The 115343-nt window shown below is 63.9% G+C and carries 97 protein-coding genes, 1 tRNA gene and 2 pseudogenes (1 of these 100 running past the window's edge); 32 read left to right on the top strand and 68 right to left on the bottom strand.

The genetic code is table 11. The features are described from left to right. The 8 genes and pseudogenes from WCY17_RS01960 to WCY17_RS01995 all read right to left on the bottom strand — a co-directional run. Window positions 1-1332 (bottom strand): annotated as a pseudogene (locus WCY17_RS01960) (hypothetical protein); the annotation flags it as partial. Window positions 1333-1349: 17 nt separating this feature from the next. Next, entirely contained in the window at window positions 1350-2645 is a 1296-nt protein-coding gene (gltA, locus tag WCY17_RS01965) for a citrate synthase (RefSeq protein ID WP_372700490.1), read from the bottom strand. Window positions 2646-2662: 17 nt separating this feature from the next. Then, a complete protein-coding gene (locus tag WCY17_RS01970) occupies window positions 2663-2926 on the bottom strand; it encodes a succinate dehydrogenase assembly factor 2 (protein ID WP_372700491.1) in 264 nt (87 codons plus the stop codon). A 9-nt stretch (window positions 2927-2935) separates the two neighbouring features. Beyond that, a complete protein-coding gene (locus tag WCY17_RS01975) occupies window positions 2936-3652 on the bottom strand; it encodes a succinate dehydrogenase iron-sulfur subunit (RefSeq protein WP_372700492.1) in 717 nt (238 codons plus the stop codon). 12 nt (window positions 3653-3664) lie between these two features. Beyond that, window positions 3665-5440 (bottom strand): succinate dehydrogenase flavoprotein subunit, encoded by a 1776-nt coding sequence (gene sdhA / locus WCY17_RS01980; RefSeq protein ID WP_372700493.1) that lies wholly within the window; start codon window positions 5438-5440, stop codon window positions 3665-3667. 1 nt (window position 5441) lies between these two features. Further along, window positions 5442-5822, bottom strand: coding sequence for a succinate dehydrogenase, hydrophobic membrane anchor protein (gene sdhD, locus WCY17_RS01985; RefSeq protein WP_372700494.1), 381 nt, complete (start codon window positions 5820-5822; stop codon window positions 5442-5444). Beyond that, window positions 5822-6238, bottom strand: a complete 417-nt coding sequence (gene sdhC / locus WCY17_RS01990) for a succinate dehydrogenase, cytochrome b556 subunit (RefSeq protein WP_372700495.1) — start codon at window positions 6236-6238, stop codon at window positions 5822-5824. The genes sdhD and sdhC overlap by 1 nt, the downstream gene beginning before the upstream one ends. A 66-nt stretch (window positions 6239-6304) precedes the next feature. Next, a complete protein-coding gene (locus tag WCY17_RS01995) occupies window positions 6305-7075 on the bottom strand; it encodes a GntR family transcriptional regulator (RefSeq protein ID WP_372700496.1) in 771 nt (256 codons plus the stop codon). Between the two features lie 186 nt (window positions 7076-7261). On the opposite strand from WCY17_RS01995, the gene WCY17_RS02000 reads away from it, so the two are divergent. The 9 genes from WCY17_RS02000 (at window position 7262) to efp (ending at window position 17973) form a co-directional block, all read left to right on the top strand. Continuing rightward, a complete protein-coding gene (locus WCY17_RS02000; RefSeq protein WP_372700497.1) occupies window positions 7262-8251 on the top strand; it encodes a malate dehydrogenase in 990 nt (329 codons plus the stop codon). 15 nt (window positions 8252-8266) lie between these two features. Beyond that, the gene (prpB, locus tag WCY17_RS02005; protein ID WP_372700498.1) at window positions 8267-9160 is read left to right on the top strand and encodes a methylisocitrate lyase; all 894 of its coding nucleotides are present in this window, start codon (window positions 8267-8269) and stop codon (window positions 9158-9160) included. Between the two features lie 27 nt (window positions 9161-9187). Next, window positions 9188-10405: a 2-methylcitrate synthase gene (gene prpC, locus WCY17_RS02010; protein WP_372700499.1), complete on the top strand. Its 1218-nt coding sequence runs from the start codon at window positions 9188-9190 to the stop codon at window positions 10403-10405. Window positions 10406-10430: 25 nt separating this feature from the next. Next, the gene (locus tag WCY17_RS02015) at window positions 10431-11882 is read left to right on the top strand and encodes a bifunctional 2-methylcitrate dehydratase/aconitate hydratase (RefSeq protein WP_372700500.1); all 1452 of its coding nucleotides are present in this window, start codon (window positions 10431-10433) and stop codon (window positions 11880-11882) included. Further along, a complete protein-coding gene (locus tag WCY17_RS02020; protein ID WP_372700501.1) occupies window positions 11872-12174 on the top strand; it encodes a GNAT family N-acetyltransferase in 303 nt (100 codons plus the stop codon). The genes WCY17_RS02015 and WCY17_RS02020 overlap by 11 nt, the downstream gene beginning before the upstream one ends. A gap of 196 nt (window positions 12175-12370) precedes the next feature. Further along, a complete protein-coding gene (gene acnB, locus WCY17_RS02025) occupies window positions 12371-14956 on the top strand; it encodes a bifunctional aconitate hydratase 2/2-methylisocitrate dehydratase (protein ID WP_372700502.1) in 2586 nt (861 codons plus the stop codon). 78 nt (window positions 14957-15034) lie between these two features. Continuing rightward, window positions 15035-16228: a DUF2863 family protein gene (locus WCY17_RS02030; RefSeq protein WP_372700503.1), complete on the top strand. Its 1194-nt coding sequence runs from the start codon at window positions 15035-15037 to the stop codon at window positions 16226-16228. Beyond that, on the top strand, window positions 16228-17340 hold the full coding sequence (gene earP, locus WCY17_RS02035; RefSeq protein ID WP_372700504.1) for an elongation factor P maturation arginine rhamnosyltransferase EarP: 1113 nt from the start codon (window positions 16228-16230) through the stop codon (window positions 17338-17340). Before WCY17_RS02030 ends, earP begins: the two co-directional genes overlap by 1 nt. 75 nt (window positions 17341-17415) lie before the next feature. Next, window positions 17416-17973 carry an elongation factor P gene (gene efp, locus WCY17_RS02040; RefSeq protein ID WP_372700505.1) on the top strand — a complete coding sequence of 186 codons (558 nt, stop codon included), beginning with the start codon at window positions 17416-17418 and terminating at the stop codon, window positions 17971-17973. A gap of 72 nt (window positions 17974-18045) precedes the next feature. Here efp and WCY17_RS02045 read toward each other — a convergent pair whose 3' ends face one another. The 3 genes from WCY17_RS02045 to WCY17_RS02055 form a co-directional block, all read right to left on the bottom strand. Beyond that, window positions 18046-18528 carry a DUF1178 family protein gene (locus WCY17_RS02045; RefSeq protein WP_372700506.1) on the bottom strand — a complete coding sequence of 161 codons (483 nt, stop codon included), beginning with the start codon at window positions 18526-18528 and terminating at the stop codon, window positions 18046-18048. A 2-nt stretch (window positions 18529-18530) separates the two neighbouring features. Then, on the bottom strand, window positions 18531-19073 hold the full coding sequence (locus WCY17_RS02050; protein ID WP_372700507.1) for a thermonuclease family protein: 543 nt from the start codon (window positions 19071-19073) through the stop codon (window positions 18531-18533). 121 nt (window positions 19074-19194) lie between these two features. After that, on the bottom strand, window positions 19195-20832 hold the full coding sequence (locus WCY17_RS02055) for an acyl-CoA dehydrogenase family protein (RefSeq protein WP_372700508.1): 1638 nt from the start codon (window positions 20830-20832) through the stop codon (window positions 19195-19197). A gap of 102 nt (window positions 20833-20934) precedes the next feature. Between WCY17_RS02055 and WCY17_RS02060 the strand changes: the two genes are divergently transcribed. From WCY17_RS02060 to WCY17_RS02135, 16 genes are all read left to right on the top strand, one after another. Continuing rightward, window positions 20935-21978 carry an adenosine deaminase gene (locus WCY17_RS02060; protein ID WP_372700509.1) on the top strand — a complete coding sequence of 348 codons (1044 nt, stop codon included), beginning with the start codon at window positions 20935-20937 and terminating at the stop codon, window positions 21976-21978. Between the two features lie 2 nt (window positions 21979-21980). Beyond that, complete coding sequence (locus WCY17_RS02065) at window positions 21981-22607, top strand: DNA-3-methyladenine glycosylase (protein ID WP_372700510.1); 627 nt, start codon at window positions 21981-21983, stop codon at window positions 22605-22607. Between the two features lie 84 nt (window positions 22608-22691). Beyond that, window positions 22692-25085, top strand: coding sequence for a 4Fe-4S binding protein (locus WCY17_RS02070; RefSeq protein ID WP_372700511.1), 2394 nt, complete (start codon window positions 22692-22694; stop codon window positions 25083-25085). Window positions 25086-25130: 45 nt separating this feature from the next. Next, the gene (gene nosZ / locus WCY17_RS02075) at window positions 25131-27032 is read left to right on the top strand and encodes a TAT-dependent nitrous-oxide reductase (RefSeq protein ID WP_372700512.1); all 1902 of its coding nucleotides are present in this window, start codon (window positions 25131-25133) and stop codon (window positions 27030-27032) included. Window positions 27033-27037: 5 nt separating this feature from the next. Beyond that, window positions 27038-28324, top strand: coding sequence for a nitrous oxide reductase family maturation protein NosD (locus WCY17_RS02080; RefSeq protein ID WP_372700513.1), 1287 nt, complete (start codon window positions 27038-27040; stop codon window positions 28322-28324). Further along, on the top strand, window positions 28321-29223 hold the full coding sequence (locus tag WCY17_RS02085) for an ABC transporter ATP-binding protein (protein ID WP_372700514.1): 903 nt from the start codon (window positions 28321-28323) through the stop codon (window positions 29221-29223). Before WCY17_RS02080 ends, WCY17_RS02085 begins: the two co-directional genes overlap by 4 nt. Further along, complete coding sequence (locus WCY17_RS02090) at window positions 29220-30050, top strand: ABC transporter permease (protein ID WP_372700515.1); 831 nt, start codon at window positions 29220-29222, stop codon at window positions 30048-30050. Before WCY17_RS02085 ends, WCY17_RS02090 begins: the two co-directional genes overlap by 4 nt. Further along, window positions 30047-30628, top strand: a complete 582-nt coding sequence (locus WCY17_RS02095) for a nitrous oxide reductase accessory protein NosL (RefSeq protein ID WP_372700516.1) — start codon at window positions 30047-30049, stop codon at window positions 30626-30628. The genes WCY17_RS02090 and WCY17_RS02095 overlap by 4 nt, the downstream gene beginning before the upstream one ends. Then, complete coding sequence (locus WCY17_RS02100; protein ID WP_372700517.1) at window positions 30625-31623, top strand: FAD:protein FMN transferase; 999 nt, start codon at window positions 30625-30627, stop codon at window positions 31621-31623. The genes WCY17_RS02095 and WCY17_RS02100 overlap by 4 nt, the downstream gene beginning before the upstream one ends. A 51-nt stretch (window positions 31624-31674) precedes the next feature. After that, window positions 31675-31751, top strand: a tRNA-Arg gene (locus tag WCY17_RS02105). A gap of 235 nt (window positions 31752-31986) precedes the next feature. Next, a complete protein-coding gene (locus WCY17_RS02110) occupies window positions 31987-32472 on the top strand; it encodes a DoxX family membrane protein (protein ID WP_372700614.1) in 486 nt (161 codons plus the stop codon). 199 nt (window positions 32473-32671) lie between these two features. Continuing rightward, on the top strand, window positions 32672-33661 hold the full coding sequence (locus tag WCY17_RS02115) for an ABC transporter permease (RefSeq protein ID WP_372700518.1): 990 nt from the start codon (window positions 32672-32674) through the stop codon (window positions 33659-33661). A gap of 100 nt (window positions 33662-33761) precedes the next feature. Next, window positions 33762-34742, top strand: coding sequence for a sugar ABC transporter substrate-binding protein (locus WCY17_RS02120; protein ID WP_372700519.1), 981 nt, complete (start codon window positions 33762-33764; stop codon window positions 34740-34742). A gap of 132 nt (window positions 34743-34874) precedes the next feature. Continuing rightward, complete coding sequence (locus tag WCY17_RS02125) at window positions 34875-37028, top strand: ABC transporter permease (RefSeq protein ID WP_372700520.1); 2154 nt, start codon at window positions 34875-34877, stop codon at window positions 37026-37028. Between the two features lie 48 nt (window positions 37029-37076). Further along, entirely contained in the window at window positions 37077-38210 is a 1134-nt protein-coding gene (locus WCY17_RS02130; RefSeq protein ID WP_372700521.1) for an SMP-30/gluconolactonase/LRE family protein, read from the top strand. A gap of 3 nt (window positions 38211-38213) precedes the next feature. Further along, a complete protein-coding gene (locus WCY17_RS02135; RefSeq protein WP_372700522.1) occupies window positions 38214-39734 on the top strand; it encodes a sugar ABC transporter ATP-binding protein in 1521 nt (506 codons plus the stop codon). A gap of 56 nt (window positions 39735-39790) precedes the next feature. Here WCY17_RS02135 and WCY17_RS02140 read toward each other — a convergent pair whose 3' ends face one another. The 10 genes from WCY17_RS02140 to recC form a co-directional block, all read right to left on the bottom strand. Further along, on the bottom strand, window positions 39791-40675 hold the full coding sequence (locus tag WCY17_RS02140; protein ID WP_372700523.1) for a MurR/RpiR family transcriptional regulator: 885 nt from the start codon (window positions 40673-40675) through the stop codon (window positions 39791-39793). Window positions 40676-40697: 22 nt separating this feature from the next. Next, window positions 40698-41690 carry a D-2-hydroxyacid dehydrogenase gene (locus WCY17_RS02145; RefSeq protein WP_372700524.1) on the bottom strand — a complete coding sequence of 331 codons (993 nt, stop codon included), beginning with the start codon at window positions 41688-41690 and terminating at the stop codon, window positions 40698-40700. After that, entirely contained in the window at window positions 41683-42561 is an 879-nt protein-coding gene (locus tag WCY17_RS02150; RefSeq protein WP_372700525.1) for a polysaccharide deacetylase, read from the bottom strand. Before WCY17_RS02150 ends, WCY17_RS02145 begins: the two co-directional genes overlap by 8 nt. Before the next feature lie 14 nt (window positions 42562-42575). Then, complete coding sequence (locus WCY17_RS02155) at window positions 42576-43796, bottom strand: M20/M25/M40 family metallo-hydrolase (protein ID WP_372700526.1); 1221 nt, start codon at window positions 43794-43796, stop codon at window positions 42576-42578. A 30-nt stretch (window positions 43797-43826) separates the two neighbouring features. Then, window positions 43827-44912: an FAD-dependent oxidoreductase gene (locus WCY17_RS02160; RefSeq protein ID WP_372700527.1), complete on the bottom strand. Its 1086-nt coding sequence runs from the start codon at window positions 44910-44912 to the stop codon at window positions 43827-43829. 39 nt (window positions 44913-44951) lie between these two features. Next, the gene (locus WCY17_RS02165) at window positions 44952-46478 is read right to left on the bottom strand and encodes an amino acid ABC transporter permease/ATP-binding protein (protein ID WP_372700528.1); all 1527 of its coding nucleotides are present in this window, start codon (window positions 46476-46478) and stop codon (window positions 44952-44954) included. A gap of 148 nt (window positions 46479-46626) precedes the next feature. After that, window positions 46627-47457 carry a transporter substrate-binding domain-containing protein gene (locus WCY17_RS02170; protein ID WP_372700529.1) on the bottom strand — a complete coding sequence of 277 codons (831 nt, stop codon included), beginning with the start codon at window positions 47455-47457 and terminating at the stop codon, window positions 46627-46629. 457 nt (window positions 47458-47914) lie between these two features. Further along, window positions 47915-49984 carry an exodeoxyribonuclease V subunit alpha gene (gene recD, locus WCY17_RS02175; protein ID WP_372700530.1) on the bottom strand — a complete coding sequence of 690 codons (2070 nt, stop codon included), beginning with the start codon at window positions 49982-49984 and terminating at the stop codon, window positions 47915-47917. Beyond that, window positions 49981-53754, bottom strand: a complete 3774-nt coding sequence (gene recB, locus WCY17_RS02180) for an exodeoxyribonuclease V subunit beta (RefSeq protein WP_372700531.1) — start codon at window positions 53752-53754, stop codon at window positions 49981-49983. The genes recD and recB overlap by 4 nt, the downstream gene beginning before the upstream one ends. Beyond that, window positions 53751-57359: an exodeoxyribonuclease V subunit gamma gene (gene recC / locus WCY17_RS02185; RefSeq protein WP_372700532.1), complete on the bottom strand. Its 3609-nt coding sequence runs from the start codon at window positions 57357-57359 to the stop codon at window positions 53751-53753. Before recC ends, recB begins: the two co-directional genes overlap by 4 nt. Window positions 57360-57531: 172 nt before the next feature. On the opposite strand from recC, the gene WCY17_RS02190 reads away from it, so the two are divergent. Beyond that, window positions 57532-58320 (top strand): YggS family pyridoxal phosphate-dependent enzyme, encoded by a 789-nt coding sequence (locus WCY17_RS02190; RefSeq protein WP_372700533.1) that lies wholly within the window; start codon window positions 57532-57534, stop codon window positions 58318-58320. 76 nt (window positions 58321-58396) lie between these two features. Here the strand turns inward: WCY17_RS02190 and WCY17_RS02195 are convergent, their stop codons facing one another. The 4 genes from WCY17_RS02195 to WCY17_RS02210 all read right to left on the bottom strand — a co-directional run bounded on the left by WCY17_RS02195 (window position 58397) and on the right by WCY17_RS02210 (window position 62365). After that, complete coding sequence (locus tag WCY17_RS02195) at window positions 58397-58945, bottom strand: Spy/CpxP family protein refolding chaperone (RefSeq protein WP_372700534.1); 549 nt, start codon at window positions 58943-58945, stop codon at window positions 58397-58399. 112 nt (window positions 58946-59057) lie between these two features. Next, window positions 59058-59864 carry a response regulator gene (locus WCY17_RS02200; RefSeq protein ID WP_372700535.1) on the bottom strand — a complete coding sequence of 269 codons (807 nt, stop codon included), beginning with the start codon at window positions 59862-59864 and terminating at the stop codon, window positions 59058-59060. Next, complete coding sequence (locus tag WCY17_RS02205) at window positions 59861-61216, bottom strand: ATP-binding protein (RefSeq protein ID WP_372700536.1); 1356 nt, start codon at window positions 61214-61216, stop codon at window positions 59861-59863. Before WCY17_RS02205 ends, WCY17_RS02200 begins: the two co-directional genes overlap by 4 nt. 21 nt (window positions 61217-61237) lie before the next feature. Beyond that, entirely contained in the window at window positions 61238-62365 is a 1128-nt protein-coding gene (locus tag WCY17_RS02210) for an aminotransferase class V-fold PLP-dependent enzyme (protein ID WP_372700537.1), read from the bottom strand. Between the two features lie 100 nt (window positions 62366-62465). On the opposite strand from WCY17_RS02210, the gene WCY17_RS02215 reads away from it, so the two are divergent. Further along, on the top strand, window positions 62466-63656 hold the full coding sequence (locus WCY17_RS02215; RefSeq protein WP_372700538.1) for a benzoate/H(+) symporter BenE family transporter: 1191 nt from the start codon (window positions 62466-62468) through the stop codon (window positions 63654-63656). On the opposite strand, the gene WCY17_RS02220 is transcribed toward WCY17_RS02215, so the two are convergent. Genes WCY17_RS02220 through rpoD form a run of 5 tightly spaced genes read right to left on the bottom strand, consistent with a single transcriptional unit; the run spans window position 63651 to window position 70773 of the window. Continuing rightward, entirely contained in the window at window positions 63651-65531 is a 1881-nt protein-coding gene (locus WCY17_RS02220; protein ID WP_372700539.1) for an ATP-binding cassette domain-containing protein, read from the bottom strand. The genes WCY17_RS02215 and WCY17_RS02220 overlap by 6 nt on opposite strands. Further along, window positions 65528-66394 carry a branched-chain amino acid ABC transporter permease gene (locus WCY17_RS02225; protein WP_372700540.1) on the bottom strand — a complete coding sequence of 289 codons (867 nt, stop codon included), beginning with the start codon at window positions 66392-66394 and terminating at the stop codon, window positions 65528-65530. Before WCY17_RS02225 ends, WCY17_RS02220 begins: the two co-directional genes overlap by 4 nt. Window positions 66395-66407: 13 nt before the next feature. Continuing rightward, window positions 66408-67589 (bottom strand): ABC transporter substrate-binding protein, encoded by a 1182-nt coding sequence (locus WCY17_RS02230; protein ID WP_372700541.1) that lies wholly within the window; start codon window positions 67587-67589, stop codon window positions 66408-66410. Between the two features lie 11 nt (window positions 67590-67600). Continuing rightward, window positions 67601-68584 carry a 2Fe-2S iron-sulfur cluster-binding protein gene (locus tag WCY17_RS02235; RefSeq protein ID WP_372700542.1) on the bottom strand — a complete coding sequence of 328 codons (984 nt, stop codon included), beginning with the start codon at window positions 68582-68584 and terminating at the stop codon, window positions 67601-67603. Window positions 68585-68637: 53 nt separating this feature from the next. Continuing rightward, entirely contained in the window at window positions 68638-70773 is a 2136-nt protein-coding gene (gene rpoD / locus WCY17_RS02240; RefSeq protein ID WP_372700615.1) for an RNA polymerase sigma factor RpoD, read from the bottom strand. Here rpoD and WCY17_RS02245 point away from each other — a divergent pair. Next, a complete protein-coding gene (locus WCY17_RS02245; RefSeq protein ID WP_372700621.1) occupies window positions 70673-71071 on the top strand; it encodes a hypothetical protein in 399 nt (132 codons plus the stop codon). The two genes, rpoD and WCY17_RS02245, sit on opposite strands and share 101 nt — an antisense overlap. Before the next feature lie 53 nt (window positions 71072-71124). Here WCY17_RS02245 and dnaG read toward each other — a convergent pair whose 3' ends face one another. The 18 genes from dnaG to ndk form a co-directional block, all read right to left on the bottom strand. After that, on the bottom strand, window positions 71125-73077 hold the full coding sequence (dnaG, locus tag WCY17_RS02250; protein WP_372700543.1) for a DNA primase: 1953 nt from the start codon (window positions 73075-73077) through the stop codon (window positions 71125-71127). After that, the gene (gene rpsU / locus WCY17_RS02255) at window positions 73078-73290 is read right to left on the bottom strand and encodes a 30S ribosomal protein S21 (RefSeq protein ID WP_372686128.1); all 213 of its coding nucleotides are present in this window, start codon (window positions 73288-73290) and stop codon (window positions 73078-73080) included. Between the two features lie 211 nt (window positions 73291-73501). Then, the gene (locus tag WCY17_RS02260) at window positions 73502-74062 is read right to left on the bottom strand and encodes a phosphoribosyltransferase (protein ID WP_372700544.1); all 561 of its coding nucleotides are present in this window, start codon (window positions 74060-74062) and stop codon (window positions 73502-73504) included. 8 nt (window positions 74063-74070) lie between these two features. Further along, on the bottom strand, window positions 74071-75366 hold the full coding sequence (locus tag WCY17_RS02265) for an adenylosuccinate synthase (RefSeq protein ID WP_372700545.1): 1296 nt from the start codon (window positions 75364-75366) through the stop codon (window positions 74071-74073). A 50-nt stretch (window positions 75367-75416) separates the two neighbouring features. Beyond that, window positions 75417-76580: an ATP phosphoribosyltransferase regulatory subunit gene (locus tag WCY17_RS02270; protein ID WP_372700616.1), complete on the bottom strand. Its 1164-nt coding sequence runs from the start codon at window positions 76578-76580 to the stop codon at window positions 75417-75419. 19 nt (window positions 76581-76599) lie between these two features. Continuing rightward, on the bottom strand, window positions 76600-77490 hold the full coding sequence (gene hflC, locus WCY17_RS02275) for a protease modulator HflC (protein ID WP_372700546.1): 891 nt from the start codon (window positions 77488-77490) through the stop codon (window positions 76600-76602). 10 nt (window positions 77491-77500) lie between these two features. Then, window positions 77501-78793 (bottom strand): FtsH protease activity modulator HflK, encoded by a 1293-nt coding sequence (gene hflK, locus WCY17_RS02280; protein ID WP_372700547.1) that lies wholly within the window; start codon window positions 78791-78793, stop codon window positions 77501-77503. Then, entirely contained in the window at window positions 78771-79865 is a 1095-nt protein-coding gene (gene hflX, locus WCY17_RS02285) for a GTPase HflX (RefSeq protein WP_372700548.1), read from the bottom strand. Before hflX ends, hflK begins: the two co-directional genes overlap by 23 nt. A gap of 69 nt (window positions 79866-79934) precedes the next feature. After that, window positions 79935-80171, bottom strand: a complete 237-nt coding sequence (hfq, locus tag WCY17_RS02290) for an RNA chaperone Hfq (protein WP_372686134.1) — start codon at window positions 80169-80171, stop codon at window positions 79935-79937. Between the two features lie 83 nt (window positions 80172-80254). Continuing rightward, window positions 80255-81331: a histidinol-phosphate transaminase gene (locus tag WCY17_RS02295; protein WP_372700549.1), complete on the bottom strand. Its 1077-nt coding sequence runs from the start codon at window positions 81329-81331 to the stop codon at window positions 80255-80257. After that, the gene (der, locus tag WCY17_RS02300; RefSeq protein ID WP_372700550.1) at window positions 81328-82701 is read right to left on the bottom strand and encodes a ribosome biogenesis GTPase Der; all 1374 of its coding nucleotides are present in this window, start codon (window positions 82699-82701) and stop codon (window positions 81328-81330) included. Before der ends, WCY17_RS02295 begins: the two co-directional genes overlap by 4 nt. Continuing rightward, window positions 82694-83845, bottom strand: a complete 1152-nt coding sequence (bamB, locus tag WCY17_RS02305; RefSeq protein ID WP_372700551.1) for an outer membrane protein assembly factor BamB — start codon at window positions 83843-83845, stop codon at window positions 82694-82696. Before bamB ends, der begins: the two co-directional genes overlap by 8 nt. A gap of 3 nt (window positions 83846-83848) precedes the next feature. Then, the gene (locus tag WCY17_RS02310) at window positions 83849-84487 is read right to left on the bottom strand and encodes a YfgM family protein (protein ID WP_372700552.1); all 639 of its coding nucleotides are present in this window, start codon (window positions 84485-84487) and stop codon (window positions 83849-83851) included. Between the two features lie 8 nt (window positions 84488-84495). Further along, window positions 84496-85773 (bottom strand): histidine--tRNA ligase, encoded by a 1278-nt coding sequence (gene hisS / locus WCY17_RS02315; RefSeq protein ID WP_372700553.1) that lies wholly within the window; start codon window positions 85771-85773, stop codon window positions 84496-84498. Window positions 85774-85778: 5 nt separating this feature from the next. Further along, window positions 85779-87080, bottom strand: coding sequence for a flavodoxin-dependent (E)-4-hydroxy-3-methylbut-2-enyl-diphosphate synthase (gene ispG / locus WCY17_RS02320; protein ID WP_372700554.1), 1302 nt, complete (start codon window positions 87078-87080; stop codon window positions 85779-85781). Then, on the bottom strand, window positions 87077-87580 hold the full coding sequence (locus WCY17_RS02325) for a helix-turn-helix domain-containing protein (RefSeq protein ID WP_372700555.1): 504 nt from the start codon (window positions 87578-87580) through the stop codon (window positions 87077-87079). Before WCY17_RS02325 ends, ispG begins: the two co-directional genes overlap by 4 nt. After that, window positions 87577-88725: a 23S rRNA (adenine(2503)-C(2))-methyltransferase RlmN gene (gene rlmN, locus WCY17_RS02330; RefSeq protein ID WP_372700556.1), complete on the bottom strand. Its 1149-nt coding sequence runs from the start codon at window positions 88723-88725 to the stop codon at window positions 87577-87579. The genes WCY17_RS02325 and rlmN overlap by 4 nt, the downstream gene beginning before the upstream one ends. Before the next feature lie 36 nt (window positions 88726-88761). Next, entirely contained in the window at window positions 88762-89187 is a 426-nt protein-coding gene (gene ndk / locus WCY17_RS02335) for a nucleoside-diphosphate kinase (protein ID WP_372700557.1), read from the bottom strand. Window positions 89188-89316: 129 nt separating this feature from the next. On the opposite strand from ndk, the gene WCY17_RS02340 reads away from it, so the two are divergent. Beyond that, complete coding sequence (locus WCY17_RS02340; protein ID WP_372700558.1) at window positions 89317-92166, top strand: valine--tRNA ligase; 2850 nt, start codon at window positions 89317-89319, stop codon at window positions 92164-92166. 148 nt (window positions 92167-92314) lie between these two features. On the opposite strand, the gene WCY17_RS02345 is transcribed toward WCY17_RS02340, so the two are convergent. Beyond that, complete coding sequence (locus tag WCY17_RS02345) at window positions 92315-92512, bottom strand: DUF2892 domain-containing protein (RefSeq protein WP_372700559.1); 198 nt, start codon at window positions 92510-92512, stop codon at window positions 92315-92317. Between the two features lie 55 nt (window positions 92513-92567). Beyond that, the gene (locus tag WCY17_RS02350) at window positions 92568-92849 is read right to left on the bottom strand and encodes an ArsR/SmtB family transcription factor (RefSeq protein ID WP_372700617.1); all 282 of its coding nucleotides are present in this window, start codon (window positions 92847-92849) and stop codon (window positions 92568-92570) included. A 152-nt stretch (window positions 92850-93001) separates the two neighbouring features. On the opposite strand from WCY17_RS02350, the gene WCY17_RS02355 reads away from it, so the two are divergent. After that, window positions 93002-93361 carry a carboxymuconolactone decarboxylase family protein gene (locus tag WCY17_RS02355; protein WP_372700560.1) on the top strand — a complete coding sequence of 120 codons (360 nt, stop codon included), beginning with the start codon at window positions 93002-93004 and terminating at the stop codon, window positions 93359-93361. An 80-nt stretch (window positions 93362-93441) separates the two neighbouring features. On the opposite strand, the gene WCY17_RS02360 is transcribed toward WCY17_RS02355, so the two are convergent. The 6 genes and pseudogenes from WCY17_RS02360 to WCY17_RS02385 all read right to left on the bottom strand — a co-directional run bounded on the left by WCY17_RS02360 (window position 93442) and on the right by WCY17_RS02385 (window position 98334). Beyond that, window positions 93442-94374 (bottom strand): carbohydrate kinase family protein, encoded by a 933-nt coding sequence (locus WCY17_RS02360; RefSeq protein WP_372700561.1) that lies wholly within the window; start codon window positions 94372-94374, stop codon window positions 93442-93444. A gap of 18 nt (window positions 94375-94392) precedes the next feature. Continuing rightward, window positions 94393-95256: a glutathione-dependent disulfide-bond oxidoreductase gene (gene yghU / locus WCY17_RS02365; protein WP_372700562.1), complete on the bottom strand. Its 864-nt coding sequence runs from the start codon at window positions 95254-95256 to the stop codon at window positions 94393-94395. Window positions 95257-95317: 61 nt separating this feature from the next. Beyond that, window positions 95318-95497 (bottom strand): annotated as a pseudogene (locus tag WCY17_RS02370) (peptidase M20); the annotation flags it as partial. Window positions 95498-95514: 17 nt separating this feature from the next. Then, window positions 95515-96522 (bottom strand): allantoicase, encoded by a 1008-nt coding sequence (gene alc, locus WCY17_RS02375; protein WP_372700618.1) that lies wholly within the window; start codon window positions 96520-96522, stop codon window positions 95515-95517. A gap of 70 nt (window positions 96523-96592) precedes the next feature. Next, window positions 96593-97543 carry an allantoinase PuuE gene (puuE, locus tag WCY17_RS02380; protein WP_372700563.1) on the bottom strand — a complete coding sequence of 317 codons (951 nt, stop codon included), beginning with the start codon at window positions 97541-97543 and terminating at the stop codon, window positions 96593-96595. A gap of 32 nt (window positions 97544-97575) precedes the next feature. After that, a complete protein-coding gene (locus WCY17_RS02385) occupies window positions 97576-98334 on the bottom strand; it encodes a GntR family transcriptional regulator (RefSeq protein ID WP_372700564.1) in 759 nt (252 codons plus the stop codon). Between the two features lie 117 nt (window positions 98335-98451). Between WCY17_RS02385 and uraH the strand changes: the two genes are divergently transcribed. Continuing rightward, window positions 98452-98805, top strand: coding sequence for a hydroxyisourate hydrolase (gene uraH / locus WCY17_RS02390; protein ID WP_372700565.1), 354 nt, complete (start codon window positions 98452-98454; stop codon window positions 98803-98805). 39 nt (window positions 98806-98844) lie between these two features. Then, window positions 98845-100065, top strand: a complete 1221-nt coding sequence (locus WCY17_RS02395) for a urate hydroxylase PuuD (protein WP_372700566.1) — start codon at window positions 98845-98847, stop codon at window positions 100063-100065. A gap of 82 nt (window positions 100066-100147) precedes the next feature. Here WCY17_RS02395 and WCY17_RS02400 read toward each other — a convergent pair whose 3' ends face one another. The 12 genes from WCY17_RS02400 to parC form a co-directional block, all read right to left on the bottom strand. After that, window positions 100148-101263 (bottom strand): hypothetical protein, encoded by a 1116-nt coding sequence (locus tag WCY17_RS02400; RefSeq protein WP_372700567.1) that lies wholly within the window; start codon window positions 101261-101263, stop codon window positions 100148-100150. After that, window positions 101253-101867 (bottom strand): type 4 pilus major pilin, encoded by a 615-nt coding sequence (locus WCY17_RS02405; protein WP_372700568.1) that lies wholly within the window; start codon window positions 101865-101867, stop codon window positions 101253-101255. The genes WCY17_RS02400 and WCY17_RS02405 overlap by 11 nt, the downstream gene beginning before the upstream one ends. 56 nt (window positions 101868-101923) lie before the next feature. After that, window positions 101924-103072 (bottom strand): hypothetical protein, encoded by a 1149-nt coding sequence (locus WCY17_RS02410; RefSeq protein ID WP_372700569.1) that lies wholly within the window; start codon window positions 103070-103072, stop codon window positions 101924-101926. Beyond that, entirely contained in the window at window positions 103069-104754 is a 1686-nt protein-coding gene (locus WCY17_RS02415) for an ATPase, T2SS/T4P/T4SS family (RefSeq protein WP_372700570.1), read from the bottom strand. Before WCY17_RS02415 ends, WCY17_RS02410 begins: the two co-directional genes overlap by 4 nt. Continuing rightward, entirely contained in the window at window positions 104751-105308 is a 558-nt protein-coding gene (locus WCY17_RS02420; protein ID WP_372700571.1) for a hypothetical protein, read from the bottom strand. Before WCY17_RS02420 ends, WCY17_RS02415 begins: the two co-directional genes overlap by 4 nt. Next, window positions 105292-106560 (bottom strand): hypothetical protein, encoded by a 1269-nt coding sequence (locus tag WCY17_RS02425; RefSeq protein WP_372700572.1) that lies wholly within the window; start codon window positions 106558-106560, stop codon window positions 105292-105294. Before WCY17_RS02425 ends, WCY17_RS02420 begins: the two co-directional genes overlap by 17 nt. A 3-nt stretch (window positions 106561-106563) precedes the next feature. Further along, window positions 106564-108156: a hypothetical protein gene (locus tag WCY17_RS02430; protein WP_372700573.1), complete on the bottom strand. Its 1593-nt coding sequence runs from the start codon at window positions 108154-108156 to the stop codon at window positions 106564-106566. Between the two features lie 89 nt (window positions 108157-108245). Further along, the gene (locus WCY17_RS02435; RefSeq protein WP_372700574.1) at window positions 108246-109334 is read right to left on the bottom strand and encodes a TcpQ domain-containing protein; all 1089 of its coding nucleotides are present in this window, start codon (window positions 109332-109334) and stop codon (window positions 108246-108248) included. Between the two features lie 167 nt (window positions 109335-109501). Then, a complete protein-coding gene (locus WCY17_RS02440) occupies window positions 109502-110818 on the bottom strand; it encodes an extracellular solute-binding protein (RefSeq protein ID WP_372700575.1) in 1317 nt (438 codons plus the stop codon). Between the two features lie 5 nt (window positions 110819-110823). Beyond that, window positions 110824-112077 carry a D-amino acid dehydrogenase gene (locus tag WCY17_RS02445; RefSeq protein WP_372700576.1) on the bottom strand — a complete coding sequence of 418 codons (1254 nt, stop codon included), beginning with the start codon at window positions 112075-112077 and terminating at the stop codon, window positions 110824-110826. Then, window positions 112074-113120: a CDP-6-deoxy-delta-3,4-glucoseen reductase gene (locus WCY17_RS02450; protein WP_372700577.1), complete on the bottom strand. Its 1047-nt coding sequence runs from the start codon at window positions 113118-113120 to the stop codon at window positions 112074-112076. The genes WCY17_RS02445 and WCY17_RS02450 overlap by 4 nt, the downstream gene beginning before the upstream one ends. Before the next feature lie 33 nt (window positions 113121-113153). After that, on the bottom strand, window positions 113154-115343 hold the 3' portion of the coding sequence (gene parC, locus WCY17_RS02455; RefSeq protein WP_372700578.1) for a DNA topoisomerase IV subunit A. 120 nt of this gene lie beyond the right edge of the window; only the last 2190 of its 2310 coding nucleotides appear in the window; its start codon lies off the right edge, out of view; its stop codon occupies window positions 113154-113156.

Consider the following 115343-nt stretch of genomic DNA (forward strand, 5'->3'; position numbering starts at 1 on the left):
TGCGCCGCTGCTTGTCTGTTCTCTGTCTGTCCATCGCCCGGACCTCCCGCCCTGTTGATCATGACGAGTAGTCTCGCTCGTGAAACAAGGCCAGGGAATGACGCCTCTGGCTGACCGGTTACACCACAACAGGGCGCATACCAACAAAGCCAGGCTCAGCGACCATTCGGCGGCCCATTGCATCTGGTACAGGAACAACAGGTCGAGCGCGACCAGAACCAGTGCACCCACGATCCAGCCGAGCACCCGGAACCACCACAAGCCGAGGTCGAACAGACGGAAACGCAGAATACCCAGCGCCACTCCGCCATAGATCACCAGAAACAGCAGAAAGCTGTACCCTTGAAGCGAGCCGGTGTCGACCTCGATCAGCTGAGGCACCATGATGAGCAGGACGAACAGGCCGATGCCGACCAGCCAGGAAAGCAGAAACCAGCGCAGCGCGGCCCGTGCCACCGGGTCGCGGTCAGAGCGCACCCACTGGACGGCAGCCAGCGCCGTCACCGCCAGCAAGGCCAGGAACACGGGTACCCGGCGCGCCAGCATCATCGACTCGAACACCCCCTGCGCCTGCAACAGAAACCAGGCCGCATAGGCGCCGATGATCAGGGGCCCCAGCCCCCGCCTGCCGATACGCCGCGGATACACCAGCAAGAGCGCCACCATACTGCCGCAGAACAACAAGCCGCCGCCAAAGTTCATGGTCTTCAGAAGCAGCAGCTCGGAGAGCGGGATGGCCAGCTCGCGCGTGGTGTAGACGGCGGCCCCCGGTGCAAACATGAGCACAGTGGCCCCGTTGAGCAGCAGATAGCGTGCGGCCACATTGTGCGGCCGAAACGCCCAGACGCCGGCGGCGATCATCCAGGCAGAAAGCCCGACCGCCCATTGCACCCAGAAATCAGCGGGAAGATCCCATACCGGCCGGTATGCCCCCTGCACAAGCGGTATGTGCTGCCCTTGCACCGTGAGCAGCCTGAATCGGGAATCCGCCTGAATCAGCGCCAACAGCCCCTGGTTCTGCAAAAATCGGCGGTATTCCGTGTAATTGGCCAGATTGCCATCAGGCTCGATGATCAGATCGAGCGCCTCGAAGTGGTGCCTGTGCGCACCGCCCTCGGCTGCAGTGAGCAGCGTGCCCACAGGGACGCCAGCAGCTGGCCCGCGACTGGCGGTTACCCGCACGGCGCCGGCAGCCTGATCCCAGGACAGGCCCAGACCCAGCCAGGGCTGCCACAGCGCGAGCCACAGTGTGGTACCCAGGACCAGCAGCCCCAGCATCAGGGCACCGGCAAAGCGGGTTGCCGGTACGAGACCGGACCGTCTGTTGATCAAGGATACCGCGTGAAAGGCTATTTCACGTCGCGCTCGACAGAACCCGAGTACAGCTGGCGCGGCCGGCCGATCTTGTAGTCGGGGTCGGAGAGCATCTCGTTCCATTGCGCAATCCAGCCCACGGTACGCGCCAGGGCGAAGATTGCGGTGAACAGCGACGTTGGAATGCCGATGGCGCGTTGCACGATCCCCGAATAGAAATCCACGTTCGGGTACAGCTTGCGCTCGACGAAATAGGGGTCTTCGAGGGCGATGCGCTCGAGCTCCATCGCCAGTTTGAAGAGCGGATCGTCCTGCAGGCCCAGGGCGTCGAGCACTTCGCGGCAGGTTTCCTGCATGAGCTTGGCGCGCGGGTCGTAGTTCTTGTAGACCCGATGGCCAAAGCCCATCAAGCGGACCCCCGAGGTTTTGTCCTTGACCTGCTCCATGAACTGCCCGACCTTCTCGACCCCACCGTTGGCCAGCAGGTGTTCGAGCATGTTCAGGCAGGCCTCATTGGCCCCGCCATGCGCCGGCCCCCACAGGCACGCGACCCCGGCAGCAATCGCCGCAAACGGATTGGTGCCCGATGAGCCGCACAGGCGTACCGTGGACGTCGAGGCGTTCTGTTCATGGTCTGCATGCAGGATGAAGATGCGATCCAGCGCACGCTCGACCACGTCGTTGACGACGTACTCATCGCAGGGTGTGGCAAACATCATGCGCAGGAAATTACCCGTATAGGACAGGTCGTTCTGCGGATAGATGAAGGGCTGCCCGACCGAATGCTTGTAAGCCATGGCGATCAGCGTGGGCATCTTGGCAATCAGGCGAATTGCCGAGACCTCGCGGTGCCGCGGATTGGTGATGTCGGTGGAATCATGGTAGAAAGCCGACAGCGCGCCCACCAGCCCCGTCAGGACAGCCATCGGATGGGCATCGCGGCGGAACCCCTGCAGAAAGGTGTGCATCTGTTCGTGCACCAGCGTGTGATGCGTGACCAGATGATCGAACTCGCCTTTCTGCTGTGCAGTGGGCAGTTCACCATTCATGATCAAGTAGGCGACCGAAAGAAAATCGCAATGATGCGCAAGCTGGTCGATTGGATAGCCGCGATAGAGCAACTTGCCTTTTTCACCATCGATGAACGTAATGGCCGACTCGCATGACGCCGTTGCCATGAACCCCGGATCATAGGTGAACATGCCGGTCTGGCCGTACAGCTTGCGGATGTCGATCACTTCGGGGCCTATCGTCCCCTGATAGATGGGAAACTCAACAGAGGGTCGGCCATCGGTAAACGCCAGGGTGGCTTTGCTATCGGATAACTGCATGGGGGTTTCCTTTGTAATTACAGCGACTTCATCTGCCCGACAAGACGCCGGATATCCGGCTGGTCCCAGACGCCCGAAAGATCCGCGCGCCCCAGGAGCACATCGAGCAAGGCATTGTCGTCCATTTCGAACAACTGTGTCAGGGCCTGCACGTCGGCTTCGGTCAGGCGGGCCTCGAAGGCATCGAGAAAACGCGTGAGAATGAGATCGTTTTCCAGCAGGCCGCGGCGCGCGCGCCAGCGCAGGCGCGCGCGCGCGAGTTCAGACAACGAATCGGACATGCCGGCCCCTCAGACCGTACGGCGCACGAGCATTTCCTTGATCTTGCTGATGGCCAGCGATGGGTTCAGGCCCTTCGGACAGACATCGGTGCAATTCATGATGGTGTGGCAGCGGAACAGGCGATAGGGATCCTCGAGGTCGTCGAGGCGTTCGGCCGTCGCGTCATCGCGGGAATCGGCAATGAAGCGATAGGCCTGCAGCAGGCCGGCTGGCCCCACGAATTTGTCGGGGTTCCACCAGAACGACGGGCAGGCCGTGGAACAGCAGCCACACAGGATGCATTCATACAGGCCGTTGAGTTCCTCGCGCTCTTCGGGCGACTGCAGACGCTCTTTCTCGGGCGGCGGGGTATCGTTGATGAGAAATGGCTTGATCGAGTGGTATTGATCGAAGAAGAACGTCATGTCGACGATCAGGTCGCGCACCACGGGCAGCCCCGGCAGGGGCTTGAGCACGATGGGCTCTTTGAGGGTGCGCAGATTGGTGGTGCAGGCCAGACCATTCTTGCCATTGATGTTGATGGCATCCGAGCCACAGACCCCTTCGCGGCAGGAACGCCGCAAGGCGAGGCTGTCATCGACCTCGTTCTTGATGCGCAGGATGGCATCGAGCAGCATCTTGTCGGTAGGCTGCAGCTCGACCTCGATCTTCTGCATGTAGGGCCGCTCGTCCTTGTCGGGGTCGTAACGGTAGATCTCGAATTTCATGGTACGTTTTTCACTCATGGCAATATCCAGTCAGAAGGTGCGCGGCTTGGGTGCGATGGTGTCCACCGTGAGCGGCTTCATGCGTACCGGCGCGTAGTCGAGCCGGTCGTCGGGCGAGAACCACAACGTATGCCTGAGCCAGTTCTCGTCATCACGCTCGGGGTAATCGTCCAGGGCATGCGCCCCGCGCGACTCGAGGCGATTGGCCGCCGACCGGGTGGTTGCCCGCGCGACTTCGATCATGTTGGTGAGCTCGAGTGCCTCGATGCGCGCCGTGTTGAAGACCTTGGACTTGTCGGCGTAATACACCGAATCCACCTCGGACACCATGTCGGCGATCACCTTCTCGCCCTCTTTGAGCACATCCAGTGTGCGGAAGACACCGCAATGCCCTTGCATGGCCACCTGCATCTTGTGGATCACATCCTGGGTCCGTTCACCCGATGTACGCGCCTCGAGGCGGTTGACCCGATCGAGCGAGGCTTCGATGTCGGTATCGGGCAAGGGTTCATGTTCGTGCTGGCGCTCGGGATGCTGATTGACGATGAAGTTGCCCGCCGAGCGGCCGAACACCACGATGTCCAGCAAGGAGTTGGTACCCAGGCGATTGGCCCCGTGCACCGATGTGGCCGCGCATTCGCCGATGGCATACAGGCCCTTGACGATCTGCTCTTCGCCGTTGACGCGCGTAAGGACCTGACCATGGTAATTGGCCGGTATGCCGCCCATCTGGTAGTGAATGGTCGGTACCACCGGGATCGGATCCTTGATGGGGTCTACGTTGGCAAATTTGATGGCCAATTCGCGGATGGCTGGCAGCCGCTTCATGATGGTCTCGGCGCCCAGGTGATCGAGCTTGAGCAGCACGTAGCTGCCATCGCCGCAGCCACGGCCTTCCTTGATTTCCTGATCCATCGAGCGCGAGACGAAGTCGCGTGGCGCCAGATCCTTGAGGTGCGGCGCATAGCGCTCCATGAAGCGCTCGCCGTCCTTGTTGAGCAGGAAACCGCCCTCACCGCGCACGCCTTCGGTGATCAACACCCCCGCACCCGCGACCCCGGTCGGATGAAACTGCCAGAATTCCAGATCCTGCAGCGGGATGCCGGCACGCGCGGCCATGCCCAGACCATCGCCCGTATTGATGAAGGCGTTCGTGGTGGATGCCCAGATGCGCCCCGAGCCGCCGGTGGCCAGCACTGTATGCTTGGCTTCAAGCACATAGATCTCGCCGGTTTCCATTTCGAGCGCCGTGACGCCCAGGATATCGCCCGCATTGTTGCGCAGCAGATCGAGCGCCATCCATTCGACGAAGAATTGCGTGTGGGCGGCCACATTGCGCTGATAGAGTGTATGCAGCATGGCATGGCCGGTGCGGTCGGCCGCCGCACAGGCCCGCTGCACAGGGGTTTCGCCGAAGTGCGAGGTATGGCCGCCGAAAGGGCGCTGGTAAATCGTGCCGTCGGGATTGCGATCGAAGGGCATGCCGAAGTGCTCGAGTTCGTAGACCACGCTGGGTGCCTCGCGCACCATGAACTCGATGGCGTCCTGGTCGCCCAGCCAGTCGGACCCCTTGATCGTGTCGTACATGTGCCATTGCCAATGGTCTTCGCTCATGTTGCCGATCGAGGCGCTGATGCCACCCTGGGCTGCCACGGTATGCGAGCGGGTCGGAAAGACCTTGGAGAGCACGGCCACCGACAGGCCGGCCTGGGATAACTGCAGCGCGCAGCGCAGACCGGCCCCGCCGGCGCCCACCACCACGACATCGTACTGGCGGCGAGGGAGTGATTTCTTGACAGCTGTCACGTTAGAGACTCCAGAGAACTTGACCAAAGAAGACCACGGCGGCCACCAGCCACAACGCCGTCAGGACTTGCAGGAACAGGCGCAGACCATCGGAATGGGCATAGTCCATCCAGATGTCGCGGACCCCGATCCAGGCGTGCCAGGCCAGGGAAAGAAAAGCCAATGTGGCCAGCAGCTGACCCAGCGGCAGGGTACCCACCGTGAATGTGAAGAAGGCACGCCAGGATTCGAAATCCAGTTGCGGGACGAACACCGCATACAGGACCAATATGAGGGTATAGACCGCCATGATGACGGCAGTGGCCCGCTGGACGATGAAATCCCGCGTGCCATAGTGTGCGCCCACCACCAGGCGCCGGCGACCAATGCGTTCGTGACCCATTACCAGGCTCCAAAAAGTTTCAGTCCGAAGATGACCGTGAGCACCAGCGCCACACCGATGACCACGGCCCCCGAGCGTTGTGAGGCTTCACGATCGACCCCCATGTGCAGATCGAGCGTGAGATAGCGGATGCCGGCACAGAAATGATGGAAATATCCCCACATGAGCACCAGCAGCACCAGCTTGCACAGCGGGTTGGCGACCCAGGCCTGCATGCTGGCGAAGGTGTCGGGCGATTGCACGCTTTGTGCGAACAAAGGCACCAGAACGACGGGCAGGGCCAGGAACAGCAGGGCGCCGCTGATGCGGTGCAGGATGGACGCCTGCGCAGCGGGTGGCTGCTTGATGCCGAACAGCAGATCCTTCAACCCCAGGTTGCGGAACTGCGGGCGCGGCTTGGTGACTGAGTCAGACATGATGGCCTCGTAGGTAATGGAAAAGACAAAGCGGTTCGGCATCCGGTATTTTGACGCATCCGGCGCTCAATTCAAACTGTTGCGGTAATGGTGATGCTCAGTGACATAGTGGCCTCTGCGCAATTCCATGGGGCGATCGCCATAGGTATAGGCGACCCGCTCGACCTGCAACAGGGGGCTGCCAGGCGGGACCCGAAGGTAGTCGGACAAGGCCGGGTCGGCTGCGACCGCACGCAATTTTTCTTCGGCGCGCACCATGCTGACGCCAAATTCGGTTTCAAAGAAAGCATACACCGGACCCTGGAAGCGCAACAGGGATTCGAGGGCAAGACCCTTGAAAATGCTGCCGGGCAGCCAGATATCGTCGAAAATCGTGGGGATGTCATTGAAGGACAGCACCCGGCGCAGGTTGACCACGGCATCGCCCGGGCGCAGTTCGAGCGCCATGGCCACGTCGGCACTGGCGCGCAGGCGGCGACAATCGAGCAGCCGGTTGCTCGCTACCGGCTGATGGCCGTCATCGGGTGCCAGGCGCAGGAAACGGTAGCGCACCCTGGGCTCGCTGTGCGTGGCGACGAAGGTGCCCTTGCCCTGGCGCCGGATCAGGAGATTATCGGCCGCCAGATCGTCGATGGCCTTGCGCACGGTACCCTGGCTGACCTGGAATCGTGCCGCCAGATCGAGTTCACTGGGGATGGCCTCGCCGGGCTTCCATTCGCCGCGATCGAGGCCCTGCAGAATGAGCCCCTTGATCTGCTGATACAGTGGACTGAAGGCAGCGCCATGGGCAGGGCGGCCAGGTGGTTGTGAACGGTCGATCAATGCGGTTTCGGACATGGAGTGAGCAGTGCGGCAGCGCAACCCTCTGGCAGGCTGAAGACACGGCATTTTCGCACTTTGGACCCCTACTGTCCAACACTCTTCTGTCTTATATAAGATATAAGACCCTTGACGAACAATAGTGGAATACACTATCCTTTTTCGCGCCTTCCGGCCAACCCCCTCATTCAATCGGAGAAAACCATGACCAAACCCGCCATGCGTGTTGCTGTCACCGGAGCCGCTGGCCAGATCGGCTATGCATTGCTTTTTCGCATCGCTTCGGGTGCCATGCTTGGCCCGGACCAGCCCGTGATCCTGCAATTGCTCGAGATTCCCGATGAACGCGCCCAGCAGGCACTCAAGGGGGTGATGATGGAGCTCGAGGACTGCGCCTTTCCACTCCTGGCCGGCATGAGCGCGCACAGCGATCCACGCACGGCCTTTGCGGACGCCGACATCGCCCTGCTGGTGGGCGCCCGGCCCCGCAGCAAGGGGATGGAACGCAAGGATCTGCTGCAGGTCAACGCGCAGATCTTCACGGCCCAGGGCAAAGCCCTGAACGAAGTGGCCAGCCGCAATGTCAAGGTGCTGGTCGTGGGCAATCCGGCAAATACCAATGCCTACATTGCGATGAAATCCGCGCCCGACCTGCCGGCCAGGAACTTCACGGCCATGCTGCGCCTGGACCACAACCGCGCCCTGTCGCAGATCGCTGCAAAGACCGGCAAGGCCGTGGCCGACATCCGCCAGCTGGTCGTCTGGGGCAACCACTCGCCCACCATGTATCCCGACACCCGCTTTGCGACCATCGACGGCCAGCCCGTGCAGGCCTTGATCAACGACGAGGCCTGGATCCGCGATACCTTCATCCCCACAGTCGGCAAGCGCGGCGCGGCCATCATCGAAGCCCGCGGCCTGTCCTCGGCCGCATCGGCCGCCAACGCCGCCATCTGCCATGTGCGCGACTGGATGCTGGGCAGCCAGGGCCAGTGGGTTACGATGGGCGTACCCTCCGACGGCTCGTATGGCATTCCCGAAGGCATCATCTATGGCGTGCCCGTGATCACCGAAGGCGGCGAATACACCCGCGTCGCAGGGCTGGATATCGACGCCTTCTCGCGCGAGCGCATGGATCACACGCTGAACGAACTGCTCGAAGAGCGCGACGGCGTGGCCGACCTGCTCAAATAACCCGGAGACCCCGTCATGACCCGACCGACCTCACCTGGCGCCCTGCTGCGCCAGGCGCTCAAAGACGAATCGCCCCTGCAAGTCATCGGCACCATCAATGCCCACCATGCCCTGCTGGCGAAACGCGCCGGCTACCGTGCCATCTATCTTTCCGGCGGGGGTGTCGCAGCCGGCTCGCTGGGCATGCCGGATCTGGGCATCAACACGCTCGACGACGTGCTCACCGACATCCGCCGCATCACCGATGTCTGCGACGTGCCGCTGCTCGTGGATATCGACACGGGCTTCGGACCCTCGGCCTTCAACATCGCGCGTACCGTCAAGTCGCTGATCAAGTTTGGCGCAGCCGGCTGCCATATCGAGGACCAGGTCGGCGCCAAGCGCTGCGGCCATCGCCCCGGCAAGGAAATCGTCACCACCGAAGAAATGGCCGATCGTGTCAGGGCGGCCGCCGATGCGCGCACCGATACGGATTTCTACCTCATCGCACGCACCGACGCCATCGCCGTCGATGGCGTGGACGCCGCGCTCGAGCGGGCCCACGCCTGCGTGGAGGCAGGCGCCGATGCCATCTTTGCCGAAGCCTCGTACGATCTCGATACCTATCGCCGATTTTCTCAGGCACTGCCGGTCCCGGTACTGGCCAACATCACCGAATTCGGCCAGACCCCGCTGTTCTCGGTCGATGAACTGGCCAGCGCCGGCGTCGACATCGTGCTCTACCCGCTGTCGGCGTTCCGCGCCATGAACAAGGCGGCCGAGACGGTGTACGAAGCCATCCGCCGCGACGGCCACCAGAAGAACGTGATCGATCTCATGCAGACGCGCGAAGAACTCTACGACCGGATCGGTTACCACCGCTACGAGCAGCAGCTCGATGCCCTGTTTCAGCAAGGCAAGGGCAAGTGACATTCATCTGGGCGTCACACACTGCCCATGCCTACCAGGAGACCCTACACCATGGCAAGCAAGAAATCTCCCGCCAATACCCCGACGTCGAACGAAGCTGCGCCCGCGGCGGGCTTCAAACCCAAGAAGTCCGTTGCCCTCTCGGGTGTCGCGGCCGGCAACACGGCCCTGTGCACGGTGGGCCGCAGCGGCAATGACCTGCATTACCGGGGTTATGACATTCTCGATATCGCCGAAGCCTGCGAATTCGAAGAAGTCGCGCATCTGCTCATTCATGGCAAACTGCCCAACAAGGTCGAACTGGCAGCCTACAAAGAAAAGCTGCGCCGTCTGCGTGGCCTGCCCCTGCAGGTGCAGACCGTGCTCGAGTCCCTGCCGGCGGCCAGCCATCCCATGGACGTCATGCGCACGGCCGCATCGGCGCTGGGTTGCGTGCTGCCCGAAAAAGACGACCACAACGCGCCCGATGCACGCGACATTGCCGACCGGCTGATGGCCAGCCTGGGTTCCGCCCTGCTGTACTGGTATCACTACAGCCACAACGGCCGCGTGATCCAGGTCGAAACCGATGATGACAGCATTGGCGGGCATTTCCTGCATCTGCTGCATGGCGAGACACCCGGCGACGACTGGGTACGGGCCATGCACACCTCGCTGATCCTGTACGCCGAGCATGAATTCAATGCCTCCACCTTCGCCGGGCGGGTCATTGCCGGCACGGGCTCGGACATGTACTCGGCCATCTGCGGGGCGATCGGCGCCCTGCGCGGCCCCAAGCACGGCGGTGCCAACGAGGTCGCCTTCGAGATCCAGAAACGCTACGACAGCGCAGACGAGGCCGAGGCCGACATCCGCAGGCGGGTCGAGGCCAAAGAGGTCATCATAGGCTTCGGGCACCCGGTCTATACCGTCTCCGATCCACGCAACCAGGTGATCAAGGCCGTTGCAAAGCGCCTGTCCAAGCAGGCGGGTTCGACCCGGATGTTCGACATCGCCGAGCGTCTCGAGACCGTGATGTGGGACAGCAAGAAAATGTTCCCCAATCTCGACTGGTTCTCCGCCGTGTCCTATCACATGATGGGCGTGCCCACGGCCATGTTCACACCACTGTTCGTGATTGCCCGCACCGCCGGCTGGTCGGCGCACATCCTCGAACAGCGGGTCGACAACAAGATCATTCGCCCCACGGCCAACTACACAGGGCCTGAAGATCTCAAGTTCGTTCCGCTGGCGAAACGCAAATAAGCCGCAACTCTTCAAAGGAAACCTTATGTCTGCGACTATTTCCAACGTCCGCCCCCAGCCCGATCAGGTTCTGGTGGATATCGTCGACTACGTGCTCGACTACCGGATCGACAGTGCCCTGGCCCTGGAAACCGCGCGCAACTGCCTGATCGACACCCTGGGCTGCGGGCTCGAGGCGCTCGAATACCCGGCCTGCCGCAAACTGCTGGGGCCGGTCGTGCCCGGTACCCAGGTGCCCAATGGCGCCAAGGTGCCCGGCACCCAGTTCCAGCTCGACCCGGTGCAGGCCGCCTTCAACATCGGCGCGATGATCCGCTGGCTCGACTTCAACGACACTTGGCTGGCCGCCGAATGGGGCCACCCGTCCGACAACCTCGGCAGCATCCTCGCGGTGGCCGACTGGCTTTCACGTACGGCCGTGGCAGCGGGCAAGGCGCCCCTGACCATGCGCGACGTGCTCGAGGCGATGATCAAGGCCCACGAAATCCAGGGTTGCATTGCCCTGGAAAACTCGTTCAACAAGGTCGGGCTCGATCACGTGGTGCTGGTCAAAGTCGCTTCCACGGCGGTCGTGGCGCAGATGCTGGGCCTGTCACGCGAGGAAATCATCAATGCGGTCTCGCTCGCCTGGGTCGATGGCCAAAGCCTGCGTACGTATCGTCATGCCCCCAACACGGGCAGCCGCAAGTCCTGGGCGGCGGGCGATGCCACCAGCCGCGCCGTGCGCCTGGCCCTGATCGCACGCACGGGCGAAATGGGCTACCCGTCGGTACTGACTGCACCGACCTGGGGTTTCTACGATGTGCTCTTCAAGGGCCAGCCGTTCAAGTTCCAGCGGCCCTACGGCACGTACGTGATGGAAAACGTGCTGTTCAAGATTTCGTTCCCGGCCGAATTCCACTCGCAAACGGCTGTCGAGTGTGCGATGCAGATCCACGAGCGGCTCAAGGAAACCGGCAAGAGCGCCGAAGACATCCGCAAGATCACCATTCGCACCCATGAGGCCTGCATCCGCATCATCGACAAGAAGGGCCCGCTGCACAACCCGGCCGATCGCGACCACTGCATCCAGTACATGGTCGCCGTACCGATTCTGTTCGGGCGTCTCACGGCCGCCGACTACGAAGACAGCGTGGCGGCAGACCCGCGCATCGACACCCTGCGCGACAAAATGGTCTGCGTCGAAGACCCCGCCTTCACGCGCGACTACCACGATCCCGAAAAGCGCTCGATCGCCAACGCCCTGACAGTCGAATTCAACGACGGCACGACGCTCGACGAGATCGTGTGCGAGTACCCCATCGGCCACAAGCGGCGCCGAGCCGAGGGCATCCCGCTGCTCGAAGACAAGTTCCGCATCAATCTGGCGCGCCAGTTTCCCGAGCGTCAGCAGCAGCGCATCCTGGATGTGTCCCTCGACCAGGCCAGGCTCGAGGCCATGCCGGTGCAAGAATACGTCGACCTGTATGTCATCTGATCCAGCACACGCCGGCGCCCGGGCAGTCACCCACGAGCCTGCGGCACGACGCTTCGTGCACGTCGAGGCCGGCCACGTCTGCGTGCTCGAGTACGCGCTGCGCGATGGCGTCGCGACGTTCCATCACACTGAAGTCCCGCCCGCGGTGGGCGGGCGCGGTGTGGCGGCGGACCTGGTGCGCACGGGGCTCGAAACCGCGCGTGCCCAGGGCTGGTCGGTACGCCCCACCTGCTCTTACGTGGCGGCGTACATGCGCCGCCACCCCGAGTATCAGGATCTGCTCGCCCGCTGAGCCCGCCTGCAGCCATCACGGCCCTTCCGACAGCGCGGCGCCTCTGCCCGGATGCGGGTAGCAGTCCGCACGACTGGCCCGTCGCCAGGTTCGTCATGAACACGGCAACAGTCTTATATCTTATATAAGACTGTTGCCGACATGACCGGCTTGCCCTACAATGGCGCCGATTCCACAACCTGCCCCGGGGCTTTCCATGCTTGACTCCTACCGCCGCGAAGCGGCCGCCCGTGCCGCGATCGGCATTCCTCCCCTTCCCCTGACAGCCCGACAGACCGCCGACCTCATCGATCTGCTCAAGAACCCGCCCGTTGGCGAAGAAGCCTTCCTGCTGGACCTCTTCACCCATCGGGTACCTGCCGGGGTGGATGACGCAGCGCAGGTCAAGGCCTCTTATCTGGCGGCGCTGGCGCACGGCCACGAAACCTGCCCACTCATCGACGCCCGGCAGGCCACGGAACTGCTGGGCACCATGCTGGGCGGCTTCAATATCGGCGCCCTGATCGAATTGCTCGATCACCCCGGGGTCGGCGCTACCGCCGCCGAGGGGTTGAAGAAAACCCTGCTGGTCTTCGACGCCTTTCATGACGTCGAAGAGAAGGCCCAGGCCGGCAATGCCCTGGCACGCGAAGTGCTGCAAAGCTGGGCGGATGCCGAGTGGTTCACCAGCCGGCCCGATGTCCCCGAAAGCCTGACCCTCACGGTGTTCAAGGTCACCGGCGAGACCAACACCGACGACCTGTCGCCCGCACCCGATGCCTGGAGCCGCCCCGACATCCCCTTGCACGCCCTGGCCATGTTGAAGAACCCGCGCGAGGGCATCCAGCCCGACGCGCCGGGCCAGGTCGGCCCCATCCAACTGATCGATGAGCTCAAGGCGCGCGGCCATCTGGTCGCCTATGTGGGCGACGTGGTCGGCACGGGTTCATCGCGCAAGTCGGCAACGAACTCGGTGATCTGGCACACCGGCGAGGACATCCCTTTCGTGCCCAACAAGCGCTATGGTGGCGTATGCCTGGGCGGCAAGATCGCACCCATCTTCTACAACACCATGGAAGACTCGGGCGCCTTGCCCATCGAACTGGACGTCTCGAACATGCACATGGGCGACACGATCGAACTGCGTCCATTTGAAGGCACTGTCCTCAAGGACGGCCAGGTCATCGCCCGATTTTCACTCAAGTCCGAGGTTTTGCTCGATGAAGTCCGCGCAGGCGGGCGGATCCCGCTCATCATCGGACGCGGCCTCACGGCGCGTGCGCGCACTGCGCTGGGCCTGCCGCCCACCACGCTGTTCCGGCTTCCCGAAGCACCCGATGATACCGGCAAGGGTTACACCGTGGCACAGAAAATGGTGGGGCGTGCATGTGGCCTGCCCGAAGGCCAGGGCGTGCGCCCAGGTACCTACTGCGAACCGCGCATGACATCGGTGGGCAGCCAGGACACCACCGGCCCCATGACGCGTGATGAACTCAAGGACCTGGCCTGCGTCGGTTTTTCGGCCGACCTGGTGATGCAGTCCTTCTGTCACACGGCCGCCTACCCCAAGCCCGTAGACGTCAGGACCCACCACGAACTGCCGGCCTTCATCAGCACCCGCGGCGGCGTGTCACTGCGCCCCGGCGATGGCATCATCCACTCGTGGCTGAACCGCATGCTGCTGCCCGATACGGTGGGTACGGGCGGCGATTCGCACACCCGCTTCCCGATCGGCATCAGCTTTCCAGCCGGCTCCGGGCTGGTTGCGTTTGCGGCAGCCACCGGCGTCATGCCGCTGGACATGCCGGAATCGGTGCTTGTGCGCTTCAAGGGCGACATGCAGCCCGGGGTCACCCTGCGGGACCTGGTCAATGCCATCCCCTTGTACGCCATCCGTGCGGGTTTGCTCACGGTCGAGAAAAAAGGCAAGAAAAATGTCTTTTCGGGGCGTATCCTCGAAATCGAAGGGCTGCCCGATCTCAAGATCGAGCAGGCTTTCGAACTCTCCGACGCGTCGGCCGAGCGCTCGGCGGCCGCGTGCACGGTGCGCCTGAACAAAGAGCCCATCATCGAGTACCTGAACAGCAATATCACGCTGCTCAAGTGGATGATCGCCAATGGCTATGAAGATGCCCATACCCTGTCGCGCCGCATCCAGAACATGCAGGCCTGGCTGGATGACCCGCAACTGCTGGCACCCGATGCGGATGCCGAATACGCGGCCGTCATCGAGATCGACCTGGCCGACATCACCGAACCGATCGTGGCCTGCCCGAACGACCCGGATGATGTGAAGACGCTTTCGGATGTTGCCGGCACACCCATCGACGAGGTCTTCATCGGCAGCTGCATGACCAATATCGGCCACTTCCGCGCAGCCGCCAGGCTGCTGCAGGGGCAGCGCGACCTGCCATCGAGGCTGTGGGTGGCGCCACCCACCAGGATGGATGCCGGCGAACTGACCAAAGAAGGCCACTACGGCACGTTTGGTACCGCCGGCGCGCGCATGGAAATGCCGGGCTGCTCATTGTGCATGGGCAATCAGGCCCAGGTGCGCGAAGGCGCCACCGTGTTTTCCACGAGCACCCGCAATTTCCCCAACCGGCTGGGCAAGAATGCCAATGTCTTTCTGGGCTCGGCCGAACTGGCGGCCATCTGCTCGCGGCTGGGGCGTATTCCGACACGGGCCGAGTACCTCGAGCACACGGGCCTGCTCGCTGCCGAGGGCGAGGCGATCTATCGCTACATGAACTTCGATCGCCTCGAAGACTACACCGCCGTCGCCGACACGGTGAGTGCCTGAAGCGGGCTGCGCGGCCACGGGGTCCACGACATCGTGGCCGCGGTACACTAGCGGCAACGTACAACCTGCTGCGGTGCCATGCCTGACCGATCTGCTTCCCTGACACGACGCGCCCAAGCACTGGTCGCGCTCGCCCATGCCCATGCCCGATCCCGTTCACGCCTCGAAGAGGCCTGGTGGGAGGGCCATCTCGCCGACACCCTGGTCAAGACCCTGTCGGCACGCCACAATCACCATACCGAGAAAGCGCTCGAGTACATGATGGAGCAACAGGCACCGGGGTACGAGTCCCTGGTCGACCTGGCCGAGTCCTGCTCCGAATCCCTGCAGTTCGACGCCGGCGGCCAGGCATGGCAGGGCTTGCTGTTTTCGGCGCCCATGCTGGCCTGGACACGGTACCAGTTGCCGGCAGGCACGTTCGGCAAGGACATCCACCAGGCCCTGTCCGATCTGTTGGCCAAGACAGTCTTCCAGGACAACGCCCGCTTCTGCTTTTTCCCGCGTTTCCTGCGCTTCGAACACCTGCCGCGCACCTTTCACGGCACCCGCAACTGGGCCCAGAGCCTTGCCCGGTGTGCACTGGACACGCAGCGTGACTGGCCTGCATTGAAGCTCGACCAGGAAGTCGGCGAGCTTCTGGCCGATGCCTTTTTTCTGATCGGCTGTGTGGTGGTGCCAGAAGGCGAAGCCATTTTCAGGTGGCAGACCGAGCCACTGCGTGCCGCAGACCTGCTGGAATCCACCCGGCAACAGTGGGCCACGGGCTGTACGCAGATTCTCGAGCCCGTATTCACCGGCTGCCAGGTCGAGTACCCGGCACCAGATGCCTACTACAGCAGCACACGCCAGGCAGACCAGAACATTCGGCCCATCACCCTGAAAGCGGCGGCGACCTGGCTGCAGACAGCCGCCAACCTGCCCGCCACCGCCCTGCGGGCAGCTCTGGTGGCCTGCGGCGACAACAGCATCGAAGAGTACCGTATCGGCTTCAGCATGCAGGATCACGATGACGTGATCTACGGCTGCGTGTGGCCCACGCTCAGCCGCGAAGAGGCTCACCCTGACGACGCTCCGGACGCGGTCGATACCAGCGCAGCCATCATGGCCCTGCTGCATGAATGCGGCATACAGACGGTGCGCCGCGTGCCCGGCCTCGAACACTGCGAAGTCTGTGAAGACTGCGGCACACCGTTCTTTCCGAACATGGCCGGTGAAATGCAGCACCCCGAACTGCCCGAAAGCATCGATCCGGATCCCGTACAACTGCACTGATGACGGCACCTGGGGCCACGGCCCGACTTGCGTTCGATGTTTTCTGCCAGGTTATCGACAACTACGGCGACGCCGGTGTCTGCTGGCGGCTGGCCCGGCAACTGGCCAGCCGAGGGTATGCGGTGCGCCTCTGGATCGATCGCCTGAGCACGCTGGCGCAACTCGTGCCGGCGCTGGACGTGCGGTTGTCCGGGCAGCGCGTGGACAGCGTGCATGTGGGCTCGTGGGCCGAGGCGTGCCAGGCCATGCCGCCCCGCCACGGGGTCGTGCTCGAGGCCTTCGGCTGCACCCTGCCCGTACCCTACCAGGCACGCATCGTCACCCAGGACAGCCTGTGGGTCAATCTCGAATATCTGAGCGCCGAAACCTGGACAGCACGCTGCCATGGCCTGCCATCCCCTCAAGCCAGCGGTGCCATCAAATATTTCTACTTTCCAGGGTTCACGCCGGCCAGCGGCGGGTTGTTGCGTGAATCCGGGCTGCTCGCACGCCGAGACCGGGCCCACCGGCAGGACAGACGCCAGCGGCTCCATGCCCTGACGGGGCTGGACACCAGCGAATTGACGCCGCAGACCCGCTGCGTTCTGCTCTTCGCGTATCCACAGGCACCCATGGCCAGCCTGCAGGCGGCCCTGTCGCAACAGGCCGAACCCGTCTGGCTGCTGGTGCCCGGCGGCACGCCCCAAGGCCTGCACGATGAGGGTTCGCTACGGGTACACGCCATCCCTTTCGTGCCCCAGGCCCGCTTCGACGAGGTTCTCTGGTGCTGCGACCTGAATTTCGTGCGCGGCGAAGACTCGCTGGTGCGCGCCATCTGGGCAGCGCGGCCGCTGGTCTGGCAACTGTATCCGCAGACCGATCAGGCGCATCTGGCCAAGCTGCGCGCCTGGCTGGACATATTGCCACTGACTCCAGAGGCCACGCAACTGCAGAACGCCTGGAACGGTCGGCACCCGGGCGAGCTTGTCGAGGCGGTACGGCAGGCGCTGCGTCCCGCGGCCTGGCAGGCCTGGCAGTTGCAGGCCCAACGGCATTGCAAGGCACTGGCTGCACAGGACGATCTGGTCACACGCCTGCTGGCGTTTTGCGTGCAGCATCGGGAAACGCGCTAGAATAGTTGGTTGTTCTTAGCCCTGCCTCGACACATGGATCTGCATTCGGGGCACTCATCCCCGGAGCCCCACCTTATGAAAACCGCACAGGAACTGCGCGTTGGCAATGTCATCATGGTCGGCAACGACCCCCTGGTCGTGCAGAAATCCGAATACAACAAATCGGGTCGCAATGCGGCTGTCGTCAGGCTGAAACTCAAGAACCTGCTCACCGGTACAGCCAGCGAACTGGTCTACAAGGCCGACGAGAAATTCGAACTGGTCGTACTCGAAAACAGAGAGTGCACCTATTCGTACTATGCCGAGCCCATGTACGTCTTCATGGACGAAGAATACAACCAGCACGAGGTCGAGGCCGACAGCATGGGCGATGCGCTGAACTACCTCGAAGAAGGCATGACGGTACAGGTCGTGTTCTACGAGGGGCGCGCCATCTCGATCGAACTGCCGACCATCATCGTGCGCGAGATCACCTACACCGAGCCGGCCGTCAAGGGCGACACGTCGGGCAAGGTACTCAAGCCCGCCAGAATCTCCACGGATTTTGAAATTGCCGTCCCCCTGTTCTGCAACATTGGCGACCGGATCGAAATCGACACGCGTACGCACGAGTACCGCAGCCGCGTCAACTAGACACGCCAGCCCGCTTGCAGGCCCATCGCCTGCTGGCGGGCTCGGATCTGCTGATGAAATCAGGCCAGATGGCTACTGCAGGCGGTCGTCGTCGAGAAATTCGGGGATGGGCATGATGGATATGCCCTCTTCGACCAGTTCCTTGCATTCTTCTGCGGTGGCCGTGCCCCGAATCGGCCGTTCGGCGATCTCGCCTTCGTGCATGCGCCGGGCCTCGTCGGCAAACCCGCGGCCCACGTCGTCGCTCTGCTGCAGAATGCGACGCATCTGACGCAGGACTTCGGCCTGCATCTGGCTGAGCTGGCTGACCGAAGGGGCGGCCACCGCGGCACGGCCCTGGGGTTGCGCATGCTGGCCCTTGGCCGGCACCTGCTCGCGCAGGTGGCTGACGTTCAGGTGTGGCGCCGAGACCCTGCGCGTGATCTGCATGCTCTGGCACACCGGGCAACGCACCAGGCCACGGGCCTGCTGGTCTTCGAAGGCCTGTGCCGAAGCGAACCAGCCCTCGAAGAGATGGTCGTGTTCGCAGGAAAGGTCAAATACTTTGATGGTCATGTTCAGCAGATCGGGGCAAAAGCCCCGGTTTCAAGAGCGTTCCAGCATTTCCAGCGCCACTCCCAGGGCGGCACGGCATGCGCTTGCTGCCACAGGCCCAGACGCTGCTCGCGCGCCCGGGCCTCGAGCACCGGCATCTGCACATCACGCAGATATTTTCCGCCCCCCTGTCGATTTGCCCAGGCCAGCCCCTGGGCGACCAGTTGCCGATTCGCAGTCGACCCACCGGACAGCGGCACATCGCAGATCTCGCGCCCATAGTGATCCTGCTCGTAGCAGGCCAATGTCAAGGTCTGGCCGGCCACCAGGGCGGCCAACGCGCGTCGTGCGGCCTGCCCGAAAGGCTGGCCCGGACGCGTGCGGCCATGGCCTGTTTCGGGTGCATCGATGCTGGCAAGACGTACACGCTGCCGTTGCCCATCGGCCAGCAGTGTGAGCGTGTCACCGTCCGAGACGCTCACGACCCGCCCCGACAAGGGGTACGACCCGGCGGCCCAGACACCGTTTGCCAGGCACAGAACCACAGAAAGGAGCAACAGGCGCATGGGCACGTGCGGCCACAGCCGGTGAAGCCAAAGCGCCCTATTGTATACGGATCCGGCGTGTGGGGATCCAGCCCGCGCAGCGCGCCGCAGCTCAGGCCGGCCGACGCTTCGGAACATGATTTCAGTCTGGCCAGGCACGTGCCAGAAGGCGCCCGGCCGGCAGTTCGACCGCGCCTGCGCCATACAGCACACTGCCGCCTGCCGCCAGGCGGCTGTCGGTAAAGGCCCGCGCAAGCCATTCTGGTGCATGACGCCACATCAGGTCTGCCTGAACCAGCAGGATCAGGCCATCGGCCACCCGTCGGGCATGGCGCTCGAGTGTTTCGGGTGGCAAGGCGAGCAATGCGCGCAGCTGGGCCACCCCATCCCGGAGCGCAGGTTCGTCATGGGCACGGGCAAGCCCCGTGAGAAATGCCTCCATGGCCTGGGGGTGACGCTGCGCAGCCCGCAGCACGTCCAGACCCATGACGTTGCCCGAACCTTCCCAGATGGAATTGACGGGTGCCTCGCGATAAAGACGCGCCATGGGGCCATCTTCAATATAGCCATTGCCCCCCCAGACCTCCATGCATTCGGCCGTGGCCTCGATCACCCGCTTGCAGATCCGGAACTTGGCGGCTGGTGTGAGCAGTCGACGCAGGAACTGGCTGGCCTCGTCCGGTGCATCGAAGGCCTGCGCAAGATGGATGCACAGCAGGATCGCAGCCTCGCACTCGAGCGCGACATCGGCCAGCAATTGCTGCATCAGCGGCTGCCGGATCAGCACCTGGCCGAAGACCTGACGCTGCCGGGCATGGTGGATGGCCTGCACCAGCGCCTGGCGCAACAGCGCGGTACTGCCGAGCACACAGTCCATGCGCGTATAGGAAGCCATTTCGATCAGCGTGGCGATACCCCGGCCCGGTTCGCCCACCCGCCGCCCCCAGGCCTGCTCGAACACCACTTCGGCGCTGGCATTGGAGCGGTTGCCCAACTTGTCTTTCAGGCGCAGCACACGTATGGCGTTGCGCTGCGCGTCCGGCCCCCAGCGTGGCACATAGAAGCAGGAATGCCGTTCGCCGTCGAGGGCGAGCACGAGATGCGCATCCGACGTGGGCGATGACATGAACCATTTCTCGCCCGTGAGCTGGAACCAGCCTGCTTCGGCGGCCCTCGCGCGGGTACGGTTGCGGCGCAGATCCGTACCGCCCTGTTTTTCGGTCAGACCCATGCCGACCATCATCCCCTGTTTGTGCGACAGGGGCTGATCGGTGGCGTCATACGCCCGGCTGGCCAATAGCGGCTGGATGTCTGCAAACCAGTCTTCGCGGGCCAGCAAGGGGATGGCTGCACTGGTCATGGTGATGGGACACAGCGAGCCGGCCTCGACCTGCCCATGCAAGAGGTAATGCGCTGCACGAAGGGCATGCGCCCCAGGGCCAGGTTCGGTCCAGGCGCTGCCATGCATGCCCTGGGCAAAGGCCAGCGACAGGAACTCATGCCAGCCGGGCGGAAATTCAATCTCATCGACACGCCGCCCCAGCCGATCGTACGCATGCAGGACCGGGCCGCTGCGATTGACCTGCGCCGCCAGCCGGAAGAGCTCGGGCTTGCCGAGGCGCCGGCCCCAGGCCTGCAGATCGGGCAACGCCTGCTCGCCCACGGTGCGCCGCACCGCCTCGACCAGCGCCGGACAGGCTTCGAACAGGTTGTGCGCCGGCAGGTCGGGCACCAGATTGTCAGTTGCCGCTGGCCCCGACGCCATCGCTGCATGTGCCATGACTCACCCCTCTGCCAAACCACCTTGTGAGACAGTCTACTCGGGATACCCGGCCTTGCACAGCCGCTATAATGCCAGCACGCAAGCCCGCCCGAATCCGCCATGACCCTGCCAGCCCACGATACCGACCTGCGCCACTGGCTGCGCAAGCTGCCCAAGGCCGAACTGCACGTACACATCGAAGGCACACTCGAACCCGAACTGATGTTCGACCTGGCCCGGCGCAACGGCCTGTCCCTGCCCTGGCCCGATGTTCAGGCCGTACGCAACGCCTATCGATTCACCGATCTGCAATCCTTTCTGGACCTGTACTATGCGGGCGCAGGCGTTCTGTGCACGGAACAGGATTTTCATGACCTGGCCATGGCCTGGTTGCAGCGGGCGCGCGCCGACGGGGTGGTGCATGCCGAAATCATGTTCGATCCGCAGACACATACGTCACGCGGCATTCCCATCAAAGTGGTGTTTGCCGGCCTGGCTTCGGCGCTGCGCCAGGCGCGGCAGGACTGGGGCCTGAGCAGCGGCCTGCTGCTCAGTTTCCTGCGCCATCTCAGTGAGCGCGAGGCCATGGACACCCTCGAAGCTGCCCTGCCGCTGCGCGAGGCCTATCAGGATCTATGGATTGGCGTGGGGCTCGATTCGGCCGAGCGCGACAACCCGCCCGAGAAATTCGCGCGCGTCTTCACCCGCTGCGGCGAACTGGGTTTTCATCGGGTCGCCCACGCCGGTGAAGAAGGCCCGGCCGGCTATGTGCGCCAGGCCCTCGAGATACTGAACGTCGAGCGTATCGATCACGGTGTGCGCAGCAGCGAAGACCCGGAACTGCTTCAGGAACTGATCCACAGGCAGATCCCGCTCACGGTCTGCCCGCTGTCCAACCTGAAACTGGGGGTCGTCGAACGGCTCGAAGATCACAATCTGGCGCGCATGCTGCGCGCAGGCGCCTGCATCACGCTCAACTCCGATGATCCTGCCTATTTTGGCGGCTATCTGCTCGACAACTACGTGGCTGCAGCACGCGCACTCGAGCTTTCACACGACGAACTGGTCACGCTGATGGCCAACAGCCTGCGTGCATCGTTTCTGCCCGCAGCCGACAAATCACGCCTGCTGGATCAACTGGCGGCCCGGGTGGGCCAGGCCTGAGCATGCCGGGCCGCGATCCGCTCGACAAATTGCGCACCGCCGGCGATGCCCTGCAGGGCCGCCGGCAACGCCTGACGCACCATTTCTATGATCGCCCGGCCGTACAGGTGGCCCGGGATCTGCTGGGCTGCCTGCTGGTACACCAAATCGACGGGCACGAACGCATGGGCCGGATCGTCGAGGTCGAGGCCTATCTGGGCCCGGGCGATCTGGCCGCCCACACCGCCCGTGGACGCACACCGCGAACCCGCGCGATGTTCGGTCCGCCCGGGCACCTGTACGTCTATCTGATCTACGGTATGCACCATTGCATGAACATCGTCACCGGGCCCGAAGGCAGCGGCACCGCTGTGCTGTTGCGCGCACTGGCGCCGGTACAGGGGCTGGACACCGCCACCAACGGGCCGGGACGCCTGTGTCGGGCAATGGGCATCAGCATGGAACACTACGGCCTGGACATCTGCGGCGACACGCTGTGGCTGGCGCGCGACCAGGCGCCAGCGCCGGCGCATATCGTCAGCAGCCCGCGCATCGGCGTGGACTACGCCGGCCCCGAATGGGCCAACCGCCCGTTGCGGTTTCACATCGCCAATCACCCCGCAGTCAGCCGTCGCCCGCGCAGCAAATAAGCTCTGGTCTTGATCTGGCGCAAGACTGAGCATGCGACAGAACGCTACTATACCCGCATGCTTTTGCCGACTGGCGGATTTCTCATGCTCAAAGTATTATTTCAGGGTCGACTCGGATTTCTGTCTGCGGCGCTCTTGTGCCTTGCGTCGATCATTTCGTCCGCCAGCCTGGCGCAGACCCAGGCGCCCAGCGAATCACCCAAACAGCAAGCCTTCAGGTTCGGCATCTCCGGCACAGCCCAGGTCAAGGGGCCGCGCCTGGGCAACTTTCTCACCAAGGTCAGTCCCGCCGAGATATTTCCTGGCGCAGACCGGCTGGGGCCAGCCGAGGGCGACCCCCCGATCGCACGCGCATACGCGGGCGACAGGCTTCTGGGCTATGTTTACCTGACATCGGATATCGTCAACACCCGCGGCTATTCCAGCAAGCCGATCGACGTCCTCATCGGCTTGTCGCTCGAGGGCGAAATTGTCGCTGCCAAACTGGTCGAGCACCATGAGCCCATCGTGCTCATCGGCATTCCAGAATCCAAGGTCCAGCACTTCATCGACGGCTACATCGGCAAGAACTACATCAAGAACCCGCCCCGCCCCGGCGATCCGCCACCGGTCGACATCGTCAGCGGCGCCACGGTGACCCTGATGGTGGTGGGCGACAGCATCACGCGCTCGGTGAGGGTGCTGGCGCGGCGCTACCACATCGGCCAGGAAAGCCCCCTGGACAGCGCCCCGGTGGTGCACAAAGTCATCGACATGAGCAAGACCGGCACCGAGTCCTGGGATGCCCTGCTGGCCGACGGCGCCGTCGGCCACCTGTTCGTCTCCGTGGCCGATGTGAATGAGGCCTTTGTGAAAAGCGGCCGCCAGGGCGCCATCGATCATCCCGAAGAAGGTGACCCGGACGACACGTTCATCGACCTGTACGTCGCACCGGTCAGCGTGCCGACCATCGGCCGCAGCCTGCTGGGCGACAGCGAATACAACTATCTGCGCGATCGCCTCAAGCCGGATCAGCAGGCCATTCTGGTGGCCGGCAATGGGCCGTACTCGTTCAAGGGCTCGGGCTACGTACGTGGCGGCGTGTTCGATCGTATCGAAATCATCCAGAACGAGAACGGCTTTCGCTTCACCGATCTCGACCATCAGCGGCTCGCCGATCTGATGGCCGCCGGCGCGCCGGGCTTCAAGGAAATCGCCCTGTTCACCGTACCTGAAGATGCCGATTTCGACCCCACCGAACCCTGGCGCCTGCAACTGACCGTGCAACGCGTGATCAGCGTGAAGGAAAAGGCCTTCACGACCTTCGTGCTCGATTATCAACTGCCTGATGCCTTCATGGCGGTGGACCACAGCCAGCCGGTCACACAACAGGCCGTTACCGCAGCGCCAGCCGGCACGGGCCCGGCTGCCGTGGCACCGGGTCTGGCCACGGCAGCCGATCAGGGTGCGGCAACCGATGATTTCTACGACGATGAGGGCCCGGCACTCTGGGAACAGATCTGGCTGGCCAAGACGGTGCAGATCGTGATCATCTCGATCGCGCTCATCACGCTGATCATGGTGTTCTTCTTCCAGAACCAGCTGGTACGCCACGAACGGTTCTACAAGGTCTTCCGCACCGTATTCCTGCTCTTCACGCTGTTCTGGATCGGCTGGTATGCCCAAGCGCAGCTGTCAGTGGTCAATGTACTGACCTTCACCACCTCGCTGCGCACCGATTTCAGCTGGGAATATTTCCTCATGGATCCGATCGTCTTCATCCTCTGGGTGGCGACGGCGATGTCCCTGATTTTCTGGAATCGGGGTGCGTTCTGCGGCTGGCTGTGCCCTTTCGGGGCCCTGCAGGAACTCACCAACCAGCTGGCAAAGAAGCTGCGCGTGCCACAGATCAAGGTGCCGCATGGCCTGAATACCCGTCTGGCCGGCCTGAAGTACATCATCTTCCTGTTGCTGTTCGGCGTCTCGCTGTATCAGCTGGGCCTGGCCGAAAAATTCGCCGAGGTCGAGCCCTTCAAGACCGCGATCATCCTGAAGTTCCTGCGCGAATGGCCGTTCGTGGTATTTGCCCTGGTATTGCTGCTCGCCGGGCTGTTCATCGAACGTTTCTATTGCCGCTACCTGTGCCCGCTGGGGGCCGCCCTGGCCATCCCGGCCCGCCTGCGCATCTTCGACTGGCTGCGCCGCTACAAGACCTGCGGCAACCCCTGCCAACTGTGCGCCATCGAGTGTCCGGTGCAAGCCATCAACCCCGAAGGGGACATCAATCCCAATGAGTGCATCCAGTGCCTGAATTGCCAGCAGCTGTACCACAATGAAAAGCGCTGCCCGCATCTGATCCAGAAAAATGCCCGGCTCAAGCGGGACAAGCCGGCGCCCAGGATCGACACGGCCATTCCGGGAGAAGTCGTCGCCCGGCGCAAACCCACCGTACGTCCACGCGTGGCCGATGATCACCCCGCAGTATCCACTTCTTCATAGCCGCGGCCCATCCAGGCCATGTCATCCAACCCCAGGGAGACCTCCATGTCAGACTCCACCAATGAGAAACCCATCCTGAGCCGGCGCGGCTTCCTCGGCGCCGCCGCCGTCACCGGCGCTGCTGCAGTCGGCGCCACGCACCTGACGACCGCCAGCGCCAAAGACAGCAAGGGCCAGCAAAGCGTCGAAGTCGCACCGGGCGAACTCGACGACTATTACGCCTTCAATTCGGGCGGGCAGTCCGGCGAGGTCCGCATTCTGGGCCTGCCGTCCATGCGTGAACTGATGCGCATCCCCGTCTTCAACATGTGCAGCGCCACGGGCTGGGGCCGCACCAACGAGAGCCTGAAGATCCTGAATGGCAATCTCACGCCCGCCACCCGCGAGTTCGTGAAAACCATTGGCGGCGTGCTGCCCAACGGTGACCTGCACCACCCCCACATGTCCTTTACCGACGGTACCTACGACGGGCGCTACATCTTCGTCAACGACAAGGCCAACACCCGGGTCGCACGCATTCGGTGCGACGTGATGAAGACCGACAAGGTCGTTGAAATCCCCAACGCCGACGGCATCCACGGGCTACGCCCACAACGCTATCCGCGCACGGGTTATGTGTTCTGCAATGGCGAACACATCGTGCCGCTGCCCAATGACGGCACGGTCATGGACAACCCGAAGGACAACTACTGGGCCATCTATACCGCCATCGACGGCGACACGATGGAGATCGCGTGGCAGGTGCTGGTCGACGGCAACCTTGACAATACGGATGCCGATTATCAGGGCAAATACTCGTTCTCCACGTGCTACAACTCCGAAAAAGGGCTGAATGTCACCGAGATGTCGGCCAACGAGCAAGACTGGGCCGTGGTCTTCAATATCAAGCGCATCGAGGAAGCCGTCAAGAATGGCGACTACACCGAGATGAACGGCGTGCCCGTGGTCGACGGACGCAAGGGGTCCAGATACACCCGCTACATCCCGGTGCCGAACTCGCCACACGGCTGCAATGCAGCACCCGATGGCATCCACGTGGTGTTCAATGGCAAGCTCTCGCCCACCGTTACGGTGATCGACGTGCGCCTGCTCGACGATCTGTTCGACGACAAGATCAGCGAGCGCGATGTGGTCGTGGCCGAACCCGAACTCGGCCTGGGGCCCCTGCACACAGCCTTCGACGGGCGCGGCAATGCCTACACCACGCTGTTCATCGACAGCCAGATGTGCAAGTGGAACATCGACAAGGCCAAACGCGCCTACAAGGGCGAACAGGTCGATCCCATCATCCAGAAGATCGATGTGCAGTATCAACCGGGACACAACCATACCACCATGGGCGAAACCAAGGAAGCCGATGGCAAGTGGCTGATGTCCCTGAACAAGTTCTCCAAGGACCGGTTCCTCAATGTCGGCCCGCTCAAGCCCGAAAACGACCAGTTGATCGATATCTCGGGCGACGAAATGAAGCTGGTGCACGATGGCCCGAGCTTTGCCGAACCGCACGACGTCCTGCTGGTCAAGCGCTCCATCGTTCGGCCCAAGCATATCTGGGACCGCGACGATCCGATGTGGGAAGACGCGCGCGAATGGGCCAAAAAAGACGGGGTCACCCTCGAAGGGGCTGCCAATGTGATCCGCGATGGCAACAAGGTGCGGGTCTACATGGTCGCCATTGCCCCGGTGTTCAGCCTGTCGAACTTTGAAGTCAACGAGGGCGATGAGGTCACCGTATTCGTCACCAACATGGAACGCATCGAAGACCTGACTCACGGCTTCACGCTCAGCGGCTATGGCATCGCCATGGAAGTCGGCCCCCAGGCCACTTCTTCGGTCACTTTCATCGCATCGCGCCCCGGCGTGCACTGGTATTACTGCCAATGGTTCTGCCACGCGCTGCACATGGAGATGTCCGGCCAGATGAACGTCAAGCCGAAGAACACCTGAGCACCATGGCCAGTGTCCCATTCCTGAAAGCGGCGGCCGTCCTGGCTGCCGGGGCGGCCCTCTCGGGCCCCCCTGGAATGGCCCTGGCAGCCGACATCGACGTGTCTGCAGGCAGCAGCCTGCAGGCGGCCATCGCAGCGGCCGAACCAGGCGACACCCTGCGGCTGGCTGCGGGCGAATATGCCGGCAACCTGGTGATCGACAAGGCGCTGACCCTGCAGGGCCCCGCCGACCGCAGCGCCCACATCCTGGGTGAACGCAAGGGCCGCAGCGTCTGGATACAGGCCCCCGACGTGACCCTGAGGCACCTGACCATACGACATTCCGGCCTGAGCCTGCCGGACATGGACGCTGGCGTGTTTCTCGACAAGCTCGCCACCCGCGCCCGCATCGTGGAAAACGACATTCTGGACAATTCCGTTGGCGTCTATCTGTGGGGCGCCCAGGATGCCGTGGTGGAACACAATCGCATCGTGGGCAACACAGGCCTGCGCGTGAACGAACGCGGCAACGGCATCACCGTGTGGAATGCGCCGGGCTCGAAGGTGCTGGACAACGACATCAGCGAAGGTCGCGATGGCATTTTCTCGAACAACAGCCGCGAAAACCTGTTCGCCGGCAACACATTCCGGCACCTGCGCTATGCCGTGCACTATATGTATACCAACGATAGCCAGGTGAGCGGCAACGTGTCACTGGGCAATGAGATCGGCTATGCGATCATGTTTTCGCGCCGCCTCGTGGTCACCGACAACATCGCGGTGGACAGCGCAGCCCAGGGTCTGCTGCTGAATGCCACGGATGACTCGACCATCACCGGCAATGTGATCGTGCAGGGCGACCGATGTGTCTTCGTATACAACTCGAACTTCAATCTTCTGGCAGACAACATCTTCCAGGACTGTGCCACCGGGGTCCATTACACCGGCTCCGAAGGCAATGAAATCCATGGCAATGCCTTCATGCAGAATCAGAATCAAGTCAAGTACGTAGGCACCCGTGTGCTCGAGTGGTCACATGAAGGGCGTGGCAATTATTGGTCGGACCTGTCCGCCTTCGACCTGGATGGCGACGGCATTGGCGATACGGCCTACCGGCCCAACGGCATCATCGACCAGGTCATCTGGCGCGCCCCCAGCGCCCGTCTGCTCCTGAACAGCCCGGCGGTCACCATCGTGCGCTGGGCGCAGTCCCAATTTCCGGCATTGCTGCCCGGTGGTGTGGTCGACAGCGCACCACTGATGACGGCCCCGGAATCCCGCACCTGGCACAAATACGAGACCCTGCCATGACGGTCACTGGTTCTCCAATCGAGTTGCGCGCCGTCACGAAACGGTACGGGGCGCTGAACGCGGTCGATCAGGTCAGCCTGCATCTGGATCCGGGTGAATGCGTCATCCTGGCTGGCCACAACGGGGCCGGCAAGAGCACCCTGATCAAACTCATCCTGGGGCTAATCCGGCCTGAATCGGGTACGGTACGCGTACTGGGCGAAACCCCGGGCACCCCTGCAGCCGCCCGGAGCCGACGGCACATCGGTTACCTGCCTGAAACCGTGGCCCTGTACCCATCCCAGACCGGGGTCGAGACGCTGGCGTTCTATGCGCGGCTGAAAGGGCTCAGCCCGGCCGGCAATCCGGCCCTGCTGTCACGCGTGGGCATCGCCGATGCCGCCCGCCGCCGCGTGGGCGGCTATTCCAAGGGCATGCGCCAGCGGCTGGCGCTGGCCCAGGCCCTGTTGGGCCAGCCGCGCATCCTGTTGCTGGACGAACCCACCTCCGGGCTCGACCCGGCCTCACGCCTGCTGTTTTACGAAATCGTGCGCGAACTGCGTGATCAGGGGGTCGCCATCCTGCTGTCCACCCATGCGCTGGCCGAACTCGAGGGCCTGGCCGATCGGGCCATCATCCTGCGCAAAGGCCAGAAGATCGCCGATGGCAACCTCAGCCAGTTGCGCCATCAGGCCGACCTGCCCGTACGCATCCGGATCACGCTCGAGGCGCCGCCCGCACAGCCCCTGCCCGAATGGCGCCAGATCGCCGCACAGCGGTTCGAGCGCCACTGTTCCGAACGCGACAAACTCGCAAGCCTGCGGGCCGCGCATGACATACCGGGGATTTGCGACCTGGAACTCGACCATCCAGGCCTGGACGAAATGTATGCCCAGTTTCTGCACCGGGAGGATGCATGAGCCCGACCCTGATCCTGATTCGCAAAGAGATCCGCGACAGCCTGCGCAATCGCTGGGTGCTTGCCGTGACCCTGCTGCTTGCGATGCTGGCTCTGTCACTGGGTTTCCTGGGCAGTGCACCCACGGGTTCAGTGAAGGTCGACCCCCTGACCGTCACCGTGGTCAGTCTCTCGAGCCTGTCGATCTTTCTGGTGCCGCTGATTGCCATGCTGCTTTCGTATGATGCGATCGTCGGCGAAATCGACCGCGGCACCATGGCCTTGCTGCTCAGCTACCCCGTATCGCGCCATCAGGTGATGGCCGGCAAGTTCCTTGGCCATCTGGCGACCCTGTCGCTGGCCACTTTCCTGGGTTATGGGGTGGCGGGGGTGGCACTGCAGGCCGCGCACGGTGAATTCGATCCTGCCGCCTGGGGCCCGTTTGGCCTGCTGATTGCAGCCAGCATCCTGCTGGGTGCCAGTTTTCTGGCACTGGGCTACCTGATCAGCGCCCTGGTACAAGAGCGTGCAACGGCCGCGGGCCTGGCCATCGGTGTATGGCTGTTTCTGGTGGTGATCCAGGACATGGTGCTGCTGGGCATTCTGGTGGCCGATCAGGGGCGGCTGATCACGGATGCGGCCCTCAATGTGATCCTGCTCTTCAACCCGGCCGATGTCTATCGCCTGCTCAACCTGACCGGTCATGAGAATATTGCCATGTACGCAGGCATGGCCGGCCTGAGCGGCCAGGTGACGCTGTCGGCCATGACCCTGCTGCTGGTTCAGCTATTGTGGATCGCCCTGCCTCTGGCGCTGGCCTCCTGGGTGTTCAACCGGAGGGCGCTATGAGGCACAGACTGGTCACCCGCAGGCTGCTGGCGGCCGGCGCCACGGGCCTTGTTGCCCTGTTGCTCGCAAGCTGCAGCGATCAGGGCACGGGCTCGCCCCCACCGGCGCCCAGCGCAATGACCGACGACGCCATCGGCCATTATTGCGGCATGTTTCTTGTCGAGCACATCGGGCCCAAGGGCCAGATTCTGCTGCGGGATCAAAAACAGCCCGTGTGGTTTTCAACCATACGCGAGGTGTTCGCCTACACTCTGCTGCCCGAAGAGCCCAAGACCATCGTCGCCATCTATGTCCAGGACATGGGTCGTGCCGGCGTCGATGGCAACCCGCCCGATGAGGCCTGGATCGATGCCCGCAGCGCCCACTATGTGATCGAAAGCGATACCGTGGGTGCCATGGGCGCGCCCGATGCCCTGCCCTTCGAGCACCTGGAGCAGGCCCAGGCCTTTGTACGGGATCATGGCGGACGCGTCCTGGGTTTCGAAGACATGCCCGAAGACTATGTGCTGCGCTATGTCGAGCCCGTAGCGGCCGACCGCCCAGCGGCACCCCAACCAGCCGGAGTCCCCCCATCATGACACCCGCCACCCCGTCCCGCCGCCGATTTCTCGGTATCCTGGCAGCCAGCAGCGCCCTGCTGGGCACTGCGCCACTGCATGCGGCCTTGCGCATACCCGAACCCGTCATCTGGCGCGGGGTTGCGCTGGGTGCCGACGCCCAGTTGCAGATCCTGCACCCCGATCGCAGCCACGCCGAAGCGCTGGTGCGCATGGCGGTCGCCGAAGTACACCGGCTCGAACGCATATTCAGCCTGTACCGTGAAGACAGCGCCCTGGTGCGCCTGAATCGCGACGGCCACCTGGCCCTGCCACCCGCCGAACTGGCCGAACTGCTGACCCGCGCGCTGGCCTTCGCCGAACAGACCGCGGGCCACTTCGATCCCAGCGTCCAGCCACTCTGGGCACTCTATGCAACCCATGCGCGCACTGGCCAGGCCCTGCCCCCGGACCCTGGTGCCCTGCAGGCTGCTCTGGCACAAGTGGACTATCGCGCCATCCGGCTGGATGACGATGGCATCGCGCTGGAGCGCCCCGGCATGGCCCTGACCTTGAACGGCATTGCCCAGGGCTATATCACCGACCGCGTCACTGAACTGCTGCAGGCCCACGGGCTGGACCGCGCACTGGTCGACATGGGTGAAACCCGCGCCCTGGGCGCCCCCGGTGCGGACCGTCCATGGCGCGCCGGCATCGCGGACCCCGACCAGCCTGGCCACCTGCTGCAGATCCTGCCCCTGGATGGCCCAACGCAAGCGCTGGCCACATCCGGGGGCTACGGCACCCCGCTGGATCCCAGCGGGCGCTTCACGCACCTGTTCAACCCCCGGTCGGGCAGCGCGGTGCCGCTGTGGCGCAGCGTAACCGTACGCGCGGCCGATGCCACCACGGCCGACGCCCTGTCCACCGCCTTCTCGCACATGCCGGAAGCAAAAATCCGTGGTATAGTCGAACGCTTGCCAATCCAGGCTTGGCTACTGCCCGAACAGGGCCACAGTCTGCAGTATCTGGCTTAGGCAAAAGCGCAACATGCCCTGCAAAGATCATGGTATGATGTCGCCTCTTAAGCGGCTGTAGCTCAGTTGGATAGAGTACTTGGCTACGAACCAAGGGGTCGTGGGTTCGAATCCTGCCAGCCGCGCCAGAATTTACTAGTGTTATCAGCTAGTTAGAACCGCCTAGGGCTCCAATCCCTAGGCGGTTTTTCTTTGCCTGCGTGACTTTTGCGTGACTTCGCCGGCGATGGCATGGAGCCGGGCGTGGCGCATGATGGCCATCAGATCGATGAGCGGCGCCACGCGCATGGGCTCGCATTTGGCGGTAAGATTTCAATGACCATGAATTTTTTGTGGTTATTGAAACCACTGGAGACAACAATGATGCAGGATGCAGATTTGGGGCGAGGACTCGTCCTGTTCTTCCGTTTGGCCATGGGTTGGACATTTCTATACGCGGCCAGCCACCAGATATTCGATCCAGGCTGGAGCGTCGCGGGCTTTCTGTCCCATACCAGAACGTTCAACGGCATTTATGCCGTCTTCGCGGCGCCGCCCCTGGCGGCTGTGGTCAGTTTTCTGGTGGGATACGGCCATTTGCTGATTGGCCTGTCGCTCATCCTGGGGCTGCTCACACGGGTCAGTGCCGCATTTGGCGTGTTGCTGATGATCCTGTACTGGACTGCGCATATGGACTGGCCGTACATCGGCGACACGAACAATTTCATCCTGGACTATCACATCGTGTACGCGGGCGTGTTGCTGCTGCTGATCCAGACCAGGGCCGGCCAGACATTTGGTCTGGATCGCTGGCTGGCAAAGCAGCCACTGGCCCAGTCATGCCCACAGATCAGGGCACTGATCGGCTGAACCGGACCCGCTGGGCAGGCCACGCAATCAGCGCGGCCATCGCCCCCGATGCCTGTGGCGCAAGCCTGCACACGATCGAAGACAGGGGCCTCCATGTTGATTCCTGGCCAGAGAGCAGTACAATCAAGCCAAATTCAACAAAAAGCTCAAGCATAAAATTTCACGAGACAAGAGGCCTCAGGCAGCCCCGCCCCATCCCATGCAGATATCGACACGCCTTTCCCAGCTATCCCAGGAACAGATCGTATTTGGGGCGGCCGTCCTGCTGTCGGTGATCTTCCTGTTCACCGTACCCGGCTTCGATACCATCGGCAATTTCTCGCAGATCCTCGAGCGGGTCACCGTGGTCGGCATCCTGGCGCTGGGGGCGTCCATCGTGGTGATCGGCGGGGGGCTCGATCTGTCCCAGGTGGCTTCGGCGATGGCCGGCAGCGGTCTGGCCGTGCTGCTGATGAACACCGGCTGGCCCATCTCGACCTCACTGCTGGTGGGTCTGCTGGTCTGCGTGGCCATCGGCGTCATCAACGGCTACATCATCGCCTACATCGAAATACCGGCGTTCTTCGCGACCCTGGCCACCAACCTGGTGATCTTCGGGGTCGCACGGGTCCTGCTGTTCAAATCCACCTTCCGTCTCTACCTGGATGACGCCGTGGCGGACTCCCCGTTTTTTGTATTCCTGAGCGCGCGCGTATTTGCCATCCCGGTGTCCACCCTGCTGTTCATTGCACTGGTGCTCATTCTGTATCTGCTGCTGCGCCACACCACGGTAGGTCGCACGCTGTATGCCATTGGCGACAACAGCCGCACGGCGCGCGAAAATGGCGTACCGGTGCGCCTGTACACCATATTCAAATATACGTTCTGCGCCATCTTTGGCTATATCGCCGGAATCGTCTTTCTATCCACCATTCACAACATCGATGCGGGCGTCATGATAGGCACCATGATCTTCGATGTGATCCTGATCGTCGTGCTGGGCGGGGTCAGCCTGGTGGGTGGACGCGGCACGCCCTTTTCGGTGCTGCTGGGCGCGATCCTGATCGGCCTGCTGCTCAACGGCATGACGCTGCTCGATCTCAACAACGACCTGCAGGATGTGGCCAGGGGGCTGGTGCTTCTTGCGGCCATCGTGATCGACAACCGGCTTCATCCACGCAATGAAGAAACCGCCAGAAAAGGAGAATGAACCATCGCCCCCCTGACGTACATGCCATCGGCATGGCAAGCAGAAGCCCCGGCAACACAGGGCCAGCAGGATTTCAACTGAAACAAGAGAGGACACAACAATGCGGTACATACTAGCCAGTCTGATTGCCATTCTGGGATGCTCGGCATCCATCCCGGCCAGCGCCCAGCTCAAGGATGCCCCTCATGAGCAATGGGCCAAGGATGTCGAGGGCAAATCCGTCGTATACATACCGGTGAGCCTGTCACTGCCGCTCATGAACATCTGGAAGGATGAGCTGGAAATCCGGGCCAAAGAAGCCAACATCGAGTTCACCACGCTGGACCCGAATCTGGATGTACAGAAACAGAACCAGATGATCGCCTCGCTCATCCCCAAGAAACCCGATGTCATCATCGTGCACAATCCGGACCGGCAGGCCCTGGCCCGGATCCTGAAGCAGGCCAACAAGGCCGGCATCTACGTGATCCAGATCAACATGGGCTCGACGTATGCCAGCGATGCCTTCATCGGGGTGGATGCCTACAACCTGGGGTCCAAGATGGGCAAGGCGGCCGCAGAAGTGTGTCTCGCACCCGATGCGCCATCGAAGAATCTCGCCATCGTCACCGGTTCACTGGTTTCGCAGTTCAGCATCGACCAGATGAACGGCATGCTGTCCGAAATCGAGAAGCACCCGGAACTGAACGTGGTCACCAAGCAGGTGGTCAACTGGGATCCGAAAACGGACTTCGACAAAGTATCCACCATCGTCGATGCCCACAAGGATCTGTGCGCCATTCTCGATGAGTACGACGGCGAGGCCATTGGCGCAGCCCGTGCACTCGAGCGGGCCGGGCTGACGGGCAAGACAAAATTGATCTCTGCCGGTGCCGGGGGCGAATTTGCCTGCAAGTATGCAGAAAACGGGCAAATCTACAAGAATTTCAGCTACCAGGCAAAAGAGCAGGCGATCCAGTTCATGACCATCGCCCAGTACCTGATGCAAAGCGGCCTGAAGCCCGGTTCGGTCACTACCACCATCTACACGCCCAGTATCGAGATCTCCAAAGACACGCTGAAGGACGCCGGCTGTCAGTAGCCAAGAGGGGGCACCAGCCCACCAGGCACCCACTCCCGGAAGGCCAGTGAACCTGGCCATTTTCCTGAATCAGCGCCCAGGTGAACATCGCAGCCACTGACACCCGGGCGTTGCACGACTTGCCGGCTTTCAATGTCCAATACGAACACAAGCACCCGATCCTTGCCGCACGCCCTGCTCCGGCTCCGCTACCGCTGGTCGGCCCGCCAGATCTTCGCCGACCTGTTCAAGAAATCATGGCTGGGCCCGGCCATCCCGTTTCTGACGCTGGTCGTGATCTTCTGGCTGGCTGTGACGCTGATCCCGACCTATCTGTCAGCCTTCAACCTGGACTACATCTCGCGTCTGGCGGTCAGTTTTCTGTTCGTGGTCATGGCCATCAGCCTGAGCCTGAGTTCGGGTGGCATCGACCTGAGCGTGGGCTCGATTTTCGCGCTCTGCAATTTCACCGCCTTGCTGTGTGCCAACGTCCTGCAAATGGACGTCTTCACGATTTTCCCCATCACCCTGCTGGTCGGCCTGCTGCTGGGCGCGATCAACGGGTTTTTCGTCGGCATTCTGCGCACCCGGGCCCTGTTGACCACCATCGTCACGCTGATCATCTACCGGGGGGTCTACAACCTGCTGACTTCGGCCTACGCGACCGATATTGCCTCGTCCCAGCCCGATGATGACAGCGTCTGGGAGTGGCTGGGCAACGGCACGGTCGGCTTCATCCCGCCCAGCGTGATCGTGTTGATCGTCTTTGCCATCATCGCGCACATCCTGCTGAGCCGCTCGCCGGTCGGTACCCATCTGTTCGCCGTAGGGGCGAGCAGGCGTTCGGCACGCAATGCCGGCATCAACGTAGAGCGGGTACTTTTTCTCACCTACTGCGTATCCGGCATGCTGTGCGCCATTGCCGGCACGCTCAACGCGGCCCTGCTGAATGATGCCGGCTCTTCGGTGGGCATGGGTCTCGAACTGCAGACCTTCGCCGCCGCCATGATCGGCGGGATCAGTTTCAGCGGCGGCGGGGGTTCCGTGGGCCGGGCCCTGATCGGTGGCGGCATCATTTTCCTCATCACCAACACGCTGGCGCAGCTGGGCCTCTCGAGCGGGGTGGCGGCGACCATCAACGGGCTGATCCTGCTCGTGGCGGTGGGCATCGACACGAAGTGGTCCAAGCACACGCAAAATGCCGTACAGAAAAGCTACATCAACCCCACTTTCCTCGATTATGGCCCCTTGCCGGACACCCGTCCGGGGGCTGGCAATCCCTTTGCGATGAACGATCGCCTCAGTGGCGCACAGGCGATTGGCCGCGGGCAGATCGAAGGGCCCGAAGACATCATCCTCGATCGCCAGGGCCGGCTGTATGCGGTCGATCGGCGTGGTCTGGTGTTCCGCTTCAGCGGCCCCGATTTCGAGCACCAGGAGATCTTCGCAAAAACGGGCGGCAGGCCCCTGGGCATGGCCTTCGACCGCCACGACAATCTGGTGGTGTGCGTCTCGGGCATGGGGCTGTACAGCATTTCGCCCGACCGGCAGGTAAGCAAGCTGACCAACAAGACCAACCGGGGCCCCACCATCATCGACGACACGATGCTCAGGCTGACCGATGACGTCGATATCGGGCCGGATGGCAAGATCTATTTCAGCGAAGGCTCGACGCGCTTCGAGTTGCAGCAGTGGGCGGTGGACGGGCTCGAGGGCCGCGGCACCGGGCGTCTGATCTGCTACGACCCGGCCACACAGAAAACGAAGACGCTGCTGCGCGACCTGGTGTTCTGCAACGGCATCTGCGTCACGCATGACAACACGGCTGTGATCTTCGCCGAGACATTCGCCATGCGCATCTCCAGGTACTGGCTCAGCGGCCCCAGAAAAGGCACCCGGGAGGTTCTGCTGGCCAATCTGCCGGGTGGCGTGGACAACATCAACCGCGCATCCGACGGCGGCTATTGGATTGCACTGGTGGCCATGCGCACGACGGCCTATGACATCGCCATGCAGGAGCCCGGTTTCAGGATCCGGATGATCAAACGCCTGCCACAGGACGAATGGCTGATCCCCTGCATGAACAACGGCTGCGTCGTGAAGCTCGATGCCGAATTCAGGCCCCGGGAATCCTACTGGGATCCCAGCGGGCTGGCCCATCCCACGGTCACCTCGATGCGCGAAGACCGTGGCTACCTGTATCTGGGGGGCCTGGACAACGACCGTATCGGCCGCATCCGGCTCGAGGGCGCCGACCCCGCCTGGATCTCGAGCGAGTCCTATTGGGGCAAGACCCATGCATCCTGATCCCAGGCCCATGAATCACGAACCCATTTTCCGAGACGGAGCCACGGCATGTCCCGCGTAATGGACTACATTCATTCCCTGTTCGACGGCGACAGCTCCAGGGCAATTCCACCGCTCGATGGCGTATTGGCCCCCAACAACCGGCTCGACGACTGGGTGCCGCTGGTCGAAGGCCTCGCGCAGCCCACGGATCTGGCCGTACTGCACGGCCAGAACCAATTCGTGTACAACGATGGCGACGTGCTGTACCTGCACCATGAGGTCGGGGCCACACGGGTCCAGCGCTTCGCTGCGGCCATCAACGCACTTGCAACGCTGCCCGATGGTCACGTGGTCATCGGCCTGGCCAACGGCGAACTGCTCAAGGCTACCCTTGATTCCGGCCCGACCCCTGGCCTGTCGGTCCAGGCGCGTGTGTGCCAGCCTGAGCTCTGCGGCCTGACGGCAATAACGGCTGCCCCGGATGGCAAGGGCGTGTACTTCACCATCGGAAGTACAGAACATGCCACTGCCGACTGGGTCAGGGACCTGTTCGACAAAGGCGTCTCCGGTTCACTGGGTTATTGGGGCTTCGATGACCAGGTCACCACGCTGCACAGTGGGCTGGCCTACCCCTCCGGGGTGGCTGCCAGTCCCGACGGCACGACCCTGCTGGTCACTGAAAGCTGGAACCACCGGGTATTGAAATTCAGGGGCCATGCACAACCGCAGGCATCGGCCATGGCGACGGTGCTCAACAACCTGCCGGGCTACCCGGGGCGCATCAGGGCACGCGCGGATGGCGGATACTGGCTGTCCATATTTGCACTCAGGACACAGCTGGTCGAGTTCGTGCTCGGCGAAGACCGCTACCGTACGCGCATGCTGGCCGAATGCGCGCCGGAATTATGGATCCGCCCGGCCCTGTCGTCCGGGAAGTCCAACCTCGAGCCCCTGCAATATGGCAACATGAAAGCCCTGGGCATTGAAAAACCATGGGCCCCGGCGCGTTCCTACGGGCTGTTGACACAGCTCGACGGGCAGGGCCAGATCACGGACTCGATGCATTGCCGCGCAGGCGGCATACGCCACGGCCTGTCCAGTGCCGACACCCTGTGCAACGGGCGCACGGTGGTCCTGTCCGTGGGCGCCGGATGCATCCTGATCTCACCCGAAAACAGCCCCGCGAAGGCGGAGACCTGAACCATGACCCAAGATGATCTCGATCATGATGCAGCCGTCCGGCTGGTGGCCGCAACCAAGTATTACGGCCGGGTGCCCGCCATCAAGGATGTGAATTTCACGATCCGCAATGGCGAAATCCATGCGCTGGTGGGTGAGAACGGTGCCGGCAAGTCCACTCTCACGAAAGCCATTGCCGGCACGGTACAGCTGAGCAGCGGCCAGCTGTTCGTGAATGGCAAAGAATGCCATTTCCAGTCCCCTGCACAGGCCTTTGCCGAAGGCATCGCCATGGTCTACCAGGAAGACAGCCTGATCCCCACGCTCACTGTGGCCCAGAACCTGCGCCTGGGCATCGAGACCCCGCTGTGCAAGCTGCGCACCATCAACCGGGACGCCCAGGAACTGATGAATTCGATGAATTTCAATGTGGATCCTCTCGAATACTGCAGCGCCATCGGCACGGCCAAACGGCAGATGGTCGAGATTGCCCGCGCCGTGTACCGTCAGGCCCGCATCCTGATCTTCGATGAGCCCACGGCCACGCTCACGCCTGAAGAAACCCAGCACCTGTTTCGCCTGCTGTTCGAGCTGCGTGAAAAGAATTTCGCCATCGTCTTCATCTCGCACGCGCTCGAAGAGGCGCTCGAACTCGCCGATCGGATCACGGTCATGCGCGACGGTGAAATCGTGGCCTCCGATCAGGCCGCGGCATTCGATCGCGATACCCTGGTGCGTCATATGGTGGGGCGTGACATCTCGGCAACGCCTCAGGCCGACCGGACCCGGTCGGAAGCAATCTACAAGACGGCCCCCGTCCTCAGGGTGCAGAACATCATCGCAGGCTCGAAAGTCAGGAACATGTCGTTCTCGGCCTATAAAGGTGAAATCCTGGGCATCGCCGGCCTGGTGGGCTCGGGGCGCACAGAACTGATGGAAGTCGTGGCCGGCATCCGCAAGCGCAACTTCTTCAAGGGGGGCATGATTTACCTGAACGGCAAATCCATACGCTACCGTGTGCCCACCCAGGCGGTACGGGACGGCATCGCCTATGTCACCGAAGACCGCAAGGTGGCCGGCTTCTACGAAACCATGAATATCGGCGAAAACATCTACATGGGCTGGCTTCGTTCCGGCATTGCACGCTGGAAACTGATATACAGAAAGGCACACGAAAAAGAGTTGGCGGCCCAGTGGATCGACAAGATGAAGATCAGGAGCATCGATGGCAACAGCAAGGTGATCGAGCTCTCGGGTGGCAACCAGCAGAAGGTCACGCTGGCGAAAAGTCTGGTGCAGGATCCACAGATCGTGATCCTCGACGAACCCACGCGCGGCGTGGATGTAGGCGCGATTGCCGAGATCCACGCACTGATCCGCTCATTGGCCGCTGACGGCAAGGCCGTGATCGTCGTCTCATCGTACCTGCCCGAGATCCTCTCGATCTCGGACCGCATCCTGGTCGCCCGCAGTGGGCAGATCGTCGCCGAAATGGATCCGGCTGTCGCGACCCCGGAAGAAGTCATGTACGTGGCCGTACATTAGTGTGCTGTTTGGCTGATTCGAATTCAAGTGCACAAACCAACCAAACAGCACACTGGTCATTTTTCGAACACCCGCAGAAAATCACTGACCTTCTGGTTGCGCAGCAGCGACTTCTCGACTTCCTTGCGACGCTGAGCCACCACGGCCCCGACGATGGCATTGCACAAGGTGAACGCCGCAGTAAAAGAGTCGAATGGCGAAAGGCTGTTCAGATCGACGAACAGGCAGGTTTCGGCGCGCTGGGCCACCGGCGAGTTCTTGCCGTCTGTGATGCAGACCACTTTCGCACCAATTTCCTTGAAGTATTTGGCTACCTGTATGGTGTTGTGCGCATAGCGCCGAATCGAAATCACGAACAGGACATCATCGGCCCCGACCTTGGCCAGTTCATCACCCAGGGTACCGTCATCGCCCGCCAGCAGCACGGTACTGGGCACACAGGCACTCAGGTTGGCATGCAGGTACTGAGCCACCGGAGCGCTGTTTCGGGCACCCATCACATACAGGGTACGATCGCCCAGATGCAGAATGGTCTGGATGATCTTCTGAAAATCGGCGATCCGGTTGCTTTTGTAGGTTCTTGCCAGATTGCTGGCATCGGTGGCGAATGTGCCTTTCAGGATCGCCGCCGCTGACGGGACCTCAGGCCCGGTCAGGTGCACGCGGGCAAGGGGCGACGAAAGCCTGGCGGAGACATCGGAACGTGCCTCGTCCTGCAACTGCGCATAGGATTGATAGCCCAGTTTGTCGAAGAACCGGATCACGGTGGCCGTGCTGACCCCGACCTTCTCGGCAATGATGCGTGCCGGGCCCAGTACGCCATGCGGATAGGACCCTTTTACATAGTCCAGGATACGCGCATCGGCACTGGTCAGCTTTCTGCTGTAGTTGTCAATTCGGGCAAACAGGTTCATCTGCGTGCATGCTCTGATTATGGCCATGCGGGGATCGCTGTCGACCCATTCAGCGGACGGGCTGGAACGCAGCCGCACCCTGCGCCAGGAAGCGCCGCAGGTTTTCAGCCCAGTGCCGCGCGGCACGGCGCGCAAAATCTGCGTGCTCACCTGCGACATGTGGGGTGATCAACAGGTTGGGTGCGCCCCAGAGCGGGCCCTCGGGTGGATAGGGTTCGGTTTCGGTTACATCCAGTACGGCCCCGGCGATATCCGCACGCTGCAAAGCCTGCGCAAGGGCGGCTTCGTCGACGATACCACCGCGTGACAGATTGATGAGATACCCGCCTGGTTTCATGGCGGCCAGTTCGGGTGCCCCGATCAGGTACCGGGTCTCGGCGGTGAGCGGCAGGCTGAGAATGACGTAATCCGCCTGGCCGAGCGCCATGTGCAACTGCCCGAAATCAAGCACTTGATCAACATGTGCGCAAGGTTTCGCTTGCCGGCGCAATGCCAGCACCCGCATGCCCAGCGTCGATAAATGCCTGGCGATCTGCTGACCGATGTTGCCCATGCCGATGATGAGTGCCGCAGTGGATGAAATGTCTGGTACCTTGTACCCCCGCCAGACCCTCTGCTGCGCCTGGCGATGGTAGGTCAGGGTGCGCCAGCGAAGACCCAGCACCTGGGCCAGCGCATATTCTGCCACGACATCGGCATTCAGGCCACGCATGGCCGTGAGCGCCACGCCCGGATGCCTGCGGGCGAACCCCTGCAGATGATCCAGCCCCGACGAGGTCGACTGCACCCACTGGATTTCAATGAATTTTTCCAGCACATCCAGGGGATACAGCCAGCCCACCGCGCAGGTGACCTCGCCGAAGGCCGCGTCGGTCAGCGGTTCGATCGCCTCGACAGCAACACGCTTTTCGGCCTCGGCCACGAACAGATCCGCATCCCGGGGCCGGTACACCCAGACCTTGCGCGCCTGCCCGCCATGTGTGACGGACAGGATGACGCCGTTCTCGGCCTGCCGGGCGGCGCCGCTTTCAGGTTCAGGCATCGTGAAACGGCACGCTGTCGATCATGGGCGCATAGTGGCCCTGATCGATCTGCTCGCGGGCATGGCGGGCGATATCCTCGAGCGTGGCAAACCATACCCCACCCTTGGACTTCATGTAGTCGAGCATTTCATCCACCGCCATCAGCCGGGCCAGGCGCCCCGACACGAACGGATGCCAGACCGCCACCCACATGCCACCGTGCGCCCAGGCGGCATCGAATTCGGAAATGAAGACCTCCATGGCGGCCCGGGGCGACTTGATGGGCATGCGGTAACCCAGTTCGGAGTTGTTGGTGTACTGTGGCCAGTCATCACGCGACCAGTCGGTCGGCAGTTCCACGAGCGTGCGGCCGCTGCCCTTGTCGGCGAGCAGGTACGGGTTGTCGTCACTCATCAGAGACGAGTCATACAGCAGGCCGGCATCGAGCAGATACCCGAGCGTGTGCTTTGAAAAACGATAGCTCGGCGCACGGAACCCCACGGGTTTGCGCCCGGTCACCGTGCTGATGGCATCCACGCTTTTTTCGAACCAGTATTTTTCGATTTCCGGCTTCAGCGTGTTGGGCTTTTCATGGTAGTAGCCGTGCAGGGCCACTTCATGCCCCTCGGCCACGATCTCGCGCACGATGCCGGCATAGCGCTCGGCCGTCCAGCCCGGTATGAAAAAAGTCTGCTTGATGTCGTGCTTCTGATAGAGCTTGAGGATTCTCGGCACGGCGACCTGGTCATAGCGCAGCCACGATGCGGTACCAATCATGGTGGATGCCCGGTCGGCATGGTCCGAATACAGGATACTGTCGGAATCCATGTCGAAGGTGATCGCAACCGCGCAACGGGCCCCATTGGGCCAGGTAATCGGGTTAGCCAGCATGTCGTACGTTCTCCTTAGCCCGCCGCGGCGGCTTGTACAGGTGTCTTGGTGATGTCGTAAATGGTTCGCATGTGAACCCGCGTAATGGTCTCGAGCTGGTCGACATCCAGCCATTCTTCGCTGAAGGCCATGGTGGAAGGATCAGGGCCATAGACCGCAGCCGGCACCCCCAGGTAGCGCCAGAGCCGGGCGTCGGTGCACCCCAGGCCGACGGCCAGGGCCGGTGTCTGGCCTGTTTCTGCTGCGACCGCCGCTGACATGGCCTGAAACAACGGCCCGGTCGAATCGCTCTGGTTGGGTTCGCCAGAGTTCACATAGCCGATTTCGCCATCATGCGCCTGCACCAGCGCACGCAAGGGGACGAGCACGTCATCCACGCATTGGCCCACCGGAATCCGGAAATCCAGCGAGATGGTGCAGTCCGTGGGTTTCATGTTGACCTTGTCCCCCCCCTGGATCATGCCCAGGCTGAGCGAGATGTCATTCACGAAGGAGTGCCCCTTGGGGGCCAGTACATCCTGCCCGATGCTGCCCGACGTGTTGCGGGCTTCCGGCCAGCGTTCACGCAGGGCGGCGATGAAGGCCCCTGCCGTATCGATGGGCGAGGGCTTTGCCGAAGGATAGGCACCATGCCCACCCGGCCCGGCAAAAGTCACTTCAACCCAGCAAAACCCACGCTCGCCGTAGCGCACGACGCTGGCCGATGAAGGCTCCGTGCTCAGGAGATAGTCGCCCGCCAGGGAAGGAAAGAACTCGAGCAGGGCCCGGCTGCCATAGGGGCCGAAGGTTTCTTCATCGGAGACCAGGCACAGGGTGATCTCGCCGCACAGGGATTCTGTGCGCGTGGAGAAATGCTTCATGATGGTCATGAAAGCCGCTGCACCACTTTTCATGTCAACGGCACCGCGCCCCACGATCCTCGACAGTGGGCCGGCCTGATCCTGCCCCGCCGGGCGGCCGGCCGATGTGGATCGGCCACCCGGAAAGACATCCAGGTGCGCGTTCAGGATGACCCTGGGACCGGGCCTGGCCCCCACCACCCGTGCCACCAGATTCAGCTTTTCACGCTGAGGGTCCTTGGTGAGCTCGATATAGGGAATGCCGTTCTGCTGCAGATAGCCGATCGCCACGTTCATGGGACGGGTGACGTCTCCGGGGGGATTCGGGGACTCGGCCGACACCAGCGCCTGGGCCAGATGGGCCAGTTCCTGGACATCAAATTGATAGGGATCCATGTTTTCAACCTTGTGTTTCAAGCGTGTCGTTCAGCCCTGAAAAGCTTCGACTTCGGTCATATAACGTATGGCGATCGGATTGACCCGCCGCCCACCCATGAAATTGCCACGCGCCGAGCAGGCCACGAGGTGATCGGCCGTGGGCCGGCGGCGCTGCTCGTAGCGCTGGAAGGCCACCACGGGATTCAGGGTCTCGGTGAAGGCCGCCTGCAGGGCCGCGGCGTCGATCAGGGTCTGCGTGGCCCCCTGGGCCAGATCCGGCATGACGGCATGCGCCGCGTCGCCCATCAGGGTCACGCGGCCATGGGTCCAGCGAAACGGAATGCCACCGAAGTCCTGCAGGTGGTTTTCAAGAATCACCCCTTTCGAGGTCGAGGCCACGAGCTCGGGCAATTCTGCCAGCTTCCAGCGCGACACGGTGTCGATGAACTCATCCAGGGTGCGGGCACCGTTGATCGAACCGAACCAGTAGGCCTTGCCCTTGCCGATGGGCATCACAGAGACGAAACCATCCTCGTCATACGAGCCGGTTTGCGCATCGCGCGCAAAAGACGTCTCGGTCAGATCGAAGATCGCGCGGCAACGGAACGCATGGTATTCGTTTTCACGCAAGGAGACGTCGCCGATGAGCGACGTACGCACCCGGGAATGCACACCGTCGGCCCCGATCACGGCATCGGCTTCGAGCGTCTTGTCATCGCTGGTCATGCAATAGACCTTGTCGCCTTCCTGCCGGATACTGGTGATCTCGGTATTGAAGCGGATGTTTTCATAACCCACGGCGTCTGCCAGCATGAGGTTCAGCGCCCGCCGATGCAGGCCTGTGGCATACGCGCCATAGCGATCGCCCCAGTCCGAAGTGTCTATCGTGCGCAGCAGCACCCCGGCGCTGCTGTAGTTGATGTATTTCATCAGGCGCACGGAAATATCATCGTATTCCCTCTTCAGCCCCAGCGCACCCAGGGCGCGCCCGCCATTGGGCCAGATGTTCAGGCCGGCGCCGGCGGTACGGATGGCATCGGCGCGCTCCAGCACCGTGACGTCGATCCCCAGTTTCAACAAGCCCGCAGCAGCCGAGAGCCCCCCGATGCCACCGCCTACGATGATGATCTTCATTTTTTCCTCTCTCAAAAATACGATGTTGTACAGCTCGGGTCAGTTCGACATGCCTTCGAGGAACTGCCTGAACCGATCCGTCTTCGGGCTCTGGAACATGTCTTCCGGATAGCCCTCCTCGACCACACGCCCATCGGCCATGAACACGACCCAATCCGCGCACGTGCGGGCAAATTCGAGCTCATGGGTCACCACGATCATGGTGGCGCCGGCAGCCGACAGATCGCGCATCACGTTGATGACCTCGCCCACCCGCTCCGGATCCAGGGCCGACGTCGGCTCATCGAAGAGCAGGGTCTTGGGGCGTACGGCCAGGGCGCGCAGGATGCCGATGCGCTGCTTTTCACCACCGGACAAGCGCTGCGGCATCCGGTTCGCCAAAGCGGACAGGCCCAGCAGGTTGAGCAGTTGCAGCGCTTCTTTCCGGGCGGTGCGGGTATCGCGCTTCATGACGTGGATGGGTGTCAGCGACAGATTGTCGAGCACCGAATAGTTCTCGAACAGATTGAACTGCTGAAAGACCATGGCAGTCGCCGCCTTGCGCCGGCGCAGTACCTTCAAGGTTTCCGGCATCGTGCGCCGATACCAGCGTTTCCACGAAGGATCAGCCACATCGGTGCCATTCACCCAGACCGACCCCTTGTCGATGGGCTCGAGCAGGTTGATGGTCCGCAGCAGCGTGCTCTTGCCGGCACCACTGGGCCCCAGGATGCAGGTGGTCTGCCCGCTCTTGATGGTCAGGTCGATGTCCTGCAGCACGACATTGTCGCCAAAGGACTTGGTCACGCCGCGAAAGCGGACGGATTCCTCGTTTCTGTGCTGACCCGTTTTGGAATCGGCCAGGAAATCGGCCAGGTTGCCACTCTTCTCGGCCGGTAGTTTCCCGGCCCTGCGCAGCAGCCGACGCTCTTTGTTGTCATAGTCCAGGAAGACTTCGGTGTAATGCTGCAGAAGCGTGAGCGCCGTGGTGAGCAGCAGGTAGATACACAGCGCAGCACCAAAGACAGGAATGTACTCGAAATTTCGTGCCACGATCGTGTTGCTGCGCAAGGTCAGCTCACTGACGGCGATCACCGATGTGATCGACGTGTCCTTCATCAGCAGGATCGCGAAATTGATCAGCGATGGCGTGCACGTACGCAGCGCCTGGGGAATGGAAAAGAACCGGGTGACCGCCAGGCGGCCAAAACCCATGGATTGCGCGGCTTCGATCTGCCCCGGCTGCACGGCCATCAGCCCGCCGCGGAATACTTCGCACAGATAGGCGGAAAAGCAGACCGACAGTGCAATGACTGCCGTCCAGAATTCATCGATGTCGTAGCCCAGAAGCGGCAGCAGGTTATACCAGACGACCAGTTGCAATATGATGGGTGTGCCACGGATGAACCAGACATAGAACACCACCAGGTACCTGAGCGGGGCCATGTGCTTGCTCTGGCGGATCAGCGCGAACACCATGCCCATGACTGACGAGATGATGAAGGATATGATCCATATCTTGATGGCAATGTACGCGCCCTCCAGAAGGTAGGGCAGCGTCAGGTATTTGAGAAATTCGCTAAACACGGTCGGTCAGGCTCGATTCAGGGTGAGCGGCCAGGCAGCCTGCCTGGCCATGCGGCCATATGGGGTTGCCGGTGCAGGGTCCGATGCGGACGCGACGGCGGGCACGCCGGGCGTCATCACCACGGGCCCGTCGGCACCGGCGGATGGATTACTTGTCTTTCAGATAGTCCTCGATCACCGTATCGATGTCCCCGCTGACATAGACATTCTTGCCCATGCCGAATTTCATGGACGACTCTTCTGCGAGCTTGGTGTTCAGGAATTCAGAAATATAGGGCAGCAGTTCCGCGCGCAGTGGCGAGCCTTTCTTGAATGCGATCGGCCAGTACACCTGGTTGCCCACCTGCTCCAGCGCCACGGTGACTTCAGGGATGCGCGAAGCCGCTGCGCGCCACATGTTGACGTCATCGATGGCACCAGCCGCCCGGCCGTTCCTGACCGCCGTGATGCGATCGGGGATATTGCCGCTGCTGGGCGCCGAAATGGCCGGGTTGTCTGCCGGGCAGTACTTCTCGTTCATCGCCTTCACCGCATTCTCGGTGGGTGCCGAGAAGTGCATGGCGATGTCCTTGCCGCAGTAGCTCGTCCAGTCCTTGACATCCTTGGCGAATTCCTTTGTGGACAGGATGCCGAAGCCTGATTTCACCAGGGGGATGAAATCCAGTTTCTCGAAACGCTCTTTGGTGATGTAGATGCCCGAAGCGATGTCCACCTTGCCGTTGAGCAGCGCCGGGATCTCATTCTCGAACGCCATGGTGCGGTATTCGAGGTCATAGCCGGCCTTCTTGGCAGCATAATCCAGGGCTTCGGCCTGCAGCCCCACCCATTTTTCGTTTTCGTCCACGTAGTTGTAGGGCTGCAGCGGGCCCGAACTGACTACCGTGATGGTCTTGGCCAGGGCGGCCTGGGGCAGCAGCAACGGGCTCGACAGGATCACCGCAGCGAGCGCTCCAGTCGTGAAATTCAGGGTCTTTTTCATGTCATCCTCCAGGAAGGTTCATGCCAATGGAAATCGGGTGCATACCGGGGCTGTATATTTGATCTGAATCAATTTGAACGGTATGCCATCGGCACTATGCAATAAAAATTGCAGACGCCAAACTAGGGATTACCCTTGCTCAAATGGTAGCCTATGACCATTCAGACTACGAATAGCCCCTTTCTGGCATGCTCCGAACATCACCATTCCGCCAGTCGAACCCTGGCAGCGCTGGGCGAAACGGCGGGCGACACCTGCTCTTCGAGCAGGAATTATGATTGATATTCATGGGGTTGATGAATCGTCAAAATCCGGATCAGTGGCCGCATGGGCCATGGATGAGTCTTTGCGGATCTTTCCGGGCCGGCTTCACCCGCCCTGGGCACAGACGCAGCGTCCAACACCCGAACATGAGGCTCGGACAATTCCGTTACATGTTATTGCAACAAATATTGCATCAATCCATCTGAAACAATCCACCTTCCCTTCGTACGGGATTGTGCAGGGCCTGCTCGATGACCGTGGTGCCCCCTGGCGACACGATGCACAGGTGCGTACGCGCCCGGGTCAGGCCGGTATACAGCAGTTCGCGCGTCAATACGGGCCCCGGGCGCTCTGGAAGCACGAGCACGACCCGATCGAACTCCGAACCCTGCGACTTGTGCACCGTCAGCGCATACGCCGTTTCAACATGGGCCAGCCGCGCCGGCGAGATCCAGCGCAGCTCACCGGGTACCGAGCTCGGGAAGGCGACACGAAGACGGGGCTGAAGTGGCTGTCGGGGGTCGGCAATCGGCAATGCAACGCCCATGTCACCATTGGCCAGGCCCAGTGCGGGCTGATTGCGCAACACCAGAACCGGGCGGCCGGCATACCAGGCGCCAGCGATCTGGCCAATACACCCGAGCTGTCGCAGACGGGCCTCGAGAAGCTGGTTCAGGCCCTCGATGCCCCAGGCCCCCTGCCGCAAGGCGCACAGAACCTGGAATTGCGCTTGCTGATGCAGGATTTCTGCGGCCCAGGCATCGCGCTGCATGGCCGGAGCTTCGGCACCGGGCCCATCGTGTACCCTGGCGAACAATGCCGGATAGCCCTGTGCACTCAGCACACCGGCAGCCAGCAACCAGTCTGTCGCTGACGCTGACTGGCCGTGCGTCGCTGGCGTCGAATGGCCGCGCGGCGCCAGTGTTGAATAGTCGTCCGTCGCTGGCATCGAATGGTCTGCAGGGCCCTCTGCACGCCTGGACCGGGGCAGGATCCAGCGCAAATCGGCCAGGGGCGTCTGGATCAGGGCGCGCAGTGCCGGCAGATCCTCATCGTGCACGATCCGCGCCAGACGGCCGATCCCGCTGTCCGCCCGGAATCGGTGACTGTGGCGCAGCATGACGATGGCCTGATCCAGCGCCGTGCCATCCGCATCGAGCCAGCGCTGTCCAGGCGCCTCGCCACACAGCGTGCGCAGCCGTTCGGCATGTCCGGGGCGATAATGGCCCCGTTCGGCACGCCGGCACAGTTCACCCAGGATGGCACCCGCCTCGACCGACGCGAGCTGATCCTTGTCACCCAGCAGCACCAGGCGTGCGGAATCCGGCAGCGCCGCCAGCATGGCGTCCATCAGCTCGATATCCAGCATCGACGCCTCGTCCACGACCAATACATCGAGATCGAGTGGATTGCCGGCATGATGGTATGGGCGCACATGATCGAAACGCATCCCCAACAGGCGATGCAGGGTATGCGCCTTCTCGGGCATCGACTCGTGCAGGATGGCCAGGGCGGGCTGGTCGTGCCAGTGCGCCAGCACGCTGGCCATGGACTCGGTCAACCGCGCAGCCGCCTTGCCCGTGGGCGCCGCCAGCCGGATCCGCAAGCGGGAACCCTGCGCCGTGGCACCGTCGAGCGCCAGCAGCAGGGCCAGCAGGCGGACCACCGTCGTCGTCTTGCCGGTGCCTGGCCCGCCCGTGATGATGCTGAAGCGGTGCAGCAACGCCGTGGCGCAAGCCAGCCGCTGCCAGTCCGGCGCTGCTTTCGAGTCGCCCACTGGCCCGAACAGCATGTCGAACAGGGCCCGAATCTGCGCAGTATCCGGCAGGGGCGGCAGCGGCATCGCCAGGTGGTGCTGTATCCACGTCCGGATACGGCGTGCCGCGTGCCAATAGCGCGCAAGATACAGATGCGTCCCGGCGAGAATCAGCGGCTCGGCACCGCTGCCATCGCCCACGAAACGCGCCTGCTCGAGCGCCTGCAAGCCGTCTGCCAGGGTACCGGCCAGCCACTCCGGGCGCTCTGGCATCGTGCGCTGGAAGAGCGCCGCCAGATCCAGGCCGGGATGCCCCTGCCCCAGGCGTGCGCTGCACAGACAGGCCAGTTGCAGGGCGAGTTCGGGCGCCTGGGGGTCATGCCCATGCAGAAACCGCCCCAGGGCAATATCCAGTGGACCCAGAACGCTGGCCGCAGAGAAACGCAACCAGGCGGGGCCCCCATCGATGTCGCTGCTTCGTGCTGCTGCTGAAAACACGGTGCTCATGACCCGTCAGCCCGTTGTTTCGGCGCCGCAGCGGCTGGCACACCGGCGAACAGGCCGTCGAGCGCGTCGATTGCGGCCCATGAGGGCCTGAATGCGAACAGGCCCTGGCCAGGGCATTCCTGACCACGCAGGAACATGTACACGGCGCCCCCCATGTCGCGCGCAAAGTCGTAATCGACCAAACGGGCGCGCAACTGCCGGTGCAGGGCAAGCAGATACACCATCATCTGCACGTCGTACCGAGACTTCAGCATGGCAGCCTGCAGGCCTGGCGCATCATAATCCGCGGCCCGTACCCCGAGATGATTGGATTTGTAATCCACCAGGTAATAGCGGCCTTCGCTCTGCAGCACGAGATCGACAAACCCCTTGAACATGCCATTGAGCCGGGCCGCGCTCAAAGCTGGTCGAGGCTGGCCAGGACAGATGTGCCTGCTGGCCAGGGCATCGATGGCCGACACATCGACGTCCTGCACCGGCATCCAGAATTCCATTTCGGGCAGACAGGCGTCCAGCGCATCGAGTTGCAGCACGGGCCGTTGCGCCAGGGACAGGCACCAGCGCGTCTGCGCGAAGCGCAGCAGCCAGGCATGCAGTGCCTCGATATGGGACGCCCAGCCGCGTACCGCACAGCGCCGGGCAATCATGTCACGCGCATCGTCCAGCGCCTTGAAATCACGCCGGGCCGCCCATTCGAGCAAGCCGTGCAGAAAGGTGCCGGCCTGGCTGCCGCGCGGAAAATCCGCCAGCACATCGAGCCAGGGATCGGACAGCGCCGCTGTGGCCCCGTCTGCGGCCTCGAACAGGCCAGGCTCGTCGGGCACGGAGTCCGGCCTGCCCTCTGCGTGCCAGGTTTCGATCAGGGTGTCCTCATCGGCGCTGCGCGCCGGTTCAGGATGATAGGGATCCGGCGAGCCGAGCGCGGATTCACGCTGCATTGCCGAGTAACTGGCAATCCACCAGTCCTGCGCCACGGCCGGGGCCCGCATCTGCCGGACGGGCCCCGGTGCGGGTTCGGGTGTCGCCGTCAGGCACGGCACGCTGTCAGGAAGCGGGTCGTCCCAGCCCACCGCCCCGGCACAGGAATCCACCAGGGCTTGCCAGCCGGCGCGCAGGTCATCCCCAAGCAGGTGCCCCAGGCCCGTGCCGGCATTGTGCGGCATCGGCCCGAGCGCCAGCCAGACGGCATGGCGCGCGCGTGTCAGGCCCACATACAACTTGCGCACTTCCTCGCCCAGCCTTTCTTCGGCCTGCCGGGCCTGATCGTCGTCATCGGGGGCGAACACCCAGCGCAACCCATCTGCATCGGGCAATTGATACGGCTGAAAACCATTGCTGGACCGCCCACTGGGGCGGCAGGCAAAAGGCAGGAATACAAAGGGATATTCCAGCCCCTTGGACTTGTGGATGGTCACGACCCGGATGAGGTGCCGATCGCTTTCCAGGCGCAGGCAACGCGCATCGGTACCATCCGGCAAGCCGGTCTCGGCGCATTGCATCTGCAGATGATGCAGCAGCGCCTGCGGGCCATCGAGACGCAGTGATTCCTGCTGCAGCAATTCGGCCAGATGCAGGCAATCCGTCAGCAGCCGCTCGCCGTCATGCCCATCGGCCAACAGACGGGCCGGCACCTCGAAATCATGCAGCAACTGCCTCAGCATGGGCAAGACCCCACGGCGCAGCCAGGATTGCAGGTATCCCTGGAAGCGCTCGACCTGCTCGTCCCAGGCCAGTTCATCATGCACCAGACGCTCCAGTGCGCCATCGCTCATGCCCAGCAGCGGAGTCGCCAGCGCCGCCCGCACACGCGCCTCGACCCCCGGCTCGGCACAGGCCTGCAGGCAGATCGACAGATCCTGCGCAGCCAGCGAGTGATAGACCGAATCGCGCTCGGACAGATAGACGCTGCGCAGGCCTGCCCGGGCCAATGCCAGCCGGATCAGCTGGGCCTGCGCCGCCGAGGCCACCAGGACTGCGATATCCCCGGCCTGAATGGCCTGCAGGCCCTGCGGCCCGCGCAGCCCGGCCACCCCCGCAGCTCCCTTGGCCAGCCAATCGGCAATCCGATGGGCGCAGGCTTGCGCCACAGCCCCATCGAATGCCTGCAAGGTCCAGGGTCTGTCGGGCGCGGTCGGCTCCAGCCAGCAGGCCGACAGGGCAGGAACCGGCTGATCATGGATCTCCCAGGTGTGTTCGAGCCCGTGTGCGCGCACAGGCTGAAACCCCAGATACTCGCCTGGACGGCCACTGGGAAATGCGCTCGGCCCCGCTTGCTGAAAACAGCGATTGACGGCCCGCACCATGGGGGCTGCCGAACGGAAATTGCAATCCAGCGTGTGAATCCGGCCGGGACAAGCACGTGCCGCACGCAAATACGTATGCACGTCGGCACCACGAAACCCGTAGATGGACTGTTTCGGATCACCGATCAGCACCAGCAGGCCGCGCGGATCGTTCTCTGCAACCCGATAGACGCGGTCGAAAATCCGGTACTGTACGGGATCGGTATCCTGAAATTCATCGATCAGCACGACCGGAAACTGCCGCCGCACGGCATCTCGCAGCGCCTGCCCGGAGTCGCCCGCAAGCGCTGTATCGAGCCTGGCCAGCAGGCCGTCGAAACCCAGCTGACCTGCGCGCTCGAGGTCATTCTGCAAACGGCGCGCCAGCCAGGCCAAAGCGTGCACATAGAGCACCGCCTGCAACGACGGCAGGCGTTTCAGGGCACCGCTCAAGGCCACGAGATCCGTGCACAGGGCACGGATACGGTCTGGCAGGGGCGCGACACATTTCTCGGCCAGACCCGACGGCGACAGGCGTTCCCAGCCGGTCTTCAGATCCAGCATCTCGCAGGTCGGATCCGCAGCCCAGTGTTCGAGGTCATTGAGCCAGCGCCGCCAATCCTGTTTCCGCAGACTGCAGCGCGAACCCTCCCCGTCGAGCCAGGCCCGCAGTTCGTCCGCCCCGGCCTTCCAGGGCCCCTTGAGGCCGGCCAGATGGGCCAGGCGTTCAGTCTGGTGGGCCTGCCAGCACGCGTACAGACTGCGCCCATCGCCGCGCGGAAGATCCGCCCGCGTGAGCAGACCGCCGCAGGCCCGGAGCAAGGCGCCAGGCCCGGACCAGACCTGCTGGACATCCTGGAGCGCGGCCATGGGCAGACCCGCCACGCAGGTACGCCAGTAATCCCAGACACAAAGCCGGATCGGTTCGTGCAGGTCGGTCTGCATCTGCCAATCGAACAGGCTGCCGCTTTCAAACGCATGTTCCTGCAGAACCCGTCGGCACCAGGAATGGATGGTGGAGATCGCGGCCTCGTCCATGGACTGGGCCGCCAGATCCAGCATTTGTGCTGCGGCAGCGCGCTGCGCAGGCGGATGCTCGCACACGAGCCCGGCGAGGAATTCGTCATCGGGCAACCGGTCTGGTTGGGCGGCCGACTGCGCAAACGCCCAGGCGGCCTCGTCCAGGCGCGTACGGATCCGGTCGCGCAATTCCTGGGCTGCTGCATCCGTGAAGGTCAATACCAGGATATCGGCCGGCCGGCGCGGCACCTGCTCGCCATGACCGAGCACGAGCCGCAGGTACAGCGCCGCAATGGTCCAGGTCTTGCCGGTGCCCGCGCTGGCCTCGATCAGGTGGCTGCCCTGCAGCGGAAAACCGAGCGGTTCAACCGCTGAAAGATCGCCCATGGCGCGCTGTCCATCCGAATCGACGCAGCGCTCATCGCGCGATGCGGGCTGCCCCGGCGGCGTGCGATCGGACAGCGTCATGCCGGCACCCCAGGCCGTTCCGTGCCACCAGGCCGGCGGACCGCATCATCGAGGGCGCCATACAGGCGCCGGGCCGCATCAAAAAAGCCATCATGCGCACACAGTGCATCGAAGTCCGGATAGTAGCGCCGCCACACGGGTTGACCCGCCGCACGGGCTGCAAAACAGGCCTGCGCCTTGACATATGCCGGGCTGTCGGGGTCTCGGGAGGCACCCTGGCGCAACCAGGTGAGTGCCGTGTCGGCCTCGACAGGCATGGGTGCCTGCATGCCATCGACCCAGGCCCGCCAGAGTTCATGCCAGATCTCCCGGGCTTGCCCGGACTCGAGCGGTTCGAACTCGATCGCCCCTTTCGGGCTGATCAGCAGGGAATGATGCGCCCTGCCCTGGACGTGACCCGCCACATGCTCGACCCAGGCCGACAGGGCATGGCGCAGGTCGTAGCGGGGGTTTCTGCCCGAGCCTTTCACGAGACCACTGGCCAGAAGGTGGATCCGGGCCCACTGGCCAGCCGGATCGCATCGCCAGCCCCCCAGGCGGCCCTCGACCCGCAGTATGTGGCTGCTCAGCGTGACCGTCTGCTGGATGCGCAGGTCATCCGGCGCGATCTCGGGCCAGTGCCGGCAGGCTGCGCGACAGCGTTCGAGCGGGATAGCCAGTTTTTCGAGCAGTTCCCGTTCAAGAATATCCCCCAGGGCAGCGTCGGGAAGATCCCCGGCACGCCGCAGGCGTTCGAGGACGGGCCGCAGCAGATCGGCATCGGGGCCATCGGCCAGAAGCGCCGGGGCGTCAGGTGCGTTCGAGGACAGCAAGGCGGACCGCAGCGTGGACAGCAAGCCATCCAGCAGTTGCCAGCGCTGCAGGCCATCGAGATCATACGGCTCGGTATCCTCCGGCAGGTCTGGACCAGACGGGAATGACACTTGCAGGCGGTGCTGCAGAAAGCACGCCAGCGGTTGCCGCAAAAACCGCTGCAGTTCGGACAGGGTACGTACCGGCGCCGATGCATTGCCAGCGTCCGGGCCGGTGTCCGGTCCAGCAGTGCCCCCAGCTGGCGCCGCCTGGTTTGCGGCTCGCATCGCTGGCTGACGCCATTCGGCGGCGTACGTCCACAGCACGCGCGGATCATTGGCGCATGCCGCCATCCCGGGCTCTGATGGAAAATACTCGAGGCTGAAGGGCTGCAGCGGATGACGCACCGTCAGGGCATCGGACACGGATGTCCGGCCATCCGCCAACGCCCAGCCGCGATCCAGATGTGTGCGCAACTGCGCCACCAGCACTGAAGGTGGGCGTTCGGTGTTGTCACGAATATCGCGGGCGACCCATGAGATGCACAAATGTTCACGCGCCGACAGCAGGGCTTCGAGAAACAGGTAGCGGTCTTCTTCGCGGCGCAGACGGTCACCGGCACGCGGATGCACGGCCATGAGATCGAAATCGGGCACCCACTGCCGACGCGGGAAATCGCCATCGTTCATGCCCAGCATGTAGACACGCCGAAAGGGGATGGCCCGCATGGGCATCAGTGTGGCAAAGGTCACCGCGCCACCAAAGAAGCGCTGTGAAAGGCCAGCCCTGTCGAGTTGCCCGAAGCAGTGCTCGAGCGCCACCGCCACCGGCAGTTCGTCATCGAAGGCCGCCAGCGCACAGGCCCCCCGCCAATCTTCCAGAATGCCGCGAAAGCGTTCGAGGGTCCGCTCATCCTCGTCGCACACGGGCTCGAAGCAGGCATCGAGCATCCGCCGAAAGCAGTTTACCCACTCGGCCACCGAGGCGTTGCCCTGCAACCGTGGCAGCCACTCGAGCAGCGTGTCCAGAAGCTGGGCGAGCCCACCCAGGGCCTCGGCCTCCAGGCCGCCCGCCTCGGCGCAGGGTTCCATACCCAGCCAGGGTTGCGCATCCTGTCCGACGGCATAGCCCAGTACCAGCCGCTGCAGGCCAAACAGCCAGGTATGGCGCTGTGCCACCGACACATCCTGACCGAGATCGAACAGGGCCTTGTGCCCGGCATCCAGCCCCCAGCGGACATTGGCGCGCTGCACCCAGCGCCGCAACAAGGGCAGCTGATCCTCACGCAGGCCAAAACGCGCCCGCAGGGCAGGCACGTCCAGCCATTCGAAAAGCTGCCCCACGCCCAGCCGGCATTCGGGGAGTTGCAGCAACTGCCTGAGTACGATCAGCAACGGGTCGGCCTGCTGCTCGCCCCGGTCGGCCAAAGTGTACGGCACATGACGCCAGTCACTGCGCCGGTAGACGCCAAACACCGCCTGCACCGAGGCTGCGTACTCTTCGATGCGCGGTACCATCACGATGACATCGCGCGGCTGCAGGGTCGGATCTGCCGCAAACGCGGCCAGCAACTGGTCGTGCAAGGCCTCGACTTCGCGCTGGGCGCTGTAGGCCATCTGAAAGCGGATCGAGCCGTCTGCGCATACGTCCACGGCAGGCCACTGGCTGCGACTTTCAGGCAGGCTGCGCAGTTCGAGGATGTCGTCCTGCAGTTGTGCGAGCAGCGTAGCGCCACCGGGCGATTCGAACAGGTCCATTCGATGTTGCAAAGCAGCAAATTCATGACCAAACCGCGCGCGCACTTCGGGATCATCATGATCATCCAATGCGGCCACGAAATCACGCCCCTGACGCCCCCAGGAGGCCAGCAGGGGCTGGCCTTGCTCGAGCAGAGCCTCGTCGACCGCAACGGCGTGCCGATCGCGATGCCGCTGGCGCCGAAAGCGACGACGCAGCAGTTCACGTTCGCCCTGGATGTCCGCCCAGTAATACCGGCAGGGGTTGTGCACGCAGACCACCACCTGCGCCCAGCGTGCCAGGCTGGCCAGTGCCTCGAGCACCTGCAACGGCAGACTGGAAATGCCGAACACCACGATGCGCCTGGGCAACCCGGCTGGCCGGCACCCCGACCCGGGATCCGCCAGTTGCTGCATGAACGCATGATGAATGGCCGCCCGCCCCACGGGTGCGGTGGACGCACACTCGGCCAGTACCGCCTGCCACAGTTGAGCCTGCCAGCGTTGCCCCGGGGGCAGTGGCACTTCGCCACCACGGCCATCGGGCAGGACCATGCGCCCCCGCGCCCAGGCATCGAGCCAGTCGGCCCGGTAGACCTGGTACTGATCATAGAGATCCGCCAGGCGCCAGGCCAGTTGGTAGCGCTTGCGCACATCGGCCGGATCAGCCAGAAATTGCCGCAAGCCTGCCCCCTGTCGTGTGGCCTCGACCCCCGCATCCAGCGGCCCGGTCGGCAGCCCGTGGGCCCATTCAGGCAGCAGGCGCATCAGGCGCCAGAGCAGGCTGGCCTTGTCGAGCGGCGACTCTTCGGGTACCAACGCAGGCCCCAGGACAACCCGATAGGCCTGCCAGACGAAACGCGCGGGCAGCACGAAGTCCAGCGCCGCAGCCACCCCCTGCTCCGCCACCGCCAGACGCAGCCATTGCGCGATACCATTGCTGTGCACCAGTATGGTTTCATTTTCCAGCGGGCCCAGCGGATGGGCGCGCAGCCAGGCGATCAGCACCTCGCGCAGCACCTCGGGGCGATTGCCGTGCAGCAGCATCAGCCCCGCGGCCGGTTCTGCAGGATCCATGACGGTAGTAGCCAAGATCGGTCCTTGAACTGGAGTCCGCCTCCAGAGAAAACAGGCGTCCTTTATGATATAGGAATATCCAGGGAACTCTCCTGCGCATTTCAAGGGCATCCCCTGCGCATGCTTTGGGGTATCCTGAAAGACCCTGTCGCCTTTTCCCGAACGCATCGCCATGAACACGCCCGTCAACGCCCCCCAGCCGGCCTATCATACCGCCACCACATCAGATGAAATCCGCGCCAATCTGGCCGACATACGGGCGCGCATGCACGCGGCATGTGCGCGAGCGGGGCGCGCCCCGGACGAGGTCCGGCTCCTGCCGGTCAGCAAGACGGTCGACGTAGCCCGCATCCGCATGGCCTATGAAGCGGGCTGCCGTATCCTGGGCGAGAACAAGGTCCAGGAAGCCCATGGCAAATGGGAAGCCCTGTCGGCCGAACTTCCCGATCTGGAATGGGCCGTGATCGGCCACCTGCAAACCAACAAGGCAAGATTCGTGGCACGGTTTGCGCGCGAATTCCAGGCCCTGGACAATCTGCGCGTGGCCGAGGCGCTCGACCGACGATTGCAACAGGAAGGCCGCAGCCTCGATGTCTTCGTGCAGGTGAACACGTCTGGCGAGGCGAGCAAGTTCGGGCTGGCCCCCGACCAGGTTCACGATTTTGCGCGCGCCCTGCCCCGCTATGAAACCCTCAGGGTACGCGGCCTCATGACGCTGGCCCTGTTCTCGTCCGACGAAGCCCACGTACGCCCCTGCTTTGTGCTGCTGCGTACGCTGCGTGATCAACTGCGCGCGGATGCGCCGCAGGGCGACGCATTTGCCGAACTGTCGATGGGCATGTCAGGAGACTTCGAGTGGGCCATTGAAGAAGGTGCCACGACGGTGCGGGTGGGCCAGGCCATTTTCGGTGCCCGCAAGCTGCCGGATTCGTTCTACTGGCCCGATCCACCCACCACATGACACTCGCCAGCCTCCATGGCGCGGCCGCGCTTGAGATCTGCGGCGGCCAGGAGGCTGGAGTTCGGGATGGCTCAGCTCAGGACAGGTTCTTGCCCATGGCGTCGGGTTGCATGCCCATACGGCCATGGTGCCTGCCCTTGCCCTGCTTGTGCGGGCTGTTCTTCCAGGTGTTGCGGGCATCAGCCATTTTCTGGCGCTGTTCGGGCGTCAGCACGGCATTGATGCGCGCATGGGTTTCGGCCCTTTGCAGCGCCAGCTGTGCCTGGGCCTTGCCCAGCGCGTCGGCCGCGGGTTGCGCCTTCCTGGCATCGAAATTGTCGGCCCGGCTCTGCGAGCGCAATTCCTGGGCTGCGGCCCGGATCGCCTTTTTCTGCTCGTACTCAGTGGCCTTTTGCTCGTGACGAATCTTGAAGATCTGGTCTTTCTGCTCTTGCGTCAGATCGAGGGCACGTGCAAAACGGCCCATGCGCTCGGCCGGGCCCTTGTGGGCGTAGCCGGCCTTCTGCTGCTGATGGATGCCACCCTGATCGGCCGGGCTGGCCGCCGATACAGCCAGGGGCGCCATTGCCATGGTGGCCGTCAGCGCCAGAACCGAGAGAATGCGGGTACGTACGGAGGTATTCATGGTGTCGGTCTTCCTTGATGTTGTGCAGCCCGCCAACAGGGCCGCGATGAAGACAGAATAAAGACCCAATGCGTACCAAATATGGTGAAAATATGAAGAAACCATGAAGATTTCAGAGCGTCAGCCGGTAGCCCACGCCATACACCGTACGAATCAGGTCCTGCCCGGGGCGTACCGCAGCCAGCTTGCGGCGCAGGTTCTTGACATGGGTATCGACGGCCCGATCGGTCACGACACGATGGTCGTCATACAGGCCGTCGAGCACCTGGTCGCGTGAAAAGATGCGCCCCGGCTGGCTGGCCAGCAGATTCAGCAGGCGGAACTCGACGGGGGTGAGATCCAGCACATGACCATCGAGGCTGGCCTGCCAGCCCGCCACATCGACCTGCAGGGCCGATGCGCGCGCCAGGCTCGGCGCGCCTGTATCAACGGCTGGCCACGCCGCCCGGGAACCCGCAGCGATGGGGCCCGCTGAAGACGGGCCAGGAGAGGGACACGATGCGTCAGCGCGTGTGGCGCGCGCCCTGCCCGCAGGCGGTGATGATCCACTGGCACCCTCTTCGGTACGGCGCAGGACAGCGCGCACACGTGCCACGACCTCGCGCGGGCTGAAAGGCTTGCAGATGTAGTCATCGGCACCCAGCTCGAGACCCAGCAGGCGGTCGATTTCCTCGCTGCGCGCAGTCACCATGATCACCGGCACTGCCGAACGCGCCCGAATGTCGCGACAGATGTCCAGACCATCGCGCCCCGGCAGCATCAGGTCCAGCAGCACCAGCGCCGGCTGCCACTGCTCGAATGCCGCCATGGCCTGCAGGCCATCATTCACCAGATGCACCTCATGGCCGGCGGCCTCGAGATAGGTGCGCAATACCTCGGCCAGTTTGGGCTCGTCTTCGACAACCAGTATGCGGCTCATGACGCCCCCCATTGCACCCGTATGGCCAAGCCGCCCAGGTCCGACGACCCGGCGGAAATCTGCCCGCCATGGGCCTGGACGATGGCCCTGCACAGCGCCAGCCCCAGGCCCGCACCGCCATGCTGGCGGCTGCGGGACGCTTCGACCCGATACAGGCGGTCGAACAGGCGTGCGTGATCTGCTGGCGGCACCCCCGGTGCACTGTCGGCCACTTCGAGCAGGACCTGATCCGCCTCGCGCCCCACCCGGACCCGCACCTGCCCGGGCGCATCGGTATAACGCAGTGAATTCTCGAGCAGATTGCCCAGCAATTGCAGCAGCCTGCGGGCATCGCCCTGGATGGGCAGACTGTCGGGCACCTGTACTTCGAGCAGCAGACCGGCCCTCTCGAAGCGTTCGCGCACCCCTTGCACGGCCTGCTCCACCAGGGCGGACAAGTCCACGGCCTGCATGCTGTAATCCAGCGCACCGGCATCGGCAAGAGACAGGTCATAGAGATCATCGATCAGGCGGCTGAGCTGTGCGACCTCGTGGGCCAGGGACGCCAGGGCCGTGTCGTCGGCCTTGCGCAAGCCATCCTGCAGGGCTTCGATTTCGCCACGCAACACCGCCAACGGCGTGCGCAGTTCGTGCGAGACATCGGCCATGAGCTCGTGACGCAGCCGTCGGTTGCGTTCGAGGTTGTGCGCCAATCGATTGAAATCCCGGGCCAGGCGGCCGAGTTCATCGGTGGACTCCACCCGAACCCGGGTCTCGTATCGGCCACTGGCCAGCAGGTGTGTGGCCCGTGCCATGCGGCGCACGGGGACCAGCAGCAACCGCGCCAGCAGCAGACTGACCCCCGTCGCCAGCAGCACCGAAAGCCCGACGATCATCCAGGTTGCGCTGAGCTGACGGGCCTGGAACCGCTGATCGATTGCATCGCTGACGGCCTGTGGCATTCGGGCTGGGCTCAGGAGCCAGCCCACGGTGTCACCCGCCACCCGAACCGGGTGCCGATAGAGGTCGGCGCCCTCGCGCAACCTGGGACCCGCCAGCCAGACACCCGCCGCATCCGTCAGCGTGACCCGCAAGGCGGGCTCGTGATCGGCATCCTTTTCGTGCCGCATCAGGCGCAGCGCACGACTCCAGTGCTTGCGCTCACTGCGCACGAATTCCCAGTTGCCCGATTCGGCATATTCAGCGGCCAGCGTCTGCGCCAGGTCGTCCAGGCGCTGGACTTCACGCTCCTGGACGTAATCGCCAAAGCCACTCTGGAAGCTCATGCGGACTGCCAGCCCCATGGCCAGCGCCACAGCGATGCACGTGGCCAGCAGCGCCAGAAACAGCTTGAATGTGACGCTGAAACGCACTGCCGGCCCGCCTGCGCGACTCTAGCGCATTCTGTCGAGCGCGGCCGCCAGAGTGTCGACGGTGCGCTGTACATGATGCAGTTTGTCAAGCCCGAACAGGCCGAGCCGGAACGTCTTGAAATCCTCGGGCTCATCACAGGCCAATGGCACGCCGGCGGCCGCCTGGATACCCACTTCGGCAAATTTGCGCGTATTCTGGATGGCGTCATCGGTGGTATAGCTGACCACGACACCCGGGGCCTCGAAACCGGGCGCGGCCACGCTCTTGAAGCCCCGCCCGGCCAGCAGGCTGCGTACCGCAGCACCCAATTGCACCTGCTCATCGCGCACCTTGCCATAGCCATAGTCTTCTGTCTCGGCCATCACATCGCGCAGAATGCGCAGGGAATCGGTGGGCAACGTCGTGTAATAGGCGTGAGTGCCGTCTTCATAGGTTTCCATGATGCCCAGCCACTTGCGCAGATCCATGGCGAAGCTGGAACTCTGCGTGCCGTCGATGCGCCTGCGCGCTTCTTCATTGAGCATCACCAGCCCACAGCAGGCTGAAGACGTCCATCCTTTTTGCGGGGCGGAAATCAGGATGTCGACGTGGACTTCGCGCATGTCGACCCAGAGCGTGCCCGAAGCAATGCAGTCGAGCACGAACAGGCCGCCCTGGGCATGAACGGCATCCGCGACCTGACGGATGTAATCATCGGGCAGAAGCATGCCCGACGCGGTTTCGACATGCGCCGCAAGGACCAGATCAGGCTTGAATTCGGCAATGGCGGCGATGACCTCTTCGACGGGCGGCGGGGCATAGTACGCCTGCGCACCGGCCTCGATGGGGCGCGCCTTGAGGACTCTTTCTTCGGCCGGAATCTGGCCGGCCTCGAAAATCTGCGACCAGCGATAGCTGAACCAGCCGTTGCGTATGACCAGGCAGCGCTTGCCCGTGGCGAACTGGCGCGCCACGGCTTCCATGCCGAAGGTGCCGCTGCCCGGTACCACAATGGCTGAATGCGCCCCATAGACCGACTTGAGCGTACGCGAGATATCACGCATGACGCTCTGGAACGAACGGGACATGTGGTTCAGGGCGCGATCGGTATACACCACAGAATATTCGAGCAGGCCTTCAGGGTCGACCTTGGGCAACAATCCAGACATGGGTTTCTCCGACGGAACAATGCTGCGATTGTAGACCAGGGTCCGCCAGTACGCCGCACGACCGCTACAATATGCGCCTTTCATGATCGGGTGCACGGCCATGGCCTCTCACTCTTTTGTCGGTCTTGCATCCAGCTGGCTGCGGGTGTCGCACATTTCATCCGGCCTGATTGCAGTGCTGGTGGGTTATACGAGTTCGGTGGCCATCGTCTTCCAGGCCGCCTGGGCCGCGGGTGCCAGCGACGCCCAACTAGTCTCATGGATGTGGGCACTGGGCATGGGCATGGGGCTCACCTGCATCGCCCTGTCGCTGATCTGGCGCGCACCCATACTGACGGCCTGGTCGACCCCGGGAGCGGCCCTGCTCGCCACCAGCCTGGGCGATCTGGGCATGGCCCAGGCGATAGGCGTATTTCTGGGCTGTTCCGCCCTCATCACCCTGAGCGGCATCACGGGCGGGTTCCAGAAAATCATGGACTGGGTACCTGCGCCGCTGGCCTCGGCCATGCTGGCCGGGGTGCTGCTGCGCTTCGGCATGGACCTGTTTGCCTCCATGCAGGGGCGGCCTTTGCTGGTGCTGACGATGTTCGCCATCTTCCTGCTTGCGCGCCGCAGTCTGGCGCGCTATGCCGTGCCCCTGGCGCTGCTCGTCGGCATCCTGATCGTCCTGATCCAGGACGACTTGCCCCTGGCCGCCCTGGACTGGACCCCGGCACTGCCAACCTGGACGTCGCCGGCCTTTTCCTTTCATGCGTTCATTGGCGTCGCCATCCCGCTGTTCATCGTCACCATGACCTCGCAGAATGTCCCGGGTCTGGCCGTACTGCGCGCCAACGGCTACGCACGGGTGCCCGCATCGCCCTTGATCACGATCACCGGCGCCACAGGGCTGGTGCTCGGGCCATTTGGCGGATTCTCCTTCAACCTTGCGGCCATCACCGCAGCGATCTGCATGAGCCCCGATGCCGACCCCGATGCCACCCAGCGGTACCGGGCTGCGGTATGGGCCGGGCTGTTCTACATCCTTACAGGGATTTTCGGCGCCACCGTAGTAGGCCTGTTCGCCGCCATTCCGTTTGAACTGGTGGCCGCCATTGCCGGGCTCGCGCTGCTGGGCACACTGGGCAGCAGCATGCATGGGGCACTGCGGGACGCCACCATGCGCGAGGCCGCGGCGGTGACGTTCCTGGCAACCGCTTCCGGCATGACGCTGTGGGGCATTGGCAGCGCCTTCTGGGGGCTGGTGCTGGGTATCATCGCCTTCAGGGTGCTGGCGGCTGGCCGCTCATGACGGCACAACGCCCAGTGGCCCATGGCCACCTGCGCCAGCCCCCGCAAACCATCGCCCGGCAGCGTCAGGCGGCAACACCCGGCCATCCTGGAGCACAATCACGCGCGTGGCAAAGCGCTGCACCAGATCCATGTCGTGTTCGATGAGCAGAATCGCCACATCCGCCGGCAGCTGCCCGAGGACCTCGAGCAGATGCTGGCGCTCGGCGCGCGACAGGCCTGCCGCTGGCTCATCCAGCACCAGAAGCCGGGGCCGCTGCACCAGGGCAAGTGCCAGTTCAAGTTGCCGCCGCTGCCCCAGGGCCAGCCGGGCCGTGGGCACCAGGGCCTGGGGCAGCAACTGCCATGTGCGCAACATGGCCAACGCCTCGGCCGTCAGTGCATCGTACTCGCACAGGGCACGCCAACACCGCTGGCCTGCGCCGTGTCGCTGTGCGAGCGCGAGCGCCAGGGACTCCAGCGGCGTCATGGACTCGAACAGCGAGCTGTTCTGGAACGTACCCACCAGCCCGAAACGACTGCGCGCATGCCGGGGCAAGTGCGTGACCGGAGCCCCCTGCCAGCAAATCTGCCCCGCCGTGGGCAAGAACGAGCCGGCAAGCAGATGAACCAGCGTAGACTTGCCCGCCCCATTGGGTCCGACCAACGCCAGCCGCTCGCCCTGGACAATGCTCAGATCAAGCCCGTCCATGGTGCGCCGCCCGCCCTCGTCCAGGATGAGCCCCGTGGCCTGGAGCAAAGGCGCGCCATGCTCCGGCAGCTGGCCCGGCCCGTGGATGGCGGTATTCGCCAGGCCAGACACATCGGCCAGCGCCGCCGGCGCCAGGGTCTCCCGGCCTGGCAATGGCGCAGTCCCCCACGCCGGCACTGGCGCAGTCCCCGGCAACCCGGAACGGGCGAGGCTGCGCAGCTGTTCTGCCAGACGATCCGCCAGGCCCAGGAGCCCCCCTCGGGCAAACAGCACCACCAGCACCAACGCCAGACCCAGCCAGAACGGCCAGTATTGCGGATTCAGATCCGACAGGGCATGATGCGCACCCACCAGGGCCACCGCACCCGCCAATCCACCGTACAGCCGCCCGGCCCCCCCCAGCACCAGCATGATGAGCACATCGGCCGAGCGCTGCAGGCCCAATACTTCCAGAGACACGAACTGATGTGTCTGCGCCAGCACGGCACCCGCCGCACCGGCACCCATGGCCGACAGAACCACGGCCTGTACCTGCAGCTGGCGCACGGGAAACCCCAGGGCCGCCATGCGCTGTGGATTGATGCGCACCCCGTCCAGACTGCGTCCATAGGGCGACTGGACCAGACGCCGAAAGAAGATGAACGCCAGAAAGAGCACCCCTAGGGCATAGAAAAATGCCGTCTGGCCCTGCCAGTCGAATTCGAACACCCCGAACAGCGGCTCGATGCGAAAATCCGACAGGCCATCGACCCCGCCGGTGAACATGGAAAACCGGTTGGCCAGTTCATACAGCATCAATGACAATCCCAGAGAGATCATCAGCTGGGCCAGCGGGCCCCCACGCAGCAACAGGACACTGATCGGCAGGCTGGCCAGACCGGCGCACAGGGCTGCAAGCACCAGGCCCAGCAGAGGATCCCCTGGCCCGTGGATTGCGAGCAGGGCCGCCGTGTACGCGCCCAGGCCAAAAAATGCCGCATGCCCCAGTGACAATATGCCCGCATGGCCGAACATCAGATCCAGCGACAGGGCGAACAGCCCCATGATCGCAATCTGGCACAACAGCAATTCATGACCGGGCCACAGCCACCATGTCAGGACCGGCGCCCCCCAGAACACCCACTCGGCGCGGCGCCAACGCGCCGACGCACGGTAGGTTTCAGGCAGGCTGCGGGCATGCGTCATGCGCGGCCCCTGGTCGTGCCGCGATGCAGCAAACCCTCGGGGCGCCAGGCCAGCGCAAGCACCATGACGCCATAAATGATGAAAGCACCCAGTTGGGGCACCCAATACTTGCCCAGCACATCGGCCAGGCCCAGCAGAAGCGCCGCGAGGAACGACCCCCAGATGTTGCCACTGCCCCCCATGGCCACCACGATCAGGAAATACACCAGATAGCGCAGGGGAAATTCCGGATCCAGGCCCAGCATCTCGACGCCCAGAGCCCCGCCAAGGCCCGCCAGCCCGCTGCCCAGGGCGAAAGTGAGGGTCAGCAGCCGATCCACATTCACCCCCAGACAGCGCAGCATGGGCGCATTGTCGACGGCCGCACGCACATACCGTCCCCAGCGCGTACCGATCACTGCCAGTTGAACCAGCAGCAACACCAGCAGCCCGGCGCCGATGAGAAACAGACGGTATCCGCCCACCTCGATACCCCACAGCGACAGCATGCCCGTCAGGAAGTCTGGCAGATGGATCGGCTGCTGGCGTGCACCAAAGGCATAATGTGCACCCGCCACCGCCATGAACACCACCCCCATCGAGCACAGAATCTGATCGAGCGCACTCGCCGCACGCAGCCGGCGGTACACCACGGTTTCCAGAGCCCATGCCGCTGCCGCCGCCACAATGAACGCGAGCGGCAAGGTCCACAGGAACGGTACACCATGGTGGTTGAGCAACATGACACTGACGTAGCCACCGAGCATGGCAAAGGCCCCATGCGCCAGATTGACGAATTGCATCAACCCGAGGGTGATGGCCAGGCCGACACTGATCAGGAAGAGAAGCATCCCCAGTGCCAGGCCATCGATCAGCAGGCTCATGGCCCGACTGGTCTCATCGCCCGGCCTTTACCGGATCGGGTACGGCTTCGATGACGTCGAATTCCACATTCTGCAGCAAACCATCCACCCGATCGACCCGGCGCATGTACACGTTCTGCACAATGTCCCGCGTCTCGGGGTCGATACGCACCGGGCCGCGCGGGCTGATCCAGGCGAGATCCCGGGCCGCCGCGACAAAAGCCGCTGCGCTGGCATCTCCCCCGGTCTTTTCCAGCGCCTCATGGATCAGGCGCATGCCGTCATACCCGGCCACCACCATGAAATTGACACGCTCGCCGGGATGGGCAGCCTGATACGCCTGCACGAAGGCGTGATTTTCTGGCGAATCATGTACCGCCGAATAATGAAACGATGTGATCAAGCCCAGCGAGGCCTCGCCCAAGGCGTCCAGCATGTCCTCATCGGTGACATCACCGGTGGCGAGCAACTGGATCCCCGCTTCGGGCAAACCGCGCTCGCGCGCCATCTTGATCAGCGACACCGCCTGCTCGCCATTGGGCACGAAAAAGAACGCCGCATCCGGCGCAGCATCCTTGATGCGCTGGATGTAGGGGCCATAATCAGGTGTGCTGACCGGTGTGCGCAACGTGCCCACCACCTCGCCGCCCAATTCAGTGAACGTCCGACGAAACTGGGCCTCGGCGTCATGCCCGGGGCCGTAGTCGGCGACCAGGGTATGCACCGTGCGCAGGCCCTGGGCACGAGCCCATTGCGCCAGCGGTGCCGTATTCTGGGGCAGGGTCATGGACACGCGCAGGATATTGGGCGACTTTTCGGTGATGGACGAGGTGGCCGCATTCAGGACCAGCATGGGCACCCCGGCCTGTGTTGCCAGCGGGGCCACGGCGAACGCGTTCGGGGTCAGCATGAAACCCGCCAGCATGTCGACCCGGTCCCTGGCCAGAAGTTCCTGGGCCAGCCGCTTGGCCACGGCCGGTGAAATGCCGGTGTCGTCCTTCACCAGGATCTGCAGTTCACGGCCGGCCATCTGATCACCGTGCTCGGCCAGATACAAGCGCATGCCCTGCTCGACTTTCTGCCCATAGGCGGCAAATGGCCCGGTCAGCGGCACGATCAGCCCGATCTTCAGCGGTTCGGCGTACGCCGCGCCAAGCCCCAGCAGGCAGCAGAAAGCGCATGCGACCAGTTGACGAAACCAGGATTGAAACATCATCGACAGGCCTTTCAGAGATCGAGCACGAGCCGGGGCGTCAGCGCCCGGGAGACGCATGGCGTGAACTGATCATTGGCCTCGTGCTCTTCGTCGGTCAGATAGGTATCGCGGTGATCGGGCGTACCCGAACAGACCCCGGTCAGGCAGGTACCGCAGATCCCTTCTTCACAGGATACGGGAATATACACGCCCTGGCGGTCGAGCGCAGAGGTGATGCTTTCGTCAGCCGGGATCTGGAATATCTCGCCCGTACTCGCCAGTTCGACCTCGAAGGCCACGTCTTCATCGGTCAGCACCGGGCGATCTGCCGCATCGAGCGCGAAGCGCTCGCAGCGGATACGCGACTCGACCACCCCTGCAGCACGTGCCTGACCCTGCACCCACTCGATATAGCCTGCCGGCCCACAGATGTAGATCTGCACATCGCGCTCCGCTGACCGGAGGATCGCGGGAATGTCCGGTCGGCCGGCCACATCGGGCGGCTCGGCCTGATCGAAATACAGGAACAGTTGCCCCGGGGACAGCATGCCCTGGAGCGCGTCCCGGTATGCCATGCGCGCGGGTTCGCGACAACTGTAATGCAGCTCGAACCCAGCCTTCTGTGCATGCAATGCACGGGCCATGCTGAACAGTGGCGTGATGCCGATACCTCCCGCAAACAAAAGGCTGCGGGTCGCATGCATCAGTGCAAAGCGATTGCGCGGCGCGCTGATCGGCAGAATATCCCCGACACGAACCCGATCAAAAGCGGCCACGGACCCGCCGCGCGACTCGGGTTCGCGCAGCACGGCAATGTCATACTGACGTGTCTGGCGGGCATCGCCGGACAGGGAATATTGGCGGATATAGCCGCCCGGCAGGTGCACGTCGATGTGCGCACCCGGCTCATAGGCCGGCAACAGGCCGCCTGCGGGGTCGACCAGCGTGAACCCGATGATGTCCCTGGCCAGTTCGATACGGCCAGCCACGCGAACCGATAGCGATGCGGTGTCCATTTCATTGCCCCATTCCGGCGCACCGGCCTGGACGGCCGGGCATCCGGGTGCTGCTACTGCCCCTCGAGGAAGCTCTTGAGCTTGTCGGCACGGCTGGGGTGACGCAGCTTGCGCAGGGCCTTGGCTTCGATCTGGCGAATGCGCTCTCGCGTGACATCAAACTGCTTGCCAACCTCTTCCAGGGTCTGGTCGGTACTCATCTCGATTCCAAAACGCATGCGCAGAACCTTGGCTTCGCGCGGCGTGAGCGAATCGAGCACCTCTTTGACCACATCGCGCATCGAACCATGCAGCGCCGAATCCGAGGGGGATACCGTACCAGTATCCTCGATGAAGTCACCCAGGTGGGAATCATCATCGTCGCCAATGGGGGTTTCCATGGAGATGGGTTCCTTGGCGATCTTGAGGATCTTGCGCACCTTGTCTTCCGGCATATCCATTTTCTGGGCCAGCGTCGCGGGATCGGGTTCCGTGCCGGTTTCCTGCAGGATTTGCCGATTGATGCGGTTCATCTTGTTGATGGTCTCGATCATGTGCACCGGGATGCGGATCGTACGCGCCTGATCGGCAATCGAACGTGTGATGGCCTGGCGGATCCACCAGGTGGCATAGGTCGAGAACTTGTAACCGCGCCGGTATTCGAACTTGTCGACCGCCTTCATCAGGCCGATGTTGCCTTCCTGGATGAGATCCAGGAACTGCAGGCCCCGGTTGGTGTATTTCTTGGCGATCGAGATCACCAGCCGCAGGTTGGCTTCAGTCATTTCACGCTTGGCCTTGCGCGCCTTGGCTTCGCCCGTGGCCATGCGCTTGTTGACGTCCTTCAGATCCTTCAGGGGCAACACCACGACCTTCTGCAGTTCCATCAGCTTCTGCTGGATCTCCTGCACCGCCGGCGCATGCCGCGCCAGGGTCTCTGAATAGGGGCGGCCTGCGGCCACTTCCTGTTCAACCCAGGCCAGATTGATTTCATTGCCCGGGAATGTCTTGATGAAATAATTGCGCGGCATCCCTGCCCGGGTGACACAGATGGCCATGGCGGCGCGCTCATGGCTGCGGACTTCGGCCACCTGGGTGCGCAGGGTATCGGCCAGCCGCTCGACCATCTTGGCCGTGAAACGCACGCCCTGGAGCTCGGCGTGGATGGCCTCGCGAGCCTGTGCGTAAGCCTCGGAGCGATAGCCTTCGGTTTCGAAGGCCGTGCGCATCTTCGCGTACCAGGATTCCACCACTTCGAATTTCTTGAGCGATTTGGTGCGCAAATGCTCGATCTGCTTGCTGCTCATGCCCCCCGCAGGGCCGTCGTCATCTTCCGAAGTGACCCCGGAACCCGCGTAGTCTTCGCCTTCTTCATCGATCAGGCCATCGACCACGTCGTCGATCTGGGCCGTACCTTCGCGCACCTTCTGGATGTGCGCAAGAATCTCGCTGACCGTGGTCGGACAGGCGGCAATGGCCATGACCATGTGCTTGAGGCCGTCTTCGATGCGCTTGGCGATCTCGATCTCGCCTTCGCGGGTGAGCAACTCGACCGTACCCATCTCACGCATGTACATGCGCACCGGATCCGTGGTGCGACCGAAGTCGGAATCCACGGTGGTCAGTGCCGCCTCGGCCTCGTCTTCGACATCGTCATCGCTGGTGGCCGACGGCACGTTGTCGCTCATCAGCAACTGCTCGGCATCGGGCGCCTGGTCGTAGACCGAGATCCCCATGTCGCTGAATGTGCTGATGATGCCATCGATCGCTTCGGCATCGACCAGGTCATCCGGCAGATGGTCATTGATCTCACCGTAGGTGAGGTAGCCACGATCCTTGCCCAGCTTGATCAGGATCTTCAGACGGTTGCGTCGAGCCTCCTGTTCTTCGGGCGTGAGCTGGCTGCGTGCCGGGCTGTCCTTCTCGGCCTTGCCCCGTTTGCCGCGCTTGGGCAAGGGCTTGAGCTCGGGAATGACCTCACCATCATCGCCCTCATCATTCACATAATCAGCGGCATCACTGCCGCTCTTGGACGGCCGTCCGGGCTTGCGCCCGCTGGGCACCGCCGCCTTCTTGCCGGCTGTTTTCCCGGCGGCAGCCGCCTTGGCCTTGGTAGCCCTGGTTTTCGTGGCCGTCGCCTTCGTGGCTGCAGTCTTCGTAGCCGCAGTCTTCGTGGCCGCAGTCTTCGTGGCTGTGGCCTTCGTGGCTATGGCCTTCGCGGTCGCGGCCTTCGTGGCTGCGGTCTTCGTGGCCGTGGCCTTTGTGGCTGCGGTCTTCGTGGCTGCGGTCTTCGTGGCTGCGGTCTTCGTGGCTGCGGTCTTCGTGGCTGCAGCTTTTGTCGCCGTGGCCTTGGATGGGGTCGCGGAGCGGGACGCTGCCTTGGGTTCTTGCGCCTGCGAGCTGACAACCTTTTCGACCGACTCTGGCGCTACACGAGCCGCCTTGGTTTTTGGGGCGGCCGTTTTTTTGGCTGCCGCAGAAGTCGTGCCAGTTTCTTGGGTCATGTGAGAAATTCCGTAGACGCTACAACTTATTGAAAACCATGTAGTTTACTGCACTTGTCAGGAAGAATCACCTGACCGGCCCTTGAGCAATGCCAGGCGCTGGTAGAGTTCCCGATAACGGCGTCGTTCGTCAGCGGTGTGCAGCCCGGTGGCTACCAGACGGTCGCATTGCTCCTGGATGGCTTGCCGTTCGATGACTTGCAGGGCATCGGACCACTCGGCTTGCGGATCAGGCCATTCCACCGACAGCAGTTCCGAAGCAAGCTCATCGAGCACACTGGCCAGTTCGGAATCAGGATCGGCTGCCTGCAAGAGCGCGCCCACATGCGAAGCCTTGCTGCTGCCCTGCAAGGCAATCAGTTCCCTGACAAGCAACAGATGGGGGTGCTGAGTCAATAATTCAAGCTGCTGCTCACCCAGCCGGGCCGCCAGATCGGGGTGCATCATGAGCAGGCGCAGCAGGCGCCGGGCCATGGGCATCACTGCCCTGACGGCGCGCGGCCCGGGCATGCGCGAGCGCGTACGTGCTGGCCGAATCTCTGGTGCTGGCCTATCCGAAAGCCACCAATCGGGCGGCTCGGTATTCGCATCTCCCGGCATGGATGCATGCCCGGTACGCGCGCCAGCGGACCCTGCGGCTTCATCCAGAGACGACTCCGCTGGCGTGCCGCGGTATACAGGCGCAGGGCCCCCCGCTACCGCCTGCGTGCCCCTGGGCGGCACCGCAGCCAGCACCTGCCCGAGTTCCTCAGGCGTCAGCTGAACCAGGCGGGCAAATTCACGCTCGAGCTGCAGCCGATAGCCCCCAGCGGGCATGAGCTTGAACAGCGGGCGTGCTTCGGCAGTGCACGCAGCCCGCCCTTCGACCTCGGTCAGATCGTGCCTGCCCTGCAGTTCGTCGAGCATGAAGCGGGACAACGAACGCGCTTCCTTGAGGCAGGCACGCAGCGCCTGAATACCGTATGCGCGTACATAGGAGTCGGGATCCTGGCCTTCCGGCAGAAACAGGAAACGGACCGATACGGATTCATCCAGCCTTGGCAGACAGGCATGCAAGGCACGCCAGGCCGCTTTGCGCCCGGCGGCATCGCCATCGAAACTGAACACGATGTGCTCGCTGGCGCGCCGCAATTTCTGGATGTGCGCATCGGTGGTCGCGGTACCCAGTGTCGCAACGGCGTTGCCCAGGCCAAATTGCGCCAGGGCGACCACATCCATATACCCTTCGACCACCAGCACGCAGCCCTCGGCATGGATCCCGGCGCGCGCTTCGAACAGGCCGTAGAGTTCTTCACCCTTGGAGAACAGGCGGGTTTCGGGCGAGTTCAGGTACTTCGGCTCGCCCGCCTGGATCAGGCGCCCGCCAAAACCGATCAGTTGCCCCCGGGCATTGCGGATGGGAAACATGATGCGCGCCCTGAAACGATCGTGACGGCGGCCGTCCTCGGCCTCCACCACCAGGCCGGATTCGATCAATGCCGGATCTTCGTAATGCTCGAATGCCTGGGCCAGGCCCTGCCGCTGTGCACTGGCCCAACCCAGGCCGTAGCGGGCAGCCACCTCACCGCTGAGCCCTCTGCGCTTCAGGTACGCAATGGCTTCAGGGGCTTGCCTCAGTGCAGCAGACCAGTGGGCCTGTGCACGATCGAGAATGCCATGCTGGCGCGAAGTTTCTGCGCGGTGAGCGCGGCGAGCCGCGCGTTGCGCCGGGGTGGCCGACTCTTCGGGCACCGTCATGCCGACGCTGCCTGCCAGCGTACGAACGGCTTCCGGAAAGCTGGCGCCGGTATGCTCGGTCAGGAATCGTATGGCGCTGCCATGGGCCCCGCAGCCGAAGCAATGGTAGAACTGCTTGGTGGGGCTGACCGTGAAAGAGGGCGTTTTTTCGTTGTGGAAAGGGCACAAACCGAGCAGGTTTGCGCCCCCTTTGCGCAACTGTACGTAGCGGCTGATGACGTCGGTGATGTCAACCCGCGCCAACAGCTCCTGGATGAAGCTGTCTGGAATCAATCAATAGAGTCGCGGTGGCAGTTGTTGGCTGCGGATGCGTTTGTAATGGCGCTTGACGGCGGCTGCACGCTTGCGCTTGCGTTCGGCCGTGGGCTTTTCGTAGAACTCGCGCGAGCGCAGTTCGGTCAGAAGACCGGTCTTCTCGATGGTGCGCTTGAAGCGGCGCAGCGCGGCCTCGAAAGGCTCATTTTCTTTGAGGCGTACAGTCGGCATGTAGATCCTTGAAAGCCTGTTCGACAAAAGACGCCGCAACCCATTGCAACGTCAACATGAATATTTTTACCAAGACCGCCATTCTAGCACGAACCGCTACTATCATCCACGCGTGCCAGGTGGCCGCGGCCGCCATGGCGGCACCCGAAAGTTCGCTGCCCGCCCCCGCAGACACGCCGCAGGCCGAACCGGCACCGTGGGTGCACCGGCTTCAGGCCCGCGACGGTTGTGCGGTCTCTATGCCCTTGCGAATCCAGGATTCGAGCTGATGCGGCCGCAGGCTGTCGTAATCCTCGAATGGCTGATGAATCCATGGATTGGTGGGCAATCTTTCGATATAGTAGTCGGGCTCCATCTGGGCGTGCCCCTTGAGCCAGAGTACCGCCGTGCGCAGTTCGATGATGTCCGGAAACTGACTGAGCAGATGCTCGCGCACCCGGTTGAATGTCAACCCGGTGTCGACCATGTCATCGACCAGCAGCACCCGGCCATCCAGCGTGCCGCGCGTGATGGTGATGAACTGGGCAATGTCGAGCTGGCCCTGTACGGTGCCGGCGGCTTCGCGATAGCTGCTGGTCGCGAGAATCCCCAGGGGCAGGTCGAAGACCCGCGAAAGCACATCACCCACGCGCACCCCGCCACGCGCCAGGCAGAGGATCTTGTCGAAGCTCCAGCCCGACTCGTAGACCTGCAGCGCCAGGCGCTCGATCAGCCCATGATAGGTTTCCCAACTGACCCAGAGATCTCTGTCTGTACTCGGGGGAAGGCTCATGGGTCACCTCAGCCGTGAAAGGGGTGGCGCAGAACGATGGTCTCGAGCCGGTCCGGGCCGGTGGAAACCATATCGATGGGTACATCGCAGAGCTCGGCAATGCGTTCGAGGTAGCGCCGGGCATTGACCGGCAGGCTGTCGTATTCGGTGATACCCACGGTGGATTCGGACCAGCCTGCCATTTCTTCGAGAACAGGCTCGGCCTCGGCCGCCGCATGCGCGCCATAGGGCAGCACGTCGAGAAACTGGCCTTTGTAGCGATAGCCCACGCCGATCTTGATGTGTTCGACCCCGTCGAGCACATCGAGCTTGGTGATGCACAGCCCCGTGAGCCCGTTGATGATGACCGAGCGCTTCTGGGCCGCCGCATCGAACCAGCCACAGCGGCGTGGCCGACCGGTGACGGAGCCGAATTCCTTGCCCACGGTGGCCAGACGCAGCCCTGTGTCGTCGAGCAGTTCTGTCGGAAAAGGCCCGGACCCCACCCTGGTGGTGTAGGCCTTGGCAATGCCCAGAACATAATCCAGGGCCTGGGGGCCGGTGCCCGAGCCTGCCGCCGCGGCGCCCGCCACACAGTTGCTGCTGGTGACGAATGGATAGGTGCCATGATCGATATCCAGCAGCGAGCCCTGCGCGCCCTCGAACAAGAGGCTGTGGCCCGCACGCCGGGCCACATGCAGGCTGTTGGAGACATCAGCCACCATGGGTTCGAGCGCGGGTGCAAGCGCCATCGCCTGGTCGCGCACCTGGGCGACATCGAGCGCCTGGGCGCCCAGGTACTGTACCAGGACGAAATTGTGGTAGTCGAGGACTTCGGCGAGTTTTTCGTCGAAAATGGCCGGATCGTAGAGATCCTGGACCCTGAGCGCACGCCGGGCGACCTTGTCTTCGTAGGCTGGCCCGATGCCCCGGCCGGTCGTACCGATCTTGCCCTCGCCCTTGCGGGCCTCGCGGGCCCGATCGAGCGCCACGTGATAGGGCAGGATCAGCGGGCAGGCGGCAGAGATCTGCAGGCGGGCACGCACGTCGATGCCCCCAGCCTCGAGTTCTTCGATTTCGGCCAGCAGGGCTTCGGGCGACAGCACCACCCCATTGCCGATGTAGCACGTGACATGGGGATGCATGATGCCTGACGGAATGAGGCGCAGAATGGTTTTCTGGCCATTGATCCACAGCGTATGGCCCGCATTGTGCCCCCCCTGGAAGCGCACGACGCCCTGAGCCGATTCGGCCAGCCAGTCGACGATCTTGCCCTTGCCTTCATCACCCCACTGGGTGCCGATCACAACGATGTTCTTGCTCATGAGCCTATTCTTTGCGGCCACGACAGGGGCCATACAGTAAACAGATTAGTTTATACCACTGACTCTTGCACGACCCAGCCTGAAGGGGTCCTGACCAGTTCCTGCTCGAGGCGGAACTCATCGACATCCTGGTGCTCGCCGGGCAGGGCCTGAATGACGACCTGACCTGCCAGCCTGAGCTTGTGCACGGCCTGTGCCAGTTCGGGATCATCCGAACAAGGCGCCCAGATCGCCGGCGCAGCCTGCGCCGAAGGGAGCCCACGCGACAGTTTGCGCAAATCGAGGCTGAAACCGGTGGCCGGGCGCAGGCGCCCGAACTTGCGCCCGATGCCATCGTAGCGCCCACCGCGCACCAGGGCATCATGCCAGCCTGCGGCATAGATCGAGAAGACGACACCCGAGTGATAGCCATAGCTGCCCCCCATATCAGCCAGGTCGATGGCCACGTTGGCCTCTCCGAGCGCAGCACACACGCGCTGCAGGGCATCGAGTGCCGCCCGTATGGCTGGATCGTCCGGCAGCACGGCCCGCGCCCGCCCGATCACGGCCCGATCACCATACAGGGTGGTCAGCACGACAAGCGCGGCCAGTGTATCGGGGTGCGCCCCCTGCTCTGCCAGCAACGCCTGCAGACCCGGCACATCCTTGGCGCTCAGCAGATCGAACACCGTGTCGGCACATTCAGCCAGGGCCGGATCTGCCTGCACCAACGCCCGCCCTACGCCCGGATGATTGAGATCCAGGCGCGGGCTGTGTATGCCGACATGCCGCACGGATCCGATTGCCAGGCGCATGGACTCGATGTCGGCTTCGACGCCCGCATGACCAAAGATCTCTGCGCCGATCTGCAACAGTTCGCGATCGGCCAGCAGGCCGGAAGGCCGCGCATGAATGACCGGACCGCAATAGCACAGGCGCGTCACCCCCTGGCGATTGAGCAGATGTGCGTCAATGCGCGACACCTGTACCGTCATGTCCGCGCGCACCCCCATGGTCAGCCCGGACAACTGATCGACGAGTTTGCAGGTGCGCAGCCGCAAGGCCTCGTCGCGCGCCAGCATGAGGGAGTCGAGGTACTCGACCAGCGGCGGAACCACCAGTTCGAAGCCATGTACCCTGTAGAGGTCCAGCAAGGTGCGGCGCAACTCTTCGATGCGCCGCGCTTCGGCGGGCAGAATGTCGGTCAGGTGCTCGGGCAATAGCCAGTTCGACAGCATGACAGGCCTCTGAAACCTACCGGGCCTTGCCTGACTGGCCACCCGCAGCGTTGCTCCAGAAACGGAAGAACTCTGAATCCGGGCTCAGCACGAGGGTGCTGTCATGGCCGGAAAACGCCGAACGATAGGCATCCAGGCTCTTGTAGAAACTGTAGAATTCAGGATCCTTGCCATAGGACTCGGCGTAGATGGCCGCAGCCTGGCCATCGCCCGCGCCGCGCCTGGCCTGCGATTCGGCATAGGCCCGCGCCAGGATCTCCTGCTGCCGGCGGTCTGCCTCGGCACGGATGCGCTCGCTGTCGGCCGCACCACTGGCACGCAGGCGGTTGGCTTCCTGCTTGCGCTCGGCTTCCATGCGTCGATAGACCGATTCGGAAATCTCGGTGGTGAAATCGATGCGGCGCAACCGTACGTCGACCACATCGACCCCCAGCGGGGCTGCGCGCTTGGACACCGCCGAGAGAATCTCATCGGTCAGGGTGTCGCGCTCGCTGGACACCACCTGCCGCACGGTGCGCACGTTGACCGCGGCATTGAGTGCATCACGAATCTGCGCCTGCAGGCGCTCGATGGCCGCATTGCTGTTGGAGCCAAAGGTCACGTAATACAGGCGTGGGTCAGTGATGCGCCATTTGACGTAGTAATCGATCAGCAGATTCTTTTTTTCAGCCGTCTGGATGCGTTCGGGATCGGGCGACTGGATCGTCTGCAGCCTGCGATCGAGGTAGACCACGTTTTCGAAAGGGGGCGGATACTTGAAATACAGGCCCGGGCTGCTGATGGTTTCACGCACTTCACCCAGGGCGAACAGCAGGGCGGAATCACGCTCGCGGACGATGAACATGCACGAGGACAACACCGCCAGAACGATGACCAGGCCGACCAGGGCAGGAAAAAAGCGTTGCATCTGCATGCTCCTAGTTGGAATACGGGTTGGTCAGCGAAGGCAGGCCACTGGGCATGCGCGACACGGCAGGCCGCTCGCGGACCGATTCACCCGCCTGTGCAGCCGACCCCCCGGCCGCCGCAGCCGTATCAGCGGGACGCGAGCCTGACGAACTGCCGCCGGCCCGGGCCGCCTGCCCCATGATCTGATCCAGCGGCAGATACAGCATGTTGTTGCCCACCGGCGCATCCAGCAGCACCTTGGCCGTGCCCGAGAGGATGTCCTGCATGGTCTCCAGGTAGATACGTTCGCGGGTGATGGCCGGCGCCTTGGCGTATTCTGCCGCAACGCTGGTGAAGCGCGCCGTATCGCCCTGCGCGCGCCCGATGACCCGCGCGCTGTAGCCCTCGGCGTCTTCAAGCATGCGGGCGGCCTGCCCCTCGGCCTCGGGCAGAACCTTGCTCGCGTAGGCATTGGCTTCGTTGATCTGGCGCTCGCGATCCTGGCCCGCCTTGACGGCATCATCGAACGCGGCCTGGACGGGTTCCGGCGGCTGTACGTTCTGGATGGCGACCGTGGAAATCTCAATACCGGTCTTGTAGCGGTTGAGGATCGTCTGCGCCAGGGTCTGGACTTCAGAGGCCACTTCGGTACGCCCGGAGTAGAGGACAAAGTCCATGGGTTTGCGGCCAACGATTTCGCGCATCGCCGTCTCGGCCGCCTGGCGCACGGACTCGTCCGGATTGCTTGTATTGAAGAGATAGGCCGGCGCACCATTCGGTTCGAGGCGATACTGGACCACGTACTGCACGTCGACGATGTTCTCGTCTTTGGTGAGCATCTGGGATTCGGTCAGTACCCGGTTGCGGGACGATCCCCTGAAACCCACCTCGAAGGTGCGCAGCTGCGAGATGTTGACGGGCTGGGAATCCTCGATGGGGTACGGCAGGCGCCACTGCAGGCCCGGATTGAGTGTCTTGATGTACTTGCCGAAGCGGGTGACCACCGCCACCTGGCCTTCCTGGACGATCATGAAGCCGCTGCCCAGCCAGAACAATGCGGCCAGCACCAGCAGCAGGATCACAAAACGGGGCGATGGCCCGGGCAACTGGGGCAACCCCCCCTTGCCCTGCGGCAAACGGGGCCCGCGCCCGCCCCCGCCCTTGCCACCCAGCAGGCCCGAGAGACGTTTGCTGAAGTCGCGCCAGACCTGGTCGAGATCGGGCGGGCCTGACGATGGATCAGGCCGGTTGCCGGAAGGGTCGTTCTGGTTGCCCCTGCCCCAGCCCGGATCATTCAGGTTATAGAGTTTCTTGAAACGCATTGTTTCTCGCAAGCCCCTCAAATTCTACGAGCGATTGACGCAAACCGTCCAAGCCCCTGCGTTGCAGGGCGCTGACGAAGACTCGCGCAATCGTACCATGTTCATTTCTTTCGACCCTGGGCTCCAGACCTGCAATGTCGACTTTGTTGTAGACCATGATCTGCGGGATCTGGTCGGCCTGCATATCGTGAAGGACCTGATTCACGGCAGCGATCTGCTCATCGCGCTGCGGGCTGGCCGCGTCGACCACGTGCAACAGCAGGTCCGCATGCACGGTTTCTTCCAGGGTGGCGCGAAACGCTGCAATCAGTGTGGGCGGCAGGTCGCGGATGAAGCCCACGGTGTCCGAGATGACGACCTGGCCAGCCCCTTCGATCCAGACCCGGCGTGTCGTCGTGTCGAGCGTGGCGAACAGCTGATCGGCGGCATAGGCCTCGGCCCGCGTCATGGCATTGAACAGCGTGGACTTGCCTGCATTCGTGTAGCCCACCAATGACACCGACAGGGTCTGCCCGCGCACCCGGGCCTTGCGCTGCGTCACGCGCTGGCGCTGCACCCGGGCCAGACGCTCGCGCAGGATCTTGATGCGGGCACCGATGAGCCGACGGTCGGTTTCGAGTTGGGACTCGCCCGGCCCGCGCACACCAATGCCGCCCTGCTGCCGCTCGAGGTGCGTCCACATGCGCGTGAGGCGGGTTGAAAGATGCTGCAGCTGGGCCAGTTCGACCTGCAGCTTGCCCTCGTGGCTTTTCGCACGCAAGGCAAAGATGTCGAGAATCAGCGCCACCCGATCGATCACGCGGACTTCGAACGCCCGTTCGAGATTGCGCTGCTGTGCAGGGCTGAGCGGTTGATCGATGAGCACGATGTCGGCGTCGAGTTCGCGGACCAGGTTCGCAGCCTCTTCGATCTTTCCTGAGCCGATGTAGCCCGCCGCATCGGGCCGGCCGCGACGCACCATGAGCACATGCACGATTTCGGCCCCGGCACCCCGGGCAAGCAGAAGGAATTCTTCGATGTGGGCGCTGTGATCGGGATCGCCCAGGTCGACGCTGATGACCAGTGCCCTCATGGGCACGGGCTCAAAAGACCGCCCGCCGCTGCAATGCAGGCGACGGGCGGGCACAGGGCAGCAAAATGATCATTCGGCCGTGTCATCGGCCATGAAGTTGACTGGCCGCGCAGGAACGACCGTGGAAATGGCGTGCTTGTACACCATTTGCGTGACCGTGTTGCGCAGCAGGACGACGTACTGATCAAAGGACTCGACCTGCCCCTGGAGTTTGATCCCGTTGACCAGATAGATGGACACCGGGATATGCTCTTTGCGCAAGGCATTGAGAAAAGGGTCTTGAAGTATTTGCCCTTTGTTGCTCATGAACGAGGCTCCGTATTATGAAATTCATGCTGAACGGGTCATTTTAATGCCAATTGGGGAATGGCTGCAGAAACCCTGCCCAATCAGCGGGCAAGCACCACCCCCAGGGCCTTGCACAGGCGGGCACATTGCTCGGGCGTGCCAACGGTGATGCGCAGAAAACGGTCGATGCGCGGCGTACTGAAATGCCGCACCAGAATGCCCTGATCGCGCAGGCCGGCGGCAATGTCGGCCGCCCGATGATGCGGGTGGAACGCGAAAATGAAGTTCGCCTTCGAGGGCAGGCACTCGAAGCCCAGCGCCTGCAGGTCGAGTGCGAGTTGTTCGCGTGCGGCGATCAGCGCCTGGCAGGTGCGCTCGAACCAGGCCTCGTCCTCGATGGCCGCCTGGGCGCCGGCAAGCGCCACCCGGTCGAGCGGGTATGAATTGAAACTGTCCTTGATGCGCACCAGCCCGGCAATGAGATCGGGCTGACCCAGGGCATAACCGACCCGCAGCCCCGCCAGTGAACGTGACTTGGACAGGGTATGGACCACCAGCAGGTTGCGGAAATCGGCAATCAGGCTGGCCGCCGATTCGGCGCCGAAATCGACATAGGCTTCATCGATGACGACGGTGCTGTCGGGCCGTGTCGCTGCAATCCGGGCGATGTCATCGAGCCCCAGCGCAAGGCCGGTGGGCGCGTTGGGGTTGGCCAGAAGAATCCCGCAGGGCTCGACCTCGACCTCGCGGACATAATCGGCCACCTGCACCGAGAAATCGTCGGCCAGTGCCATCGGATGGGCGGGCACGCCATACAGGCGGCACCACGTGGGATAGAACCCATACGAGATGTCCGGCAGCCAGAGGGGCCGCCCCGAACGCAGAAAGAACGCACTGAAGACGTGGGCCAGGATTTCGTCTGAACCATTGCCCACGAACACTTGATCCACATCCATATCATGGCGCCGGGCGATCGCCCGGCGCAGGCCCAGCGCCTGATGATCCGGATACAGGCGCAGGTCATCGGAAATGGCCGCACGCATGGCCTCGAGAACCCGAAGGGAAGGCCCCCAGGGGTTTTCATTGGTATTGAGCTTGAGCAGATTGGGCAGGCGCGCCTGCTCGCCCGGAACATAGGGCTGCAGCGCAGCAACATGGTCGCTGAACAGGGAGTTCATGCGTTTTCCTTCAGGTAGGGATTGCGTGACGACTTGAATTCAATGACCAGCGGGGTGCCCTGCAATTGAAAGGCCTCCCGGAACTGCCCTTCGAGGTAGCGGCGATAGGCGTCCGGAATCGCATCCAGGGCGTTGCCGTGGATGATGACCCGCGGCGGATTCTGTCCCCCCTGGTGCGCATAGCGCATCTTGGGACGAAAGATCCCCTTGCGCGGCGGCGGCTGCTGCTCTACGGCCGCATGCAGGACGCGCGTCAGGCGCGGGGTGGACAGCTTGGCAAAGGCGGCGGCATGCGCAGCCTCGACCGCCTTGAGCACGTCACCCAGGCCTTGCCCCTTGAGGGCCGACATGTGTATGACCCGCGCAAAGGACAGAAAGCGAAGCTTGCGATCATATTCGCGCTTGATCCAGGCCCGCTGTTCATGATCGATGGCATCCCACTTGTTCAGGCCGACGACCAGTGCCCGGCCGGCCTCCTGAATGAAGCCGGCAATATGCGCATCCTGATCGGAGACGCCGTCGCTGGCGTCGATGAGCAACAGCACCACGTTCGCGGCCTCGATGGCCTGCAGGGTCTTGATGACGGAAAATTTCTCGACGGTCTCGAACACCTTGCCGCGACGGCGCAGCCCGGCGGTATCGATCAGCACATACCGCCGGTCATTGCGCGTGAATTCGACTTCGATCGCATCGCGCGTCGTGCCCGGCATGTCCCAGGTGATCACCCGTTCTTCACCCACCAGGGCATTGATGAGCGTGGATTTGCCCACATTGGGCCGCCCGGCGATGGCCAGCCGGATGCGGTGATCCACTTCGGCATCCGCAGCATCCGGTCTGTCCGGGTCGGCCGGCGGGGTCTCTGCCGGCAGACTGGCCAGGGCCGCATCGATGAGTGCAGCAACCCCGTCACCATGCGCGGCAGAAATGGCGTGCGGCTCGCCCAGGCCCAGCTCGTGGAACTGCGCGAGATCGGCGTGGTCGCGCATGCCTTCAGCCTTGTTGACCGCCAGCAGCACGCGCTGGCCCGATTTGCGCAGCAGCCGGGCGATCTCGTGATCCTGTGCATTGATACCCTCGCGGGCATCGACCAGGAAAATGACCACATCCGACTCGGCAATGGCCTGCTCGGTCTGGCGCGCCATTTCAATCAGGATGCCGCGGGTCGCCACAGGCTCGAACCCGCCGGTATCGATGACGATGTGCGGCCGGTTGCCCATGCGTCCCTCGCCGTAGTGGCGATCGCGGGTCAGGCCCGATATATTGGCCACCAGCGCCGCCCGCGAGCGGGTCAGGCGGTTGAACAGGGTGGATTTGCCGACATTCGTGCGCCCCACGAGGGCCACGACCGGCCGCCAGGACGACTCAGCCACCCGCTGCGACCCTGACCACGCGCCCGTCACCCGTCTGGACCAGCACGCCGCCCGACACCGGGACCAGGGCCGAGGTAATGGGCCCGCCACCGATGCGCAGACGCGCCATCAGGGCGCCATCGGCCCGCGACAGGAAATGGACATAGCCTTCGAAGTCACCCACCGCCACAGCCGGGCCGGCCACGGCCGGCTCGCTCAGCTGGCGGTTGAGCAACGCAGTCTGGACCCAGGCGGCAGCCCCGTCGGAGAGACCCAGGGCACGCACGCGATCCCTGTCATCGGGCAGATACAGACGCTGTTCATCGGTGGCCATGCCGGTGGCGGAACCCACGTCCTGTGTCCAGACCGCCCGCCCGCCCTGGCTGATGTCGAAACAGGTGGTCCGCCCCTGATAGCTGGTGCCACACACCCGCGGACCCACCACGATGGGCTCGCCCACGACGTCGGCGATGCGCTCGAGATCGGAGGCCCCGCGCGCCGCGGATACCGAAGCCTCCCAGCGCACGGCACCCGTAGGCGTATCGATCAGGATCAGGCGGCCGTTGGGCAGACCGGCCAGCAGCAGATCGGGCAGCATGCGCATGCGCATGCTGGTGCGCAGCGCCAGCGCAGGACCCGGGCGCTGGACCTCCCAGCGCAACTTGCCGCTGCTGATGTCGAACGCCTGGATACGATAGTCGCTGGTGCGTACTGCGACGATCCCGTTGCCGACGACTGGCGGAATATTGACTGCACTGGCGGCCTGGGCGCGCCAGAGCTCGCCACCCTGCTGGTCAAGAGCCAGCACCTCGCCGGAGCGGGTCACCACGGCCGTGACGCGGCCATCACTGCCCGCGCCGGCCGACAGGGGTTCGGTGCGGATCTGCCAGCGGACCGCTCCGGATGCCTGATCGAGCGCAGCCACGGCACCTGATGGTGTAGCCACATGCACCGTGTCTGCGGCAAGCTGGGGAATGAAACCATACCCCCCACCGCTGCCTACCGACACCGACCAGCGCGGAGCGACCGCCAGGGAGGGCGCGTATTCAGTCAGTGGGGCCGGATCGAAACGCGGATCGCTCTCGGCGAACAGACCGCAGGCGGCCAGGCTGCCCGACAAAAGGCCGATGGCGATGAGGCGAAAAAAACGAATACGGGCATACATGGATCAGGCTCCGTTCAAAGCATCTATCTTGAGCTGCACGACCTGGGCGGCCGGATCAGCCCCCAGCGCATCGAGCGCCTGGTGCCAGGCCTGCAATGCCTGGTCTTTTTGACCCTGTGCGGCGAGCACATCGCCACGACGGTCATGATACAGGGCGCCAAAGCCGGCCGGTGGCGTACCCTGCAACTGACCGAGTGCGGCATCATAGTGCTCGAGGGACAGCAGCACACCCGCCAGGCGCAGGCGCGCAACGGCCTGGAGCGCGGGGTCGCTCGCGTCGCGCGCCAGCCATTCGAGTTGATCTCTTGCGCCTTCGAGATCACCACGCTGTTGCAGGGCTGCCGCCGCCAGCAAGACACCACGCGCGGTGTAGCCCGAAGTGGCGTAGTCGGAACGCAGCGCCGCGCTGGCCGCATTGATGCGTGCCACGGCGTCGTCATCCGATTGCCGGGCAGCGGACTCGAGCGCCTCGTAGTACCCCATGGCCTGGCCCGCGACATGCGTCTCGTACCACTGCCAGCCTCGCCAGCCCGCCAGAGAGAGCGCCACGGCCAGCACCAGGGCCGTACTCAGCGTGCCGTAGCGATCCCACCAGGCCTTCAGGGCATCGATCTTTTCCTGTTCTTCGAGGTCGTAAGCCATATGCGCGTTCAGATCCTTTGTTGAAGTTGTTCGACCAGACGCTCGAAAGCGATGGTCTCCTGCTGTGGTGCGTCAGCCACACGCAGCCATTTGACGGTTGCCTGGCCCTGTGCGAGTTCATCGCCCCCGATCACCACGGCCACCTGGGCCCCGCTCGCATCCGCCCTGCGAAACTGTGACTTGAAACTGCCCGCCCCCGCATGGACCACTACGGCCAGATCGGCATCACGCAGCCGTTCGGCCAGCCGGGCGGCCTCACGTTGCGCTGCATCGCCCTGATGGACGACATACACCTGGCATTCGGGCGCCGGTTCGGGGGCCTGGCCCTGCAGCCAGAGATCGAGCAGACGCTCGATGCCTATGGCAAAGCCCACGGCGGGTGACGGCTTGCCGCCCAGGAGTTCGAACAGGCCATCGTAGCGCCCGCCACCACAGACCGTGCCCTGCGCCCCCAGACGATCCGTGACCCACTCGAACACCGTCAGGTTGTAGTAGTCGAGGCCACGCACCAGGCGCGGATTGAGCGTCCAGCGGATGCCCGCGTCTGCCAGCCGGGCACACAGGCCATCGTAATGGGCCCGCGAGTCGGCCCCCAGGAAATCGAACAGGCGCGGTGCCGAATTGGCCATGGCCTGCATCGCGGGATTCTTGGTGTCGAGCACCCTCAGTGGATTGCTGTGCATGCGGCGCCTGGCTTCATCATCGAGCACGTCGTGATGGGCCTCGAGATGCTGCACCAGCGCTTCGCGATGGGCAGCGCGCTCGGCGGGCTGCCCAAGGGAGTTCAGTTCGAGCCGGATGTCCTGCAGGCCCAGCAGGCGCCACAGGCGCGCCAGCATGATGATGAGTTCGGCATCCACATCGGGTCCGGGTACACCCAGTGCCTCGACATCGATTTGATGGAATTGCCGATAGCGCCCGCGCTGGGGGCGTTCATGACGAAACACCGGCCCCATGGCATAGACCCGCCGGGGCCGCTCGTAGAGAAAATTGTGCTCGATGGCCGAACGCACGATACCGGCGGTGAACTCGGGCCGCATGGTCAGGCGGTCGTCATTGAGACGGTCGACGAACGAATACATTTCTTTCTCGACGATGTCGGTGACCTCGCCGATGCCCCGCGCAAACAGACGGGTGTGCTCGAGCACCGGCACCCGCACGTTCTGGTAGCCGTAGGCCGCCAGCCAGCCCCGCACGATGGCCTCGAAACGCAGCCAGTGTGCGCTCTCGGGGGGCAGTGTGTCCTTCATGCCGGTCAGGCCGGCGACTCTCTTGAATTCTGACATGGGGTTCAATCGGGTTCACGGGCGACCACGCCCGGACGCCGCACGGGCGCCACGCCCTGGCCATAGCGCCGGGCCACGTAGTCTTCGACGATGGCCTGGAATTCGGTTGCAATATGATCGCCCTTGAGCGTGACGGTCTTCTTGCCATCCACATAAACGGGCGCGGCCGGGATCTCGCCCGTGCCGGGCAGGCTGATGCCGATATCGGCATGGCGACTTTCACCCGGGCCATTGACCACGCAGCCCATCACGGCGACGTGCATGTTCTCGACCCCAGGGTAGCGGGTCTTCCAGGCTGGCATCTGGTCGCGCAGGTAGGCCTGGATGCTGGCCGCCAGTTCCTGGAACACCGTGCTGCTGGTACGGCCGCAGCCCGGACAGGCCACGACCATGGGCGTGAACGCACGCAAGCCCATGGTCTGCAGGATCTCCTGGGCCACGATGACCTCACGGCAGCGATCCCCGCCCGGCTCGGGTGTCAGGGAGATGCGTATGGTATCGCCAATGCCCTGCTGCAGCAGCACCGCCAGCGCCGCAGTGGACGCGACGATGCCCTTGGAACCCATGCCCGCTTCGGTGAGCCCCAAATGCAACGGATAATCGCAGCGGCGGGAAAGGTCAGCGTATACGGCAATCAGATCCTGGACATGGCTGACCTTGCACGACAGGACGATGGCATTGCCCGGCAAGCCGAATGACTCAGCCTGGCGGGCGCTGCTGATGGCCGACACCACGAGGGCTTCACGCATGACCGCCCCGGCGCTCAGGGGTTGGGTGCGAGCCGCGTTTTCGTCCATCAGGCGGGCAAGCAGGAGTTGATCGAGACTGCCCCAGTTGACGCCGATACGGATGGGCTTGCCATGGCGGCAGGCCACCTGGACCATCTGCGCGAAATTGTCGTCCCGGTGCTTGCCCGCGCCCATGTTGCCAGGATTGATCCGGTATTTGGACAGCGCCTGTGCGCACTCCGGGAACTGCGTCAGCAGCTTGTGGCCGTTGTAATGGAAGTCACCGACCAGTGGCACCGGCACGTTCATGCGGTCGAGCTGATTGCGCAACTCGGCGACCTGCGCGGCGGCATCAGGCGTATTGACGGTGACCCGGACCAGTTCGGAGCCCGCCTGCCACAGGGCCCGGACCTGACTGGCCGTCGCGCGCGCATCGGCGGTATCCGTATTGGTCATGGACTGCACGGCAACCGGCGCATCACCGCCTATCATGACGGTGTGATCCTGCCAGCGGACCTGCACGGCCCGGGTGGATCGCCGGGGTGCGGCAGAAGGTTCGGGCGGGGTGGTCGAGGTCATGAACGCAGGCCCTTGAGCCAGTCGAAAATCAGCCAGTCGTCGGGGATCCAGCCGCGATCGATGGCATACCACCCGACCACGCCCAGGAGGACGAGGATCAGCAGCACCCAGGCCCAGGTGCGATGCGGCGGCTCTTTGCCAGGCGGCAGATCCGTATGCTGCAGCTTCTGCCGCACCCCTGCGCGCATGGCACTGCGGCCGGGCCCATCTGCTTCGCGCACGTCGTTGAGCAGGATGAGGATCGCATCGATATCGCCATCGAGGTAACGCACATAATTGCGCACCAGGCCGCGCAAGGACGCCCCCTGCGGCAGACGCGACCACTCTTCGGCCTCGAGGTGGCCCAGCTGTGCCGGCGAGTATTTGATCCGCGCCGAGACTTCGACCAGCGTCAGCCCGCGCGCTTCACGCATCGCCCGCAAGGCATGGCCCAGGGCTGCCGCCTCGGGCTGGGCAGCCGGCACGTCGGGCTGCGGGTTCTGCCGGGAGAGGTCACTCATGCCGTTTCCTTTTTACGGATGATGACCCGTGCGCGGTCTGGAAGACGCTCGGCGATGCGGGTCCGGTCCCGGACCTCTCCGGCCAGTTGGCCACAGGCCGCATCGATATCGTCACCGCGGGTCTTGCGTACCGTAACCACCAGGCCGGCATCCGTCAACTGGCGGGCGAACAGACGGATCCGCTGTTGGGGCGAACGCCGCAGCCCCGATTGGGGAAAGGGGTTGAACGGAATCAGATTGAACTTGCAACGAACCTGCCGGGCCACATCGACCAGTTGCCGGGCATGCTCGTCCGTATCGTTGATACCGTCGAGCATGATGTACTCGAACGTGATGAAATCACGTGGTGCATGCTCGAGGTAGCGGTTGCACGCGGCCAGCAGTTCGGCCAGCGGATACTTGCGATTGAGCGGCACCAGCCGGTCGCGCAATCCGTCATTGGGCGCGTGCAGCGACACGGCCAGCGCCACTGGACAGTCGGCGGCCAGCCGATCGATCATAGGCACCACGCCGGATGTCGAGACCGTGACCCGACGCCTCGACAGGCCGTAGGCATGGTCATCGACCATGAGCTGCACAGCGCCCAGAACCTGATCATAATTGAGCAGGGGCTCGCCCATGCCCATGAACACCACGTTGCTGACAGGGCGCGGGCTTTCGGCCGCCCCCCCCAGGCGCACGCCGGCGGGGGCATCGGCCAGCACCCGGTTGGCATGCCAGAGCTGGCCCACGATCTCGGCTGTCGTCAGGTTGCGGCTGAAGCCCTGATACCCAGTGGAACAGAACGGGCAGGCTACAGTGCAGCCGGCCTGGCTGGAGACGCACAAGGTGCCGCGATCATCTTCCGGAATGTAGACGGTTTCGATCGCATTGCCCCGCCCCATGTCGAACAGCCACTTGCGCGTGCCATCGGCCGAGTGTTTTTCGAACTGGACTGGAGGCGCCGCGATGAGGCCGCATCCCTGCAGCCAGACACGGAAATCACGCGCCAGATCGGTCATGTCGGAAAACTGGTCGACCCCGCGCTGATGGATCCAGCGCGACAACTGGCGCGCACGGAACGGCTTGCCCCCGCCGGTGCGCACGAAGGCCTCGAGGGCGGCCGGACTCAGGCCCAGCAGATTGATGGTTTCGGTGTCGGACATGATGGTGAACAACGATCTGGCGTGCCAGCAAGGCGCTCAGCGGTTGCAGATATCGCTTTCGGCGAAGAAAAAAGCGATCTCGACGGCTGCGGTCTCGGGTGCATCGGAGCCATGCACGGCATTGGCATCGATGCTTTCGGCAAAATCGGCGCGGATGGTACCCGGAGCGGCCTTCTTCGGATCGGTGGCCCCCATGAGATCGCGATTTTGGGCAATGGCGGATTCACCCTCGAGAACCTGCACGAAAACGGGCCCGGAGACCATGAAGTCCACCAGATCCTTGTAAAAGGGGCGCTCTTTGTGCACGGCATAGAAGCGCTCGGCCTGATCGCGCGACAGTTGCTGCAGGCGAGCCGCCACGACCCTGAGGCCAGCCTGCTCGAAACGGGCCACGATCTGGCCGATGGCATTCTTGGCAACGGCGTCGGGCTTGATGATGGAAAGAGTGCGTTCTATGGCCATGAAGACTTCCGATAATGTAAGGGTGAAGAAAAAATCGACAGAATTTCAACCCTTCATTTTACCATGTGCTGTTTTTCCGCCCAGCGCCTAAAATAGACGGTTTTGTCATACCCTGATGTGCATCCCGTCATGAGCGATACCCCTGCTGCCCTGCCCAAGAGTTTTGAACCCAGCGAGATGGAATCCCGCTGGTATGAAGAATGGAACCGCCGGGGCCTGTTTGCCGGTGGCCAGCACGTGGCGCCGGCTGCCGCGCACGAAGCCAGGCCTTACGCGATCCAGTTTCCACCGCCCAACGTCACAGGCACCCTGCACATGGGTCACGCCTTCAATCAGACCATCATGGATGGCCTGATCCGCCATCATCGCATGAAGGGCGATGACACCGTGTTCATCCCGGGCACCGACCATGCGGGCATTGCCACTCAGATCGTGGTCGAACGGCAACTGGATGCCGAAGGCGTGTCCAGGCATGACCTGGGGCGTGAACGGTTTCTCGAGCGGGTCTGGGCCTGGAAGGAGCAGTCCGGCAATACCATCACCGGGCAATTCCGCCGCCTGGGTTCATCGTGTGATTGGGCGCGCGAATACTTCACCATGGACGAACACTTGTCGCGTGGCGTCATCGAGGTCTTTGTACGCCTGTACGAGCAGGGCCTGATCTATCGCGGCAAGCGCCTGGTGAACTGGGACCCGGTGCTCGGTACGGCCGTCTCCGATCTCGAAGTGGTCAGCACCGAAGAGGCGGGGCATCTCTGGGAGATCCGTTACCCGCTCAGCAAACCGACCGGCGGCCTGACGCATCTGGTGGTGGCCACCACCCGCCCCGAGACCCTGCTCGGCGACGTGGCCGTGATGGTCCACCCCGACGACGAACGCTATGCCCACCTGGTCGGGGGTACCGTGATACTGCCGCTGGTCGGGCGCGAGCTGCCGATCATTGCAGATGACTACGTCGAGCGCGACTTCGGCACCGGTGTGGTCAAGGTCACCCCGGCCCACGACTTCAATGACTATGCCGTGGGACAGCGCCACGGGCTGCCCCTGATCAGCGTCCTGACGCTCGATGGCCACATCGGCGATGCCGCCCCGGCGGCCTATCGCGGCCTCGGGCGCGACGAAGCACGCCAGCGGGTGCTGGCAGATCTCGAAGCGGCCGGCCAGCTCCAGGCCGTGCGTGAACACACGATGATGGTGCCACGCGGCGACCGCACGCACAGTGCAATCGAGCCCATGCTGACCGACCAATGGTTCGTGGCCATGAGCCAGCCCGCGCCACCGGACAGCCTGCACCCGGGCAAGAGCATCACCGAAGTGGCGCTCGAGGTGGTCGACGACGGCCGCATCCGGTTCGTACCCGACAACTGGACCACGACCTACCGGCAGTGGCTCGACAACATCCAGGACTGGTGCATTTCGCGCCAGCTGTGGTGGGGGCATCAGATCCCTGCCTGGTACGCCGAAGATGGCCGCATCTTCGTGGCCCGCAGTGCAGAAGATGCGCTGGCGCTGGCGCGCGCAGCCGGAGTCACGGGCCCGCTCGCTCGCGATCCGGATGTACTCGACACCTGGTTTTCATCTGCCCTGGTGCCTTTCACGGATCTGGGCTGGCCGGAGGCCACCCCGGATCTGGCCCGCTACCTGCCCTCCGAGGTTCTGGTCACGGGTTTCGACATCATCTTCTTCTGGGTCGCCCGCATGATCATGATGAGCATGCACCACACGGGCCAGGTGCCCTTTCGCACGGTGTACGTACACGGGCTGGTGTGCGACATGGAAGGCAAGAAGATGTCCAAGTCCAAGGGCAATACCATAGACCCTGTGGATCTGATCGACGGCATCGGGCTCGGGCCACTGATCGAGAAGCGTACATCGGGCCTGATGAATCCCGGGCAGGCCGAGGCCATCCGCCGGCGCACGCGCACGGATTACCCCGAGGGCATCCCCGCATATGGGGCCGATGCACTGCGTTTCACCATGGCCGCCTATGCCACGCTCGGGCGCAACATCAACTTCGATCTCAAACGCTGCGAAGGTTACCGCAATTTCTGCAACAAGCTGTGGAATGCCAGCCGCTTCGTGCTCATGAATCTCGCCGGACATGAGGTGGCGCCACCTCACGGCGAAGCCGGCGGGGCGCCGCTGTCCTTTGCCGACCGCTGGATCCTCGACAGTTTGCAAACCCTGATCGATCAGGTTGACGAGGGTTTCGATCAGTTCCGTTTCGACCAGATCGCCGACCGGCTGTACCACTTCGTCTGGGATGAATACTGCGACTGGTACCTCGAACTCGCCAAGGTGCAATTGCAGCACGGCAGCATGGCCGCCCGGGCGGCTACCCGCCGAACGCTGATCGACGTGCTCGAAACCGTATTGCGCCTGCTGCACCCCATCATGCCCTTCATCACCGAAGAACTGTGGCAGAAGGTATCCGTGGCGGCGGCATTGCGCCCGGCCGGCGAGCCGGCCAGCATCAGCGTGCAAGCCTGGCCCGTGACGCAAACAGGCCTGCGAGACGCGCAGGCCGCTGCAAAAATGACGCAGTTCAAGGCACTGACCGCGGCCATCCGGGCCTTGCGCGGCGAAATGAACCTGGCCCCGGGCCAGCGCGTTCCTTTGCTGGTCCAGGGCGCAGGGCCCGAGTTCGATGAACTGAGCGATGGATTGATGGCCCTGGCTCGCCTGGACAGCGCAAGAGCGGTGGCTGCCTTGCCGGATCAGGGCGCCCCGGTGCAGGTGGTGGGTACCATCCGGCTGATGCTCGACATCCAGATCGACCTCGATGCCGAACGAACCCGACTCGACAAGGAAATCGAACGCCTGCGGTCAGAGCAGGCGCGCGCCACGGGCAAGCTGGCGAACCCGAAATTCGTCGAGCGCGCCCCGGCGACCGTAGTCGACCAGGAGCGTCAGCGCCTGGCCGACTTTGGCGCCACCCTGGAGGCCGTACAGGCCCAGCGCCAGCGCCTGGACACCTGAGCGCCCGCGCGCCGCCCGAGACGGATTGCCGCGGGCATGAACCGGGCACCAGTCCGGACATCCGGCCAGGCGCGGACCCCGAAGGCGCGGACCCCGAAGGCGCGGACCCGGCAAACGCGGGCCCGGCAAACCGAAATACGCCGCGCGCCTACCGCTGGGTCTTCAGCGGGCAGGTGCGGATGCCCAGAATGGCATACAGCGGACAGAAGCGAAACAGTGCCGTGGCGACCGGAATGATACCCAGCCAACCCCACCAGCCAATGGTGCCTGTGGCGGCCAGCACAATGAGCACCAGGCCCACGATCAGGCGCAGTATGCGGTCTATCGTACCGATGTTGATCTTCATGACGGTGACTCCGGAAAGAGGCCTGGCGATGCCCGGCCGTTTGAAAATTTGGTGTTCAGGGACAGAAGATCTGCTTCAGGGTGCCGATCAGCCGGATCACATCGGGATCTGCCACCTGATACAGCACGGTTTGTGATTCGCGCCTGCAGCTGACCAGGCCCTGGGCGCGCATGCGTGCCAGATGCTGCGAGAGCGCCGACTGGCTGAGCCCCAGGCGGCCCTGCAGGGCGCTGACGCACAGTTCACCGTGCGAGATCAGCAGACACAGGATCCAGAGGCGATTCTCGTTGCCCAGACCACGCAACAGCGCAGCGGCCCGGGCAGCGCCTTCCTGCATGAACGTGTCGACCGACAGGGTGTCCAAGATCACAACCTCAATACATTAGTTGACACTAATTTAGCATATGCTAATATTATGCGCAATCCACTACTGGCAAGGCGCTCCAACGCGCACGCCGCCACCCAGCCATCCATCGACCGGAGCACGATATGCAACAGGATTCCTTTCAGACCCTGACCCAGAACATCAGCCAGAATCTCAAATCCCTGCGCAGCAGCCAGCCACAGCTCATGCAGAGCTTCGGCGCCCTGGGCAAGGCGGCACTGGCACCTGGTGCAGTCGACGCCAAAACCAAGGAACTCATCGCGCTGGCGATCGGTGTGGCCACCCATTGCGACGGCTGCATCGGTTATCACACCCAGGCATTGGTGCGTCTCGGCGCCACCGAGCAAGAAGTGCATGAAACCCTGGGCGTGGCGGTCTACATGGGCGGCGGGCCCTCGCTGATGTATTCAGCCAGTGCCATCGCGGCGTTTCGTGAGTGCCTCGATCAGCAGCCCAGCGCCTGAGCAATGCCGGGCGCCTGAGTGAAGCCCGGCGCCTGACGCCCCCCTGACTGCCCTGAGCCCCGCATGCTTCCGCACAGGATTCAGGGCGGGCTCGCGGGGGCACGCAGGCCCACGGCAGGCCGCAGATGGCCGGCCAGATTGGCCGGAATCACCTGTATCACCCGAGCGGCACTCTGCGCGGCCTGCTCGAGTGCGGTTGCAGGGCTGGCCCCGCCTGCCCAGGCATGGACGAATGCCGACGCGTGGGCATCCCCCGCCCCGATGGTCGATACCACCTCGACGGGCAGGGCTGCATGAAAGCACGCCTCGCGGCCATCGAAATACAGGGCGCCCTGGCGGCCCAGGGTCAGCAGAACGGCCTGCCCTTCCCGGCGCAGCAGGCGTGCCGCCAGCGTGCGGGCCTGCTCGGGGGTGACGACTTCCCCATCGGCCAGAACGTCGCCGCACAGCGCGGCCGCTTCGTGCGCATTGACGCAAAGCAGATCGGCCAACAGCCACAGGGGTTCCAGCGCGCCGGGCTGGGCAAGTTGCCGCGCCCCAGGCGTGATGACCAGCCGGGCCGGGGCATCGGCCAGCTGCCCGAGTGCCTGGATCAACCAGGCCTGTGACTCGAGCGACAGGCCGGTGACATACACCACATCCGCCTGGGCCAGGCCGGCAAAGCCATGCTCGCCCACCCAGGTACTGGCGCCCCGTTGCGCATAGGCCCGGGCAGCCCCCTGGGCATCGACCATGACCACCGCCTTGCCGGTCGGCAGTTCGTGTTCGGGCATCATCGGCCGGATGTTGTAGCGCTGCAGCAGGGCGCGCAACAGGCCCCCTTCCAGATCGCTGCCCACACACGCATGCACCGTGACATGCGCCCCGAGGGCCACCGCATTGAGTGCGGCATTCACCGCCCCGCCGCCTGCGTACAGGCCGATGTGATCCACATCCTGCTTGGCGCTCAGCAAGGGCCGCACCGGGGAGACCACGATGTCAACGACGGCCGCGCCTATGGTCGTGAACTGCATGCGTATGCCCCCCGGCGTTCAGCCCTGCCCATGCGGCGCGGCTCGATCGAAGTCGGCGGCCGCATGACGCTCGCGCAGGTATTGCGCGGGATCGCCTGAAGTCCGGTTGACCCGGCTGCCCCGCTGTACGGGTGGCCGCCCTGCCAAGGCCTGAGCCCAGCGCTGCACATGCGTGTATTCATGCACCGAAAGAAACTCGGCGGCGTCATAGACCTTGCCCAGCGCCAGCCGGCCGTACCAGGGCCAGATCGCCATGTCGGCTATCGTGTAACAGTCTCCGGCCACGAACTCGTGCCGCGCCAGCTGCCTGTCGAGTACGTCCATCTGGCGCCTGGATTCCATCGCGAAACGGTTGATGGCGTATTCGATCTTCTCGTGGGCGTACACATAGAAGTGGCCAAACCCGCCCCCCAGATAGGGCGCACTGCCCACCTGCCAGAACAGCCACGACAGGCATTCGGCGCGTCCGGCCGGATCGCGCGGGATGAAGGCGCCGAACTTTTCGGCCAGATGCAGCAAAATGGCGCCGGATTCGAACACCCGCATCGGCTGGCTGCCGCTGCAGTCGAGCAGCGCCGGGATTTTCGAGTTTGGATTGATGTCGACAAAGCCACTGCCAAACTGGTCGCCCTCACCAATGCGAATCAGCCAGGCATCGTATTCGGCACCTGAATGACCGGCGGCCAGCAATTCTTCGAACAGGATCGTCACTTTCATCCCGTTGGGCGTACCTTGCGAATACAGCTGGAACGGGTGCCGGCCCCGCGGCAGATCCTGCTCGTGGGTGGCACCCGCCATGGGCCGATTGATGTTCTCGAAACGCCCGCCACTGGGTTGTTCCCATACCCAGACCCGTGGGGGTTGATAGCCGGATTGGCTCATGCTCGTGGCCTCCTGATGAAACAAAGGAATTGATCGCCCATGGTACCGCAAGCCCGCGCCATCAAGCGGCCAGGAAGTCGGCCAGCATGCTGCTCACCACCTTGGCGGCCCCGCGCAGGTCATCCAGCCGCACATGTTCATCGGCCTGCTTGGCGCGCGATTCCTGCACCGTACGCGGCCCGGCGCCATACATGACCACCGGAACCCCATGCTCGGCATACAGGCGGGCGTGCAAAGGTGTCATGGGCCTGGTTTCATTCAGCGCGCCAGTGTGCCCCACACCCGTACCCTGCTGATGCCGCCATCGGGATACATGTTCACGCGCACGTGCGAGACGGGTTCACGGTAGAGAATGGCTGCACCTTCGTGAAAGTGCCGGGTATCCATCTGCGTCTTGAACTGGGCCAGAATCTCGGGCCAGAACATGGCCTGGGTCACCAGGGACTCATCTGTGGATTCCTTGACCAAAGCCCCCTGGACCGACACCCGATCCGGATAATTGCCCTTGAAATGCGCCGTATCGACCTCGATTTTCTCGACGGTCACCGCATGCCCGAGTTCGAGGATGATCCAGTCATAGCCCGGCTCGCGCCGCCGGCGGGTTTCCCAGCCGTCGCCCATGTTGACCCCGCGCCCGGCGGTAATCAGGGCGGTGGGCGAACCAAAATGCGCATCGCTCCAGGCCACGATGCGGCCACCGTTGGCGAGCGCCGAGACCTCGTGCAACGCGCCGGGATCCTGTTGATCCCAGTTGCAGGCTGGCTGGCCGTGGATGCGCAGGCGCGCCACCCCGCCGTCGGGGAAAATGCTCAAGCGCACGTGGGTCCAGACCCGATCGTCGTGAATGTCCACGAAATGGTGTGAATGGCCCTGCAGCGAATGGGCAGGCATCAGCATCTCCCATTGCGTGGTCTCGCTCGGCTCATCTTCACAGTACGCCACCTGGATGGCGGCTGCAGGCGGGAAATTGCCGGTGAAATGGCTGGTATCCACATCCAGCCCCCTGATGCGGCCCGGCAGACCCAGACGGATCACGGCGTGGTCGTGCCCCCCGTTGCGCCGCCGGCGCGTTTCCCAGCCATCCATCCACTTGCCATGGTCATCGAACTTGCCCACCACGAATACGGGCGGCGCATCCTGCAGCATGCGCTGGGCTGCTGCAAAGAATTCATCGGAGCACGACAGCACCCGCGCGCCCAGACTTTCACTGGCAAGATTGGGATAACGGGTGGCGAAAACGGGCAGATCGACTGCCGGGGCATCGATGAGGGTGCCTGCGGGCAAATTGCTTGCAGCCATGATGGACTACTCCTGAATCAGGGATGAACTTGGTGCATCAGGCCCGGGTGAACGGATGTTCCCGGATCCAGTGCCGTGCGATGTCGGCCCGCGTGGCCACCCAGACCCGGTCGTGCGCCTGGACATGGTCCAGAAACCGCTGCAGGCCTGCAAACCGGCCAGGGCGCCCGATCAGCCGGCAATGCAGGCCGACAGACATCATCCGGGGTCGGGTCGCGCCTTCGGCATAGAGCACATCGAAGGCGTCGCGCAGATAATGGAAGAAATGATCCGCCGTATTGAACCCCTGCGGCGAGGCGAAACGCATGTCATTCGTATCGAGCGTATAGGGCACCATGAGCTGCGGGTGGCGGCGGCCCGCGCCCAGATCCACCTCGACCCAGAACGGCAGGTCATCGGCATAAGAATCTGCATCATAGAGAAACTGCCCGTGTTCGGCCACGATACGCAAGGTGTTCGGGCTGTCGCGCCCGGTATACCAACCGTCCGGATGGCGCCCCAGTACACGGGTGACGACCTCTACGCAGCGCTGGAAGTGCTCGCGCTCCAGAGCTTCGGATACAGACTGGTAATCGATCCAGCGATAGCCATGACAGGCAAGCTCATGACCCAGCTCCACAAAGGCGCGCGCCACTTCCGGGTTGCGCTCGAGGGCCATGCCCACGGCAAATACCGTCAGGGGCAGCTGCCTGCGCTCGAATTCACGCAGAATGCGCCAGACACCGGCCCGTGAACCATATTCGTAGATCGACTCCATGGACAGATGACGCGCCGGGTACGCTGCGGCCCCGATGATTTCCGACAGGAACTGCTCCGAACCCGCATCCCCATGCAGAATGCTGTTCTCGCCCCCTTCTTCGTAATTCACCACGAACTGCACCGCCACACGCGCCTGCCCGGGCCAGTTGGCCGCTGGGGGATTGCGCCCATGGCCGATCAGGTCACGCGGATAATAGGGGTCGGCAACGGAATCGAAGCGGGTATTCATGACGGTTCTCCGGCTGGGCGGCAGGCCCGGTTTCAGCGGCCCGGGCCAAAGGCAGCCCATGGGTCGGCGGTTCTGGGCGGCGCATCATCGACGCGCTGTTCGCAGTCGAGCAGATGAAGGTGCATCGCGCTGCGCGCCCTGGCGGCATCCCGGGCTTCCAGACTCGCGAGCAGATCCCGATGCTCATGGTACGAACAGGTACTGTCTTCGGCCTGATCGCCCAGGGCGATGATGAGCGTCGTGCGCGCACACAGGCTGGCCAGCAGGTCGGACAGTTCCTGGTTGCCCAGCAGGCGGGCCAATGCCACATGGAAGGCATTGGACAGCCGCAACCAGCTGATCCGGTCGCCCTGCTCGAATGCCTGCTGCTCGCGCTCGACCATGTCGTGCAGTGGCTGCAGGCGCGCGGGCAGGTCATCGAGTTGCACCAGCTGGTCGATGACCACGCATTCCAGCCAGCGGCGCAGCGTGAACACTTCATGGATCTCTTTTCGCGAGGCCTGCCACACCGTGGCCCCGCGGTTGGGGGCCAGCGACACGATGCGGTCATGGGCCAGTTCGGCGAGCGCCGCGCGCACGGTGCCACGCGAACAGTTGAATATGTCGCACAGGCGGGCCTCGGTCAGGCGGGCACCGGGCAACAGCCGCCGGTCCATGGCGGCATCGAAGATCTCGCGATACACGCGATCCACCTCGGCGCGATCCCGCGTGCCTGCGCGGCCACGCAGGCTGGAGGCACGTGGAGCCTGCAGCGCAGCGTCTGCAGGGCGAGGAGGTGAAATCCGAAGCATAAGGGGACCCGACAGGTGTTCCATCATGAAGCGAAGAATTGTTGACAATTATTGTGTACCAAGTGAAAATCGTCAACATCTATTGTCCACGATACGCCTTTGCCGGCGCCTGTCTTCATGGGAAAGCTCACCACGCATGTACTGGATACTGTCCACGGCGTGCCCGCACAGAATGTCCAGTTGCGCCTGTTCCGTCTCGAGGGTGGCCAGCACACGCTGTTGTGCAAGACCCGCACCAACCATGACGGCCGCTGTGACGCGCCCCTGCTGGAAGGCGCATCCTTCACCGCAGGCACCTACGAACTGGTGTTCGAGGCCGGTGACTACTTTGCCGGCAAGGGCTTGATCCTGCCCGAACCGCGCTTTGTCGATCAGGTGGTGCTGCGTTTCGGCGTGGCCCATCCCGAGCAGAACTATCACGTGCCTCTGGTCGTCACCCCCTGGACCTGGTCCACATACCGCGGCAGCTGAACCTTGCCCGGCTGCTCCGGGCCATCGGGAGACAGATTCATGGGGAGCTTTTTTCTCGAATACGGCAACCTGCTGCTGCGTTGGCTGCACGTGATCGCCGCCATCGCCTGGATCGGCGAATCCATTTATTTCGTGATGCTCGACCTGAGCCTGCGCCCGCCCAAGTCCGCCCTGGGCCAGCAGACAGGCGCCCATGGCGAACTGTGGGCGGTACACGGCGGCGGCTTCTACCACAACCAGAAGTACCTGACCAACCCGCCCGAACTGCCCGATGACCTGCACTGGGCCTTCTGGAAGGCATATACCACCTGGCTCTCGGGCTTCGGGCTGTTCACGTTGCTGTACCTGCTGCGCGCCGACATCTATCTGATCAATCCGGCCAGCCCCTGGGAGTGGGCCCGCAACATGAACGGCACCGAGGCCGGGCTGCTCGCCGTACTGTTCCTGATCGTCGGCTACAACGTGTACTCGCGCCTGTGCCGCATCATCAGCCCGAGCGTGAATCACGATGGCTGGCTGAGCCTGGCCGTCGGCGTCATGATGATCATCGTCGCCTGGCTCAGCGTACAGATCTTTCCCGGCCGGGCCGCCTTCCTGATCACCGGCGCCCTGATGGCCACCTGCATGTCGGCCAACGTGTTCTTCTGGGTGATCCCCGGGCAGCGGCGCATGGTCAAGGCGCTGAAAGCGGGCGAAACACCCAACCCGCTCGACGGTGCGTGGGGCAAGCAGCGCTCGGTGCACAACACCTACTTCACCCTGCCGGTCATCTTCCTGATGCTCAGCAACCATTATTCGTTCACCTACACGAACGAATACGCCTGGGTCATCATGGCCCTGTTCATCTTTGCGGGCGCCCTCATCCGGCAATACTTCGTCCTGCGCCACACTGGCCGCAATGACCTGCGCTTTCCGCTGGCCGGCATTGTGCTGCTGGCGGTGATCGGCTGGCTGGCGGCACCGTCTTCAGACGCTGGCGCCCTGGCCATGGGCGATCCGGGCGCCGAGCGGGTCACCGCCACCCGCGTGCACGACATCGTTCAGGCGCGCTGCACCGAATGCCATTCCGCCAGGCCCACGCAGCCGGGTTTCGCGGCGGCCCCGGCCGGAGTCCTGCTGGATACCAAAGACCAGCTCATGCAACACGCCGGGCAGGTCAAGGATGTGGTTGCCAGCAACTACATGCCGTTGGCCAATCTGACACAGATGACGCCCGCAGAGCGCGCCCTGATTGCCCGCTGGAGCGGCCAGCCCGAATAGGCCCGGGTACGCCACCACCCACCCTGCCGAATCAGGCCCTGGGCAGGCCCGGCCAACGCAGCCTGCCGGGGGCAGGCCTGGCTCAACGCGCCACGCAGATGTAGCCCAGGGTCAAGCCTTCGCTGCTCATCGCCGCGCCCGATTCGGATACGCGCACCATCAGATAGGCCGCTGGGCAGGTGCACGTACCCGTCACCGGGTTGGCGGTCGACACGCCCGCTGCATCGACACACCCGCGCCGGTTGTTGGTCAGGTAACCCCCTCCATCGGGCCGCAGGAGCGCGCGCCACAGGCCGCCGCGGCACTCCATCAGGCCCGGACCGGAGCGCGATCGCCCCAGGGCCCCATCTGCGGCGCAGGCCTGCCCTTCGGCCCAGAGGTTCTCCAGCACCAGGCCATCGGCCGCAACCAGGTGCGAGCCGCTGCGCATGCGCCCCTGAACAGTGGCATCACCCTGGAAATCCGGATCCCGGACATCGCCGACCCGGAGGAAATCGGCATGATCGAAGCCCGGTTCGGGTGGCTGCGGATCACCAGGCCCCTCGGGCGGCAGGACATCTGGCGGCTCCCCACCAGGGGCGGCGAGGTCTACCCAGGTCGCCAGCAATGCCACCGTTCCCTGCGTGACCTCGCTGCCCCACGAAGCAGGCACAGGCCAGCGCACACCGGAACCGGACAGGACGACGGGCTGTGCGGACCAGGACACCAGGCCATGCCCCTGTGCCGCCACCAGCCATTCAGCGATCAGAGCCTCATCCACCTGGCCGGAACGCGTGAGCAATGGGGCCTGCACATGCACCAGGCCCTGGACAGGGCATGGCACCTGCGTACAGCCGGCGGCTGGCACCACGCGCAGGGTCAATTGCTGCCCCATTGGACCAATGGCCTGCCACGAAGCCGGCAGCAAGCCCACCGCCTGCAGTTCGGACCACCGCGGGCTGGACCAGGCCGCGAAGCCCCGGGCTGCCAGCGCATTGTCGGCCGGCAGCCGGGCCAGTTCGGGCCCGTGCCGGGCCAGGTACGCCGAAGCCGCAGCATGTGCCGTCAGCATCCAGGTGGCCAGCGAGCGCGCCTGCAGATCACGACTGCGGCGCGCCCATTCATGCCCGCCCCAGACGGCCAGGGCCAGCGTGATGGCCGTGACCAGCATGAGTTCGAACAACAGCGAGCCCACCTGGGACCTGCGCTCAGGTGACATGGAATTCGAACTGATTGACATCACCTTTGGCACAGGCGGCTTCGGTCGCCAGCGCACTGTAGGGTGCCGTGGCGCTCTTGACCGTGGCCCCGGCCCCCTCGCCCGAGCCCACCGTGATGCTGTCGGCAAGGCGCTGCAATACCGAGGCGATCGACGGGCACGCGGCATGATTGACCTTCTTGAGCCGCAGTACAAAGCCCTTGCCCGAATCCTCGGACGCGACTTCGACTGTGCCGTCACTGCCCAGCCCGTGCAGGACGGTGTTGGCCGCTGTTTTGGTGAGCACAGAAGAATCGATCACCTGGGCGGCCAGATTGCCGACCCCGATGCCCTGATAGGGCGCACCCGATGATGTCCCCGCATTGATGCGCATGTGCACGATGAAGCGCGCGAGTTCCTGGCCCACCTTGGGCACCTTGTTCTCGAGCACATAGTTGCCGATGGCCGGGATCCCCACGACCGCGATCAGCAGGATGATGGCCGTGACGATCGAGACCTCGATCAGGGAGAAGCCGGCCTGCCGCGAGCGTCGTCTGAGCGGTACCGCGACCAGACGGGAATCGGTGCCTGCCCTTGCAGCCTGCACCCGGGATTGGCTGTGCATATGATCTCCTTTGCCGCAACCGCGGCGTCAGTACAGCGTCGGTTTGAATCAGCCGCTCAGGCGACCGCGTGAAACATCATCCAGCCCCGCCGAAGCTCGTCTATTACGGCGTAATGCCACAGACCCAGGCCCATGACCACAGCGACGCCGGCCAGCAGTATGGCCCAGCGCAGCATCTGGGCCTGGGCCCGCATGCGCTGCAGCCAGCGCCCCGCCATCCGCTCGTGCACCACCTGCAGGCCCTGCTGCAGACCCTGCGCAGCGACCATGTCTTCGAAATACCAGTACAGATCGGGATCCAGCAGACCGGTATCGAATGCCGCTGCACTGGTCAGGCCCTGATCGATACGCCACACCATCTCGCGCAGGTGGCGGGCCAGCCACGGACTGGCCTCTTCGAGAAAAACCACGATGACAGGGCGCAACTGGCTGGATTGGCCGGACTCGGGCACGAGCAGGATGGCCACCAGGGCCAGGAAACGCATGGCCTGAACCTGCCGATAGAGCTTCCAGGGCCCGTGACGGTCGAGCCGTACCCGCCATGGGCCATGGGTGCGCGGCATGGCGTGCCAGGCAGCGACCAGGAGTGCAAAAGCCACTGGGCAGAGCAGGAAACCCCAACGACGCAAGGTCTGCGCAAGAGCAAACAGTGCCCGGCTCCAGTCACCCAGGTAGGCGGGCGGCAAACCACTGAACGCCTGTTGCAGGGACGGCACCGTCCACCAGGCCATGGCGGGCAACAGGGCCGACAGCAGCAGCAGCGCGAGGGCCGCCACGGCCAGGGTTTCCCAGAGCAGATCACGTGCCTGCCCCAGCAAGGCCAGATGCCTGGCAAGCGCGGCAAACGCAGCCAGCAAACGGGCATTGCCATGCGCCTGTACGGTACGGATCAGGGCCAGTTCGTCACGCGGGAAGCAGCCCAGCCAGGTGGCATGCAGATCGCCACCACCCGCCTCGCAGCGACGCGCCCAGAGCACCGACAAGCGGCCGCGCACGGTGTTCGCACCGTGGCGCTGGGCATCACGATCGAACAGTTCGCGAATGGTCAGGCGACCCTGGGAACCCCGCAGCACCGCCTGGAGATAGTCGTAATAGTCAGCCCGACGCGCTGCGAATCGCCAGGCATCCAGGCCCGAGAGGCCACCGGCCAGCAGACTGGATCCTGCACGTGCCCACCGCGGGCCATGCCCGCGGGTCGAGCTCATGGTGCCCCCGTGGCGCACGGCAGCCCCAGCCGCAGCATCATGGTCTCGAAGGCCATGAAGCGCGGCTCCACATCGCGCGGATCGACACCGCCCTGGGCCACCTTCTGCATGGCATGGGCCATGGCGCTGCAGACGCGGTGCGGTACGTGCGCGACGCCATCGCCCGGGTCGGCGGACGCCAGGCCCGGCTCGAGGAATTCGGCCGCAACGGTACGCCCTGAATACCCGTAGAGTTCGGGCAGGGCCCCGGCCCGGCAGGTTGCACAGCCTTGTGGATTGCGCAAGCGGATACCCGCCATATCGAGGGCCCACAGCCGCTGCACCCAGCCCAGCCACTGCTGCCAATAGGCAGCTGATGGCCCCCGAAGCTGCTGGCGCACCAATTCGGGCACGCTCAGGGGCCGCGCGCAGGCAGCGCACAGCTGCGGCAACAGAACCTGGTGCACCATGAGCTTGAGCATGCCCGGCGCAAGCAGGAAGTCGCGCGGAATGGCGATGAAGTCGGACGCCAGCCGGTCAATGATGGTCTGGGCGCAGGACGCATGTACCGTGGTATACAGATTGACGCCCGAACCCACCAGATCCATGAAGGCACGCGCACTGTCCTTGTCGCGGATTTCACCGAGCAGCACGTCGGTCATGGCCGAGCGCTTCAGCGTGCGCAGCTTGGCGGCGTACTGTTCGCGTGCGTCCTGGTCGAGATTGCGGCCCAGGCTGTTCTGTACCGCGCCCCGTATGCGGTATTCGACGGGCTCTTCGAGCGTGATGATCTTGCGGTCCTCGGGCAGGCGCCGGATCAGGGTGGCCAGGGTGGTGGACTTGCCTGAACCCACAGCCCCAGCCAGGATCACAGCCCCCCCTTCGGATCGCATCACCCGATCGAAGCACGCAATCTGGTCGGCCCTGTAGCCCAGCGAAGCCAGGCTGACCACCTGGTCGGCGGCATCGCGGGCCAAAAAGCGCAGGCAAACGCTTGGGCCCCGTTCGGCCGCCAGCGAAGCCCAGCGCAACACATAGCTGCAGCCATCGACCTGACGCACCAGCATCCCCTGCTGCTCGCGCAATGGATCGAAGACCGCCCCATTGCCGCCCTGGATATCCATCCAGGCCACCGACAACACGTCGAGCAGCAAAGCCGTAGGCAACTGGCGAAACGGTTCGGGTGCCACGTAACGCCCCATCACGGTATAGCGCACTTCGGATTCTTCGGCATCCTTGAGGATGTTCAGATGCAGGTCAGTGGCCTGATGCCGCACCCCCCATTCCACCAGGTCCTGGAACACGCCGGCCAACGCCGTAGGGGTCCGCTCGCTGCCAGCCACAGGGGCCATGCGCTGCAGGCCCTTGCGCGCCAGCGCAAGCAGCAGGGGAGCGGGAAGAATGAAACGGGAGGGCTCGGACAGACGGCATCCGCGACTGACCAGACTGCGCTCGAGCGCATCGGCCTGATCACTGCCTACGTGATCGGGATGCGCCAGAATGGTCACTGTATCGTCATCGCGCTCGACCGGACAGAGGCGCTCGGCCAGTTGCTCGACACCATGTTCGCGATGCAGCAACCGCCGGATGGCCGGACGCAATGCGGCGAGATCGGCAGCATGAGCCACCGTACCCGCGCGCGCCGGATCGAATGGCCGCTGGTTTTCCGAAAGGAACAGGGCAAGGGCAGGCCAGGCTTTCATGGCTGCCCCCAACCCAGAAGCATCCTGAGACACAGCGAATGCCGATCCGTGCCGCGCTCGAGTTGCACACAGGCGCCATTCATGTCCCGCAGCCGAAACACCCCGGAATCGCCAAAATGACCCGCAGGCCACGCCTGCCCGCGAACATACAGATAGGCACGCCGATCGACGTGGACTTCAGCCAGCAAGGCCGAACCCACCCCATACAGCGCAACCAGCCGCGGTTCATCGATGGCACCGGGGCTGGCACCCGATGCAGCGGCGACACCGGAGCCCGGACGTGGACGGTCCATGGCCTCGCGCAGATCGTCCTGCATCAGTTCGTGCACGGACTGCATCTCCCAGGACCGTATGGCCTGCCCCGCACCCGCATCGGCTGGCGGCACACCGGAGGGTGTCGAGTCATTCGAGCCTGCCTCATCGACCTGCTGCCCAACATTCGCAACCGAAGACGCAACGCGAGCGGCATGGCCAGCCGTCTGGGCGTGGGCGGGCAGCGGCGAGCAGCACAACGCCAAAAGGCTGCCCAGCAGGTATTCACGAGCCATTTTCATAGATCACCCCTTCAAGCCGCAAGGTCAGGCGGCTGGTACGCAGATCGGGCCGTACCCCGGTTGTCACCACCAGGGACAGCTTGTGCCAGGACACCGATTCCACCATCGATGTCAACAGGAACCCGGACCGCAAGGGGCCCTCGACCTGCAGCCCGCGCATTGAAATGGCCGGCAACCCGGAGGATGGTTCGGCAAGCGGCTGACCCTCGGCATCCTGTGGCGCTGCGACGGACAAAGTGTGCGCGGGTTCGAGATGCAGACGGTGAAACGCCGGCAGACTGGCCTGCAAAGCGCTGGACCAGTCGCGCGTGACCCAGTGGGCCCGGGGCAGAGCGGCCGGCGTAACCTGCCGGGCGGGCACGGAGACGGACCATATCGCCCGCGCGCGGTCGAGACTGGAAAATTCGAGGGCCCAGGTACCGGGCGCATGCTCGAGCAGACCACGATTGTCGGCGCCCTGAGCCTGGCGTCGGTAATCTGCCTGGCAGGACCAGGACGCACCACCCATGTGTGGCTGACAATGCACTTCGAGCAGGTCCCAGCCGGCCAGGCGCACCGGCTGCCGATACAGCGTCTGCAGCAATGCCCGGGTACCGGCGGCGCCATGGATGAAACGACCGTGCAGAGCCTGATCGAGCGCCTCTTGCCAGAGCACCGCAGGCGGCGTCGCGTGGGAAATCGCCGTATTCTGGGCGGCCTGGGTATGCAGCCATGCCGCTGCGCCCAGCGCCAGGCCGAACGGTACGCCATACCGCCGCACGGGCGATGAGCGCACCGGCTGCATAGCCAGATCGGGCGTAGCCTGGCTGGCCAACGTGTGCAGAAGCGCTTGAACGCCCGCTGGATCCGGTGCAGGAAGCATCTCGAGGCCGGGGCATGCCAGACGCATGGCCTGCATCGAAGCGAGCGCCAGTTCGAGACTGGGATAGCTGCGGTCCCCGCGCACCAATGCCACCCCCTGGTGCGCAGCCAGCACGTGCCAGGTCTGCGTATCGAGGGCCAGTATGCAGGCCCTGGAGCCCTCTGGGTACAGGCGGGCCCACAAATCGGCAAGCGACCAGCAACGGCCCCGCCCAGGTACACCGCGCGCCAGACCCAGCGCCGCAGGCGGCTCGCCGGACCACACCACCAGGGTGGCCCCGAGACGGCGCGCCTGGGCGCGACTGAATGCAGATTCGGCCAGGACCGGAACCCAATCGAGCCCGCACAGGAGCTTTTTCTGATCGACCAGCAGGACGCGGGCGGCGCGCATGGTTCAAAGCCCCTCTTCGATTTGTGCCGTGATGATCAACACGGTGGCCAGCCGTTGGGCCTGCAGCTGGTCCCCGCCGCCGAACAGCACCGGAAGACCTGGACCCAGCCGCCTTTCGGAAGTCTCCGACTGCTGACGATCGAAGCCCGATACCACCAGTGGCTGCCCAGGTTGCAAGGCCAGTTGCTGGACTGTGCCGTTGCCTTCGATGGTGAGTTGCTGAAGCTGCAACGGGTTGTCCTTGTCGCCGAAGGTGACCGTCTTCAGGGGCTGCGCAACCGTGTTGTCGTAGGCCAGTGACAGCAGGATCTGGCCGTTGTCCTGGGCATCGGGCACCAGCGTGAGCAACGACCCCACGGTTTCTTCTTTTTGATTGACCGAGATCGCCGGCACGGCAAGGCCGCTGGCGCCCGTGACGGGCGTGGTCTCGATACGGTCGATATACGAGAACGTGGTGCGTACGGCATGGGTGACCGGGCGCCGATTCAGGGTGAGCATGGGTACACTGCTGCGCCGCACCAGGGTCACGGTTTCGCCCAGCGCCCGGATCACGGCTTCGCTGCCGGTCAGGGTGCCCTGTACGGCCTGTATCCCAAGCTGCCCTGCCGGGCTGCTTGCCAGGCCGGGCACAGCCAGGTGGCCCGCCAGATGGGCCCCGGAAAAAACCAGATTCCAGTCCAGGCTGGCCTGGGCCTGTTCGTTGAGCGCAATGGTGAGTTCTTCGAACACCAGCCGGACACGGCGTGTCAGGGCACGGTTTTCGTGCTCGAGATAGCGACTGATGCGCTCGAGCACGTCGGGCGTATCGGTGACGACGATGTTGGCCGCTGCGCCCGGCTCGACCACCAGGATCCCCGCCCTGGACAGAAAGGCTTCGAGGCGGGCACGCAGGGTTTTCATGATGTCAAGATCGCCGCTGCTGAGCTGCGTGTTCGATGCGCTGACAAAGCCGCCCTCGGCATGCCCACGCCCCAGCCCCAAGGATGCCTGGGCCCGGGCATCGAGGGTCAGCGCGCGCACATTGAACACCCGCGTCTCGGTGCGATAGAACTCGATGCGGCCCCCTTCATAGCGCCAGTGCACCCCATGATGCGCCGCCAGCCGATCGAGGATCAGGGGCAGTGCCGCCGGGCCGTCGGCCAGTGCGGCGGAGCCTGCGTCATCCACCAGCCCGATTGACCCCCCTGCGGGGTCATTGGCCATGCGCGGCAGGAAATGGGCGACGGGCAGCAGCGCATCGGGGCGCACATGCACCGGAATCCCCGTGACTGCGGTAATGCGCCGGGCAATCTGGCGCAGATCGTCCGGGCCATCGGCAAACAGCAGGGTGGTCTGTACACGCCCGCGCAGCACGGCCGGCAATGTCAGTTCGCGAGCCAGAGGCTGCGCCGGGCCGGCGATCCAGGGTTTGTCTATATCCTGGGTGGCCATCCGCAGATCCGGATCTGCCTGGCGGGGCACGAATCCGGCGTGCCCCTGCGCCACTTTCCCGTCGGCCTGCTCGAAGGCTCGCCCGGCCTGACGCAGCCGTTCGGGCAGGCTGCAGGCCGCCAGCCCGGGCAGCAGGCACAGGCAGCACACGAGCGGCCAGCGCATGGCAGGCCTGGGCCGGCAGGCATGGGAACGCCATGCAGACCAGCCCATGACCCGGCGGACCCAAGTGCCCATACGCGAGATGGCGCCGTTCATGCGTTGTCTCCTGGTGTGCGGGTGCGGTCGCAGCGTTGTGCCAGAGAAATCACACGCAACACCTGGTTGGCGTAGAAACAGGGCTGGACCGGGCGGTCACCCAGTTCGGTGGCTGCGAGCAGACTGCGCACGGCGTCTTTGAATGGGCCCGGAAACGTGGCGGAACCGGCCACGGGGATATCGACATCAACCGCCCAGTGCTCGGGCTCGAACACCCAGCCGGACTCGCGCGCCCAGCCAGACAGGGTTTTGCGCAAGGTGCCATCGACCGGCGTGACCCCAAAGCGCGCAACCGGGCCCGGCAGCACTTCTGCTGAGGGTGTGCCGGCGGCTGCAGTGGCATGACCCTGTACGGCGTCAGCCCCAGATGCTGCAGCAATGGCCGCAGGCCGCACCGGGACGACGACGGGCTCCGGGGCAAGAGCCGCAAGCTGTACCGGGGCGACGACAGATGCTGCGGCAAGAACGGCTGGCTGCGCCGCGGCGACGGGCTCACTGGCAAGAGCAGCAGACCGCACCGGGGTGGCCGCAGAATTTGTGGAGGCGGCCTCTGCCAGCCCCTGGGGGGATGCGGCTGCCAGTGGGGTGATGGCAGGCTGGCGCACCGCGCCAGATTCTGGCCGGGTGATATCGGGCCCGATCTGAGCTGTGGCAAACCCTGCGGCGACGGCCCCGGAGGGCGTGCCTGCCGGAGTTGACCCGACGGATTCGGCCGACGAAGGCGTGCCACCACGCCGGACATACGCCAGGCGCTGCCCCCCGCGAATCACCAGAAACGACGGCACGCCCCGGATACGCAGATAATCGGTTTCACGTTGCGGATGCAACAGGCGATCGCCCTCTGGCCGGCGCTCGAACAGGGCCGGTACCGGCGCGCCAGCGGGATATTGCAACCAGGTGTGACGGCCGTCATCGAACACCTGCAGAGGCGCCAGATCAGGATCACCGGAGAGTTCCCAGTCGAAACGGTAATCGGCCAGCGGCCCCGGCGCCCCGGACTGCTCATGCCACCACGCCTGGTGGCCCGGGCCGGTGCACGCCACCAGCCCGCCCATGCAACAGCCCACCACCCAGATCCTGAACATGCACGCCCCCTTCTGTCGTTCTGGGAGGCATGATCATCCACTCCGGACGCGCAATCCAGACTGGCAAATACGCAAGGACAAAAGGCTCCGCCCCATCCCCGGCACATCATGCATGCCGGGGATGGGGCGGACACTGGCGCAGCCGGTATCGACTGCCGGCTGCCGGACTACTCGGCCTGGCGCACCAGGCGATTGCCCTCGGCTGCAGCACTGCTGAGCGCCGTGACGGCCGGCTCCTGGCCATCGAGCGCCGTATCGATGATCTGCTGAAAACGCGACCGGATCGCCGGGTAGTTGTTGATACGAAAGCCCTGCGCCGTCACTGCGGACTTCTGGGCGTAGGGCGCCACCAGATCCCGCCAGGCGCCCAGATGCTGATAATAGCTGTCGGGCGTCTGGTTGAACGCGGCCTTGGTAAGCGGCAGATAACCCGTTTGCTGATACCAGCGGGCCGCCTGTTCGGGCTTCGACAGCCAGCCCAGGAAGGCCACGGTGGCGTCGGTGACCGGCTTGTCGGATTTCATGACCCAAAGAGCCGACCCGTTGACAAATGGATTGCCGGGCTTGCGGGTGACTTCGGGATAATACGGCAGGCCGGACACGGCAAAATGCAGCTTGCGCTGTGCATCGAATGAGCCGATATGCCCCGAATCGGACATGAGCACTGCGCATTCGCCTGCGGCAAAGCGGTCGACGGCACGCAGGCCCGCATCGGGGCGGGTCATGATCTCGGAACGCACCCAGCTGATCATGAGCGACAGGTGCCGGACGTAGGTCGAATTGAAGGAAAAGCTGGGCAGGCCCTTGGCCGTGAGGCCATTGTCGGCCCCGGCGTAGAACTGGTTGTTGACCGCAGCGAGATTTTCCAGGTTGATGGAGACCGGCAGATTGGACGTCAGTGGGCAGGTCCGGGAGCCCTTGTTGGCCAGCGACACCAATTGCCCCTGCAGCTCCATCCAGACGCGGGCCGGTTCAGCCGGGCTGAGCCCGGCCGTTCTGAAGGCGTTCTGGTTGTAGTACATGACGGGAATTTCAAGCATGTACGGGAAGGCCATCAAGCGGCCCTTGGCATCGTGTACAAAGGCATTGTCGCTGGACAGGAACCAGTCGGTGCCCTTGAGGGCCGCCTGGCCCTGCAGCAGGTGAAACGGCAGCACATAGGGGCGGCGCGCAACGTGATCGAGCGTATGTGTGTTGCCGATCTGTGCCAGGGCCGGCAGCGTCCCGGCACTGGCGGCCCGATCGAGCGACTGGTCCAGCGCCTCGGGCGTATCGAACTGACGCAATGTGACATCGACGTCGGACTGGCTGCGATTCCAGCCACGCACCAGATCCTGCAGGACTTCGGCATTGTGGCCCTGCAGCGCATGCCATACGGGGACCTTGACTGCGGCATGTGCCGAGGTGACAAGCGCACAAGCCAGCAGAGCGCCTGCCAGACCCCGAGCACATTGAGCCGGCACGGCACCAGGAATGAATTTCATGTGGATCAACCCAGGAAAGGAAAATCGATTTCGGGCCTGCGGCCCGACACCAGATCGGCCAGGACCTTGCCTGACCCGACGCCCATGGTCCAGCCCAGGCTGCCGTGCCCGGTGTTCAGGTACAGATTGCGGATACGGGTGGGGCCAATCAGCGGAACATTGGAGGGCGTGGTCGGCCGCAAGCCGGACCAGAATCGAACATTAGCAAAATCAGGCCCGCTTGGGAACAGCCGGCGCACCCGTTCGACGAGACGATTGCAACGTGATGTATCCAGCGCGCGTGAAAAACCACCCAGTTCGGCCGTGCCCGCCACACGCAACTGTTGCCCCAGGCGCGAGAACACCAGTTTCGAGGCCTGATCGATCAGGCTGACCTGCGGCGTGGCGTCCGGCTGTCGCAGCGCGAAGGTGGCCGAGTATCCTTTCACGGGCCAGACCGGACATGCGATACCCAGCGGCCGCACCAGCGCAGGCGAATGACTGCCCAGGGCCACGACCCAGGCATCCGCCTGCACCGATTCGAACCAGCCGTCCGGCTGGATCAGTTCGGCCACGGCAACGCGGCCCCCCACCGCCAGAAGCCGGTTGACCTGGCGATTGAACAGGAAACGCACCCCCGCCGCCTCGGCATGCCCGGCCAGGGCCTGTGTGAAGCGATGCACATCACCCGATTCGTCTTCGGCCGTGTAGTCACCCCCGATGATGGGCTGATCTGCCGCGGCAAGCGCGGGCTCGATCTGCAGGACCTGTGCGGCATCGAGCACCTTCCGGTTCACGCCCAGTGCCTGCATGGCGACCGCCGCCTTGCGGGCGTACTCGAATTCGCGTTCGTCCTGGTAGAAGGCGAGGATGCCCCGCTCGAGGTGATCGTAATCGATCTGCAGCGCGCGCCGCAGTTCACCCAGTTGCCGGCGGCTGTACTGCGCCAGACCCACCATGGCCCGCAGATTCACGGCAAAGCGCCGGGGCTGCGATTCGCGCACGAACCGGGCACACCATAGCCATTGCTGCAGGCTGGGCTGCAAGGCAATGCGCAAGGGTGCGTCCCGGTGGCCAAGGTAGTGCCACAGCTGGTACCAGGTATGCGGGCTGGCCCAGGGCTCGGCGTAGCAGACGGAAATCTGGCCGCCATTGGCACGGCTGGTTTCGAGCGCAGCGGCCGGCTGACGTTCGATGACGGTGACTTCGTGGCCCGCCTGGGCCAGCCACCAGGCGCTGCTCACGCCCATGATGCCGGCCCCGAGCACGACGACCTTCATGCTGTCACCCGGGCCCGGTCTGCTTCGGTCACGAAGGCATCGGCAAAGAAGAATTCAGCGGGCAGACCGCAGTGCTGCACCAGGTCGCGCCGGGCGGCCTCGACCATGAGTGGCGAGCCGCAGGCATAGACCTGATGGCCGGAGAGATCCGGGCAATCCTCCATGAGCGCCGCGTGAACCCAGCCGGTGCGCCCCGACCAGGCGTCCCCCTCTGCCGCATTCGATACAACCGGCACCACATGAAAGCCCGGCCATTGCGTCTCCCAGCCGCGCGCGACATCCAGCTGATACAGGTCTGCCGGCCGGCGTCCCCCCCAGTACAGGACTGCAGAGCGACGGTCGCCGGCCTCGATGAGGGCCTCGATCATGGCACGGATCGGCGCAAAACCCGTGCCGCTGGCCAGAAACACGAGTGGCCGGTCGATATCGGGGCGCACGAAGAACGAACCCAGCGGCCCTTCGATGCGCAGGATTTCGCGCAGTTTGATGACCGGATCGGCCTGACCGAACAGGCGGTCAGTGAAGGCGCCACCAGGCGAATGGCGGACATGCAGTCGCAGCGTGTGCCGATCCAGCCTTGGACACGCCATGGAATAGCTGCGCCGCGCATCGTCGGGCAACAGGAAATCGAGATACTGCCCGGGCTGGAAGCGGAACGCCTGGGCGGACGGCAATTGCAGGGTGACCTCGAGCACATCGGGCGCCAGGGGTTCCAGCGCCAGGACCCGCACCGGCATGCGGGCCACCTGGATATCCTGCGCCAGGCGCACTTCCTCGACCTCGATGACCATATCGGAGCACGGCCTGGCCTGGCACAGCAGCGTATGCCCAGCCGCGAGCTCGGCCGCATCCAGGATGCGCCCCGGCGCGGGCCCGGCATCGTATTCACCGGTGAGCACCCTGCCCTGGCACGTGGAGCACGTGCCATTGCGGCAGCTGTACGGCAGCAGAATGCCCTCGGCCAGCGCGGCATCCAGTACGGTATGCCCGGATTCCACCGCAAAGACCTTGCCCGACGGCTGTACCGTGACCTTGAAACTCATGTCCCGCCTCTGTGGTTCAATACCTGGACCATTTTAGTCTTCGCGCGCAGACCACAGGCTGGGCAGCTTGATTTTCACGTCGAGCCACTTGCCCTTGCGTGCCCGGCGCCCGGCGTAGGCCGCCAGTTCGGCCGGCGTCAGGACCAGCTCGGTCTGACGCGCGCGGTAGACGCCACGCAGCACCAGGCCGCGATCATTGACTGGAGCCCATTGGGCAATGGTGTCACCGGGATCCAGGCCCATGAGGATGGTACCCCGCCCGCCTGCCGGCAACGACTTGAGTTCGGCCAGCGCTACCACCAGCAAGCGGCCCTTGCCACTGAGCAGGGCCACGGCGTGATCCCCTTCGTGCAGCTCCAGTGGCCTGAGCAGGGTTTCGCCCGCAGCCACCGTGATGAACTGTTTGCCGGCATGCTGGCGCGTGAGCAGGTCACCCAGGCGGGCCGTGAAGCCATAGCCCGAATCCACCCCCAAGAGCAGGCGCTGCGCCGGATCACCCGCCAGCACATGGACGATGCGGCTGCCGGCTGCGAGCTCGACCATGGCCGTGATCGGCTGGCCGTCACCCCGGCCAGACGGCACCTGTGACAGGGCGACCCCGAAGCTGCGCCCCGTATCCGACAGCGCAGCCAGATCCTGGGTGCTGCGGCATTCCAGCAGACCATACAGATCATCGCCGCTCTTGAACGCAAACTGCCCTGGATCGAGGCCATGCCCAAGACGGGTACGCAGCCAGCCCTTGCGCGAGACCACCAGGGTAATGGCCTCATCGACCACCGGGCTGTCGAGCACGGCACGCCGGGCTTCTTCGATGAGGGTGCGCCGGTCATCGCCATACTGGCGCGCATCGGCCTCGATCTCGCGCGCCATGAGCCGGCGCATGGCGCCCGGGTGATCGAGCAAGACCTGCAATTGCTGCCGATCAGCCCGTTTCTGGTCGAGTTCCTGCTCGATGCGGATACTCTCCAGGCGCGCCAGCTGCCGCAGGCGCATGTCGAGAATGTCATCGGCCTGTCGCTCACTGAGGTTGAAGCGCGTCATCAGTGCCGGGCGCGGCTCATCGGCTTCGCGTATCGTGCGGATCACCTCGTCCACGTTCAGGTGGACGATGAGGCGCCCCTCGAGAATGTGGATGCGATCCAGAACCTTGTCGAGGCGATGGCGCGTGCGGCGCGTCAGCGTACCCAGCCTGTAATCCAGCCAGGACTGGAGGATCTGGCGCAGCGAACGCTGCCCCGGGCGGCCATCGGTATCGATGCAGACCAGGTTCACGGGCACATTGCCTTCCAGCCCGGTGCGCACCAGCAGCACGCTGACAAATTCGTCGCGGTCGATGCGCCCGGTTCGGGGCTCGAACACCAGACGCACCGGCGCCTGCTTGCCCGATTCATCGCGTACGGCATCCAGCAGGCTGAGCACCTGCGTCCTGGTCTGCTGCTGCTCTGCCGACAAGGTCTTCCTGCCGGCCCTGGGCCTGGGATTGGTGAGTTCCTCGATGGCCTCGAGGACCTTCTGGCTCGATGTGCCCGGTGGCAGTTCGGTGACCACCAGTTGCCACTGGCCCCGGGCGAGCTCCTCGAAGTGCCAGCGCGCTCGTACGCGCAGGGTGCCACGCCCACTGGCATAGACCTGTGCAATGTCATCGGCAGTGGAAATGAGTTGCCCACCGCCCGGGAAGTCGGGCCCCGGGATCAGGGCATGCAGTTTGGCGTCGGGAAGGTCGGGCTCGCGCAGCAGCGCCACGCAGGCCCTGGCCACTTCGCGCAGATTGTGTGCCGGAATCTCGGTGGCCATGCCCACGGCGATCCCGGAGGCGCCATTGAGCAGCATGATGGGCAGACGCGCCGGCAGGCAGACGGGTTCATGCTGGCTGCCATCGTAGTTGGGCACGAAATCCACCGTGCCCTCGTCCAGTTCGTCGAGCAGCAGGCGCGAGAACGCCGTCAGGCGGGCTTCTGTATAGCGCATGGCTGCGGCGTTGTCGCCATCACGCGAACCAAAGTTCCCCTGGCCGTCGATCAGCGGATAGCGCAGGACGAAATCCTGCGCCATGCGCACCATGGCATCATAGGCCGCCTGATCCCCGTGCGGGTGATACTTGCCCAACACGTCACCGACGACGCGCGCCGATTTGACGGGCCGGGCCTGGGGGCCCAGCCCCATCGCATCCATGGCATACATGATGCGCCGCTGCACCGGCTTCTGGCCGTCGGTCACATCGGG

It is taken from the genome of Castellaniella sp. (assembly GCF_041677825.1).
Classification (GTDB): domain Bacteria; phylum Pseudomonadota; class Gammaproteobacteria; order Burkholderiales; family Burkholderiaceae_B; genus Castellaniella.

Coding starts and splice junctions, on each gene's coding strand:
- WCY17_RS02435 (WP_372700574.1), bottom strand. CDS start 109,334: ATGTTCAGGATCTGGGTGGTGGGCTGTTGCATGGGCGGGCTGGTGGCG.
- WCY17_RS02430 (WP_372700573.1), bottom strand. CDS start 108,156: ATGCGCTGGCCGCTCGTGTGCTGCCTGTGCCTGCTGCCCGGGCTGGCG.
- WCY17_RS02215 (WP_372700538.1), top strand. CDS start 62,466: ATGGCCTCTCACTCTTTTGTCGGTCTTGCATCCAGCTGGCTGCGGGTG.
- WCY17_RS02050 (WP_372700507.1), bottom strand. CDS start 19,073: ATGCGCCTGTTGCTCCTTTCTGTGGTTCTGTGCCTGGCAAACGGTGTC.
- WCY17_RS02325 (WP_372700555.1), bottom strand. CDS start 87,580: ATGAGTGACCTCTCCCGGCAGAACCCGCAGCCCGACGTGCCGGCTGCC.
- WCY17_RS02170 (WP_372700529.1), bottom strand. CDS start 47,457: ATGAAAAAGACCCTGAATTTCACGACTGGAGCGCTCGCTGCGGTGATC.
- WCY17_RS02345 (WP_372700559.1), bottom strand. CDS start 92,512: ATGAAGATCAACATCGGTACGATAGACCGCATACTGCGCCTGATCGTG.
- WCY17_RS02200 (WP_372700535.1), bottom strand. CDS start 59,864: ATGAGCCGCATACTGGTTGTCGAAGACGAGCCCAAACTGGCCGAGGTA.
- WCY17_RS02135 (WP_372700522.1), top strand. CDS start 38,214: ATGACCCAAGATGATCTCGATCATGATGCAGCCGTCCGGCTGGTGGCC.
- WCY17_RS02115 (WP_372700518.1), top strand. CDS start 32,672: ATGCAGATATCGACACGCCTTTCCCAGCTATCCCAGGAACAGATCGTA.
- sdhC (WP_372700495.1), bottom strand. CDS start 6,238: ATGTCTGACTCAGTCACCAAGCCGCGCCCGCAGTTCCGCAACCTGGGG.
- WCY17_RS01970 (WP_372700491.1), bottom strand. CDS start 2,926: ATGTCCGATTCGTTGTCTGAACTCGCGCGCGCGCGCCTGCGCTGGCGC.
- WCY17_RS02125 (WP_372700520.1), top strand. CDS start 34,875: ATGTCCAATACGAACACAAGCACCCGATCCTTGCCGCACGCCCTGCTC.
- WCY17_RS02395 (WP_372700566.1), top strand. CDS start 98,845: ATGGGGAGCTTTTTTCTCGAATACGGCAACCTGCTGCTGCGTTGGCTG.
- recD (WP_372700530.1), bottom strand. CDS start 49,984: ATGAGCACCGTGTTTTCAGCAGCAGCACGAAGCAGCGACATCGATGGG.
- WCY17_RS02085 (WP_372700514.1), top strand. CDS start 28,321: ATGACGGTCACTGGTTCTCCAATCGAGTTGCGCGCCGTCACGAAACGG.
- ndk (WP_372700557.1), bottom strand. CDS start 89,187: ATGGCCATAGAACGCACTCTTTCCATCATCAAGCCCGACGCCGTTGCC.
- WCY17_RS02195 (WP_372700534.1), bottom strand. CDS start 58,945: ATGAATACCTCCGTACGTACCCGCATTCTCTCGGTTCTGGCGCTGACG.
- yghU (WP_372700562.1), bottom strand. CDS start 95,256: ATGAGCCAATCCGGCTATCAACCCCCACGGGTCTGGGTATGGGAACAA.
- WCY17_RS02385 (WP_372700564.1), bottom strand. CDS start 98,334: ATGCTTCGGATTTCACCTCCTCGCCCTGCAGACGCTGCGCTGCAGGCT.
- hfq (WP_372686134.1), bottom strand. CDS start 80,171: ATGAGCAACAAAGGGCAAATACTTCAAGACCCTTTTCTCAATGCCTTG.
- uraH (WP_372700565.1), top strand. CDS start 98,452: ATGGGAAAGCTCACCACGCATGTACTGGATACTGTCCACGGCGTGCCC.
- WCY17_RS02095 (WP_372700516.1), top strand. CDS start 30,047: ATGAGGCACAGACTGGTCACCCGCAGGCTGCTGGCGGCCGGCGCCACG.
- WCY17_RS02000 (WP_372700497.1), top strand. CDS start 7,262: ATGACCAAACCCGCCATGCGTGTTGCTGTCACCGGAGCCGCTGGCCAG.
- sdhD (WP_372700494.1), bottom strand. CDS start 5,822: ATGGGTCACGAACGCATTGGTCGCCGGCGCCTGGTGGTGGGCGCACAC.
- WCY17_RS02065 (WP_372700510.1), top strand. CDS start 21,981: ATGCCGGGCCGCGATCCGCTCGACAAATTGCGCACCGCCGGCGATGCC.
- WCY17_RS02450 (WP_372700577.1), bottom strand. CDS start 113,120: ATGAGTTTCAAGGTCACGGTACAGCCGTCGGGCAAGGTCTTTGCGGTG.
- WCY17_RS02350 (WP_372700617.1), bottom strand. CDS start 92,849: ATGCAGGAAGGCGCTGCCCGGGCCGCTGCGCTGTTGCGTGGTCTGGGC.
- WCY17_RS02445 (WP_372700576.1), bottom strand. CDS start 112,077: ATGAAGGTCGTCGTGCTCGGGGCCGGCATCATGGGCGTGAGCAGCGCC.
- hflX (WP_372700548.1), bottom strand. CDS start 79,865: ATGAGGGCACTGGTCATCAGCGTCGACCTGGGCGATCCCGATCACAGC.
- WCY17_RS02160 (WP_372700527.1), bottom strand. CDS start 44,912: ATGAAGATCATCATCGTAGGCGGTGGCATCGGGGGGCTCTCGGCTGCT.
- hisS (WP_372700553.1), bottom strand. CDS start 85,773: ATGTCAGAATTCAAGAGAGTCGCCGGCCTGACCGGCATGAAGGACACA.
- prpB (WP_372700498.1), top strand. CDS start 8,267: ATGACCCGACCGACCTCACCTGGCGCCCTGCTGCGCCAGGCGCTCAAA.
- earP (WP_372700504.1), top strand. CDS start 16,228: ATGACGGCACCTGGGGCCACGGCCCGACTTGCGTTCGATGTTTTCTGC.
- WCY17_RS02030 (WP_372700503.1), top strand. CDS start 15,035: ATGCCTGACCGATCTGCTTCCCTGACACGACGCGCCCAAGCACTGGTC.
- WCY17_RS02045 (WP_372700506.1), bottom strand. CDS start 18,528: ATGACCATCAAAGTATTTGACCTTTCCTGCGAACACGACCATCTCTTC.
- WCY17_RS02360 (WP_372700561.1), bottom strand. CDS start 94,374: ATGCAGTTCACGACCATAGGCGCGGCCGTCGTTGACATCGTGGTCTCC.
- WCY17_RS02155 (WP_372700526.1), bottom strand. CDS start 43,796: ATGGATCCCTATCAATTTGATGTCCAGGAACTGGCCCATCTGGCCCAG.
- WCY17_RS02410 (WP_372700569.1), bottom strand. CDS start 103,072: ATGAGCTCGACCCGCGGGCATGGCCCGCGGTGGGCACGTGCAGGATCC.
- hflC (WP_372700546.1), bottom strand. CDS start 77,490: ATGCAACGCTTTTTTCCTGCCCTGGTCGGCCTGGTCATCGTTCTGGCG.
- WCY17_RS02130 (WP_372700521.1), top strand. CDS start 37,077: ATGTCCCGCGTAATGGACTACATTCATTCCCTGTTCGACGGCGACAGC.
- hflK (WP_372700547.1), bottom strand. CDS start 78,793: ATGCGTTTCAAGAAACTCTATAACCTGAATGATCCGGGCTGGGGCAGG.
- puuE (WP_372700563.1), bottom strand. CDS start 97,543: ATGAATACCCGCTTCGATTCCGTTGCCGACCCCTATTATCCGCGTGAC.
- WCY17_RS02220 (WP_372700539.1), bottom strand. CDS start 65,531: ATGACGCATGCCCGCAGCCTGCCTGAAACCTACCGTGCGTCGGCGCGT.
- WCY17_RS02440 (WP_372700575.1), bottom strand. CDS start 110,818: ATGAAATTCATTCCTGGTGCCGTGCCGGCTCAATGTGCTCGGGGTCTG.
- WCY17_RS02055 (WP_372700508.1), bottom strand. CDS start 20,832: ATGGCACATGCAGCGATGGCGTCGGGGCCAGCGGCAACTGACAATCTG.
- rlmN (WP_372700556.1), bottom strand. CDS start 88,725: ATGTCCGACACCGAAACCATCAATCTGCTGGGCCTGAGTCCGGCCGCC.
- WCY17_RS02355 (WP_372700560.1), top strand. CDS start 93,002: ATGCAACAGGATTCCTTTCAGACCCTGACCCAGAACATCAGCCAGAAT.
- WCY17_RS02150 (WP_372700525.1), bottom strand. CDS start 42,561: ATGCTGGCTAACCCGATTACCTGGCCCAATGGGGCCCGTTGCGCGGTT.
- WCY17_RS02265 (WP_372700545.1), bottom strand. CDS start 75,366: ATGAGCAAGAACATCGTTGTGATCGGCACCCAGTGGGGTGATGAAGGC.
- WCY17_RS02080 (WP_372700513.1), top strand. CDS start 27,038: ATGGCCAGTGTCCCATTCCTGAAAGCGGCGGCCGTCCTGGCTGCCGGG.
- rpsU (WP_372686128.1), bottom strand. CDS start 73,290: ATGCCGACTGTACGCCTCAAAGAAAATGAGCCTTTCGAGGCCGCGCTG.
- WCY17_RS02415 (WP_372700570.1), bottom strand. CDS start 104,754: ATGAAAGCCTGGCCTGCCCTTGCCCTGTTCCTTTCGGAAAACCAGCGG.
- WCY17_RS02015 (WP_372700500.1), top strand. CDS start 10,431: ATGTCTGCGACTATTTCCAACGTCCGCCCCCAGCCCGATCAGGTTCTG.
- WCY17_RS01975 (WP_372700492.1), bottom strand. CDS start 3,652: ATGAGTGAAAAACGTACCATGAAATTCGAGATCTACCGTTACGACCCC.
- WCY17_RS02020 (WP_372700501.1), top strand. CDS start 11,872: ATGTCATCTGATCCAGCACACGCCGGCGCCCGGGCAGTCACCCACGAG.
- WCY17_RS02400 (WP_372700567.1), bottom strand. CDS start 101,263: ATGTCACCTGAGCGCAGGTCCCAGGTGGGCTCGCTGTTGTTCGAACTC.
- WCY17_RS02420 (WP_372700571.1), bottom strand. CDS start 105,308: ATGAAAATGGCTCGTGAATACCTGCTGGGCAGCCTTTTGGCGTTGTGC.
- WCY17_RS02120 (WP_372700519.1), top strand. CDS start 33,762: ATGCGGTACATACTAGCCAGTCTGATTGCCATTCTGGGATGCTCGGCA.
- WCY17_RS02230 (WP_372700541.1), bottom strand. CDS start 67,589: ATGATGTTTCAATCCTGGTTTCGTCAACTGGTCGCATGCGCTTTCTGC.
- gltA (WP_372700490.1), bottom strand. CDS start 2,645: ATGCAGTTATCCGATAGCAAAGCCACCCTGGCGTTTACCGATGGCCGA.
- WCY17_RS02260 (WP_372700544.1), bottom strand. CDS start 74,062: ATGAGCCTTCCCCCGAGTACAGACAGAGATCTCTGGGTCAGTTGGGAA.
- WCY17_RS02190 (WP_372700533.1), top strand. CDS start 57,532: ATGAACACGCCCGTCAACGCCCCCCAGCCGGCCTATCATACCGCCACC.
- WCY17_RS02340 (WP_372700558.1), top strand. CDS start 89,317: ATGAGCGATACCCCTGCTGCCCTGCCCAAGAGTTTTGAACCCAGCGAG.
- prpC (WP_372700499.1), top strand. CDS start 9,188: ATGCCTACCAGGAGACCCTACACCATGGCAAGCAAGAAATCTCCCGCC.
- WCY17_RS02405 (WP_372700568.1), bottom strand. CDS start 101,867: ATGCACAGCCAATCCCGGGTGCAGGCTGCAAGGGCAGGCACCGATTCC.
- WCY17_RS02145 (WP_372700524.1), bottom strand. CDS start 41,690: ATGCCTGAACCTGAAAGCGGCGCCGCCCGGCAGGCCGAGAACGGCGTC.
- acnB (WP_372700502.1), top strand. CDS start 12,371: ATGCTTGACTCCTACCGCCGCGAAGCGGCCGCCCGTGCCGCGATCGGC.
- WCY17_RS02110 (WP_372700614.1), top strand. CDS start 31,987: ATGCAGGATGCAGATTTGGGGCGAGGACTCGTCCTGTTCTTCCGTTTG.
- nosZ (WP_372700512.1), top strand. CDS start 25,131: ATGTCAGACTCCACCAATGAGAAACCCATCCTGAGCCGGCGCGGCTTC.
- WCY17_RS02090 (WP_372700515.1), top strand. CDS start 29,220: ATGAGCCCGACCCTGATCCTGATTCGCAAAGAGATCCGCGACAGCCTG.
- WCY17_RS02310 (WP_372700552.1), bottom strand. CDS start 84,487: ATGGCTTACGACCTCGAAGAACAGGAAAAGATCGATGCCCTGAAGGCC.
- ispG (WP_372700554.1), bottom strand. CDS start 87,080: ATGACCTCGACCACCCCGCCCGAACCTTCTGCCGCACCCCGGCGATCC.
- WCY17_RS02210 (WP_372700537.1), bottom strand. CDS start 62,365: ATGTCTGGATTGTTGCCCAAGGTCGACCCTGAAGGCCTGCTCGAATAT.
- WCY17_RS02070 (WP_372700511.1), top strand. CDS start 22,692: ATGCTCAAAGTATTATTTCAGGGTCGACTCGGATTTCTGTCTGCGGCG.
- recB (WP_372700531.1), bottom strand. CDS start 53,754: ATGACGCTGTCCGATCGCACGCCGCCGGGGCAGCCCGCATCGCGCGAT.
- WCY17_RS02060 (WP_372700509.1), top strand. CDS start 20,935: ATGACCCTGCCAGCCCACGATACCGACCTGCGCCACTGGCTGCGCAAG.
- bamB (WP_372700551.1), bottom strand. CDS start 83,845: ATGTATGCCCGTATTCGTTTTTTTCGCCTCATCGCCATCGGCCTTTTG.
- WCY17_RS02235 (WP_372700542.1), bottom strand. CDS start 68,584: ATGGACACCGCATCGCTATCGGTTCGCGTGGCTGGCCGTATCGAACTG.
- WCY17_RS02140 (WP_372700523.1), bottom strand. CDS start 40,675: ATGGCCATAATCAGAGCATGCACGCAGATGAACCTGTTTGCCCGAATT.
- WCY17_RS02295 (WP_372700549.1), bottom strand. CDS start 81,331: ATGAACTCCCTGTTCAGCGACCATGTTGCTGCGCTGCAGCCCTATGTT.
- WCY17_RS01995 (WP_372700496.1), bottom strand. CDS start 7,075: ATGTCCGAAACCGCATTGATCGACCGTTCACAACCACCTGGCCGCCCT.
- WCY17_RS02425 (WP_372700572.1), bottom strand. CDS start 106,560: ATGCGCGCCGCCCGCGTCCTGCTGGTCGATCAGAAAAAGCTCCTGTGC.
- WCY17_RS02225 (WP_372700540.1), bottom strand. CDS start 66,394: ATGAGCCTGCTGATCGATGGCCTGGCACTGGGGATGCTTCTCTTCCTG.
- recC (WP_372700532.1), bottom strand. CDS start 57,359: ATGGATCCTGCAGAACCGGCCGCGGGGCTGATGCTGCTGCACGGCAAT.
- WCY17_RS02100 (WP_372700517.1), top strand. CDS start 30,625: ATGACACCCGCCACCCCGTCCCGCCGCCGATTTCTCGGTATCCTGGCA.
- efp (WP_372700505.1), top strand. CDS start 17,416: ATGAAAACCGCACAGGAACTGCGCGTTGGCAATGTCATCATGGTCGGC.